Consider the following 113639-nt stretch of genomic DNA (forward strand, 5'->3'; position numbering starts at 1 on the left):
TGCCGATCTGCCCTCTCGGCCTCCTGGCGCACCAGCGAGACCAGTTCGTCCGCGTCCCACCCTACGCCGCCGTGCACGACGACGGGGTCGACGAGCAGTCCGTCCGGGGCGGGGGACTCCAGCCAGGCGGGGGTCGAGGACCCCACGACCATGATCTTGTCACCGAGATGCGTGCCGTCCGACAGGTACCCCAGGGCCGCGTTCCGGAAGTCGCCGGGCCGCGGCATCACCCAGCACACGTGGTCACCGATGTCGACGGGGCCGAGGCTCGCGACGCTGCGAGCGATCCTCACAAGCCCTCCTCGCCTCGACTCCGGGTGGAAACCCCTGGCACAGTCTGTCACCTCGCGCGGGCGGCACGACGAGGCGCCCCGGCCCCGAACGTGCGGTGGCCGGCGTACGGGCACCCGTCCCGACCGGCTACTGGTCGGGGTCGGCCGTCGGGTTCACCAGGTCCTCGTAGGAGCTGAACACGGCCTCGGCGCCGGTGATCTGCAGCAGCCGGCTCACCGCGGCGCCGGGGTGAGCCAGGGCCGTCCGCCGTCTGGAGGCAGTGCGCACCAGGTGGTTGAGCAGCGCCGAGTCGCAGAAGGCGACCATCGCGAGGTCGAAGACGAGCGGGCCGTCGAAGGCGGCCAGTGCCTGCTCGGTGACGCTCTGCACGACGCTCAGCGTGTCCAGGTCGAACTCCCCGTGCAGGGCGATGACCCACACCGAGCCGTACGGCTCCGAGTAGTAGACGCCCGCCTCCACGCCGTCCCCGGAATCCACGGAAGCCGCCTCCTCTTCTCCCCGGTAGCGGCGTGTCCGGCCGCGCACATCCACCAGAGCGTGCCACTCCGGCACCGGGTCCGCCACTTTGGAGGGTGACGCTCGCGCCCCTGCCCACAGGGGGTGTTCCGCCGGATTCACTCCGTGGTCCTGCGAAGGTGGGCGGCACGGTACTCGGTCGGGCGCAGCCCCTTCAGCTCACGGAAGCGGCGGTTGAAGTTCGACAGGTTGCGGTAGCCGCTGCGGGCGGCGACCTCCGTGACCGGCAGCGGGGTGCCGGTCAGCAGCGCGCACGCGGTCTCCACCCGGAGCTGGTTGACGTAGTCGGTGAGGGTGCGGCCCATGGCGTTGCGGAAGAAGCGGCTGAAGGACGTCGGCGACATGTGCACCAGCGCCGCCACGTCCTCGTGGTGCACCGGTCCTGTGTGGCTCTGCTGGAGGTGGCGGCACACCGCGTCGATGCGGTCGCGTACTACCGTGCCGGGCGCGGGCGCGTACCCGGGGCCGGTCAGGGGCCTGGCCGTCGCGCCGGGGGCGAGGCGGCAGAGCACGTCCAGGAGCGCCGTGGTCTGGGCCGCGGCCCCCAGGAGGGGCAGCCGGGCCACGAGCGCCCGCATCTCCTCGGACACCCGGCCGAAGGACAGGCCGCGGCTGGAGCGGGCCAGGAGGTCGTCGAGGACGCGGAACTGGGGGAGGGCGAAGAACCCAGGCCCGAGGAAGTCGTGCCGGAACTGCGTCACCGCCGCCTCGGCCGCTCCCTCGTACGGTTCCGAGGTGAAGGTGTGCGGCAGGTCGGGGCCGAGCAGGACCAGGTCTCCCGGCTGGTAGCGCTCGACGGTGGTACCCACGTAGCGGGTGCCCGTCCCCTCGGTGATGAGCGTGAGCTCGTACTCCCGGTGGTGGTGCCAGCCGAAGCCGAAGGCGTCCTCGCGGCGGATGTAGCTGACGAAAGTGCTTCCGTCGAGCGTGGGCGGCTGTTCGAAGCGCGGCTTCACGCAGCTCAGCCTAGGGCCGTCCGGGCCGTGCGGGTAAGCGGCAACTGCGTACCGGAAGTGGGCAACACCGGCGTGGCGGGACCGCGGCCGCCCTGCGAGCGTGGACGCCGGCAACCCGCCCACTCGTGACCTTCGGGAGCAACGGATGACCACGGCGACGCAAGCGCCGATCGGCGAACTGGACACCCCCTACGAGGGCCTGGCCCCGACGGCGGCCGCCGACTTCAACCGCGACGGCTTCGTCCACCTGTCCGGCGTGCTGTCGCCCGGGACGGTCGCCCGGTACGAGCCGGTGGTCACCTCCGAGGTCATCCGGCTGAACACCCAGCACCTGCCGCTGTCCGAACGCGACACCTACGGCCGGGCGTTCCTGCAGGTGTCGAACCTGTGGCAGGAGAACGAGGAGGTCAGGCAGCTGGTGTTCGCCCGCCGGCTGGCCGGCATCGCGGCCGCGCTGCTCGGCGTGCACGCCGTCCGCCTCTACCACGACCAGGCCCTGTACAAGGAGCCCGGCGGCGGCATCACCCCCTGGCACGCCGACCAGTACTACTGGCCGCTGTCCTCCGACCGCTGCCTGACGATCTGGCTGCCGCTCCAGGAGACCCCGCTCGACATGGGTCCGCTCGCCTTCGCCCGCGGCAGCCACCAGCTGTCCTACGGCCGCGAACTGCCCATCTCCGACGAGTCCGAGACCCGGCTCCGGCGGGTCGTCGCCGAGCAGGACTTCGAGGACGTGGTCGAGCCCTTCGCCCTCGGCGACGCCGGCTTCCACCGCGGCTGGACCTTCCACCACGCCGGCCCCAACCGCGGCACGCACCCGCGCCGGGTGATGACCGTGATCTACATGGACGCCGACATCCGGGTCGCCGCGCCCACCAACGACAACCAGACCCGCGACCGCGCCTGGATGCCCGGCGCCGAGGTCGGCCAGATCCCCAGGACACCCCTGAACCCCGTCCTGTACGACAGCAGGACCGCCTGACCTCCGGCGACCGGGTCAGCGGCCGGCGTCACTTGCTTGACGGGTGACGCATCGGCGTGCGAATCTTTCGTCACCAGTCAGAGCGGTTACATGTTGGTGAGGAAGTCCCATGGCAGTCGTACGGTTCCATCTCGTCTCCACCCTCAGCCCGGCCGACGTGCTGGAGGTGCTGACCGACTTCAGCCCCTCCAGGCCGCAGGCCTGGCCCACCATCGACGCCGGGCACTTCACCGTCCACGGGCAGGGCGAGACGTGGGCCGAGGTCACCGAGGGCACCTCCGCCGCGTGGGAGCGGGCACGCTACGAGTGGAAGCCGGGCGGCGACACCGTCACGATCACCACGCTCGACTCCAAGCTCTTCGGAGCCGGCGGCGGTTGGGTCTTCCGGATGACCCCCGAGGGCGACGGCACCCGCGTCGACGTCGAACTGACCCGGCAGCCGGGCACGCTCAAGGGAAAGATGCTCGCCTCCCTCCTCCCCCTCGCCGCCCCCGCCTCCCTCCGCAAGTCCTTCGCCAAGCCCCTGCAGGCCGCGTGATCGGTGCGCAGCGGCACCCCGCTGACCCGGAGGGCTGTCAGCTCTCGGTCAGCATCCCGGTGCGGAGCTTGGCCAGGATGCGGGAGAGCAGCCGGGAGACGTGCATCTGGGAGTAGCCGAGTTCCGCGCCGATCTCGGCCTGGGTCATCTCCTGGCCGAAGCGCATCTGCAGGATCCGGCGCTCGCGGTCGTCCAGCTTGTCCAGCATCGGGGCGAGGGCGTGGAAGTCCTCCACCAGGTCCATCGCCGGGTCGCATGCGCCGACGGTCTCCGCGTAGGAGCGCCCCGCGTCCTCGTTGCTCTCGCTTCCGGTGGGCAGGTCGATCGAGCCCGCCGTGTAGCCGTTCGAGGCCACCAGCCCCTCGATGACCTCCTCCTCGGTGATCTCCAGGTAGGCGGCGAGTTCGGCCACGGTGGGCGGGGCGTCCAGGGTGGCCGTGAGGTGGTCGCGGGCCTTGGCCAGCTCCACCCGCAGCTCCTGGAGCCGCCGCGGGACGTGCACGGCCCAGCTGGTGTCGCGGAAGAACCGCTTCATCTCGCCGACGATGTACGGCACGGCGAAGGTGGTGAACTCCACCTCCCGGGACAGGTCGAACCGGTCGATGGCCTTGATCAGCCCGATCGTGCCGACCTGGAGGATGTCCTCCCACACCTCGGGTCCGCGCCCGCGGAAACGGCGGGCGCTGAACTGCACCAGGGACATGTTCATCTCGATCAGGGTGTTCCGGGCGTAGCTGTACTCCTCGGTGCCCTCCTCGACGGCCTGCAGCCGGTCGAAGAACATCTTCGACAGCGCCCGCGCGTCCTTCGGGGCGACCTTGTGCGGGTCCTGGACGAAAGGCAGTTCGCCCACGGTCGGAGCGTGGCCGCCGGTCTGCGCCAACGCAGTGGTGGCGCCTGCTTCGTACGTCGTCACCGTCATCTGATCGCCTTACGTCGCCGGAACGTTCTGCCGCCGTCTACCCGGCTTCGGCGGCGGCACACCGGCAAGTCCACTTTTTGTTGAGCGGGCAGGAAGCTCCCCCGGGCGGTCCCGCCGGATGCCCGGAAGAACCGCCCGTCGCTCCTGCGGGGAGTCTCAGCCGGTGATCAGGTCGAACTGCTCCCAGCCGCCGATGGTGGTCCGGTTGGCGACGAGCGCGGCGGCTCCGGCGTTCTCGGCGGTGACGTACATTGCGTTGATCTGGGCTTTGAGGCTGATGGTGCCGTTGGGGTTGTGGAGGAGTTGGAAGGTTTCCCAGGCGCCTGCGGTGGTGCGGTTGGCGATCAGGGGGGAGGTGCCGGCGTTGTCGGCGCAGACGACGAGGTTGTTGGCGTGGGCGCGCAGTGCGATGTTGCCGCTGCCGAGGTCGAGCAGGTCGAACTGTTCCCAGGGGCCGATGGAGGTGCGGTTGGCGATCAGGGGGGAGGTGCCGGCGTTGTCCGCGGTGACGTACTGGTTGTTGGCGCGTGCGCGGAGGCTGACGACGGTGCCGGGTCCGCCGGTGGACGGGCCGGTGGTCGGCTGCGTCGGGCGGGTGGCGGTGAGGGCGATCTGGCCTTTGAGCATGCGGCCGCCGTCGCCGGTGAGGCGCAGGTAGTAGTCCGACGAGCAGGCCGTACCGTCCTCGTCCAGCGCCCACAGACCGGAGCCGGCCGGCACGGAGGCCGCGGTCTCCGCGGTCTTGGCGATCTGGTTGCCCTCGCCGTACTCGTCGAACATCGAGACGTAGACGCCTTGCGCCCCGGCCCGGCACACGTTGTAGAACTGCCGCCACATGAAGTCGCCGTGCGCCCGCTGCCGGGCCGACACGTCGCCCGGCAGGACGCACGGCTGGTAGTCGATGCCGTGCGCGTTGCAGTCCGCCTGGTCCGGCACGGTGTAGGCGGTGTACGCGTTGTCGGAGTCGCCCGCGTTGCCGATGGCCCCGACCATCCACGGGGAGATCATGTTGAGCGCGTGGTAGACGTCCGCGTAGCCGGCCCGCGAGCCGCCGGTGCCGGTACGCCATTCGCGCGGCACCCCGCCGATCACGTAACAGCCCTGCGACTTGAACCAGTTGACGACGTCCAGACAGGCGGCGGCGCTGAAGGTGTGGTTGCTGTCGTTGAAGCCGAAGCCCCAGATGCACACCACCGGCCTGCCGTTCTGCAGGGCGTAGGCCGACGAGGCGGTGTGCGCCTTCATCTTGTTCGTCCAGTCGGTCTTGATCTCCGACTGCATATTCGTCCAGCCGGTGACGTCGTACATGACGTAGAACTTCCGCCCGTGCGACTCCGCGGCGCTGCGCACCTTCGCCGCCATCGCGTCCCGGGTCGGCCCCTCCGGGCTGTTGGGGTTGAACCGCTGGAGGGCGGCGGTGTCGATGCTGTTCTGCTGCATCCACAGGAAGTGGGTGTCCACCGTCTGCTGGTCGTACGACGAGAACAGCGTCGCCGGCTGGCCGTTGTTCAGGTCGGGGTACGCGGTCGGGTACGTCCTGGTGTACTCGCGCATGTCCGGCCACGCCTTGATGACGTTGTTGGACGGGGAGGGCGCCTGGCCCGCGTTCTGGCTCCAGTGCCACCAGGTGTTGATCGGGGCGCCGTCGCCGATGCAGGCGAACCAGCCCTGGTATCCGACGGTCACCTTGCCGACCACGTCACCGGGTGCGCCGGCCGCGGACGCGGTACGGGCGATGCCGAGAGTGCCCAGGGCCGCGGCGGCGACCCCGCCGGCCGCGGTGCCGATGAACGTACGACGCGAAACTGACATGGCTGTCTCCGGGGAGCGGCGCACGGCGCGGTCGGCCGGGCGCGACGGTGGACTGAGCGCACGGCACCTGCTGCGTCACGCTTCAACAGGTGAACCCAGTGCCCCGCGCGCGGCCGTGACGGAGCGCGTCACGGCCGCGGTGGAATCCGCTTGTTTCGGGCTGACTTGCGGTGGGGGGGGAGGTGCGCGCAGTCCCATGACACGCACCACGCTGAGCACTTCCGAAAGCGCGGTTTCAGGTACGCAGGGATTCAACTGCTGAAACAAACATCCCGTCAAGGGTCCAGACCAGAGAAGTGAATTGTCCGCAAAGCGCTGCATTCAGCGGGCGGCCTGCGGTGTTGCGCCCTGTGCAATATCAGCGAAAGGTCGGATGAGTCCATTCAGGACTTGTCGGACCGGCGGCGTCGGAAGCGTTCAGGGGCGCGCCGGACGGCGGCGCCGGTGCGTAGGGTGCCCGAATGGTCGAGATACCGGAGGCGTTCGCGCGGGGCACGGTCGCGCGTGAAGGAGAGCCCGGAACGGCGTGGCTCGCCGACCTGCCCGGGATCGTGGACGGGCTGCTGGAGCGCTGGGAGTGCGTGCCCGACGGCGGGGTCATGCACGGGGGCGTCGGGGTCGTCGTCCCGGTGCGGCGGCGGGACGGCGCGACCGCCGTGCTGAAGGTGTCGTTCCCCCACCCGGGCAACGTTCACGAGCCGGACGCGTTCGCGGCGTGGGCCGGGCGCGGGGCGGTCGTGCTGCACGAGCGCCACGACGCGCACTTCGCGATGCTGCTGGAGCGGGTCCTGGCGTCGACGCTGGCGGAGGTCGAGGACGGTGACGAGGTCGTGGCGGTCGCCGGGCGGCTCAACCGCCGGCTGGCCGTCCCCGCGCCGCCCGGCCTGCCCCGGCTGCGGGAGCAGGCCGACTCCTGGGAGGAGCAACTGCGCCGGGACGCAGCGGAGCTGGCGCACGAAGTGCCGCGGGGCGCGGTGGACGCCGCCCTGGAGACCGTCCGCGAGCTGGGGCGTGACCAGCCGGACCTCCTCGTCCACGGCGACCTGCACCCCGGGAACATCCTGCGCGCCGACCGCGAGCCCTGGCTGGCCGTCGACCCCAAGGGATACGCGGGAGACCCCGCTTACGACGGCGGCACCCTGCTCAAGTCGCGCGCGTTGACGCTCGTGGCGGCCGACGACCTCCGTACCGCGGTCCGCCGCAACCTGGACGCCTTCGCCGAGGCCGCAGAGGTCGATCGCGCCCGGGTCAGGCGCTGGGCGCAGTTCCACGCCGTCCAGGCGGCGTTCTGGGGCCGCCGCCACGGATTCCGGATGGCCCGCAGCGGACCGCGGCTGGACTGGCTCACCGCATTCGCGGACAGCCTCGCGGAGTTGCTCACCCGGCCCTGACGGGCCTGTGCCGCGTCGTCCACCTTCCGGGGCAGCCCGGGCCGGAGCCGGGCCGGTCAGGGAAGGATCGAGTCCACGTAGCCGCCGTCCACCCGGACCGCCCCGCCGGTGGTGGCCGTGGCGAGGTCGGAGCTGAGGTAGACCGCCATGTGGGCGATCTCCTCGGGCTCGATCAGCCGCCGCAGCAGCGACTGCGGCCGGTGCTCGGCCATGAAGGCGCGCTGCGCCTCCTCCCAGGGCAGCGCGGGGTCGACCAGCGAGTACACGAAGTCCTCGACGCCACCGGTGTGGGTGGGGCCGGCGATCAGCGAGTTGACGGTCACGCCGGAGCCGGCGGCCTCCTTCGCGAAACCGCGGGTGACGGCCAGGAGCGCGGTCTTCGTCATGCCGTAGTGGATCATCTCGACCGGGATGACCACCGCCGAGTCGCTGGCGACGTTCAGCACCCGGCCCCACGAGCGGTCCTTCATCCCCGGCAGGTACGTACGGATCAACCGCACCGCCGCGAGCACGTTCACCTCGAAGTACCGGCGCCACTGCTCATCGCTGATCTCCAGTGCCGGGACGGCGCCGAAGACGCCGAGGTTGTTGACGAGGATGTCGACGTCGGCGAGCGAGCCGGTCACCAGGGCGGCGCCGTCGTCGGAGGCCAGGTCGCCCGGTGCGGCGAAGAAGCCGTCGCTCCCGGTCTCCTCGCGCAGTTCCGCGACGGCCCGCTCCACCGAGTCGGGGCTGCGGCCGTTCACCCCCACGCGGGCGCCGGACCGCGCGAGACCGGCCGCGATCGCTCGGCCGATCCCCTGGGTGGAGCCGGTGACCAGGGCGGTCCTGCCGGAAAGGTCGATGAGCATGCTGGCGTCTCCCGCCGTCCGCGGCGGCCTGCGAGCCAGACCGCCACGGCTTCTCCTTCCCTCCATGCGGGCCGCAGCCCGTCGGCCAACCGGGCGTTCTCCGGGAAACGGGGTGCGGTACGGCTTGGGTACGGCCGCCCTCATGCGGGCGGCCCGACCGGCCTGCCGGTGCGGAACACCGGCCGGCAGACCCCGGTCCGCCGGCGCGCGCCGACGGCCCGCGGGCCGGCGAGGTGGCCTGGGCCGCGCGGGTCTTCCTCCTGCTGGACGCCGGCCGGATCGCGCAGGACTACCACCTGACCGTCCGGCCGCCGGCCGAGGTGCAGGGCCTGGCGCCGGGCTCAGTACCCGGTGTCCAGCCGGTGGATCAGCCGGTCGTCGTGGACGTACCAGCTGATGTGCCCGCCGACCTCGATCTGGCACCGCCACCGCACCGTCCCCCCGGCGCCGCCGTCACCCCCGGCCCAGGCCCACACCACGGCCTCCTCCCAGCCCCCCGCGCGCACGGCGACCACGACGTCCCGCCTCCTGGTGGAGCACCGCTCCCCGTCCCCGGGCGGCTCCGCCCTGACCAGCAGCAGGGGCCAGTCCGGGGGTACGGCGTCTTGCCGCGAGCGGTCGGGGGCGGGGAAGGTGTCGAACATGCGTTCCATTCTAGGCGCTGCGCGACGCACCCGCCGCCCGCGGCTCGCGGGGCCGGACCCGCTGCGGCGGGGCGGGCGCAGCCGCGCTGCCGGCCGGCCGAGGAGGGCTGGACCGCGACCAGGCCCCTTGCTCAGCTGAACGCCGGGACCACATACATCCTCCATGGCTGGACCAGCGACAACTCATGGTCGTCAACGCACGTCTCCTTCACGCCGGCCGACCGGGATCGGCTTGCCCCGGGAGAGATCCTCTACGAGGACGCCGATTCCGTGACGGTGCCCGCGCCGGAATTTGCGGCAGGAGCGTGCGAGGGTTTCCAGGCCGGTTCCGCCAGCCGGCCGCCGAGGTGCCCGCATGCGGTCGGCAACCCCGACCGCGCGGGCGGCAGCAGGAGTTCACCGCAGATGCCGTGAGCCGTACGCGGGCGTCAGGAAAGGCGTTCGTCGAGTCGCCGCAGATTGCGCTTCTGCTTGCGGTATCCGAGGACGGCCATGCTGTCGAAGAGCACCACGAGGGCGATGAGCGGGAGCGCCGCCGCCCAGCTGTGCGAGGCGATACCGAGTCCCGCGATGACCAGCACCATGGTACTGAACAGCGGCATCAGCCACCGCGCGCGCTTGATCTGCCGGCGCCGCCGGACCATCAGGCCGCGCATCTGGTCCCGCTGCCCGGCGTCCTCCGGTACCTGACCCTTGGCGATCATCCTGCCCAGTCCCCGGATGTCCGCGTCCTGGCTGCCCGCCGCCCGCAGGTCGCGCCTGCGGCGTCGCCGGTAGGCCCACAGGGCGAATGCGGCGTAGAGGACAGAGCTCAGTAAGGCGCCGATCGGGGAGCGGCTGGGCCGGATGGCGAGGAGTACGCCGGCGTTGACGACCACCAGCAGGACGGCCCAGGCCCAGGGGTGTTGGTCGAGCCAGCGGTTCAGACGCTTCACGAGAACCTCCCGGAGACGGACTGGTACCCGTCGGCTACCCCGTGACGTCCCCGGTACGGCGCCCCGCGGCAGGATCGCCGCCCGGGCCGCCGGAGCCGGCGGGCTCAGCTCTCGGTCATCGGGGCGGCGCCCGTCGTTGTACCCGTGGTCAGGAAGCCCGTCGCCGGCAGGGCGCCGTCCGGGCGGCGGGCGGCCGGGGCGGAGGCGGGGTCGGTCGTGGCCGAGAGGCGGGAAGCGCCCGCGGTGTCCCAGGTGTTGCCGCTGCCGGCCGCCGGGTGGGCGAGGACGTCGTCCCCTGTGCTGCCCGTGGAGAGGTTGCCCCGCAGGGAAGCGGCGGCGTCGGCGAGGGTGACGGGACCGAGGAAGGCGCTGAGGCCGGAGCCGTCGGCATGTTCCTCCCACGCGCCCGCCGGGAGGCAGCCGCTCAGTCCCCGTCGCCCGCGTGCCGCGCACGGAACGCCGCCGCCTTGACCCGGTTCTGGCAGGCCGTCGAGCAGAACTGGCGGCCGGCGTTGCGGGAGGTGTCGACGTAGACCCGGTCGCAGTGCGGGGCCGCGCAGACGCCGAGGCGGCCGGCGTGGTCGCCGCCGAGGGTCATGGCGAGGCCGGTGGCGCAGCCGGCGCTCCAGCCGACGGCGTAGGAGTCGTCGGCGCCGTGGAAGTGGACCTGCCACGGCTCCCCGGGGGCGCGGTCGAGCTGGGGGCGGGCGCCGGTCTCGCGCAGCAGTGCGTTGAGTGCGGGGGCCGCGTCGTCGAGGCGGTCGGCGGCCGCGGCTTCGAAGACGGTGCGCAGGGCGCGGGCGGTCTCGGCCAGCTGGTCGGCCTCGCCGAGTTCCAGGTCAGCTCCGGCGGAGAGCGCGGCCCGGACCGCCTCGACCCGCTCCGCGCCCTCGGGGGCGAGGTACCGGCGGCCGCGCGCCTCGCCGTCGGTCAGTGCGTTGACGAGCGCCACCGAGGCGTCGAGCAGGATCCGCATGTGACTGTCGAACAACACTTGACCAGTTACCTCTCGCGTGGCTACGGTGTCCGTCACCGACAATAGACGATTGACCAGTGACGGGAGGCGCCGTGCCGCCACAGTTCGAACCGCTGCCCCGCGCCGTCCGCCTGCTGCTGCTCGCGCGGGTCGTCAACCAGCTCGGAGCCTTCTCGCTGCCCTTCCTGACCGCGCTGATCTGCGCCGACCACGGCGCGAGCCTGACCACCGCCGGGCTGGTCACCGCCGCCTTCGGGTGCGCGACGATACCGTCGCGGCTGGCCGGGGGCAGGCTCGCCGACCGCATCGGCCGGCGCACGACCATCGTGCTCGGGCTCTGCGGATGCGCCGTGGCGCAGCTGGCGATCGCCGCCTCGACGTCGCTCGGCTGGACCGTCGCCGCGGCGGTGCTGCTCGGGCTGGCCTTCGAGCTCTACGAGCCGCCGAGCCAGGCGCTGATCGGCGAGTCCGTGCCGGAGCGGCAGCGGGTACGCGCGTTCAGTCTGTTCAGCGCCGCGCTCGCGGCGGGCGGCATGGGTGCGGGACTGCTTGCCTCGCTGCTCGGGCGCTGGGACCTGCGCTGGCTCTTCGTCACCGACGCCGCTACGTGCCTTGCCTGCGCGCTGCTGATCCGGCTGGCCCTTCCCTGCGACCGCCCGGCACCGCTCGGGACGGACCGGGCCGGCGCAGCCGTCCGACCGCTGCGCGACCGGGCGCTGCTGACCGTCCTGGCCACCGGAACCGCCTACGCCCTGATCAACCAGCAGACGGTGATGACCCTGCCCCTCGCGCTCACTCGGCAGGGCCTGCCCGCAGCCGACGCCGGGCTGCTGTTCACCGCCACCGCGGCCACCACGGTGCTCGCCCAACCGCTGATCCGGCTGCGCTGGACGGGCCGGCTCACCACACCCGCCGCCCTCGCCCTCGCCCACCTCCTCCTCGCCGCGGGGCTGACCGGTTACGCCCTCGCCCGCACCCTGCCGGCGCTCGTCGCCTCGGCTGTCGTGTGGAGCCTCGGCGACCTGCTGGTCATGGGCCGCGTCTACGCGCTCGTCACCGACCTCGCGCCGCCCGGCGCGAGCGGCCGCTACCTGGCCGTCTTCGGCACCAGCTGGGGCGTCGCCGCGACGCTCGCCCCCGTCCTCGGCACCCAGCTCCTCGCCCGCGCGGGGACGACCGCCCTGTGGTCCACGATGGCCGCGCTGTGCGTGCTGCTCGCCGCTCTGCACCTCCGGGTGACGCCGGAGTCGCCCGCACTTCGCGACGTCCCGCAGGCGGCCGGCAGCCCGGCGCCGGGCGCCGTGCAGGCGGGCGGCGGGCGTTCGTGACACACCTGGTGCGGGAACTGTGGCCTCCGTCGCAGGCGGCCCGGCCCCGCCCTGGTGGACTCGCCCGATGGTGTTGCTGCTCGCGTTGCTCATTCCGGCCGGCCTGGTGGCGGGCTTCGGCCTCGTCGGGTACGGCTGCTCCACCCTCGTCCGGGCCGGTGGGCGGCGCAGCGGCCGCAACGTGTGGCTCCGCTGCCTCGCCGCGTTCCTGGGTGCCGTCGCGGCCGCCGCCTACGCCTGGGGCCTGGTCGTCGTCGGGTTCGCGGTCCTGGACGCGGAGGACGGGGGTACCGACTCCTCGCCGCTCCGGCCCTGCCGGGCGCCGGGAGATCCCGGACGGGCGTGGAACGTCGTCGACTACACAGTGGGTTACGTGCCGCTCCGCTTCGTCTGCGTGAACCAGGACGGCAGCAGCTACACCCCCGGGACCGTCCCCGGTTACGTGAACCCGGCCGCGCAGGGCTTCGGGCTCGCCGCCGCCGCGTGCGCCGTCGCCGCCACCCGCAGATCGCAGCGGGGCGTACCCAAGGGCGCGGCCGCGCAGGCTCGGTGATCACGGTCGTGACCTGGTGAGATGACGTGTCGTCAGTTCGGGGCCGCCGAGCGGTAATTCCGCCCGCTCCATTGACTGCGCTTCGAGCCCGCCGATAGCTTCTGGTCGAAGCCAAGAGTGACAACGTTGTCATACCCGACGCGCTGCCGCCGACCGCGGCAGTCGAGAGGAGGCGCTTCCCATGCGCTCACGCCGCCTGAAGCTCACCGTGACCGGCGCCGTCGTGGCCGTCCTGGCAGCCGGCACCGTGTCAGCGGCATCCCCAGGCGCGGCCCGGCCCGCGGACCCGGTCCGGCCGGCGTCCCCGGCGGGCACCAACGAAGCCCGGGCCACCGCGACGTACGCGGCACTGGAGAAGTACTTCGGCACGACGGACGGTTCCGGGCTGTTCCGCGAGCAGTATCCGGTGGCAGCCGGCGACAACCCGTACTCCTACGAGTGGCCGCTGTCCCAGGTGCACGTCGCCGCACTGGACATCTCCGCGGTCGACCCCCACTACCGGCAGAAGCTGGCCGCGGTGGACCGCTCGCAGGAGCACTACTGGAACCCCGCCGGCGGGACGACCGGAGTGGCCGGCTACGACTCCTACGTCATCGCCCCCTACGGAGCGGGCGGCGACCTGTTCTACGATGACAACGAGTGGGTCGGCCTGGAGAAGGTCCAGGACTACCTCCAGCACCACGACGCCGCCGCGCTGTCCCGGGCGGAGCAGATCTTCACGTTGGTCAGGTCCGGGTGGGACACCGACCCGAGCCACGCCGCTCCCGGCGGCGTCTTCTGGACCCAGGCGCCCTGGAGCCAGGACCGCAACACCGTGTCCAACATGCCCGCCGCCGAACTGGGCGTGCGGCTTTACCAGATCACCGGCAAGCGCGCCTACCTGGACGACGCGAAGCGGTTCTACGACTGGACCAACGCCAACCTGCAGAGCCCGAGCGGGCTCTACTGGGACAACGTCAAACTCGCGGGCGCCGTCGACCAGACCTTCTGGACCTACAACCAGGGCGTCCCCATCGGCGTCAACGTCCTTCTCTACCAGGCCACTCACGACCGTACGTACCTCGCGCGCGCCGAGCGCATCGCCGAGGCGGCCTACGACTACTACGTCACCGGCGGCAAGCTCACGAGCCAGCCGGTGTTCTTCAACTCGATCTTCTTCAAGAACCTGCTGCTGCTGGAGTCCGTCACCGGAGGCCACAAGTACCAGCAGGCGATGGCCGATTACGCGGGCTGGGTGTGGAGCAGCGCCAGCGACCCGCAGACCGGCCTGGTGCACTTCGACACCGGCGGCGCCACGCAGTCGATCCAGCAGGCGGCCGCGGCGCAGATCTTCGCGGTGCTCGCCTGGCCGAGGTCCAAGTGGCCGACGCTGTACTGACGCGGGCGGCGCCGGGGCTGAGGCCCGCCGCCGGTGCGGCATCCCGGGCCTCGTAGGATCGCAACACGCCGCACTCGGCGCATCGTGCGCACCACGCACACCGCATCGCCTCATGCGGGAGCGGCGGGCGCGACCCACCCGCCGCTCTCCGGCACCCGCGCGACCCCGCGCCGCCTCGACGGACACCTCGACGGAGAAAGGGCCGACGATGACCGCACACCCTCCCAGGAACCGGCTGCGCTCGGCGTTACGGCGCTGCCGCCGCGCCCTCATCGCGCTGGGCGGGACGCTCGTCCTGGCCGCAGGACTGCTTCTCGGCACCACCGGCCCCGTGCACGCGGCCGGTTCCCTGCCCTGCGACGTCTACGGCGGCGCGGGCACCCCGTGCGTCGGCGCCTTCAGCACGGTGCGCGCGCTGTACTCCGGCTACGGCGGCAGCCTCTACCAGGTCACCCGGGTCGGCGACGGCGCGACCCGCGACATCGGCGTGCTCACCACCGGCGGCTACGCCGACGCGTCCGGGCAGAACGCCTTCTGCACCGGCACCGCCTGCGTCATCACCCGCATCTACGACCAGTCGCCGCAGCACAACGACCTGACGATCGCCGGCGCCGGCACCGCGGGCGCCGCCAACGCCGGGGCGCTGGCCAACGCGCTGCACGTCACCGTCGCCGGACATGCGGTGTACGGGGTCTACGTGCAGCCCGGCATCGGCTACCGGCACGCGGTCGGCAGCGGTGTGGCCACCGGCGACCAGCCCGAGGGCATGTACATGGTGACCAGCGGCACCCACACCATCCACGACTGCTGCTTCGACTTCGGGAACGTCGAGGCCAAGCCGGAGGACACCGGCGCCGGCCACATGGACGCCCTCAACATCTCCCCGGCGCGCGCCTGCGACCCCTGTACCGGCAACGGCCCGTGGGTACAGGCCGACCTGGAGGACGGCATCTTCCAGGCCGACACCAACGCCCACAGCCGCAACGGCGGCAACTCCACGCCCTTCGTCACGGCGGTGCTGAAGAACGACGGCCGGACGAGCTTCGCCCTCAAGGGCGGCGACTCCCGCACCGGCGGCCTCACCACGTGGTGGAACGGCGCGCTGCCGCCCGGTTACGCGCCCATGAAGAAGGACGGCTCCATCGCCCTGGGCACCGGCGGCGACAACAGCAACCGCGCCGGCGGCTCCTTCTTCGAGGGCGCCATCACCGCCGGCTACCCCTCCGACGCGGCGGACAACGCCGTGCAGGCCGGCATCGTGGCGGCCGGCTACGCGGGCGACACCGCAGGAGTCGCCCCCGCCACGATCAGCGCCCCCGGCGACAAGTGCGTCGACGTCGCCGGCGACGACATCGGCGGCGACCGGGCCGCCGTCCAGATGTGGGACTGCAAGAGCGGCGCCGCCGACCAGCACTGGACGCACGAGCCCGACGGATCGCTGCGCACCCTGGGCCGCTGCCTGGACATCAACGGCAACGGCACCGCCCAGGACACCCAGGTCGAGCTGTGGGACTGCAACGGCGTCGGCGGCCAGAAGTGGGTGCAGCGCGCCGACGGCTCGCTGTTCAACCCGCAGTCCGGCCGCTGCCTCGACACCCCGAGCGGCGCCACCGCCAACGGCAGCCGGCTGCGCATCCACGACTGCAACGCCACCGTGGCCCAGCTGTTCATCGTGAACGGCGGCGGCACGATCGCCGGTCCCACCGGCAAATGCGTCGACGTCTACGGTGACGACAACGGCGGCGACAGTTCGGCCGTCGAGCTCTACGACTGCCAGTCGTACGCCCTCGACCAGCACTGGACGCACGAGCCCGACGGATCGCTGCACACCCTGGGCCGCTGCCTGGACGTCACCGGCAACGGCACCGCGCAGGACACCCCGGTCGAGCTGTCGGACTGCGCCGACATCGGCGGCCAGCTCTGGCTGCAGCAGAGCGACGGCTCGCTGTTCAACCCGCAGTCCCGCCGCTGCCTGGACGCCACCGACGGGGCCACCGCCAACGGCACCCGGCTCCAGATCCACGACTGCAACGGCACGGCAGCACAGAAGTTCGCACTGAGCTGACCCGCCCGGGCCGGACGGTGCGGACGCCCCCTGCGGGGCTCCCGCACCGCCGGACCGTCCCGGTCGGGGCTGTCGCCCCGACCACGGGGCCGGATCAGGTGAAGTTGACGTCGATGCAGCTGTTGAAGCTCTCGCCGCCCTGGGCGTTGTTGCCCGAGTAGACGGCGTAGAGGAGGTGCTTGCCGTGCTTGTCCGGCAGGGTGACGTCGAAGGTGTAGTCGCCGTTGTCGATCGCGGTGCCGTTCGTGATGAAGAACGGCGTCTTGTCCAGGTCGCCCCAGGTCAGCTTCTGCGTGGGGCTGTAGCCGTCCTTGGTGGCGTAGATCTCCAGAACGTACTCGCCGTGGGCGGCGGTGGCGTGGAAGGTGAAGACGTCCTCGGCACCTGACCGCAGTTCCGTCGTGGGCCAGTCGCCCCGGGCCAGGTCCAGGCCGCGGTTGGACTCCCGGCCGGCACTGCACAGTTCCCCGTCGGGCACGTTCTGGCGGATGTGGGAGTAGCCGCCCTCGCCGTCCCAGAAGCCTGGCCGGGGCGAGATCTCCATCCAGTTGTTGAAGGGGTAGGCGCCGCTCTCCCAGCCGCCGCCGGCCTCGTAGGCGGCATTGCACGCGGCGTTGGGGCTCTCGCCGCCGGGCCAGTCCGTGACGCCGAGGTCCTTGCAGGCCCTGGCCCTGGCGACGGGATAGGTCATCGCCCCGTGCTGCGGGACGACGGGTGCCGCGGCCGCCGGCACCGTGGCCGGTACCGCGACGGCGGCCGCCACCATGCCGAGCGCGACCAGCCCCCACGACTTCGTGCGCTTGTTCATCTGCGTGTCTCCTCGGGTGGGTGCGGTCAGCGGGGGGTGGTGATCGTGTACTCGTTGGAGAACGCGCTCCAGGCGCCCGAGGGCAGCTTGGCGCGGATCTTGACCGCGAACTCGGTGTCGGGGCTCTCGCCGACGTTGACGTAGTGCACGGTCTGGCCCGAGGTGGGCGCACCGAACAGGACCCGCTGCGCGAAGGCGCCGTTCAGCCAGACCTGGTACTCCGTCGGCTCCGTGTCCTGCGCCGGGCGCCAGGTCAGCCGCAGAGTGTCCAGGTTCCACTGCCCGTCAGCCCGCACCACCGCCGTTGCGGTCAGCGCGTCGGGTGCTCCCTGAGCCGCCTTCTGCACCACGGCCGGCGCCCGTTCCGCCGCCGGCCCCGACGCCCACGCGACCGCAGGCACCGCCAGACCGCCGGCGACCGCGCTCGCGGCTACCCACCAGACCAGCATTCGCTTCCTCGACACCCATTCCATGCGACGCCTGCCTTCCTCTCGACTGGATCGGCCCCCTGGTGCGAAGCAGCAGTGATCGACCTGCGGACTCCGCGCCCGAAGTCTGCACGAGAAGGGCATCAGTCACAATCAGTGACATTTCATACTTATGGTGCGCCTCGGTGCCTTGCCGTGGGGCACTGCTGAGCAAGGAGCAGCGCGAGCCCTCGCAGCGTGCCGGCGAGGCGGACCGACGTCACGTCAGCTGGGCGGACCCGACGGCCCGGCGGCGCTGACGGACGCCCCGTCACGTCGCTCGATCGGGTGATCTTCAGTGCGTGTCCTGGGGCGGAGGCGGTCGCGTGCGGGGAGCGGTCCGCGGGGCCGGTAGCGTGGGGTCCACGGAGCCCGCCCGGCTGGTGCCCCTGACAGGACGTGGACGGGCGGGCACCCTTGCGACGTCCGGCGGCGGTGCTACCGGGCCGCGTCAGCGGCGCTCGGGCCGCGGCAGCAGTTCACCGTCGACGTAGAGGTCCACGCGCTCGTTGTAGAAGCACACCAGGCCGGCGATCGGCGCCAGTTGGCGGGTCGGGAAGTCGTACGCCCAGGCCAGGTCGCGCTGCGTGCCGTGGGGCGTGCGGACCGACCAGTAGCCGCTGGTGGTGCCCTTGTACGGGCAGGCGGTGACGGTGTCGCTCGGCGTCAGCAGGGTGAAGTCGACGTAGACGCGGTCGAGGTAGTAGCGGGTCGGCAGCCCGGTCTCGAAGACCGGTACGCAGGAGGGCGCGTCGGCCAGCGTGAGCCCGTCGAGTCCGACCCGGACGTGGCTGCTGGAGCGGAGTGCGTCCACCCGGGCGTACGGGCTCCTGGGGTGGACGAAGACCTGCTCGTCCTCCTCGAACCAGGCGTCCAGCGCCGCCCATTCGAAGCGGACCGTGCCGGCCAGCCCCTCGGACGCGTCGTCGGCCCACACCCACGCGGCGCCGGGCCGCAGCTCCTCGCCGACCCGCAGCGCGTGCCGCCGTGCCGTGCCGGGCGCCCGCTTCTCCTCATGCCCCTCGTCGACCAGCTCCCCGCCGGTCACGTCCGCGACCGGGATGCTGAACTGCGGGTAGGGCGGCCACTCCCACACGTAGCGGGCCCGCCGGGTGTCCAGCACCGGGCGGCCGCCCGCGAAGCCGCGGATGCGTCGCGGCACCGGCTCGACGTGGCCGGCGGGCACGAGCGTCCCCGGGTAGTTCGGCGCGGGCCGCTCCGGGTGCTGTGCGGGGTCCGTCATGACGCCCTCCTCGGGCCGGGGATCGATCGCGGAGGTGTACGGGCACGGTGCTGGCGTGGTGCTGCGATCGTACGGGCGCGGGCGGCTCAGAAGGCGCAGCCACGAGGGCAGCCCCGCGGGCAGGTCGGCCTCGGGGATGGTGCCGAGGTCGGCAGGGGGCAGCTTGCCGGTCGCGGCCACCGCGGGGTCGTAGCGGACCAGCGGGCGCGGGGTGTCCGGGGTGACGGCGCCGTCCAGGGCGGTCAGCGCGGCGTTCCAGTCGTCGATCAGCCGGGTCCACGACTGCACGGGGTCCGCGCCGGAGGCGATCGCGCTGTCGGGGAAGGTGGGGTGCAGCATGTGCTGGTACGCGCCGGAGGAGGGCGCGCTGCCCGGCGCGTCGCGCCAGGTGTGGAAGGCGGTGACCGGGATGCGCCGGGCGACGGCCTCGTGGGCGGCCGGGTCCTGGCCGATGACCAGCACCCGCGCGGTCCCGTCGAGCCGGCCGCGGTGGAAGACCGGTCCCCACTCCACCCGGGAGTGCTGGACCGGATAGACGTCCCCGCCCGGATAGCCGGCCGCCCTGGTCCTTCAGGTCGACAAGGTCGCGGAGCGCATCCGGCGCTTCAGGGAGCTCTGGGAGGCCGGGCAGTAGACCGCCTGCCAGGGCGGCTTGTTACAGTGCGCCGGTGCCCGCCTCCTCACGCGACTCCGCGGCCGGCGCCGGATGGCGCGACCAGCAACCCGGCAGCTACACGGAGTTGATGCCCACCGACACCCCCCGGGTGTTCTGGCTCAACCCCGCGACCCTGTGGAAGGCCCGCAACGGGCCGCTCGCCTCGCTCTTCGGCGACCCCTCCGGCGCCGACCGGCAGCGCTGGGTACGCCGGCAGACCGACCGGGGCGCCGACCGGGACCTGCTGATCCGGCGCGACGACCCCGACGCGTACTCGTTCCTGCTGATGGGCGACACCGGTGAGGGCGACGGACCCCAGTACGCGGTCGTACCCGGCCTGTTGAAGGCCGGCGCCGACACCCGCTTCGCGCTGCTGTGTAGCGACGTCCTCTACCCGGTGGGCAGCGCCAACGAGTACCGCGACAAGTTCTTCCGGCCCTACCGGGACTACCAGGCCCCGATCTACGCGATCCCCGGCAACCACGACTGGTACGACGGCCTCACGGGCTTCATGCGGGTCTTCTGCCGCGCCCCGCAACTGCCCGCGTCCCCCCGCCCCAGACTCCTTTCGGCCGCATGGTGGCGCGCGCTGCTGTGGAAGAGCCCGGACACCCCTGACGACGCCGCCCTCGACGACGCCCGCCGGATGCGCTCCGCGCCCGCCCAGGCTGCCGAACAGCCGGGACCCTACTGGGCGTTGGACACCGGCCCGCTGCGGATCATCGGCATAGACACCGGGCTGCTCGGCGACATCGACGAGGAGCAGGGCGCGTGGCTGCGGCGCGTCTCGCAGGGCAGCCGCCCGAAGATCCTGGTCACCGGCTCCCCGATCTACGTGGACGGCGAGCACCACCCGTGCGCGATAACCGGGGGCGGCACCGTCGACGACATCGTCCGCGATCCCGCCCACCACTATGTCGCCGCCATCGGCGGCGACATCCACAACTACCAGCACTACCCGGTCGACGTGGACGGCCGCCGCATCGAGTACGTCGTCTCCGGCGGCGGCGGGGCGTTCATGCACGCCACGCACGTCATACCGAAGGTCTCCGTCGGGGGAGTGGAGGAGGACGCCTTCCGCTGCTACCCGATGCGCGGCGACTCCCTCGCCTTCTACAGCCGCCTCTACGGCCGCCGCCTCCACCTGCGCAAGCTGTTCGAACTCACCCCGGAAGAGGCCGCCGCGGTCATCTCCCGTCGGCTGGGCATCCCGGCGGCCCGGCAGTCCGCCGCACCGGTCACGCTGCGCACCAGGTTCGTCGCGACCGCGCTCGGCGTCGCCCGCACCCCGCACCGCAAGGCCCGCATGCGCCTGCCGGTCCGCAAGACGTACACCAAGGTGCTCTCGCCGGGCGCCGCCACCTTCGCCCCGCCGTTCTTCAAGAGCTTCCTGCGCCTGGACGTCTCGCCCGGGGCCGTGCGGGTCCGCGCCTTCGCCGCGACGGGGATGCGCGAGCAGGAACTCGACCCGCCGGTGGAGGACGACTTCACCATCGTCCTCCCGCCGGCGGGGGCCTGAGGGCGCCGCGGGAGGGGCGGCAGGGTCAACGCGATGTTGCGGCAGTGTGGCAACGCGACGGCAGTATGAAATGAACGTGTCAGGCGCGGGCCTGTCGTTGTCGCGGTTTCCCGGCCGACCGTAGTGTCGCCGCGACAGATGCGCCGCCATCGAGCGCCCGGGCCCGTTCTCCTGCGCCCCGCTCCCCCCGTTTCAGGAGGGGTACCACTGTGAGCCGTCACGACCGACAGGACCTCGGCCGGCGAGGTTTCCTCGCCGGCGCAGCAGCCGTGGCCTCCGCCGCGGTCGCCGGAACCGCCGTCACCGGTGCCGCCGCCACGCCGGCCGCGGCCGCGAGCCGCCCCAACATCCTGGTCATCCTCACCGACGACCAGCCCAACGCCACCGAGTGGGCCACCCCCAACACGGTGGGCTGGCTGGTCGACAACGGGGTGAAGTTCAGCCGCGGTCACGTGAGCACCCCGCTGTGCGCGCCGTCCCGCTCGTCGATCTTCAGCGGCCGCTACGCGCACAACCACGGGGTGCGCGACAACAGCAGCCCGTACAACCTGGACCAGCACACGACCGTGCAGCGCTACCTGCACAACAGCGGCTACCGCACAGGGCTGTTCGGCAAGTACCTCAACGCCTGGACCAACACCGACAACCCCCAGCACTTCGACGACTGGCTGCTGCTGGACCCGGTGGCGTACAACAACGGGACCTACAACGACAACGGCACCGTGCGGACCATCGCCGGCTACAGCACCACCGTGATCAAGAACCGGGTCCTGGACTTCCTCGACACCGCGGGAACCGACAACCGCCCGTGGTTCGCCTTCGTCGCGCCCAAGGCCCCGCACGGGCCCAACACCCCCGAGCCCAAGTACGCCGACACCGCCGTCCCCGCGTGGAACGGCCGCCCCTCGGTGCCCGAGGCCGACCGCAGCGACAAGCCGGACTACATCAAGAACGCCACCCACACGCTGGACGACGGCCGGACCATCCGCCGCAACCAGCTCCGTACGCTGCTGTCGGTCGACGACGCGGTGCAGGAGATCCACGACAAGCTCGCCGCACTCGGCCAGCTGGACAACACCCTGGTCTTCTACCTCGGCGACAACGGCTACTGCTGGGGCGACCACGGCTGGACCGCCAAGTCGGTGCCCTACCGGCCGGCCATCGAGGTGCCGTTCTACGTGTCCTGGCCCGCCGCAGGACTGGACGGCGGCACCGTCGACGACCGGATCGCCGCCAACATCGACATCGCGCCCACCATCCTCGACGCGGCCGGCATCACCCCCGACACCCCGCAGAACGGCCACTCGCTGCTCGGCTCCTACCGGCGCGACCACCTGCTGGTCGAGTGGTGGCACCGCGGCGAGGGCGGGGACCCGCACACCTGGGCGTCCACGGTCAGCGCGACCCGGCAGTACACCGAGTACTACAAGCTCCACACCGACACCGGCGGGCAGCAGGTCGGCACCGGCGAACTGGTCTTCCGCGAGTACTACGACCTGGCCAACGACCCCTACCAGCTGACCAACCTGCTCTACCAGGCCACACCTGCCCAGGAGGCCGCGCTCGGGATCCCGGCGCTCGCGGCGCAGTTGGCGGCCGACCGCGCCGCGTGACCGGGCGGGTGCCGGCGCGCAGGCCTCTCCGCGCCGCGCCGGCACCCGCACCCCCTCCGCATCCCGTCCGCACCCCTGGAGGCGCAGGTCCTGATGGACAGCACCCCGATTCCCCCGTGCTGCACCCCGGGGCACGGCCCGACCGGCATCCGGCTCGGCGCGCCGCGCACCGCGACGGCGGCGCGCCGGCCGGACGCCGCCGTACGGGCCGTGCGGGGCCTGGTCGCGCTGCCCGGCGGCACCTTCCTGATGGGCTCCGAGGACTCCGACGGGGTGCCGGCCGACGGCGAGGGGCCGGTCCGCGAGGTCGAGGTCGGCCCCTTCGCGGTCTCCCCGACCACCGTCACCAACACCGCCTTCGCCTCCTTCGTGAAGGAGACCGGCCACGTCACCGAGGCGGAGCGGTTCGGCTTCTCCTACGTCTTCGAGGCGTTCCTGCCGCAGCGGCTGCGGACCGCCTCGCCCGCCGTCGCCGGCACCCCCTGGTGGCGTGCGGTGGAAGGCGCCTGCTGGCGGGCGCCGTTCGGTCCGGGCTCCGACGTGAACGGCAGGTGGCAGAACCACCCGGTGGTGCACGTGTCGTGGCACGACGCGGCCGCGTACTGCGCCTGGTCGGGCACCCGGCTGCCCACCGAGGCCGAGTGGGAGTACGCCGCCCGCGGCGGGCTGGCCGGCCGGCGCTACCCGTGGGGCGACGAACTCGCCCCCGGCGGACGGAAGATGCTCGCCATCTGGCAGGGCGACTTCCCGCACGCCGCGCCCGGCGTGCAGCAGGGCACGGTGCCGGTCCGCGCGCACCGGCCCAACGGCTACGGCCTGTACAACACCGTGGGCAACGTCTGGGAGTGGTGCGCCGACTGGTTCAGCCCCGACTTCCACCGCACCGCCCCGCGCCGTTTCCCCGCCGGGCCGCCCAGCGGCACCGGGCGCGTGATGCGCGGCGGCTCCCACCTGTGCCACGTGTCCTACTGCAACCGCTACCGCGTCGGTGCCCGCAGCTCCAACACCCCGGACAGTTCGACGGGGAACATCGGCTTCCGGGTCGTCCGCTGACCCGCCGCGGGTGCGTGCCGGCGCCGTCCGCCCACGACACGGCTCCGAGTGGAGAGGTAGAACTCTTCCATGCCGAGTTTCGAGGTCACACCGATAGGCACCGTCAGCAACGACCGGACGGACGTCCAGCACACGGACAACTGGGGCGCCGTCCGCAGCACGATCACCATCGACGAGCGCTTCGGCGAGGAGTGCCTGAAGGGGCTTGAGGGCTTCTCCCACGTGGAGGTCCTCTTCGTCTTCGACCAGTTCCCCGAGAGCGACGACCACCGCGAACCGCGCCATTACCGCGGCCGCGCCGACCTCCCGCGGGTGGGCGTCTTCGCCGGCCGCGGCCCGCGCAGGCCGAACCGCATCGGGGTGACGTGCTGCGCCGTCGAGTCCGTCCGCGGCCGCGAGCTGACGGTGGTGGGCCTCGACGCGGTCTCCGGCACCCCGGTCATCGACGTCAAGCCGGCAATGGTGGAGTTCACCCCGGCGGACATCAGGCAGCCGGACTGGGTCAGCGACGTGATGGCGGAGTACTTCCAGCCGTAGGCCCCCCGCGTCGCCCCGATCGGCCGATTGGCGGGTCGCGGTGGACACCCCGGCGGTGCGGGGCGACGGTGGAGGGGGAGGCGCCACGCGAAGGACCGCGGGCGGGCTCCCTCCGACGCCGAGCAGGCTCCGCAGCCGCAGCGCCCACAGGAGGCCACGAATGACCCCGAACCCGACGGCGGCACGGCCGTGAGCGGCGCGCAGACCGGCCGCCGGCGCTCGCGGGCCGTCCGCTTCGACGCCTACGGCGACCTCGACGTCCTCTACGTCGCCGAGGTCGACGTCCCTGCCCCTGCCGAGGGCGAGGTCGTGGTCCGGATGCGGGCGGCGTCCGTCAACCCCGGCGAGATCGCCATCAGGTCCGGCGCCCTGGCGGATGTCTTCCCCGCCACCTTCCCCTCGGGCGAGGGCAGCGACCTGGCCGGCGTCGTCAGCGAGGTCGGCCCCGGCGTGACGGAGTTCGCCGCGGGCGACGAGGTGCTGGGCTGGTCCGACCGCCGCGCCAGCCACGCCGACGACATCGTCGTCCCCGCCGCCCAGCTGATCCGCAAACCGCGCGAGATGAGCTGGGAGGCGGCCGGGGCGCTCTACGTCGTCGGCTGCACCGCCTACGCGGCCGTCCGGGCCGTCGGCGCGGGCGCCGGCGACACCGTGGCGGTGTCGGCGGCGGCCGGCGGCGTCGGCACGGTGACGACGCAGCTGCTGCGGCTCAAGGGCGCCACCGTCCTCGGCATCGGCTCGGCCGCGAGCGGCGACTACCTCGGGTCGCTGGGCGCCACCCCGGTCACCTACGGCGACGGCCTGGAAGACCGGCTGCGCGCCGCCGCGCCCGACGGGGTCGACGCCTTCATCGACCTGTTCGGCCCCGAATACGTCGAGCTGGCTGTCGCCCTCGGCGTCCCGCCGGAGCGGATCGACACGATCATCTCCCGCGACGCCGCCCAGAAGTACGGCGCCAAGACCGAGGGCAGCATCGACGCCACCTCGACCGAGGTGCTCGCCGAGCTGGCCGGCCTCGTCGCGTCCGGCCGCCTGACGATCCCGATCGCGGCGACGTACCCGCTGGAGCGGGTCAAGGACGCCTACGAGGACCTCGCGCGCCGCCACACCCGCGGCAAGATCGTCCTCGTGCCCTGACCCCGCGGACGGCCGCCCGTCAGGCGCCCAGGCTGTCGGCGAGGGCGGTGAGAGCCGGCCCGAGCGGCAGGTCGAGCCGCAGTGCGGCGAACGAGTCGCCCCGGGTGGGCCCCTGGTTGACGATCGCCACCGGGGTGCCCTCGCGGGCCGCGCGCCGGACGAAGCGCAGCCCGGACATCACGGTCAGCGAAGAGCCCAGCACCAGCAGCGCGAACGACGCGTCGACCAGGTCGTAGCACCGGTGGACGCGCTCGGCGGGCACGTTCTCGCCGAAGAAGACGACGTCGGGCTTGAGCGTCCCCACTCCGCAGGCCTCGCAGGCCACGGTGCGGAATTCCGAGGCGCGGTCGGCCGGGAGTTCGGCGTCGCCGTCCGCGTTGGTGGCGGCGGCGACGGCGCGGAAGCCGGGGTTGACCCGGGCCAGGCGTTCGTCCAGGCGGCTGCGGGCGCTGCGCTCGCCGCAGCCGAGGCACACCACGCGGTCGAGCCTGCCGTGCAGGTCGATCGTCTCGGGGGCTCCGGCGGCGGTGTGCAGGCCGTCGACGTTCTGGGTGATCACCCCGGAGACCAGGCCCGATCGGACCAGACGGGTCACGGCCCGGTGGCCGTCGTTGGGCCGTGCCTGCGCGATCGCCTGCCAGCCCAGATGGCTGCGAGCCCAGTACCGCCGCCGGTTGGCCTCGTCCCCGGTGAACTCCTGAAAGGTCATCGGTGCGGACCGCCGTCGGCGGCCGGTGACCCCGCGGTAGTCGGGGATACCCGACTCCGTGGACAGCCCCGCCCCGCTCAGGACCACCACCGGGCGCCGCCCGGCCAGGAACCGGGCCAGCGCCTCGGCCTCGGCCGGACCGGCCACGGTACTCATACCCATGACAGCAGCGTACGCCTACCGCCCCCTGCTGTTACTTGCCGGTAGCTCAGCGGGGACGCGGAGCCCGCCGGCGCTGCCGGCCACCGGCCGGTGGCCGGCACCGTCAGCTGGTGAACACGCCCGCCGCCCGCGCAGTACCCGCTGTGACCAGGCGTGATATGCGTCGGCACATGGTTCCGACAGCTTTTCCGACTTGGACGGGGGCGGCCGCCGTCTGATCTTGTGGCGGTCATGAGCAACGGACCTGATCGGCGAACACTGCTGCGGGGCGCGGCATTTGGCGCGGCCGCCCCACTCCTTCCCCTGGCGGGCACGGCCGCCGCCGCCACCCCGGCCGCCCCGGCTGCCCCGGCTTCAGCGGCCGCCGCGGCGGCGGTGTCCCTGCGCTGGCTGGGCACTGCCGGCTGGCGTATCGACGTGGACGGCAGGACCGTCCTGTTCGACCCCTTCCTCACCCGGTTCAGGACCGGGCTGTTCGACGGCGCCTTCGACCCGGCGACGCGGCTGGTGACCGATCCCGACCTGGTGCGCGAGCACATCGGCGCCCCCGAACTCGTCCTGGTCAGCCACTCGCACTGGGACCACCTCTCCGACGTCCCGTACATCGCGAAGTCCACCGGTGCCCGGGTCGTCGGGACGGAGACCACCTTCCACCTGCTCACCGCCTGGGGAGTCGACCCGGGGCAGATCTGCGTGGTCAAGGGCGGCGAGGTGCTGGACTTCGACGGCGTCACCGTCGAGGTCGTGTCGAGCCTGCACAGCAGGAACGCCAAGCGCTCCTACTTCGCCCCCGGCACGCTGAACGCGCCGCCGAGGAAGGCCCCGCGCACCATCGCGGACCTGGTGGAGGGCGACACCCTCGCCTTCCAGGTGACCGCCCAGGACAGCGGCCTGTCGGCCTTCCTGACGGGCGCCAGCGACGTCGCGGACCGCGCGGTGCAGGGCCTGCGCCCCGACGTCGCCATGATGGCGGTTCCGTCGAGCACCGCCACCCACCAGTACGTGCCCAGGCTGCTGGGCGCGCTGGGCAACCCCGGCGTCGTCGTGCCGGTCCACTGGGACAACTTCGAGCGGCCGCTCAGCGAGCCGCCCAGCCGCGACCCGTCGACCACCCTGGACGCCTTCACCGCCGAGGTGCAGCGGGTGTCCCCGGCAAGCCGGATCGCGCTGCCCGACTACCGCACCACCTACGGCGGCGACATGCGGCCGCGCGCCTGACGCGGCCGCCGCCCTCCCGGGACCCGCGGGCGGCTGCCGGGCGCGGGGCCGGCCTCAGCGCCGCCGGCCCGTGACGAGGAACACCCGGTAGACGTCCGCCAGGTCCCGCGGCGGCACCGGATCGGGCCAGCGGCCGAAGTCGGCGCCGGGTTCGCCGGGCTGCGCCACGCCGGCGTCGAAGCCGTGCCGCGCGAACAGCTCCGCCGGCTCGTCGCAGCCGAACAGCCACGGGCACCCCCAGCCCGCGAACACGTCGAGCAGCGGGCGCTGCGAAGGCATGGTGAGCGCTGCCGCGTTCACCAGGTCGGCCGCGATCCGGCTGCCGGGGGCGGCCAGTTCCGCCACCTGGTCCAGCACCTGGTGCACGCCGGACTCCGGGAGGTAGAACAGCAGGCCCTCCAGCAGCCAGGCCGACGGGCGGTCCGGTTCGTATCCGGCGTCGACCAGGGCGTCCGGCCAGGACGGCGAGGCGAGATCCATCGGGACGAAGCGGTGGTCGGCCCGCGGTGTCTCGGCGGCCAGGCACTCCCGCTTGTAGTCCAGCACCGCCGGCCGGTCGACCTCGAAGAACCGGACCGCGCCGGGCCAGTCCATGCGGTAGGCGCGGGAGTCCATGCCCGCGCCCGCGACCACCACCTGGCGCAGGTCCGGCTCCTGGACGGCGGCGCGCAGGTACTCGTCGAAGTACCGGGTGCGGACGGCGTTGACGGCCCGGCGGCCGGAGCCCGCGGTGGCGGCGTCGTGCGTGCCGGGCGGCTGCCCGCCGGACGGGACGCCCGGCACCGCTGCCGCCGACACCGCGGCCAGCAGCTCGGCGAGCAGCTTCTCCCCGAGTTCACCGGCGAGGGCCGCCGCGTACGGGTCCTGGTGGATCGCGTCGGGCCGGTCGGTCTCGGCGGCCCGCATCGCGGCGGTGACCAGGGCTGTGCGTCCTACGGCGTCCAGGTTCACCGCGTCGGTCATGGAAGGTCGCCTTTCAGGGCTGTCGCCGCGCCGCGCCCCGTCCGCGGGGCACGGTCACGGCGGCTGTCATCCGGCAGTGCGGGGCGCGGCGATCAGGGCGGTGGTCTCGGCCGGCAGGTCGGCGACCCGTTCCACGTCCAGCCCGGCCCGGTCCAGGAGCGCCGTGAACTCCTCAAGGGTGCGGTGCCGGCCGCTGTTGGTCATCAGCAGGTGCAGGTCCCACAGTGCGGGCAGCACGGACGGGTCCTCGTCCACGACCACGCGCTCCAGGACGACCAGCCGCGACGACGAGTCCGCCATGGCCTTGCGGCAGCTCTCGAACAGGCCCGCGACCGCGTCGTCGCTCCACCCGGCGAGCACCCGGCACAGCAGGTAGACGTCCCTGCCCTGCGGCACCGCCTGGAACATGTCGCCGCCGACCAGTTCGACCCGGTCCAGCCCCACCGAGTCGGCGAGGTTCCTGGCCGCGACCGGCACCACGTGCTCGCGGTCCAGCAGCCGAAGCCGACACCGTCGACGTCCTGGTCGGCGACGTGTCCGCGTACGCCTCGCTGGCCGACATCCCGCTGAGCGACGAGACCGCGGAAGCCGCCACCCCCGGCCACGAGGTCCTGGTCCTCGTGCCCTACCGGCAACTCGCCGAGCGGGGCTACGCCGCGCCGGACGACGGGGAACCGCTGCTGGCCATGTCCGTCACCGGGCACCAGCGGCTGCCGGTGTCCGAGGTGGTCGCCAGGATGCCGCAGACCCCGGTACGGTTGAGCAACCGCCGCTTCGACATGGGGGACGAGGAGTACGCCGACCTCGTGCGCCGGATCGTCGCGGAGGAGATCGGCGCCGGCGAGGGCGCCAACTTCGTCATCAAACGCTCCCTGCTCGTCGACATCGGCGACTACTCGACACGCAACGCGCTGTCCCTCTTCCGCCGGCTCCTGACCCGCGAGCAGGGCGCGTACTGGACGTTCGTCATCCACACCGGCGGGCGCACCTTCGTCGGCGCCAGCCCGGAGCGCCACATCTCGCTCAGCGGCGGCACGGCGGTGATGAACCCGATCAGCGGCACCTACCGCTACCCGCCCGACGGCCCCACGCTCACCGGCGTCAGGGACTTCCTCGCCGACCGCAAGGAGACCGACGAGCTGTACATGGTGCTGGACGAGGAACTCAAGACGATGGCGCGGATCTGCGAGCGCGGCGGCCGGATCACCGGGCCGCACCTGAGGGAGATGTCCCGGCTGGCCCACACCGAGTACTTCGTCGAGGGCCGCTCCGACCGCGACCCGCGCGACGTGCTGCGGGAGACGATGTTCGCCCCCACCGTCACCGGCAGCCCGGTGGAGAGCGCGGCCCGGGTGATCAGCCGGTACGAACCGGGCGGCCGCGGCTACTACAGCGGGGTCGCCGCGCTGATCGGCAGGGACGCCGGCGGTGCGCGCACCCTGGACTCCGCCATCCTCATCCGCACCGCCGACATCGACGCCGCGGGCCGGGTGCGGATCGCGGCGGGCGCCACCCTGGTACGCCACTCCGACCCGGACTCCGAGGCCGCGGAGACCCGTACGAAGGTCTCCGGGCTGCTGTCCGCACTGGAGGCCGACGAGGGGCCGCGCTTCGCACGGCACCCCGACGTGCTGTCCGCCCTGGGCCGGCGCAACTCCGGCATCGGGGACTTCTGGCTCCGGGACCCCGACGCGCGGCTCGCGGGCGCGCTGTCGGACCTGGCAGGTCTGAAGACCCTGGTGGTCGACGCCGAGGACTCCTTCACCGCCATGCTCGGGCTGCAACTGGGCACCCTGGGGATGCAGGTGATGATCCGGCGCTTCGACGAAGCGGCGTTCGACGGGTACGACCTGGTGGTGATGGGACCCGGCCCCGGCGACCCGCGCTCCGACGACGACCCGAAGATCCGCAGCCTGCGGGCGGCGACCGACGCCCTGCTCGCCGAGCGCCGTCCCTTCGTCGCGGTGTGCCTGAGCCACCAGGTGCTCAGCGCGCGCCTCGGCCTGGACCTCACGCGCCTGAAGGCCCCCAACCAGGGTGTGCAGCGGGAGATCGAGCTGTTCGGCAGCCGCGAACGCGTCGGCTTCTACAACACCTTCGCGGCCCGCAGCACCCGGGAGCGGCACCACGCCGAGGGCGTCGGGACGGTGCGGGTGAGCCGCGACCGGGACACCGGCGAGGTGCACGCCCTGCGCGGACCGCACTTCGCCTCCCTGCAGTTCCACGCCGAGTCGGTGCTCACCGTCGAAGGGCCGCGCATCGTGGCCGAGACCATCAGGGGGGCGCTGCGCCATGCGCGTTGACATCGCCTGGTGGGACCTGGACCGGTCCACCGCGACCGTCGACTCCCTGCGCGACCACCTGCGGGACGGCACCGCCGACCAGTGGGCCGATGTCGAGGGGCTGCGGCTGAAGCTCTGGATGGCCGACCGGGAGCACAACCGCTGGGGGGCGGTGATGCTGTGGGAGGCGGAACGGCCCGCGTCGATCCCGCCGAACCGTGCCGCAGAACTCATCGGCTACCCGCCCACCCACCGGTTCGGCTTCGAAGTCGAGGCCGCGGTGGAGGGCGCGTACGCGGTGCAGGCCCTGCACGGACTCGGCCCTGTGTTCATCCCCTAAGGCGAAGGCCTGCCCCAGACCCCATGGAGATCCCATGCACGAGTACGCCGTCGTGGACGCCTTCGCCCGTGAACCGCTCGCCGGGAACCCCGTGGCCGTCTTCTTCGACGCCGCCGACCTCTCCGCCGACCTGATGCAGCGGATCGCCAGGGAGATGAACCTGTCCGAGGTCACCTTCGTCCTGCCGCCGGAAGGTGGCGGGGACGCCCGAATCCGCATCTTCACCCCGGTCAACGAGCTGCCGTTCGCGGGCCATCCGCTGCTGGGCACCGCCGTCGCGGTGAGCCGGGCCGTGCGCAAGGACCGGTTGCGGCTGGAGACCGCCATGGGCGTCATCCCGTTCGAGATCACCGAGGAAGGCACTGCCGCGGCGGTCCGGATGCGCCAGCCGGTGCCGAACTGGCAGCCGTACGAGCACACCGCGGAACTGCTGGCGGCGCTGGGCGTCGAGTCGTCCACCGTGCCGGTGGACATCTACCGCAACGGCCCCCGGCACGTCTTCGTCGGGCTGCCCAGCGTCAGCGCGCTGTCGGCTCTCGAACCGGACCACCGCGCGCTGTCCAGGTTCCCCGACATGGCCGCCAACTGCTTCGCCGGCGGCGGCACCCGGTGGCGTACCCGGATGTTCTCCCCGGCCTACGGCGTCGTCGAGGACGCGGCCACGGGTTCGGCGGCAGGACCGCTGGCCATCCACGCGGCCCGGCACGGGCTCGCCGGGTACGGCCAGGAACTGGAGATCCTCCAGGGGGTCGAACTGGGCCGCCCTTCCCGCATGCTGGCCACGGCCGAGGGATCGGCCGCGGGCATCGACGAGGTCCGGGTCGGCGGGCACGGGGTCGTCGTCGCCCGCGGCACCATCTACGTGTGAGAGAGGTCGACAGCGTATGAGCGAGACCGGTACGGGCAGCAGCAGGCTGGAAATCCTCAGCGGCGAGGTCGGCCTCGCCTTCCCCGAGTACGAGGTGCCGCCGCCGGAACCCATGGGGCTCGCCCGGGGGTGGATCGAGGACGCCGCCAAGCGCGGCGTCCGGGAGGCACTGGCGCTGGCCCTGGCGACCGCGGACCCCCAGGGCCGCGTCTCCAACCGGATGGTCGCCGTCATCGAGGTGACCGACCGCGGCCTGCTGTTCACCACCCACAGCACCAGCCGCAAGGGCCGCGAACTCGCCGCCACCGGCTGGGCGTCGGGCGTGTTCTACTGGCGCGAGACGGGCCAGCAGATGGTCTTCTCCGGCCCGGTGGAGCAGTGCACCGAGGCGGAGTCGGACGCCCTGTGGTTCGGCCGCCCGGTCCCGCTGCACGCCATGTCCGTCGCCTCCCGGCAGAGCGAGCCGCTGGACGACGTGGCGGCACTGCTCGACGAGGCCGGCCGGCTCGCGGCCACCGGCACCGCCCTGCCGCGCCCGCCCCGCTACGTCGGCTACCGCCTGGTCCCGGCCGCGGTGGAGTTCTGGTCCGCCGACCCGGAGCGCCTGCACCGCAGGCTGCGCTACGAGCGCGACGACCAGGGCTGGCAGGCGACCCGCCTGCAGCCGTGACGCCCCGCGGCCCCTTCAGCCGGACGTGCCCGACCGGAGCGCCTCCTCCGCCTCCTCCGCGTCCTGCAGCCGTTGCCGAAGGGGCCGCAGGGCTGCCGGGTCCGGTGCCAGCACGGACTCCACTTCCTCCAGGTCCTCCAGGACCTCGCGGATGTGCCAGACACCCGGCCCGCCGGCCAGGTACCGGTCCAGTTCCGCGACGGCCGCCGCCCACTGGGCCATCGCGCAGTGGACCGCCATGAGGTGCCCCTGGAACCGGTTCGCCGACGATCCGCCGGCGGACACGTCGGCGGCCATCAGATCCCGTGCCGTCCGCCAGTGCTCGCCTTCCCCGGGCCGGCCGAGCAGGTGCAGCAGGAGCGCCGCCTCGCAGTGGTACGAGGCTTCGGGTTCGAGCGCGAGGGCGCGGTCGAGGTCGGCGAGGGCGTCCTCGTGGCGGCCCAGGGCGCGGTAGGTCTGCCCGCGGCTGGCGATGGCCCAGGCGTAGCCGGGGTTGAGCTGCAGGGCGCGGTCGAAGTCGGCGAGGGCGGCGTCGTGGTTCCCGGCGAGGCGGTGGGTCTCGCCCCGGTTGGCGACGACCCACTCGTTGTCCGGGAGCAGCTGGACGGCGCGGTGGTGATCGCTCACCGCTTCCTCGTAGCGGTGCATGTCCCGGTAGGTCTGCCCGCGGTTGGTGATGGCCCAGGTGTAGCCGGGGTCGACCCGGATCGCGCGGTCGAAGTCGGCGAGGGCGGCGTCGTAGTCCCCCACGAGGCGGTGGGTCTCGCCCCGGTTGGCCATGACCCAGTCGTTGCCGGGGTCGAGGTCGAGAGCGCGGTCGAAGTCGGCGAGGGCGGCGTCGTAGTGGCGCAGCGACTGGTGGATCTCCCCGCGGCTCGCGACGGCCCAGGGGTAGCCGGGGTTGAGCGCGAGGGCGCGGTCGAGGTCGGCGAGGGCGTCGTCGTAGCGGCGGAGGGAGTGGTAGGTCTGCCCGCGGCTGGCGATGGCCCAGGCGTAGCCGGGGTTGATCTCGATGGCGCGGTCGAAGTCGGCGAGGGCGTCGTCGTAGTCCCCCGCGAGGCGGTGGGTCTCGCCCCGGTTGGCGACGACCCACTCGTTGTCGGGCAGGAGCTGGACGGCGCGGTGGTGATCGCTCAGGGCCTCGTCGTAGCGGCGCAGGGCGCGGTAGGTCTGCCCGCGGTTGGTGACGGCCCAGGCGTAGGTGGGGTCGAGGTGGAGGGCGCGGTCGAAGTCGGCGAGGGCGGCGTCGTGGTTCCCCGCGAGGCGGTGGGTCTCGCCCCGGTTGGCGATGATCCAGTCGTTGTCCGGGTCGAGGTGGAGGGCGCGGTCGAAGTCGGCGAGCGCGGCGTCGTAGCGCTGCAGGGAGTGGTAGGTCTCCCCGCGGCTGGCGAGGGTCACGGCGTCGGCGGGGTCGAGGTCGAGGGATCGGTCGAAGTCGGCGAGCGCGGCGTCGTAGCTCCCGGCGAGGCGGTGCGTCTCGCCGCGGCCGAAGTACGCCCGGGTCAGGTCGGGGTCCAGGTCCAGCGCCGTGGTGTAGTCGGCGAGGGCCTGGCTGTGGCGGCCCGCGAGACGGTGGTCGCGACCGCGCAGGGCGTGGGCCAGTGCGCGCCCTGCGGAGGGCAGTTCGGGCGCGGCGAGCAGGTGGGTGAGTGCGGTGACGGTACCGTTCGCGTCCTCGCCGGCCGCGGCCTGCAGGCGGCTGCCCCAGCGGGTCAGCGCCGAATACTGGGTGTCGTGGCCGGCCTGCGCGAGGGTCTGTGCCCAGCGGCGCAGGACCGGGATGCCGTGGTCGCACGCGTCGACGAGGTCCGGGAGGATGTCGCGCCAGGCGGTGACCGGGTCGGCGCACAGGCGGTGGTAGGCCTCGCTGAGCCGGTGCTCGTGCCCGTCGGGGTCCGACCGGTCCGTGTCGGGCGGCAGAGCGGCTTCGCGTTCCTCGTGCCAGCGCCGGTAGGTGTCGGCCAGATGCAGGTGCTGCTGCTGCCAGCGCGCGGCCGAACGGCTGCGCTGCAGGCGGAGCATGGGGGTGCGGACGACGTCGTGGTAGCGGACGCGGCCCTCCCGGCCGGTGACGAACGGCAGCCCGCGCATCCAGGTGTACTGGTCGGCGGCCGCCTCGGGAGCGGCGGCACGGTAGACGTCCTCGTTCAGCTGCAGCGGCAGCGCGCAGGCCAGCGCGGCATCACGGCGCGCGGGGTCGGTGATCCACTTCAGGAAGCGGTCCACCGCGGTGTCGGCGGGGTCCTCGACGTCGGTCGGGTCCTGGGGGCGGGTCTGCGCGAGCAGGTCGACGAGAACCGGCAGCCGGCCCGTCAGCCGCACGATGACCTCGATGACCTCCTCGTCGGTGATGCCGTGGGCGGCCAGCAGGTCTCGCGCCTCCTCCTGGCTGAAGACGTCCAGCGGCACCTCCCACACCAGGCGCCGGTGGTCGCCCCAGTGGTGGGTGTCGAGCCGGCCCTGGCCGGACAGCACCGCGACGACGTTCAGCGGCAGCGCTCCGTACTCCTCGGTGACCAGCACGTCCGGCAGCCACTCGCTCAGCAGCGGTCCCGTGCGCTCGAACACGTCGAAGAAGAGGACGAGCCAGGGCCGCCGTTCCGCCGCTCTGCCCAGGTCCTGGAGGAACACCGGGGTCAGGATCTGTAAGGGGGAGAAGACGAGCCGGACGTCGTCGTGGCTGCGCAGCCGGGACGCGAGCTTCGCCCGCAGCCGGTCCGCACTGTGGTCCAGGTGCTGCGCGACCTGCTGGGGGTTCAGCACGCCGGCCAGCGCCCCGGCTCCTGGCACCGGGAGCATGCCCAGGCCCACCACGCCGGCCTGGGCCAGGACCGTGCCCGTCACCGACGCCTGCGGGCCGGGCGCGGCCGGGTCCGCGGTGCCGGGCGCCGGGGGAGCGGTCTCGGCCTCGTGGCGACGCTGCCGGTAGGTGGCCAGCAGCTCCTGGAAGGCCCTGAGCGGCAGCCCCTGCCGCTCCATCTGGACGCTGATCGCCTCCATCGCCTCCAGCGGGTCGTGGATGTCGTCGTCGAGGTAGACGGTCACCGCCTCCCGCGCCTGCGCGGCCGTCTCCCACTGCCGGACCAGCGAGGTCTTGCCCACCCCCGCGTTCCCGTTCACGTGGAAGAGGTACTGGAAGTCCTCGTCCTGCGGGTTCCGCCCGAGGTTGTCCCGGAACATCGTCAGCTTCTCGGCCCGGCCGACGAAACCGCGGGCCAGTTTCCGCCGGTTCATCTCCTGCCGGGTCACCCGCTGCCTGGCCATCCCGCTGCCCCCTCGCCGTCGGCTCCCGGACGCGAACACAGTGCGCTTCGGCCCTGGTTGCCATTGTCCAGATCTTCGGCGCCGGCCGCCTGTACTCGTCCCGAATCGTTCCGGCCGACCCGGGCGGGCACACTGCGGCCGGGGCTCACGGCGCAAGATTGCAGAGAATTCTCTGCAGAGAGCCCTGTGCAGAGAAGTCTCTGCACCATAGGCTGCGGGCATGCCCGACGAACCCGAACGCACGCCGAGCCCCCGCCGGCGCATCGACGCCCGCAGCCTGCGGGGGCTGGCCCACCCGCTGCGCATGAGCATCTTCGAACTGCTCAGCCTGGACGGCCCCGCCACCGCCACCGGGCTCGCCGAACGCCTCGGGGAGAACACCGGCACCGTCAGCTGGCACCTGCGGCACCTCGCCGAGCACGGCTTCATCGAGGAGGAGACCGGCCGCGGTACGAAGCGCGAGCGCTGGTGGAGAAGGGTCGGCGTCGTCAACGAGCTGAACATCGCCGACTTCCGCGACGATCCCGACACCCGGGGCGCGCTCTCGGTCTACCTGCACGAACTGGTGCAGCAGTACTTCGGCCGGGTCGTGAACTACATCGGCGAGGACTGGGACGACCGCTGGCGGCAGGCCGGCACCGTCGCGGACTGGCGCGATCTGCGGATGACACCGGACCAGCTGGCCGCGCTCAACGCGGAGCTGATGGACGTCATCGCCCGGCACACCCCCGCCGCGGACACCGAAGCGGGCACGGACGCGCTGCCCGTCGTCGTGCAGCTCCAGTCCTTCCCCCGCAAGGGGCGTGGCACCGCGTGAGCCAAGCGATACGCGGCGGCCTGCTGCGCCGCCACCGCGACTTCCGGCTGCTGTGGTGCGGTGAGACCGCGGGCAAGTTCGGCGCGTCCGTCACCGGGGTGGCGATGCCGCTGGCCGCCGTCTCCACCCTGCACGCCGGCACGTTCGAGGTCGGCCTGCTGAGCGCTGCCGCCTGGGCGCCCTGGCTGGTCATCGGTCTGCCGGCCGGCGCCTGGGTGGACCGGCTGCCGCGCAGGCCGATCATGCTGGCCGCGGCCTCGGTCTCGCTGCTCCTGTTCGCCTGCGTCCCGGTCGCCGCATGGGCCGGCCGGCTGAGCATGGGACTCCTGCTGGCCGTCGCCCTGCTGACGGGGACGTCGGCGGTGTTCTTCCAGACCGCTTACACCGCGTACCTCCCCGGCATCCTGGAGCCCTGCGACCAGCCCGAGGGCAACGCCAAACTGCACGGCAGCGCCTCGGCCGCGCAGATCGCCGGGCTCGGCTCCGGCGGCCTCATCGCGCAGGTGGCCGGCGCGGTCAACGGGATGTTCGCCAACGCCGCGACCTTCCTCGTCTCCCTGCTGTGCCTGGCAGGCATCCGGCACCGCGAGCCACGCGCCGCCCGGGCCGAACGCCGGCCGGGCACGCTGGGCGGCGACGTCCGCGAAGGCCTGCGGCTGATCGCCGACGACCCCTGGTTCCGCACGCTCGCGCTCTTCGGCGCCGCCTCCAACCTGGCCCTGATGGGATACCAGTCGATCCAGGTGGTCTTCCTGGTGCGGAGCGTCGGCCTCAGTCCCGGGCCGGTCGGCGCGCTCATCGCGCTCACCAGCGCGGGAGGCGTGGCCGGGGCCTTCGCCGCACGCCGGGTCGCCGACCGGATCGGCACCGCCCGCGCCACACTGCTCTTCGAACTGGGGCTTTCCACGCTCGCCCTGCTCATTCCGCTGACCGCCGGCGGGGCCGGGGTGCTGTTCTTCGTGGCGGCTTCTGCGTCTCCGCGGGCGTCGTGGCCGGCAACATCATCAAGGCGAGCTTCCTGCAACGCTACTGCCCGCCGGAACTCCTCGGCCGTCTCACCGCGAGCACCGCATTCCTCAGCTACGGGGCGATCCCCCTCGGAGCCCTGCTCGGCGGCGCGCTGGGAACCGCGCTCGGCATCCGCGCGGCCATGGCGATCACCACGGCAGGCGTCCCGCTCGCCGCACTGGTCCTGCTCTTCTCCCCGATCGGCAGGACCCGTGACCTGCCGGTGTCCCGCAGGACGGCGGGCGGGCCGAACGGCCCCGGTACTCAGGCGGCCGGGCCGCCGCCGAGGAGCGCCCGCAGCAGCGGCTCCCGCCAGGCGCCGCGCTCCACGTCGAACGCCCCGAAGTCGGTGCCGAACTCCCAGTAGGCCCAGCTCATTCCGAGCCGCTCGGCCTCGGACCGTACGAAGGCCGTCCACCGCTCGCGGGAGTCCATGGCTGCCCCGGCGAAGGCGCCGAACTCGCCGACGAACACCGGGAGCCCGTGCTCCCGCCCCCACGCCGCGACCTCGGCCAGGTCGTCGCGGACGGCTCTCTCGTCGGCGGCATCCCCCCAGGTGCGGCCCAGCCAGTGCTCCGCACCCTCGATCCAACCGGCGCCCTGGTGGGTGAACTCGAAGGGGGCGTAGTAGTGGACCGTCGCGAGCAGGTGGCCGTCGTCGGGGACGGCGAGGGCGGGAAGGGCGCGGGGGTCGTTGCGCTCGGTAGGGCCGATGAGCACGGTGCGCTCGGGGTTCGACTCGCGGACGACGGCCAGCGCCTGAGCCAGGACGATGTTCCAACGGCTCGCGGTGAGGCGGCCGTTCGGCTCGTTGAGCAGTTCGAAACTCACCTGCTCGGCGTGGTCGGCGTAGTGGGCCGCGATCTGCCGCCAGAGGGCGAGGAAGCGCGGCAGGTGCTCGTCGGGCGCGGCGGACAACCCGTCGTAGTGGTGGACGTTCACCACGGCGTTCAGGCCGCGGTCGAGCGCCGCGCGCACCGCAGCGTCGACGCGCCGGAAGAACGCCGGGTCGATCGCGTACGGCGGGGTGGCCGCCGCGTGCGCCGACCAGCGGACCGGCAGCCGGACGGTGCCGAAGCCCGCGGTGGCCACCACGTCGAACCAGCGCTCGTCCAGCGGCAGTTCAGGACCGCCGCCCAGCGCGTCCAGGGCGTTGCCGAAGTTGACGCCCCGCCCGAGTCCCTGGTCCATTCACGCCTCCCGGCGGGCAATGTACCGGGCGGGCCGATCTTGCCGCAGGCTTCGGGCCGCAACCACCCACCGGCCGGTGCCCGGTGGGTGGTTCCACGAGCTGTCAGCGCTCCGACGGCCAGTCGACCAGCGGCGAGCGGTAGAAGTCGATGCCGAGTGCCGACATGCGGGGTCCCTGGGCCGCCAGGCGCACCTTGTAGGTGGCCCAGTCGTGCGTGGACTCCGGCGACCAGCCGAGCTCCGCGATGCCGGGCAGCCGGGGGAAGGCCATGGCCTCGATGTCGTCGTTCGTGACGATCGTCTCCGTCCACAGCGGCGCCTCGACGCCGATCACCGCGCTCGACGGGACCCCCGCCCCGGCGAGGTACGCACCCGGGTCCCAGTCGTAGGAGCGGTCCACCTCGACCGTGCCCGCCCAGTCCTGGCCGAGCCGCGTGTTCTCGTCGTACTTCATGTCCAGGTACGAGCGGTCGGCGGGCGACAGCACGAGCCGGGTCCCCTTCTTCGCCGCCGCGGCGACCTGGGCGCGCTCCGCCGCCCCCGTCTCGTCGTAGCCCCAGTACTGGGCGACCGCGCCCGCGACCGGGCTCGCCGAGGTGATCTGGTGCCAGCCCATGACGGTCTTGCCGTACTTCTGGACGACGGCCTGCGCGCGGTTCATGAAGGAGACGTAGTCCGCCTGGCTGGTGGAGTGCGCCTCGTCGCCGCCGATGTGCAGGTAGCGGCCCGGTGTGATCGCGGCCAGTTCGCGGATCACGTCGTCGACGAAGGCGTACGTCACGTCTTTCGGCACGCACAGCGAGCTGAACCCGACCTCCGTGCCGGTGTAGAGGGGCGGCGCGACACCGTCGCAGTTGAGCTGCGCGTACGACGCGAGCGCCGCCTCGGTGTGCGACGGCATGTCGATCTCCGGCACGACCTCCAGGTGGCGGGACGCGGCGTAGGCGACGATCTGCGCGTACTGCGCCTTGGTGTAGGAGCCGCCCGTGCCGCCGCCGACCTCGGTGGACCCGCCGTAGGAGGCCAGCCGGGGCCAGGACGCGATGGCGATACGCCAGCCCTGGTCGTCCGAGAGGTGCAGGTGCAGCTCGTTGATCTTGTAGAGCGCCAGCTCGTCGATGTACTTCTCGACCTGGGCGACGGTGAAGAAGTGCCGTGACACGTCGAGCATCGCACCGCGGTAGGCGTAGCGCGGCACGTCCGTGACGGTGCCGCCCGCGACCTGCCAGGGGCCGGGCTGCCGGGTGCGCTCCTCGACCGACGCCGGCAGCAGCTGGCGCAGCGTCTGGACGCCGTGGAAGAGGCCCGCCGAGGTGCGGGCGGTGAGGGTGACGCCGTCCCGGCCGGAGTCGAGGCGGTAGCCCTCGGCGCCCAGATCGCCCTCCCCCGTGGTCAGGGCGAGCCGGATGTCGTGCCCGCCCTTCGCACCGTCGCCGCCGTCCTCGACGACCGGCAGGGCGTAGCCGGTGGACGGGCGCAGCAGCCCGGCCAGGTAGCTGCCGACCTGCCGGACGTCGGGCGCGTGCCCCGCGACGCGGATCTGCGCGGCGGACGTCAGCGTGTACGGTGCGCCCGCCGCGCGCACCTGGGCCGGCGCGGGCACGATCTGGCCGAGCGGCCGCACCGCCGCGCCGCGGGACCCCGGATGGGCCTGCGCGGAACCGGCGGCCCCGACGGCGGAGACCCCGGCCGCGAGGACGAGCAGCAGCGACCCGGCGAGCCGGGGAACCGTACGGGAGAGGGCAGGGGCGAGGGGGGAGGGGCGCGGAGCGGTTCTGTGCAGTCTCACAGATGTCCCTTCGACGCGGGAGGTGGACCCGGTGGCACCGGGCAGCCGGCCACTGCCTCCCCATGGGACCCGCCCACCTCACGCGCGTCAAGGTGTAGACCAATTTTCGCGGGCGGGCGAGCCGCCGGCGCGAGCCGGCGGCTGCCCCGACCTGACCGCCTCGCGCGGCCTCAGACGCTCAGTCGCAGCGCCCGCACAGGTGGCCCGTGCGCGGGGTGGGGCGGGACGTGGCCACACCGGGCACGGGCGCCCAGCGGCCGCGGTGCGAACGGTGCGGGGCCGGACCGTAGGGCGACTGCCAGGCCGGCCGGTCGGCCGGGGCGGGGAGCCTGCGGTGCGAGGCGACGTGGAGTCCCACGTCCGCCCGGAAGGGCGCGGCGGTGCAGACGTGGCAGCAGCGCAGGACGATCGGCAGGCAGGTGGGTACGACCACCCGGATTCTGGACACAGAGATACACCGGTTCCCATGAGAAGACCGCAGCGGAAAGGAGCGCGGCGCACAGGCGCGACGCGCGACGGATCAGCGCTCGGGGGTTCTCACATGGTGTACAACGGCACGTCCTTGTCAGGGCGGTTGCGGACGGGAGCACGGTAACGGCACGCGGGGGCGCGGTTCCACCGGTTTTCCGGTGCGGTCGGCGACGCGTTACGGCGGCCGTTGACGTCAGCCCGCGGCCAGGAGCGCGCTGAGGGCGGAGGCCTGGGTGCGCCAGTCTCGGGCGTTGGGGTGCGCGGTGGTGCCGGTGCCCGACCACCGCTCGCCGAGGCGGTTGAGGCTGTCGCGGTCGTGGTTCCATACGGTGTCCGCCTGGGTCTGGGCGAAGGAGTGGTAGGCGTTGCCGGTGACGCTGTCCAGGTCCTGGAGGTAGCGCATGAACACCCCCTTGAACTGCTTGGCGTTGTCGTCGCAGTCGGACGCGGGGGCGTCGCAGGCTTCCGTGAGCACGCCGGAGGTGACCAGCGCGGGGGAGGCGATCGCGGCGTCGGCGAGGCGCCGGGCGGTGCTCAGCGCGGCCGGGTCGCCGGTGGCCCGGTAGATCTCCACGCCGGCGCCGATGCTCAGGCCCTGGTTGTAACTCCACACGGTCTGGCCGTTGTTGGCGCAGCCCGCGGTGAGGCCGTCGTTGACCAGCCCCGAGGAGTTGATCAGGCCGCTGCGGGTGAACCAGTTCCAGGCGGTGGTCGCCCGCCCGAGCCAGAGGGTGTCGCCCGCCATCCGGTTGTGGAGCTCGGCGGTGATGCGGACCCAGAGTGCGTTGGTCACCGCGTTCTTGTACGTACGCTCCCGGTCCCACCACACGCCGCCGCCGCAGGTGGAGGTGTCCCAGAGCCCGTTGACGTAGGAGGCGATGGTGACCGCCTCGTTGAGGTACGTGGAGTCGTGCGTGAGGTCGTAGGCGTCGACCCAGGCCAGCGCCCACCATTCGGCGTCGTCGGTGGCGCGGCTGATGAAGTCGCCGTCGATCGGGTCCGAGCTGCGGGCGCCGGCCGGGAAGGCGGCCTTGTTCACCTGGAAGGTGCGGTCGACGATCCAGGAGTAGCGGGTGTCGCCGGTCTGCCGCGCGTAGTCCACGACGGTGGCCAGCGCGACCGCCGAGTTCCACCAGCTCGACGGCCAGTAGGCCTGGTTGGGGTCGTAGGAGTACAGCAGCGCGTCGGCGGCGGCCGCGGTGCGGGAGGCGGCCGGGCGTGCCCAGGCGGTGCAGCTGCCGTTCTGGCCCTCCACCGCCCGCCCGCAGGCGCGGACCGCGCCTCCGTACAGCCGGCCCAGCTGGTCGCTGGTGTTGTACCGCGCGGTGAGGGTGCCGGTGGCCCCTGCGGGCACGCTGGTACGGCCCTTGCTCGACCCGTCGGGCCAGCTCGTGCCGCTGTCCCAGGACCGGTCGAGCCAGATCTCGTCACCGGCCTTGCCGCCCGACACGGCACCCCAGGCCATGCCGGAACTGTCCATGTGCAGGGCGATCGTGCGCCCGTTCAGCGTGGCCGGTCCGACGGGCTGGGTGTCGCCCGCCGCGTTGCCCGCGCCGTCGCAGGCCGCCGCGCAGACGGTCTGGCGGGCCCACTGCGTGCAGCTGACACCCTGTGCGTCGCCGCACGCCCGCAGCACCGCACGGCGGTGGCCGGCGGGGTCGTACAGGTTGTACATGAGGGTGCGGGTCCCGGTCCAGGTGGACGGGATCGACGCCTTGCCGAGCAGGCCGTCCCAGGTGGTGCCGCCGTCCCAGGAGCGGTCCAGCCACACGGAGTCACCGGTGGCGCCCTGGTCGATGCTCGCCCACGCCATGCCGTCGGCGTCGTCGACGTGGAGTTCGAGCAGGCGGCCGTTGAGGTTCACGTTCGGCACCGGGAAGGTCTCGCCGGGCGCGCGCGAGGGGTCGAGGGTGTCGCAGGCCAGCGCGCAGACCGTGGTGGACGCGGCGGGCGAGACCGCGGCGGCGGCGGTGCCCGCCGACGGCAGCAGCAGGGCCGCGACGGTTGCCAGGACGGTGGCCAGGACAGCCGTCAGGGCGGCGGCCGGACGCGAGCGGGGCGATGACCAGGGCTTGGGCACGTGGGGTCCCTTTCTCACGGCCGGATGGTCGGCGGACGCACGAAAGGGGAGCTGGGGGTGCGTCAGCCGTGGCGGTGCGGTGTGGCGCGCGGTCTTGCAACGTTGGAAAGCCCTATTTCAGTGAGCATGACAACACGTCGACGGGGCGGTGTCCAGGCGTCGGGCGCGGATTGGACGACAAATCCGAGATTGGCTCAACCGGCGCGCAGCTCCGCTCCGTCGCCGCCGGAGGCCGCCTGCCGGTGGCGGCCCGGGGCGGTGCCGAAGGCGTGGCGGGAGGCCGGTCGCGCCGGCGCCGGGCCTGCTGCTCCCCGAGCCGCAGCGCGGCGCACCCCCGGAAGCGCGGGGGCGACGCGGCGGCCGGGAGCCGGGCGGATCAGTGGGTCAGGGCGTTCGCGCTCACGATGAACAGGCCGAGCAGGACGTCCACCACGCCCACGCGGCAGGCCGCGCTCCAGCGCTGCCCCGCCGCGCGGGCCGCCAGCAGCCCCCAGCCGAACAGGGCCGCGGTGTTGATGGTGAGGGCGACGTCGACGGCGCCCTCCTCGCTCCACCACCCGGCGGCGGCGCCCAGCAGTGCGGCCACCGTCGGGACCGCGGCCACCACCAGCGGCCACTCGTGCAGCACCGACCTGACGCTCTCGGCGGTGGCCCGCTTCCCGCCGGCCGTCCAGTGCGCGATGGCGTGTGCGTAACCGTGCGCCGCGGCCGCCGCCAGCGCCGCCACCATGATCCACAGCGCGTCGTAGCCGGCGTTGGGCGAGCCGTTGTCCTGGTCGAGGGCGGACGCCAGGGAACTGGCGAGCACGGTTCCGTACACGCCGCCGAACAGCAGGCGCTGCAGCGGCACGCGCTTGAGGCCGGTCGCCGCAACGTCTGGACTGTCCGGCACAGTGCCGCCCTTCGTGCGGGAGCTTCGTCTCCCCACGATCGCCGCACGCGCCGCGCATTGCGCCCCGCCCCGCCCGCGGCCCCCGCGTATTCCGCCGGACGGACGCCACGTCCCTCCCCGGGGGAGTCCGGTGCGGCTCAGCGGGTGCGAGCCGCCGCGCACCGGACGCAGGTCGTCACGGCCGGGAGCACCTGGAGGCGTTCCGCCGGGATCGGCTCGCCGCAGACCTCGCACCGCCCGTACCCGCCCTGCTCCAGCCGCTCCACCGCCCGGTCGAGGGCGGTCAGCTGCTCGCGGGCCTGCGCCAGCAGGGATCCGGTGTGCGCCCGCTCGAAGGCGGTGCTCGACCCCTCGGGGTCGTGCTCGTCGTCGACCGCGACCAGCGCGTTGGCCTCGACCATCGCGTCGTAGTCGCGGCTCAGGGCCGCGATCTGCGCGCTGGTGTCCGCCCGCGCCGCCGCCAGGCGCTCGCGGGTGGCGGCACCGTCCTCGGCGGCACCTTCGGTGGGGCCGGCTGCGTCATTTCCGTGCGAATCGGTCATTACGGCGACAACGCCGGCATCCGCCTCGCCATTCCGGCGGGCCGAGCAGCCTCCCGGGGACGGCAGCGCGGCGCCCCGTGCTTCCGGGCGCCGTTTCCACGGCGCGAAGGCGTGCGACGACGAAGCCCACCGTGAGGCCTTCGCGGCGGCACGCGACCTCATCCTCGGCCTGCCCGCCGCCCGCGGGTGATCCGCGGCAGCCCACCGAGCCGGTCCCACGGGGGCCTGACCTCCTGCCGCGAAGCCGTAATCGCCTTTCGCGCCGGCCGGCCGAAGGCTAGTGTCCCCGGCAGTGAGCTGATCGACGAGGAGTTGTTGGTATGCCCGGTCGTACGAGCGCGCGTTGACGTTGTGGGCCGACCGGCCCGTCATCGCGTGCTGCCCTTGATGCTGCGGCACAGCGAGCCCTTTCCTGCCTGAACCGCCGGCACACCTGGTGCGTGCCCGGTGGCGGGCCTCGTTGTCGGCAACCCGAGGGATACCCGTGCCGTCCGTCTCCTCCGCTGTATCCGATTCCGCTGTATCCGATTCCGCACGAAGCACTCCGCCGAGCCTGTGGCGTGACGCCGGCTTCCGCAGGCTCTGGGCGGGGCAGACCGCCTCCCAGCTCGGGGAGCAGACCGGGCTGGTCGTGCTTCCGCTCTTCGCCGTCCTGACGCTGCACGCCACTGCCGGCCAGCTGGGCGTCCTGCGCGCCGTCGGACAGGCGCCCATCCTGCTGCTCTCGCTCTTCGTCGGCGCATGGGTGGACGGGTGGCGCACGCGCACCGTGATGGTGCTGGCCGACGCCGGCCGGACGGTCGCCCTGGGCGCCGCCGCCGTGGCCGGCTGCTTCGGCTGGCTCGGCCTGCCCGCGCTCCTCGGGATCGCGTTCGCCGTCGGGGCGCTGTCCGTGTTCTTCGACGTGGCCTACCAGGCCTGCCTCGTACGGCTGGTGCGGCGCGACCAGCTGGTGCGGGGCAACAGCGCGTTGGAGGGCAGCCGTTCCGCGGCCCAGATCGGCGGACCCGCACTCGGCGGCGCGCTGGTGTCCCTGCTGTCGGCGCCGATCGCGGCCGCCTCAAGCGCGCTGTTCTTCGCGCTGTCGTTCCTGTCGATCCGGCGAATCCCCCGGGCAGAGCGGACCCCGGAGCGCCTGGACGCTCCGCCCACGGTCCTGCGGCAGATCCGTGAGGGCGTCCGGTTCGTCGTCGGCGACACGGCGCTGCGGACCGTGTGCCTGGCCTCCGCCGCCTTCCAGCTCTTCTTCGCGGCCGTGATGACGGTCTATCTGCTCTTCCTGCCGCGGGAACTGCACCTGTCCGGCACCGCGGTGGGGCTGGCGCTCGCGGCGACGGGACCGGGCGCCCTGCTGGGCTCGGTGCTGGCGGCCCACCTGCCGCAGCGGTTCGGGTACGGCCCGGTCCTCGTGGCCGCGGCGGCGCTCGGCGACGGCGTCTTCCTGTGCGTACCGGCGCTGCACGGCTCCTCCGCGGCGACCGTTGCCACGCTCCTGGCGTCCAACTTCGTGTTCGGGGCCGGCGGGCAGCTGGTGAACGTGGCGGTCATGGCCGTCCGGCAGGCGGCCACCCCGGATGACATGCAGGGCCGGGTGGCCGCGACGATCACGTGCGTCGGCATGGGGCTGTCGCCGCTCGGCTCGCTGCTCGGCGGACTCCTCGCGGAGGAGTGGGGGTTGCGGACGAGTCTTCTGGTGACGGCCGCAGGCATGGTGCTGTCCCCGGTGGTGATCGCCGCGTCCCCGCTGGCCCGCCTGGGACGGACGCTCCCGGTCGCGCGGGAGGCGCCACCGGCCGCCGAAGGCGACGGCGTTCGCACCCGCGGTGCGTAACTCCCGGCGGAAGGCGGTACGCTGCGACGCCGCTGTCGTGTCCACGACGGCGGCGCCGTACTTGAGGTGTCGCCACATGCGGCACATCCAGCACGACCAGCACGTCACGTCAGTCGCACCACATTTGAAAATGGGGGCACCACATGGCTATTCGCAAGTCCACCATGCAGGAGCAGGTGGCCGAGGCCATCGCACAGATCAACCCGGGCGACCGGCCGATCGCCACGATCCACACCGTGACCGGCCCGAGCCCGTGGCTCACCAACGCGATCGGCCTCCTCGCCCAGGCGTTCGTGAAGTACTACTTCGTGACGGTCACCGAGCAGGCCGTCGTCTTCCACAAGGCGGGCCGGATGAGCGCCCGTCCCAAGGAACTGGTCGTCGCCATACCGCGGCAGGAGGCCGCGGCCCTCATCAGCGACGTCAAGCGCAAGCCGCTGTGGAGCTCGCTGAAGTTCCAGCTGCCCGGTGAGGCCAAGCCGACCCGGCTGAACGTGGCCCGCTACTGGCGGCCCGAGCTGGACCAGTGGGTGGCCGCCGCCACCGGCACGCCGGTCGCCGCCTCCTGAACCACCCTCGGCGCAGCCCGTGTCCGGGCTGCCGCGAACGCCGGACGGCCCCGGCTCCACCGTGTCCGACACGGAGGAGCCGGGGCCGCCGGATGGGGGACGCGAACGCTCAGGCCCGTACCAGCGGGAGTTCCGACAGCGCGTGGAAGATGAACCCGCCCGGCAGGTACTCCGGTTCGAACCCCTCCCGCAGCGCGAGGTCGGGGACCAGCTCGGCCAGGGTCTCCACCGCGATCCGGGCCTCCAGCCGGGCCAGCGCGGCACCCGCGCAGAAGTGCACGCCCAGGCCGAACCCCAGGTGCTGGGGCGGCCCCTGGCGGTCCAGGCGGAACGTCTCCGCGTCCTCGACCCAGCCGGGGTCCCGGCCCGCCGCCGCGAACATCACCCGCAGCCGGGCTCCCGCCGACAGCTCGGTGGCGCCGATCCGCCGGTCCTCGGTCGCCACCCGCAGCGCCCCCTGGACCGAGGAGTCGTACCGCAGCGTCTCCTCGACGGCCGCGCCGGCCAGCGAGGGGTCGGCCACCACGGCCTGCCACAACTCCCGCTGACGCAGCAGCTGGTGGACGGTGTTGGCGATCAGGTTGGTGGTGGTCTCATGGCCCGCGGCGACCATGAAGCGCAGCGCCACCACGGCCTGGTCCTCGCTGCACACCGGGTCCTCGTCGCGGGCGGCCCGCACCAGGCCGCTGGCCAGGTCGTCCGTGGGCGTCAGCGCGCGCTGGTGCAGCAGGTCCCGCAGGTACGCCTCGTACACGGGCACCGTCTGTGCCGCCTGCAGCTGCTGCTCGGGTCCGAGCGGCACGACCTGCAGGGCCAGCCAGGTGTCGTTCCACATCTTGACGGTCTCGCGGTCCTCAGCGGGGATCCCGATCAGGTCGCAGATGACGGTGTACGGCAGCGGGTAGGCCACGTCCTTGAGCAGGTCGCCCCGGCCCGCCTCGGCGAGACCCTCGATCAGGGTCTGCGAGATCTTCTGGATGCCGGGGGTGAGCCGGCGCAGGCTGCGCGGGGTGAAGTACTCGGCTATCAGCGTGCGGAATCGGGTGTGCGCGGGACCCTCGACGTTGTAGATGGCGTTCTGGAAGAACAGGGAGCCCTCCAGGACCTGCCGGCTCTCCGGGGTGAACGGGTAGGAGCCTTCGAGGTTGTGGCGGCTGGTGAAGCTGGAGTCGCGCAGTACCGCGTCCAGTTCGTCGCGGCCGGTGACGATCCACTCGTCGAAACCCTCGTGGTGCGCGACGGGCACGCTGGTGCGGCCGGTCGCGTAGGCGTCGTAGGGGCACTTGCGGTAGTCGGCCGAGCTCGGGTCGAAGATCTCGTGGACCGGCCTGTCCTGCGTGGTGTCGGTCATGCTGAACTCCCTTGCGCTGCGAACGTGTTGGCTGAGGGGTGTGGGTTGTCCAAGGCGGTCGTTGCGGGCCGTTCAGTGCGAGCGGTCGGCGATGAACCGCGCCAGCGCGGTGAGTTCGGCGGCAGCGCGGCGGTTCACCGCGACGTCGTCGACGACCTCCAGGGCCTGGCTCAGCTGCCCCTCCGCCTGGTCCTCGGTGAAGGACCGGCCACCGACCTGCTCGATCAGGTCCGCCGCCCGGCGCACCGTCAGATCCGCGTCGGAGGCGTCCGGCTCCGCGTCGAGCAGCCGGACCAGGGCAGGCGCGTGCGCAGCGTCGTCGACGCCCAGGGCGAACACCACCGGCAGCGTCTTCTTGCGCCGGCGCAGGTCGTTGAAGACCGGCTTCCCGGTCACCGCCGGATCACCCCAGATGCCCAGCAGGTCGTCGATCGCCTGGAAGCCCCCGCCCAGCCGGCTGCCGGCGGTGGCGAACGCGGCGGTGGCCGTCGGGCTCCCGCCGCCGAACAGGGCGCCGAGGCCGGCGGAGCAGGCGAGCAGCGAGCCCGTCTTGTTCGCCGCCATCCTCGTGTAGTCGTCGACGGTCACCGCGTCCGCCCCGGTCCAGGGGCGGTCCTCGAAGGCGATGTCGTCCGCCTGCCCGTCGACGAGCTCGATCAGCGCCGTCGACAGCATCTCGGCCGCCTCCGCCGCGGCGGTCCCGCTGACCGTGGCGAAGGCGAGCGAGAGCAGCGCGTCGCCCGCGAGCATCGCGGGGCCGACGCCGAAGGCCTTCCACAGGGTCTCCTGGTGCCGCCGCCGCTCGTCGCCGTCCATGATGTCGTCGTGGATGAGGGAGAACGCGTGCACCAGCTCCACCGCGACCGCACCCGCCACAGCGTCCTCGGCGGACCCGCCGACGGCCTCCGCCGACAGCATGGTCAGCGCGGGCCGGAGCCCCTTGCCCATGCCCTCGCTGCGGACGACGCCGTCGGCATCGCTCCAGCCGAAGGCGAAGGCGGCCATGTGCCGTACACCGGGGGGCAGCCGGTCGACCGTGTCGCGCAGTGCCGGCTGTACCATCCGGCGGCAGCGCTCGAGTAACTCCTGCGCGCTCGGCGCCGTCGGCTGCCCGAGCCGCATCCGATTCGTCATCGTGTACGCCGCCTTCTCAACTGACCTGGGACGGCGTCAGGCTGTCCGGGCGGACGGCCCGGCTGCGCGGTGTGGGGATCATGTCCAGCGGCCCGGTCCCCAGCGAGGCCTTGGGCACGGCCACGTTGGGCTTGGCACCCGGCGCGGGACGCAGCCGCCAGCGGGTGGCGATGGTCGCCAGCGTCAGCGTGGTCTCGGCCTGCCCGAAGGTGTCTCCGATGCACTTGCGGTTGCCCGCACTGAACGGCACCATCGCGCCGCGCGGCACCCCGGCGGACCGGTCGGGCAGCCAGCGGTCCGGGTCGAACCGCTCGGGGTCCTCGAAGTGCCCGGCCTGCCGGCCGAGCGAGTACGGGCTGTACATCACGATGGTGCCGGGTTCGAGCACCTTGCCGCCCAGCTCGGTCCGCTTCGTCGTGGCGCGGGTGAGCAGCCAGGCCGGCGGGTACATTCGCAGCGTCTCGTGCAGGACCCGCCAGGTGTAGTCCAGGCGCGGCAGGTCGGCGAACTCCGGGGCGCGGCCGTCGGGCAGCACCTCGTCGAGCTCGGCGTGCAGCCGCCGCTCGATCTCCGGGTGCTCCGCGAGCACGTGGAAGACCCATGCCATGGTGTTGCCCGTGGTCTCGGTGCCGCCGATCAGCAGCGTCATGACCTGGTCGTAGATCTCCGCGTCGGACAGCCCCTCGCCGGTGTCCTCGTCGCGGGCGTTGACCAGGATGGACAGCAGGTCACCCCGGTCGGCGCCGGCCCTGCGCTGGTCCTCGATGGTCTCGCCGATCACCGCGTGCATCCGCTCCCGCAGCGCGTCGAACCTGCGGTTGCCGGGCGTCGGTATCCGCTCCTGCCAGCCGGTCGGTGCGACCATCCGCTGGTAGACGCCGCGCATGATCAGCGGCATGCAGTACGCCACTTCGGGGATCGCCCGCTCCCCGACGCTGGTGGAGAACATGGTGCGGGCGGTGATGCGCAGGGTCAGGGCGTGCATCGCGTCGCTCACGTCGAAGGCCTCGCCCTCGCGCCAGTCGGCGAGCACAGCCTCGACCTCCTCGCGCATCAGCGAGACGTAGCCGGGCATCCGCGAGGGGTGGAACGCGGGCTGCAGCATCCTGCGCTGGGTGCGGTGGTCGTCGAACTCGGAGCTGACCAGGCCGTTGCCGACGAGCAGCCGGGCCTTCTCGAAGAGGGGGCCGCCCTTGTCGAAGGTGCGCGCGTCCAGCAGCACCTGCATGACGAGGTCGGGGTGGCAGGCGAGGTACGCCTTCTTCGGGCCGAGCCGGATCTCCACCAGGTCGCCCTGCCCCGGCAGCCCGGCGAGGAACTCCAGCGGCCTGCGCCACAGGTGCAGGGCGTGACCCAGGACGGGGACGGCGCCCTGGGCGGTGGCCACCCGCCATGTGCGGGGAGCGGCGGACCTGTGGCCGTTGCCGTTGCTGTGCGGCGTGGCTGGAGCCGGAGCCGGAGCCGGAGCCGTAGCCGGAGCGGCGGCGGCGGAGTCGGCGGAGCCGGGCGCCCGGCCGTGGTCCACGGGGCAGCGGAGCGCGGCGGGCGGGCCGGCCTGCCCGGTGGCTTCCGGCGTCAGGGCGGCGGGCTCGGCCCGGAACCGTACGATCGGCGCGTCCAGGTCGAGCCAGCCGGAGGTGGACCCGTCCCACACCGACCCGTCGCCGTAGTAGCGGGGCGTCAGGTACTCGAACTCCTGGCTGCCGCCCATCATGTGGTCCAGCGCGCGCAGGTAGGCGACCACCTCGGCGCGCTCGCCCAGCGGCCCGGCGAGCAGGCCGTCGCGCAGCTCGATGTACGTCCTCTCGTGCTGCTCGACCAGCTCGCACAGCCGGTTCACCGCGTCCTGGAGGCCGAGGCCCTCGCGCTCGGTGAGCACCCGGACGACCGTCATCTTGTCGTCCTGCGCCTGTTCCTTACGCCACGACAGCAGGTCGTTGATGATGATCATCTGCCGCCGGCAGTGGACGTGGACGTCGGCCAGCTCGGGGAGGAACTCGCTCATGTCGACGGCGGCGCCGTACTCGGTCATCAGTTCGATGAAGTCGCAGCCGAAGCTGTCGAGCCGTACCTGGATACACGTCTCGTAGTCCGGTACGTTGCCGGTCAGTTTGGCCTCGATCTCGCTGGCGCACCCGCGCAGGAACGCCGCCAGGCTCGCCCCGAAGCGGCGCTTCTGGGCGGGCGACAGGCCGGGGCTGATGCGCCGCCAGAGGTCCTTCGCCGCCGTGCCGTACGCAACCTCCGCAGTGCTGCGGACGACGACTTCCGGGGTGTCGGCGCCTGCGGGCTCCCCGGTGCCGTCCTCCACGGTGAAGTCGGCGACGATGTCGGCGAAGACCCGCCGTGCCGCCCCCTCGTCGGCCCCCAGTGCGGACCGGTCGGACACGGAGCTGTCGATGACGGTGACGTACTGGTACCAGTCGGCGATGTCGAGCGCGCGCTGGGCTTCGGCCTCCGGCACGGTCAGCGGACCGTAGATGCCGTTGCGCTGGCGGAGGAAGAAGAGCAGCTCCTCCTCGCCGGCGAAGCAGGCGGTGAGATGTTTGCGGATCCAGCCGTTGGACGCAATCTCGATTTGTGCGGCCTTGGGGTGATAGGCGTAGGGGAGCAGTCGGGGCAGCTCGGGATAGAAGACTTCACGCACGGGTGTGGCGGATAATTCGGGCGATATTTCCTGGAAAATATTCGACATGACCGATAAATCCTTTACTTCCGTCGCGGATTCATTCGGAATCATCTGACGGCGATGTGCGTATGGTCAACGCACCCGGATTCATTTGGCCAAAAACAAGGCCTCATTGTTCGGCAAAATGAGGCATGGATATTCCGTTTACCTTCTTCCGGGTGTGGTCGGTAATCATATCCGGAAAGCTAGATCGATAAACCATGCGGGGCTGTTTTTTATCCACTGGGAATGCCGGCTTAACGTGATCGTGAGGTGGTTGGCGTCCCTCCTTGGGCATGGTCGGAAGGTTGAGCGGTTTTCGGCCAGATGGCGGGATCGTCCGCAGCGGGTCCGCAGCCGGTCCGCGGCGGACGCGGGAACGGCCCGGCAGTAGCCTGCTGCCGGGCCGTTCCCCCCCTGGTTTCGCGCGTTTGGCCCCGCTTTACCCCCGGGGTTTCGCCTTGATCACGGCCGTGACGAGGATCAGCGCCACCACGATGAAACCGGTGCCGACGAGGAGCGCGTCGGAGATGCCGTCGGCCGTCGCCGAGCGGCTCGCGGGGGCGCCGCCGGCGCCGGCGTCGTAGACGGTGACGAGCACGGCCAGGCCGAGGGCGCCGCCGACCTGCTGCATCGTCTGCAGGATGCCCGCCGCGATGCCGGAGTCGCGCGGCTCGACACCGCCCAGGATCAGTGCGGTCAGCGGCATCAGGAAGGTGCCGATGCCGACGCCGACCAGCAGCAGCGGGAACAGCGGGCCGCTGGCGTACGAGGCGTCGGCGCCCAGCTGGGCGAGCCAGCCGACGCCCGCGAGGATCAGGACGATCCCGCTGATGATGAGCCGCCGCGGCCCGAACCTGGGCAGCAGCCTGGGCGTGGTGCGCGACATGGCGAACATGGCCACGCCCATCGGCAGGAATCCGATGCCGGCCCTCAGTGCGGTGAACCCGAGCACCTCCTGCAGAAACTGCGGGACGAAATAGAAGACACTGAAGTTGCAGGCGAGCACGAGGAGCATCGCCGCGTATCCGGCGCTGCGTGCGCGGTCGGCGAACAGCCGCATCGGCATGATGGGATTCGGGACCCGGAATTGGGTGACGAGGAACACCCCGAGCAGGATCGCCGCACCCGCGAGGGACCCGACGGCGACGGCGTCGGTCCATCCCTCCGACTCGCCGCGGATCAGCCCGTACACGAGTGCCGTCAGCCCGGCCGTGGCGGTGAACGCGCCGACGATGTCCACCCGCGCGGGACGCTTCTCGGGAGCGGCGATGTATTTCGGCGTGAGGACCACGGCGGCGACGCCGATCGGCACGTTGACGAAGAGCACCCAGCGCCACGAGGCCCATTCGGTGAGGATTCCGCTGAGAATCATGCCGAGGGCCATGCCGAGTCCGGCGAGGGTCGAGTAGACGGCCAGTGCCTTGTTGCGGGCGTTGCCCTCCTCGAAATTGGTGACGAGCAGCGACATCGCACCCGGTGCGGCGAAGGCGGCCCCGACGCCCTGGGCCGCACGGGCCGCGAGCAACTGCCAGTCGTCCACCGCGAATCCGCCGAGCAGCGAGCAGACGGTGAAGAGCAGGACGCCTGCCATGAAGGTGCTGCGGCGCCCGAAGATGTCCCCGGTGCGCCCGCCGAGCAGCAGCAGGCCGCCGTAGGCGAGCACGTAGGCGTTCAGCACCCAGGACAGCCCGGTGGCGGAGAAGCCCAGATCGGACTGGATCTGCGGGAGTGCGACGGTCATCGCGGTGGTGTCGACGACGAACATCATCTGGCAGGAGACGATGATGGCCAGGATGATTCCTGGGCGGTGGGCTAAGTGTCCTTCGGTGCCCGCAGCCGAGGTGTTGGAGGTGGTGGAAGTCACGCGGGTTCCTCTTCGGTCCGTTCCGCTGGGTCGTACCGTCGTGGAACTTCCCGGTACGTGTGACGTCGTTGAGGTCGCCTCGGCCCACCCCGTGGTGGCTGCCCTGAGCGGCAGCGGGGCACGCCCTCAACTCAGCTGGAAAGACTAGCAGCGGCCCCTCGGCGGCGTCCGCCCCCCGTGGCCCCCGGCCCCGGACCCGGTCCGCTCGACGGTGGGAAGCGTGCCGTATTAAGGTCGTATGAGCGGCATCTCGTGTCGGTCACCGGCCGGGTGAGGCACGGAGGTGTCCGCAAGGCGCCTCACGGAGGAATTCCGCATATGGCAGTCGAGTTGAACCACACCATCGTCCACGCCCGGAACAACCGCGAATCCGCCGAGTTCCTCGCCGGCATCCTGGGCCTCGAGGTCGGAACGGAGTGGGGTCCCTTCGTCCCCGTCGCCACCGGCAACGGCGTCACCCTGGACTACGCCAGTTTCCCGGCCGAGTCGATCACCGCGCAGCACTACGCCTTCCTGGTCTCCGACGACGAGTTCGACGCGGCGTTCACGCGCATCCAGCAGGCCGCGATCACGTACTACGCCGACCCGTACATGCACCGCGCCGGCGAGATGAACCACTACAACGGCGGCCGCGGACTGTACTTCCGCGACCCGGCCGGCCACGCGATGGAGATCCTCACCCGCCCCTGAGGGCTGATCAGGCCGCGGGGTCGGGGCGTCGGGGGTGGGCGTCGTGGATCACGCGGGCTGCCGCCACGTCGAGGGCCGCGTGGCCGGTGGACTTGAAGAGGGTCAGCTCGTGGGGGTCGTGGCGGCCCGGGTGCGTGCCGGCGAGGACCGCGCCGAGGAGGGTGGCACGGGACGGGGCGAGGCCCTGCAACTCGTGGGCGCCCGCCGGGGGAGGGGAGGTCACGGCGCCCTCCCACTCGGTGAACAGGGTGGCGTCGCGGACCGTGGCCGCGTCGACCTCCAGGCCCCCGGAGCCGCCGACCGAGCTGACGTGCGCTCCGGGGCGCAGCCAGGCGCGAGTGAGCACCGGCTCGATCGCGGCGGTGCAGCACAGGACGGCATCCGCCTCGCGGACGGCCGCCTCGATGGACGCCGAGGCCGCGACGCCGTGGCGCTCGGCAAGCGCGCGGGTGCGGTCCGGGTCCCGGCCGGCGACGGTGACCGACGGAGCGGCAGCGGCCGGCCAGGGGCGGCGGCGGGCCGCGGGGGAGCCCTCGGGGGCATCCAACACGGTTGAGAGCAGGGTGAGTTGGGCGTCGGCCTGCGCGCCGGTGCCGATCACCGCGATCCGGGCGGTGTCAGGACGGGCCAGTGCCAGCAGTGCGGCGGTCGCGGCCGCGGCAGTACGCAGGGCGGTGAGCGGCTCGGCATCGACCAGGGCCAGCGGGCGGCCGTCCGTCTCGTCGAAGAGGGCGACGACGCCCCGGTGGGCCGTGCGGCCGGGCCGGGCCGGGTCGTCGAAGACGCTGACCAGCTTGGCGGCCAGCCCGAGACCGGGGACGTAGGCGGGCATCGTCCCGAGCAGGCCGTGCGGTCCCGACGCGGCGATACGGGGCGGTGCGCTGACCGTCGCCGCCGCGACGGCGACCAGGGCGGTCGCGACGGCTTCGAGCAGCCGCCGCGGGTCGAGCGCGGCGGCGGTGGCGTCCCGGTCGAGGACGGCCGGCGGGGACGCGGGACTCCCGGGGCGGTGCGGTGCGGCCGGGGTCATCGCCCGCCTCCCGGGGTGCCCAGTGCGGCGGCCAACTCCTCTGTCGCCGCGAGTAGTCCGGTCCGCAGCCGGGGCAGGTGCCGCTCCTCGAACTCCGGGGTCGGGCCGACCAGGGTCAGCGCGCAGACAGGGCCGCCGTCCTGGGCGTGGACGGCGCGGCTGACGGAGGCCACCATCGGCTGGGTGCGGCCGATCTGCACGCCCCAGCCGGTCCTGGCCGTGCGGTCCAGCTCGGCGCGCAGGCCGTCGCGGCCGTCCAGCGGGTGCCCGGCGGCGGCCGCGGCCGCCAGGTAGGGCGCACGGGCCTGCTCGTCCATGGCCGCGACCAGGGTGAGCGGCCCCGCGAACCGGTGCACCGGCAGGAGCTCGTCGCGCAGGTCGCTGATCATCTCCAGCCGCTCGGGGCGGACCACGTCGACCACCCGGGACCGGTCGGTCTCGGGGACCTGGAGGTTGACCATCATCGAGGTGGCCGCGGACAGGCGCTCCAGCACGGGCCGCGCGATACCGACCAGGGAGTGGGCGGCGGCGGTGCGGGAGAGCTGCAGCACGGCGGCCCCCGGCAGGTAGCGGTCGCCGATGCGCATGATCCAGCCGCGGCGGACCAGGTCGGCCAGCACCCGGTGCGCGGTGGGCCGCTGCAGGCCGAGCGCGTCGGCGATCTCGCTGAGCCGCAGCGGCCGGTCGGAGCGGATGACCGTCTCCACGAGGTCCAGGGCCTTGTCCACCGCGGAGCTGCCGGACGCGGGCATGGGGCGGTCCTCTCGTCGTCTGCGCGCGGACCTGCCCCGGCGCCGTTCGCTGCGGCCCTGCCGGCCGCCGCGAGGGGCAGGTAGGGTGAGCACTGTTCCGTACTGCGGACTATCTGTTGCAAGCAATGTAACAGCGGGACCCGGGAGGGAGAACCCATGAGTGACGAGCCGGCCGGCGCCCCCACGCCGTTCGCCGCGGCGCAGGCGGGCGCCGTGGTGCTCTACCGCGGCGCGACCGTCATCGACGGCACCGGCGCCCCGGCCCGCCCCGGCACCACCGTCGTGGTCGACGGCGAGCGGATCGTCCGGGTCGCCGCCGACGCCGAGGTCGACCCGGCCGGGTACGACGGCGCCGAGCTGGTGGACCTTGCGGGCGCGTTCGTCATCCCGGGCCTGATCGACTCCCACCAGCACCTGGCGACCCCGCCCAACCGCCCGGTCGCCGAGGCCGTGCTGCGCCGCGACCTGTTCGGCGGGGTCACCACCGCCCGCGACATGGCCGACGACCTGCGCCAGGTCGGCGACCTGGCACGCGCCTCGCGGGTCGGCGAGATCGCCGCCCCCGACCTGTACTACGCGGCGCTGATGGCAGGCCCGAGCTTCTTCGACGACCCGCGCACCTGGCAGGTCTCGCAGGGCGCGGTGCCGGGCCGCAACCCGTGGATGCAGGCCGTCGACGAGGGCACCGACCTCCCGCTCGCCGTCGCCATGGCCCGCGGCACCTCCGCCGTCGCCGTCAAGATCTACGCGGACCTGCCCGCAGGGCTCGTCGCCGCGATCACCGCGGAGGCGCACCGGCAGGGGCTGCTGGTCTGGGCGCACGCCGCCGTCTTTCCCGCCAGGCCGGGCGAGGTGGTGGCCGCGGGGGCCGACAGCGTCTCGCACGCGAGCCTGCTGGTGCACGAGACCGCCGGCAGCGGCCCGCTGGTCCGTTACAAGACCAAGCCGCCGGTCGACGAGGAACGGTTCGCCGGCGGCGACGACCCGCAGATCGAGGCGCTGTTCGCCACGATGCGCGAACGCGGCACGATCCTGGACGCCACCGCCTCCATGTGGCGCCGGATCGCCGCCGGCAGCGGGGACGACGAGGACGCGCGCAGCCGCGCCCTCGCCAACGACACCGTCAGCGCCGCGCTGACCGCGCAGGCCCACCGGGCCGGGGTGGAGATCTGCACCGGCACCGACAGCGACCCGGACCTCACCCAGGCCTGGCCGCCGCTCCACGACGAGCTGGTCTTCCTGCACGAACGCTGCGCCATGACGCCCTTGCAGGTCATCAGGAGTGCCACCCTGGTCGGTGCGCGCAGCATGGGCGCCGAGGACGAGCGCGGCACCGTGGCGGAGGGCAGGCTCGCCGACCTGGTGGTGCTGGACGCCGACCCGACGGCCGACCTGGCCGCGGCGCTGCGCAGCATCCGCACGGTCGTCAAGCGCGGGCACCCGCACCACCGTTCGGCCTTCGAAGGCCGCAACCGCGCCGGGGCGCGGGCCGCGAAGGCCGGGGAGTCCGCATGAACACCCCCGTGATCGTCAACGCCCTCGGCGAGCTGCACAACCCCAACGCCGCGCCGGAGACAGCCGGTTCGCTGCTGCAGAGCAGCAGCGACATCCGCGTCGACGAACGCACCCTCGCCGAGGCGCACGCCTCGGGGCTGACGGCGGTGAACATCACCCTCGGCTACACCCTCGGCGACATGGAGCCCTACCCGCACACCCTCGCCGAGATCGAGACCTGGGACCGGGTCCTGCGCGAGCACCCCGCGGACCTGCTCAAGGTCAGCACCGCGGGGGACATCCCGCGCGCCCGCGCGGAAGGCCGGATCGGGGTGATCTACGGGTTCCAGAACTCCGTGGCCGTCGGCCGGGACCTGGACCGGGTGGGGGAGTTCGCCCGCCTCGGCGTCCGGGTCGTGCAGCTCACGTACAACCAGGCCAACCACGTCGGCGACGGCTCCATGGCGCCGGGCAACCGCGGCCTCACCGCCTTCGGACGTGCACTCGTCGAACGCCTCGGCGAGCACCGGCTGATGGTGGACCTCTCCCACAGCGGCGAGAACACCTGCCTGGAAGCGGCGCGGATCGCCACGGCGCCGGTCTCGATCAACCACACCGGCTGCCGGGCGCTGTGCGACCTGCCGCGCAACAAGACCGACGAGGAGCTGCGGCTGGTCGCCGACCGCGGCGGCTTCGTCGGCATCTACTTCATGCCGTTCCTGACCGCCTCCGGCCACCCCACCGCGGACGACGTGGTGGACCACCTCGTCCACGCGGTGGACGTGTGCGGCGAGGACGCGGTCGGCATCGGCACCGACGGCCCGGTCACCGCCGTCGACGACCTGGACGCCTACCGGGACACGCTGGCCGCACACGTGGCGGAACGCCGCCGCGCGGGAGTCGGCGCGGCCGGCGAGCGCGCCGACACCTACCCGTTCGTGGTGGACCTGCGGGGCGTCGACCAGTTCCGCAAGCTCATCGCCCTGCTGGAGCGGCGCGGCTGGTCCCCGGAGCGGATCGCCAAGGTCATGGGCGGCAACTTCACCGCCTACGCGCAGCGCGTCTGGGGCGACTGACGCCGAGCACCCCCCGCAGGACCGCGGCCCGCGGCTACTCGAACCGCGAGGGGTCGCCGGCCCCGCGGCGGAGGATCTCGATCTCGCCGGACGAGAAGTCGACGACCGTGGTGGGCTCGGTGCCGCAGTCGCCCGAGTCGACCACGGCGTCCACCACGTGGTCGAGACGGTCCTTGATCTCCCAGCCCTGCGTCATCGGCTCGGGCTCGTCGGGGAGCAGCAGGGTGCTGGAGACCAGCGGCTCGCCCAGCTCGGCGAGCAGCGCCTGCGTCACGACATGGTCGGGGATGCGGACGCCGACGGTCTTCTTCTTGGGGTGCAGCAGCTGCCGCGGCACCTCCTTCGTCGCCGGCAGGATGAAGGTGTAGCTCCCCGGCGTGGCCGCCTTGACGGTCCGGAAGACGGCGTTGTCGACCTGCACGAACTGCCCCAGCTGCGCGAAGTTCTGGCAGACCAGGGTGAAGTGGTGCCGGTCGTCGAGGTTCCGGATCGACCGGATGCGGTCGATGCCGTCGCGGTTGCCCAGCCGGCAGCCCAGGGCGTAGCAGGAGTCCGTCGGGTACGCGGCGAGCGCCCCGGACCGGATGGTGTCCGCCACTTCGCTGATGATGCGCGGCTGGGGGTTGTCGGGATGTACGTCGAAGTATCGCGCCATCGGCCCAGCTTATGGCCCGTGCGGCCCACCGCCAGGACAGACAGGCGCCGCACGGGAGTTCACTCGCGTACGCCCGCGAGCTCCACCGCCGTGCGGCGCAGCGCGACGGCGGCCGTGCCGACCGCGGAGACCAGCGCGAGCACCGCGCAGGCCGCCACGGTCGCCGCGAGCGCCGCCCACGGGAACGCGACGGGCGTCCAGACCGACAGCAGGCCCAGTGCGCCCCACATGCCCGTCAGGTTGAGCCCGGCGACCAGCGCTCCGAGCACCGCGCCGACCGTGACCACCACCAGCGCCTCCGCACCCACCAGCCGCAGCACCTGCCACCTGGTGGCGCCGGCCAGCCGCAGCACGGCCAGGTCGCGGAACCGGTCGGAGGTCGCCATGACCATCGTGTTGGCCAGTGAGATGCCGGTGTAGAGCAGGGCGATCCCGAGGACCAGCAGCAGGCCCGCCCGGGTCGTCCGGTCGGTCGCGGGGTACGCCGCCCGTACCCAGGCCTCCCCGGTGCGGACCGTTCCGCCCGACGGGCGCACCGCCTCGCGCAGCCCGGTGGCCACGGTGCCGGCGCTCCCGGTGAGGTGGACGTCGACCCGGTCGACGGGCGCCGCGGGGGCGTTGCGGGGCGTGACGTAGACGCCGTTGTCGCCGGTGCCCTCGTGCATGACCGCGGCGATCCGCAGGGACCTCTCGGTGCCGTCCCCGAGCCACACGTGCACCCGCTCGCCCACGGTGTGCTGCTGCCACTCCTGGTTGACGATGATCGAGCCGTCGTCCAGGTCGCCCACCTTCCCCGCGGCGAGCGGCAGGCGGGAGGTGGCCGCGAGCGGCCCCGGCTCCACGGCCCTGGCCTGCGACCTGATGAGCGCCACTCCGTCCTCCAGGACGTACACGGCGCTCGACGCGCTCGCCGAGACCTCGGCGCCGGGCACGGCCGCCAGCCGCTTCAGCGTCGCGCCGTCGAAGCCGGCGGCGCCCGCGGGGGTGACCACGAAGTCGGCGGTCGTCCGGTCGCGGATCTCGACGGCCTTCGCCCTGCCGAGGGTGGCGGTGGCGCCCAGCAGCGAGCCGGCCAGCGCAACCGTGACCAGCACGGGCGCCGCGACGGCGGCGGTGCGCCGGACGGCGGCGGAGGAGTTCTCCCGCACCAGCATCCCGGTGGCGCCCGGCAGCCGGGCCGGCAGCCAGGCGGCCAGCCGGACCAGCGGCCGTACCGGCACCGGCGCCAGCAGCGCGGCCGCGGTGATCAGCAGCATCGGCCGGCTCACGTAGGTCTTGCGGTGCAGCAGGTCGCCCGGGTTCGTCACCAGGTCCAGGGCGAGCGTCACCGCGGCGGTGGCCAGCAGGGCCGCGCCGGCCAGCCGGCGGCCGCGTGTCATCGCCCGGGTGTCCACCGACGCCTCGCGCAGCGCCTCGGCAGGACCGGTGCGCCCGGCCCGCCACGACGCCGCGACCACACCGCACAGGGCCACCAGCAGGCCCGTCCAGAACGCCAGATGGTACGGCCAGACGTGATCGCCGATGGTGAACCAGGCGGGCGCGAGGCGCTCGTCGACCGCCCACGCGGCGAGCTTCGGAGCCGCGAACGAGCCGAGCACGCAGCCGGCGGCGGAGGCGAGCACGCCGACCACGAGCGCCTCCGCGACGACCATGCGGCGGATCTGCCCCGGGGTCGCCCCCGCGGTGCGCAGCAGCCCGAACTCGCGGCGCCGCTGGGCCACCGCGAACGCGAAGGTCGAGGCCACCACGAACACCGACACGAACCCGGCGACGCCGCCTGCCGTGCCGAACATGGCGTTCATCGCGGTGAGGGCCTCGCTGTCCCGGTCGGGGTCGGCGTCGGCGTACCGGCGCGCGTCCCCGGTGAGGACCTGTACCCCCGCGCTGCCGCGCACCGCCTCACGTACCGCCGCCGCACCGGCGACGACCACCGACTGGAGGCTGCGCGGCGACAGTTGCGCGGCGCGGGCGTCGGTGTAGAAGACGGCGTCCTCGAAGCCGAGCCCGGCAACCGTGCCGACGACGCGCACGATGCCGGCGCCGGTCCGCACCCGGGCGCCCGGACGCGCCCAGTCACCGCTGACGACGACCTCGTCCGCGGCCGAGGGCGCGCGTCCCGCGTCGAGTTCGTACGGCGCGAAGGCGGCGGTGGACCAGGGGTGGCCCACCAGGTCGGCGGGCCCGCCCTCGGCCGTCACCGCGAACGACCGGTCCTCGACGACGGTTCCGAGGCCCCGCAGCTTCGCGACGGCCTCGGCGGGCACGGCGCGCGGCTGGGCGAGCCTGCGGGTGCGGTCGCCGTCCAAGGTGGGCACCGTGAGGGTGTCCTGGCCCCTGACGACGACCGGCGCGGCGGCGAACCGCTCCGGTCCCCGGCCCGGCGCGTCGACCGAGGACGCCAGGGCCAGCCCCATCACCGCGATCAGCGCCACGCCCAGGGACAGGGCGACGAAGCTGCCGGTGAAGGTGACCCAGCGGGTGCGCAGGGTGTGCAGGGCGGTGCTCAGCACGGCACGACCTCCAGGGTGGCCATGCGCGCCGCGATGTCCTCGGCGGAGGCGCCCGCCAGTTCGCCGTGGACCCGGCCGTCGACGAGGAAGACGACGCGGTCCGCACAGGAGGCGGCGACCGGGTCGTGGCTGACCATCACGACCGTGTGGCCCTCGCGTTCGACCATGCCGCGCAGCAGGGCCAGCACCTCGCGGCTGCTGCGCGAGTCGAGCGCGCCGGTCGGCTCGTCGCAGAACAGCACCTCCGGGCGGGTGATCAGGGCACGGGCCAGGGCGACCCGCTGCTGCTGGCCGCCTGACATCTCCGCGGGCCGGTGCCGTATCCGGTCGCCGAGCCCGACCTGCCGGAGCACCTCGCGCACCCGGTCGCGCCGCGGGCGGCGGCCGGCCAGCCGCAGCGGCAGGGCCACGTTCTGCTCGGCGGTCAGCGAGGGCAGCAGGTTGAACGCCTGGAACACGAAGCCGATGCGCTCGCGGCGCAGCAGCGTCAGCCCGGTCTCGCTCAGCCCGGTCAGCTCCGTGCCGCCCACGGTGACCGAGCCCGACGTGGGCCGGTCCAGGCCCGCGGCGCACTGCAGCAGCGTCGACTTGCCGGACCCGGACGGGCCCATCACGGCGGTGAACGTCCCCCGGGGGAAGGCGATCGACACCTCGTCCAGGGCGGTGACGGACGTGCCGTCCGAGCCGTACCGCCGCGTGACGGAACGCAGTCGGATCGCGTCCTCGCTCATATGTCCTCCACCAGTGCCTGCTCCACGACCTGTTGACGTCTCCACGAAACCGCGCAGACCCCTGGTGGCGCAGTACGGCCAGAACGAGACCTGGGGTAGGGCCAGGCATACCCCCGATACGGGTACCGGGCCGATGGCACCGGTCGGCGCGGCCGCTTACGGTCGTGCCCATGCACCCTCGCGACGTGTGGCAGGCCATGACCCGGCCGGCCTTCCTGCTGTCGGCCTGGCCCTGGCGCTCCGCCGCGTATCTGCTCACCGGCGTGGTGACCGGCGTGGCCGCCCTCGTGGGCATCGTGACGGCGGCGGTGGTCTGCGGTGCGCTGGCGATCGTCCTGGTGGGGCTGCCGCTGCTCCTCCTCCTCGCCCTCAGCGGCCTCCCGGTGGCGGGGGTGGAGCGGAGCAGGCTGCGCCTGGTCGACCGCACCCCGGTGTCCGGCCGGCACCGGATACCGGCCGCGCCGGGGCTGCGGGCCTGGCTGACGACCCGGCTGCGCGAGCAGGCGACCTGGCGGGAGCTCGGCTACGCGCTGCTGCTCGCCGGGCTGCTGTGGCTGGTCGACGCGGCGGCGGTCGCGGCCGCCCTGCTCGTCCCGCTGTCGATGGCCGCCGCCCCGCTGCTGATGGCCACGTCCGGGGACGGCCACGAGGTGAAGGTGCTCAAGGCGTGGACGCTCACCACCTGGCCGGCCGCCTCCGGCGTCGCCGTACTCGGCCTGCTCCTGCTGGGGCCGGGCGCCTACGTGCTCGGCGTCGTCGCGGGCGCCCGCGCCGAGGTGGCGCGGCTGCTGATCGCCTCCCCGGAGGGAGAACTCGGCGCCAGGGTGGTCGAACTGGCCCGCTCCCGCGTCCGGTTGGTGGACGCCTTCGAGGCCGAGCGGCGCCGGATCGAGCGCGATCTGCACGACGGCGCCCAGCAGCGCCTGGTGGCCCTGACGATGGCCCTGGGGCTGGCCCGCCTCGACGCGCCGCCCGGCCCGCTCGCCGACCAGCTCGCCAAGGCCCACGAGGAGGCGGGCAAGGCGCTCGCCGAGCTGCGCGAGCTCATCCACGGCATCCACCCCAAGGTGCTCACCGACTACGGCCTCCAGGCCGCGGTCGCCGACGCCGCCGATCGCTGCGTGGTCCCCGTCGACGTCGACCTCGACCTGCCGGGAAGGCCGGCCCGGGCGGTCGAGTCCGCGGCCTACTTCGTGGTCTGCGAGGCGCTGGCCAACGTCGCCCGGCACAGCGGCGCCGACCGCGCGCGGGTGAGCGGCGGCCATGACGGCGGACGCCTGTTCCTCGAAGTGCGCGACGACGGCCGGGGCGGCGCGGACGCCGCGGCGGGCAGCGGCCTGACCGGTCTGGCGGACCGGGTGTCGGTGTTGGATGGCAGACTTGCCCTGACCAGTCCGCCAGGTGGGCCGACCCTGTTGCGTGTGGAGTTCCCTTGCGAGTTGACCATGGCGGCCGACCGCTGCGCATAGTGCTGGCCGAGGACAGCGTGCTGCTGCGGGAAGGGCTCGTCGGCCTGCTCGCCCGCTGCGGCCACGAGGTCGTGGCGGCCGTCGGGGACGGGCAGGCGCTCGTCGCCGCGGTCGAGGAGCACGACCCCGACATCGTGGTGACCGACGTGCGCATGCCGCCCGGTTTCCAGGACGAGGGCCTGCGGGCGGCCGTGCGGCTGCGCGAGAGCCGCCCCGCACTGCCGGTCCTGGTCCTCAGCCAGTACGTGCAGCGGACGTACGCCGCCGAACTCCTGGACTCCGGCGACGGAACGGGCGTCGGCTACCTGCTCAAGGACCGGGTCGGCCAGGTCGAGGAGTTCGTGGCGGCGCTGCACGAGGTGGCGGACTCCGGGACGGTGGTCGACCCCGAGGTGGTGCGCCAGTTGCTGCGCCGCCGCCGCGACCCGCTGGAGCAGCTCACCCCGCGCGAGCGCGAGGTGCTGGCACTGATCGCCGAGGGCAGGTCCAACGGCGCGATCGCCAGGGAGCTGGTGGTCTCGGAGGCCGCGATCGGCAAGCACGTCGGCAACATCCTCACCAAGCTGGACCTGCCGCCGACGGACCGGAGCCACCGCAGGGTGCTGGCCGTTCTCGCCTACCTGCGCGCCTGATCCCGGCACTTCGAAAGTTTCGCTGCGACGGTCTCCCGCGGGGTCGTCATGGTCGCTGGCTCGTGGGCGAGTTGACCCATCGGACGGGCGCGATCACCAGTTGCATTCCCTGACCAGGTGAGATGTCTTGGCTGTGAACTTCCTGTCAACGGAAAGCTTTCGAAATATCTACCGAAAGTGTTGACACCGCACGGGTGCGGGTCAGACTGTTCGGCATCGCCGGTGACCAGTCACCGGTGGTCCTGTGTGTCATGCCCCTGTCGCCAGTTCTCCCCGACCTGCGACGGCCACGGCACGCAGTCCCCCCACACCGCCTCAGGAGGAAACACCCATGAGGACACCGACCCGCGAGCCGGGCCGCAGACGCACTCTCGTGGCCGCCATCCGCGGTATCGTCGCCGCGGCGGCCGCGGTCATGGTCGCTTTCGCGCTGCCTGGCGCTGCCCAGGCCGACACGACCGTCAACTCGAACAGCACCGGCACCAACAACGGGTACTTCTACTCCTTCTGGAGCCAGAACAGCGGCCAGGCCTCCATGACCATGGGCTCCGGCGGCCAGTACAGCACCCAGTGGAACAACGTGACCAACTTCGTGGCCGGCAAGGGCTGGAACCCGGGCACGACCGCGCCCGTGACCTACTCGGGCACGTGGAACTGCAACGGCAACTGCTACCTGTCGCTGTACGGCTGGACGACGAACCCGCTCATCGAGTACTACATCGTCGACAACTACGGTAACTACAACCCGAGTTCCGGTGCCTCCAGGCTGGGCTCGGTCACCAGCGACGGCAGCACGTACGACCTGTACCGGACGCAGCGCGTCAACCAGCCCTCCATCGAGGGCACCGCGACGTTCTACCAGTACTGGGCGGTCCGCCAGGCCAAGCGCACCGGCGGCACCATCACCGTGGCCAATTTCTTCAACGCGTGGGCGCAGGCGGGCCTGAACCTCGGCACCCCGAACTACGAGATCCTGGCCACCGAGGGCTACGGATCCTCCGGCAGCTCCAACATCACCGTGGGCTCCGGCAGTGGTGGCACGACGCCGCCGACCACGCCGCCCCCCACCAGCACGCCGCCGACCACGCCGCCCCCGAGCAACGGCGGCAGCGGCTGCTCGGCGACCTTCACCAACTCCTCCGACTGGGGCGCCGGCTTCACGGGCGCGGTGAGCGTCAAGAACGACGGCTCGGCCGCCATCAACGGCTGGACGGTGAAGCTGACCTTCCCCGGCAACCAGACCGTCACCAACCTGTGGAGTGGCAGCTACACCCAGTCCGGCAACACGGTGACCGTGACCAATGCCGCCTACAACGGCGCCGTGGGAGCCGGCGCCGGCACCTCCTTCGGGTTCAACGCCAACTACTCGGGCAGCAACGGCGCTCCGACCGCCACCTGCACCGCGAGCTGACACCCCTGCGCCACGGCTGAACCAGCACCGGCCGGACGACGGCGGGGGGGGGGTACCGGAACTCCGGTGCCCACCCCCCGCCTTGCCGTTCTCCGAGCCCCCGCGGTGTCAGAGCCTGGTGCGGGAGCGCCCTGCGGACACCTTCGCGGTGCGGTCAGGGCCGGCGGACACGTCGTAAGCGTGCCCGCGCGGCGAGACGTCGGAGAGGGAGCTGGTGCCCGGCGGCGTCAGAGAGCCGCGGTTCGCCACCGCTGACCCTCCGTTCACTGTGCACACGTGTTGACACTCCGGTCCCTCGCGCTCACACTCGCGCATGGGAGCGCTCCCATAGCTGGATGAGACCGTTCCGTCCCCCCACGAAAGGCCGCTGCGTAGTCGGCTGCCGGTGCCGGATCGCGCGCCTTGCGGGCGCGGCGGCCGGCGGCGCCGCCCGCGCCGCCGGCCGTTGAGAAGGAGACCATGCGTACGACACACAAGGCCGCCGCCCTGGCGGCGTTCGCGGTGCTGCTGGCCGGCGCAGGTCCTGCGCAGGCCGCCGGCGCGGGACCCGGGCGGGCGGTGGGCGCCGCGGCGGCCACCGCGGGCCCGGCGATCACCGTCGACGCCACCGCCGGGCGGCACGCCATCGCCCCCGAGATCTACGGCATGAACTTCGCCGACGAGGACCTGGCCGCGGACCTGCGGCTGCCGGTGCGCCGCTGGGGCGGCAACGCGACCACGCGCTACAACTACAAGCTCGACGCCTACAACGCGGGCTCCGACTGGTACTTCGAGGACCTGCACTACGGCAACGACCCAGCCGCCCTGCCGGCCGGCTCCGAGGCCGACAGGTTCGTCGAGCAGAACGGCAGGACCGGCAGCGGCACCGTCATGACCGTCCCGATGATCGGCTGGACGGCGGCCGGCCGTGACGACGGCTGCGGGTTCAGCGTCGCCGAGTACGGCGCCCAGCAGGACACCGACGCGCAGTGGCGCCCGGACTGCGGCAACGGCAAGAAGGCCGACGGCACCGCCGTCACCGGCAACGACCCCGCAGAGACGAGCACGGCCGCCGGCCCGGACTTCGTCAAGGGCTGGGTGCAGTACCTCGACAGCACCTACGGCACCGCGGACGGCGGCGGGGTGCGCTACTACGACCTGGACAACGAACCGGACCTGTGGCACAGCACGCACCGCGACGTGCACCCGGCCGGGGCGGGCTACGACGAGCTGCGCGACAGCACCTACGCCACCGCCGCCGCCGTCAAGGACGCCGACCCCGCCGCGCAGACCCTCGGCCCGGTCGGCTGGGGCTTCAACTCGCTGATCTACTCGGGCCTGGACCAGGAAGTGTGCAGCGAGCAGGGCGGCAGCTGCTGGTCGAACCCGCCGGACCGCGCCGCGCACGGCGGCGTGCAGTTCGCCCCGTGGTACCTGCAGCAGATGAAGGCGTACGAGCAGTCGCACGGCCGCCGCATCCTGGACTACTTCGACGAGCACATCTACCCGCAGCAGTCGGGCGTGTTCGGCAGCGCGGACGACGCGGCGACGCAGGCCCTGCGGCTGCGCTCCACCCGGCAGCTGTGGGACCCCTCCTACGTCGACGAGAGCTGGATCAACCAGCCGATCCAGTTCATCCCCCGCATGCGGTCGCTGGTCGACCAGAACTACCCGGGCACCGAACTGGCGATCACGGAGTACAACTGGGGCGCCCTCGACCACGTCGACGGCGCGCTGGCCGAGGCCGACGTGCTGGGTATCTTCGGCCGCGAGGGCCTGGGCCTCGCCACCCTGTGGTCACCGCCCAAGGCGACCGACCCCGGGGCGTACGCCTTCCGGATGTACCGGAACTACGACGGCAACGGCGGCAGCTTCGGCGACACCGCGGTCGGCGCGGCCAGCGCCGACCAGGACCAGCTGTCGGTCTACGCGGCCGAACGCAGCACCGACCACGCCACCACGGTCGTCGTCATCAACAAGACCACCGGCGACCTGACCGCGCCGGTGTCCGTGACCGGCGGCACCGGGCTGCCGGCCACCGCACAGGTCTACCGCTACGGCCAGGCGGACCCCACCGCGATCCAGCACCCGGCCGACCAGCCGCTGAACGGCGGCTCCTTCACCGCCACCTTCCCCGCGTACTCCATCACCGAATACGTCATCCCCGCCGGCTCGTCCCAGGCCACCGCGCCCTCGGCGCCCGGCACCCCGGCGGCCTCCGCCACCGGCAGCGACCGCGTCACGCTGACCTGGGCCGCCGCCACGCCCGGAAGCGCACCGCTGGCCGGCTACCGCGTCTACGCCGGCGACCCCGGCACGACGGCGCCGCTGGCGACGGTCACCGCCCCGGCCACCACCGCCACGGTCACCGGCCTGGCCCCGGCCACCACGTACGCCTTCCGGGTCGTGGCCACCGACACCACCGGCCGCAGCTCCCCGCCCTCCGAGCCGGTGCAGGTCACCACCGGCCAGGCCCCCGCGACCGGTTGCACCGTCGCCTACCAGGTCGGCAGCGACTGGGGGAGCGGCTTCACCGCGAACCTGACGATCACGAACCGGGCGGCGCCCGTCAACGGCTGGAACCTCCAGTTCGCCTTCGCCGGCGACCAGAAGGTCACCCAGGGCTGGAGCGGGACCTGGTCGCAGTCCGGAGCCGCGGTCACTGTCAAGGACGCCGGCTGGAACGCGTCCCTGCCCACCGGTGCCTCCACCACGATCGGCTTCAACGGCGCCTACACCGGCGCCAACACCGCACCCGCCGGCTTCACGCTCAACGGCACGCACTGCACATCCGCGGGCGCCGCGGCGGCACCGGCCGTCGCCGCGGCCGTCGGCCACGCACCCCCGCAGACCGTACGCCGCTGACACCCGACCCACCGCGCCCGCGGGCGGCCGACCCCTGTTCCGGGCCGGCCGTGCGCGGGCGAATTCATGCGCGGCGTTCTCGGCCGGCGTCCCGGTCGCGGCGGTGACCTCGCTGGTCGACAACCTCGCCGTGATGTCGGTGCCGTCGTGGGTCGTCCGCGACCTGGCCGCGCTCGACGACCTGCTCGACGACCTGCTCGACGGGCTGCTCGACGGTTGACCCGGCCCGGCCCGGTCCGCCCGAGCGGACCGGGGCCGGGTCGTGCCTCAGGCGGGAATCAGGACCGTCTTGCCCGGCAGCCGCCCGGCGGCGGCCAGCGCGTGGACGGCGGCCAGGTCCGCCAGCGGCCGCCGCTCGGCCACGTCGATCCGCAGGGTCCCGGCGTCCACGCGGCCGACCAGCTCGCTGAGCTGGGCGGCGTCGCTGCGGGTGAAGACCCGCACGGCCCGCACTCCGCGGCCGACGTCCTGCGGACCTGGCGTGGTGAGGCTGACGAAGGCGCCGCCGTCGGCGACCAGGTCCGCCAGCTGCGCGAGCTCCTGCGGCCCTGCGGTCGCCAGGTCGGGGCCGGCGGGCGCCAGGTGCAGCACCGCGTCGAACCGCTGCCCGGCGAGCGCCTGTGGGACGGGGGCCGCGGTGTGGTCGACGATCCGGTCGGCGCCGTAGGAGCGGACCCGGTCGTGGCTGCGCGGGCCGGCGCTCGCGGTCACGGTGATACCGGCCTGCTTGGCCAGCTGGACGGCGTAGCCGCCGACCGCGCCGCCCCCGCCGTCGACGAGGACGCTCTGCCCGGCCTTCAGCCCCGCGTGCTCGAACAGCGCCTGCCAGGCCGCCAGCCCGACCGAGGGGAGCGCGGCGGCGTCGGCGAGCTGCACCCTGCGGGGGGCCGCGGCCAGCACCTCGGCGGGCGCGGCGACGTACTCGGCGGCGCCGCCGGCCGTGAGCGGCGGCAGGAACGCCACCGCCGCGTCACCGGCACTCCAGCCGTGCACACCTTCGCCGACCTCCTCGACGACGCCCGCCACGTCGTAGTTCGGCACGTGGGGGAGCGACACAGGGAACGGTTCCCGCAGCAGGCCGCCGCGGATCGCGGCGTCCAGGGCGTTGAACGCGGTGCCGGCGACCCGCAGCACCACCTGCCCGGGACCGGCCACCGGACGGTCGGTGTCCTCGTGGACCAGGACGTCGCTGTCGCCGTAGGAGTGGTAACGCACTGTCTTCATGAGTAATCTCTCCGTCAGTTGCTGCGAATTTGAAGCACATGGAGAAGAGTAGCCCGCTTCGAGTTCGAAGCAACGCGATCGGCGGGTGAGGAGCCTCACACTGCTGCGAATTCGCACCAGGTAGCGTGAGGGGATGACCGACAGCCAGCCCCCCGCCGGTGCGGGAGCGGAAAGCGTGCCGCCGCTCGACCCGGCCCAGCTGGGCACCTACTTCGTCCTCATGGAAGCGGTCAGCCTGCTGCAACACCAGGTCGAGCAGCAGCTGCGCGCCGAGGGCGGCATCAGCTACGTGCAGTTCCAGCTGCTGGCCCGGCTCGCCCACGGCGACGGCCCGCTGACCATGACCGGACTGGCCGACGGCGTCGTCTACAGCCGCAGCGGCCTGACCTACCAGGCCGGGCTCCTGGAGAAGTCCGGCCTGATCACCCGCGACCCCAGCCCCGACGACGACCGCGCCACCCTCGTCTCGGTCACCGACGACGGCCGGGCGCTCGTCGACCGCGTCCTGCCCGGTCACGTCCAGGTCGTCCGCAGCCTGCTCTTCGACCCCCTCGCCGGTGACGACGTGCGCCACCTCGGCGACGTCATGACCCGCGTGCGCGACCACATGCGCGCCCAGCCGCCCCGCTCGGCCGCCTCGCGCAGGCGGCGCCCCGCGCCATGACCCCCGGCGGGCCGGGCTGACGGGCCACCAGGTGCGGATCGCGGACGCTTCCGGCCCGCCCCCGCCCACGGCTGCGATGCGGTGAACATCACCCCCTGCTTATGCTTGTGGGGGAGGGAGCCTCTTGGGCCGGCGCGCTGTGCCGGCTCGGCAACCTGCCCCTGGCCTGTCGGGGCAGCGGGGAAGGCGATGCGATGGTTTCCCGACGCTCAGTGCCCGCAGAACCGGCCGTTGACGGGATGCGTCTGCAGTGGCTGGACAGTCTCGATCCGGCCGCCGACGTCTCCGACGTGCTGGCGATGGCCCTGCCGCAGGCGGCGGCCGGCCTCGCGGCGCTCGGCAGCATGGTGCACCTGTCCGGCCGCGACGACCGGACGCTGCGTCTGGCATCGGCCAGCTCGCTGCCCACCGCGCTCGCGCAGGCCTGGGAACTGCTGGACATCGACGGCGGGACCGCCCTGGCGCCGGTGCGGGCCGTGCTGGCCAACGACGTCGCGTGGTCGACCGCGCAGCCTCCCTCGCTGGCGCCCGGGCCGCAGCCGGGCGTGCTGTCCGCCCCCGTCACCGTCGGCGGCGCACCGGTCGGCGCCCTGTCGGTCCTGGCGGCACACGAGCCGCCCGCGGACCGCAAGCTCTTCCTGCGGACCCTGGCCGCGGCGATCGGCGTGCGGCTGGCGGCGGCACGGCAGCAGCGCGACGGCACCGCCCCGTGGTGGCAGGTGCCGCTCGACCGGCGCGTGATGCGCCGGGTCCGGGTCGGGACGTGGAGCTGGGACCTGGCGAGCGGCCGGCTCGACTTCGACGAGCCGGCCGAGGACCTCGTGCACCTGGCGGGCCTCGACCTGCGGTCCTGGGACCGGCAGATCGACTCGTGGATGGCGCGCGTCCATCCCGACGACCGCCCCGGGGTCGACGAGGCGATCGCGCAGTCGATGCGCGAGGGCTCGGCCTACGCGGTCGAATACCGCGTAGTCGACCGAGAAGGCCGCGCGGCGTGGCTGGAATTCCGCGGCGCCTTCGAGTACGACGCCGCCGGGCAGCCGGTCCGGATGGTCGGCACGGCATGGAACACCACCCCCCGGCGGACCCGCGAGGCATGGCTGGTCGGACTGCTGGAGTGGTACCCGCGGCCGCTCTACGTCCTCGCCGGCGACGGCGCGGTGGAGTGGGTCAACCGCGCAGGCCGGGCCTGGGCGGAGGAACACGGTTCGCAGGGGACCGACTGCGCACTGTGGGAGTCCGTGCCGGCCTTGCGCGAGCAGGGCGTGCAGGACCTGGTCGCCCGGGCACGGGCCGCCCCCGGCACCGCGACCACGCTCACGGTCAGCACGCCGGGACGCGACTCGGGCGCGGCCGCGTACACCGAGCTGACCGCGGTCGGAATCGGCGACTACGTGTCGATAACCCTCGCCGACGTGACGGCGAGGACGCTGGCGGACCACCGGTCCGCTGCCATGTCGGAACTGGCCGAGGCGCTGATCCGCGCCCTCACGATGCGCGACGTGGTCGAAGTGGTCGTCCGCCACATGCTGCCCATGGTCGGCGCCACCGGGCTGGTCGCACACGATCTGACCGGCCCGCGGCCGAAGCTGATCGACGCGGTGGGGTACGCCCCGGCCTTCCTGGAAGCGCTGGCGGACCAGGGCTGGCCGCAACGGCTGGCGTCCTCGGAACTGTCCGGCGCGCAACTGCTGTTCATCACCTCCCCGGCGGAGTTCCGCCGCCGCTGGCCGCGGGTCGTGCCCGTGGCGGACCAGGGCCGCAACCAGGCGTGGGCGGTGCTGCCGCTGATCGCCGGCGGACGGCACCTGGGCTCGTGCGTCATCAGCTGGCCCGCACAGCGCACCTTCGACGCGGACGACCGAGCGTTCCTGAGCACCGTCGGGGTGGTGCTGTCGAAGGCCATGGGCAACGCGGCGGCGTACGAGGAGGCCCAGGAGCGCGCCGAGCGGCTGCAGAAGGAACTGCTGCCGGGCGAACTGCCCGACCTGGTCGCGGTGCAGACCGCGGCCCGCTGGCGTGCCGCCGCAGGCCAGGACGTCGGCGGCGACTGGTACGACACGGTGCCGCTGCCCGGCGGGCGCACCCTGGCCGTCGCAGGCGACGTCGCCGGCCACGGCCTGGAGCAGGCCATCACGATGGGCATCATCCGGCACGCCGTGCTCACCATCGCCTCGCTCGACCTGCCGCTCGACGAGCTGCTCGCCCGCGTCGGGGACGTCGCGGTCCGCCTCGCGGGGCCCCTGCCGGACCAGACGGTGTACGCCACCTGCGTCATGGTCGTGTACGACGCCACGACCGGGGTGTGCGAGGTGGCCAGCGCGGGCCACCTCGCACCGGTCGTCCACCGGCCCGGCAGGCAGCCGGCCGTCCTCGATGTGGCCGCCGGGCCGCCGCTGGGACTCGCGCAGGTCATCGACCCCCTCCCGGTCGAGGTCACCACCACGGTCCTGGAACCGGGCAGCACCCTGCTGCTCTACACCAACGGGACGCTCGGCTCCTCGTCCCCCGACCCCGCGCCCCTGGTCGAGGCCCTCGCCCGGCGCACCGCCGCGGCGCCCGCGCCGGCCGACCCCGACCGGCGCGCGCGCTGGCTGACGGAGCTGTGCGGGACCATCACCCACGACCTGCCGCCCGACCCCGACCACCAGGACGACTCCGCGCTGCTGCTGCTGAACACCGGCCGGGTACCGCCCGAGGACGTCATGGTGGCCGACCTGCCGCTGGAGCCGCGGTCCGCTGCCCGCGCCCGGGACCTGACCGCCATTCAGCTCGGCCGCTGGGGCCTGGCCGAGCTGACCGACAGCGCCGCCCTCATCGTCAGCGAACTGGCCGGCAACGTCATCCGCCACACCGGGCGCGGCCTGGACGGGGCGGACATGATCCGGCTGCGGCTGCTGCACCTCGACGGCGGCGTGGTCACCGAGGTCTACGACGGCACCGAGTCCGCCCCCCGGGTCCGCCACCCCAGCCTGGACGACGAGTTCGGGCGCGGCCTCCAGATCGTCGCCGTCGCCTCCCGCAGCCGCTGGGGAGCCCGGTACGTCCCCGGCGGGAAGTGCATCTGGGCGCAACTCGACCCGGACAGCGACGAGATGCCGCACGCCTCGGCCGTATGAGCCCGCGCGTCCTGTGATGTGACCCGACCGCCCGGCCACCCGACGCCTTCCCGGGGAACCCGCGCCGCCGCGTCGCCGTCTCAGTGGTCGGTACACCGTCTGAAGGGAACGTGAATGAGTATCTGGGTGGGGAAGCGGCGCGGGTGGCAGTGGGGGGCCGCGGGGGTCGCCCTGGCAACGGCAGGAGCGGTCGGCCTGATCCTGCACGGGCAGGCGCAGCCGGCACCGCCGCACGTCGACGCCGCGCTCGACCGTACGGTCCTCCCCGTGGTGGACCATTACGTGCTGACGGCCCCGCAGGGTCCGCTCGGAGGCGAGATGCCCGCCGCGGGGAACGGGTCCGCGCCGCGCGGGTTCTGCACCGAGCGGGTCGTCGAGATCCGTCCCGCCGGAGCAGCCCTGCGGGTGGGCCTGGTGGCCTGGTGCGGGCACTTCGTCCGTGACGGCCCCCGGGCGACCCCGCTGGACGGCGTGGTGACGGCCGGTGAGCTGACCGTCTCACCGGCCTCGGCCCCGGCCCGGGTGACCGCGGCGTCCTGGGAGCCCGACGACCGGTTCTCCACCTGGGCACCGGCCCATTTCTCCGCCGGCGGCGCCGCCGAGGCCCAACGGCTCCTCGGCGACAGCGCGGCGAACCTCACCGACCCTGCGGACAAGGCACGCGCCGCCTTCGGCCTGAGCGCACCCGGCGCCGGCTGAAGGCGGACCAGGTTCACCGACTTCAACGACCTCGAACACGAACTCGGCCTGTACGGCACCGACGGGCAGGCCACCGCGACCGGCCGGGCGCTGGCCGAGGCGGTCGCGGACGCGCGGCGGGACGCGGTGAGTCCCGCGCCGCGCCGCCTGGCGCTGCGGCTGCCCGAGCCCGCCGCCGGCGATCCGCGGGAGCAGTACGCCCCGGGGGGCGCGGTCTTCGACGCCTGGATGGCGCTGGCGGGCGCCGGCCTGCGGCCCGCGCTGGTCCGCCCCGCGGACCTCGCGGACGGGACCGCGGCCCGCCGGGGGATCACGCAGACGCTCACCGTCGAGGACGTCGCCCTCCGGCTGGCGGGGGAGGGCATCTGAGGGGACCGGCCGCGGGACTCCGCGGCCGGTGACGGGGCTGCGTCGCAAGTGTCCGCGCGGACGCCCGCGCGGACACTTGCGACGTGGGATCACCGGGACGGGGACGCCGAAGCCGACGCTGACGGCGTGGGCTGCGGGGCGGGGCCGAACCGGATGTCGACGTGGGTGAAGCCGAGCGACGTGAGCATGCCCTGGAGCATGGATCGGGTGTTGGTCTCGGCCCGGGCGGTCAACTGGGTCACCTTGGCGGCGTCCTGGATCTTCTGCGCGGCCAGGATGCCCAGCTTCTGGGCGTTCCCGGTGTCGCTGCCGAAGAAGTCGCCGACCCGGTCGAAGAAACCGCGCTGCTGCGAGACGACGTAGGAGTGCTCGGGGTCCAGGTTCGTCCGCTCCAGTGCCGCGTGCGGCAGCCGGATCGCGGCGGACTTGCGGTCGTCGCTCACCGTGACGGCGCCGGTCTTCACCGCGCCGAGGTCGACGTAGGCGTCCACGCTGCCGGCCCCCACGTACAGGGTCCGTTCGCCGTGCACGATGTCCGGCAGGTATTTGGCGTCCTTCTGCAGGTCGACGACGACCTCGAAGTTGCCGCTCGCCCCCTCGTAGCGGTTCATGTCCTGGATCGACTTCAGCAGGACAGGCCCGCTGCGGTCGTTGGTCCGTTCTGCGAACGGGTTGGGCAGTCCCGGCAACAGGTGGAGTCTGCCCAGTACCAGGGCGAGCACCACCAGCCCCACCAGCGCGATGGCGGCGCGTGCCCACCAGGGTGTGCGGCTCATCGCGAGTTGCGCGTTCATGGCGTACCTCCTCAAGGGTCCGCCTGCCCGCAGAACGCCCGAAGATGGTCGGGCCGCGGCTCGAAAAGCGTCGAACGATCCTTTCCGGCCAAGTATGTTGGCGCGGCCGAAACGGGGGCAGACGTTCCGCGTCGGTTGCGGTGTGCGGCGTGGAGCCGGAGGGGGTGTCAGATCACGGTGTTCGGCATGCTCAAGACCCTGGTCAAGGCCATGGTGGCGGCCTGGGACAAGGACGCGACCGAGAGGGCCGCGGCGCTGACCTATTACGCGGTGTTGGCGCTTTTCCCCGCCCTGCTGATGACGCTGTCCCTGGTCGGGCTGACCGGCAGCCCCGACGGCAGCGGGGTCCCGGGCGGGCTGGAAGTGCTGATGCCGGGCCAGTCGCGGCCGCTGGTGGCCAACGCGCTGCGGCAGATGGCCGAGGACGCCTCGGCGACCACCTCGCTGGCCGCGGCCAGCGGGGCGGGGGCGGCATGGGCCGCCTGCAGTTACGCCGCGGTCTTCCGGCGCGCGCTGCACCACATCCACGGCGTGCCTGACCACCGTCCCGCCTGGCGCACCGCGCCGCGGGTGGTCCTCACCGCGCTCATGCTGCTGGTCCTGATGGCGTGCAGCACCATCTGCGTGGTCGTCAGCGGCGAACTCGCCCACCGGACGGGCGACCTGCTGCACCTGGGCGGCCAGATGGTGTCGGCGTGGCGCGCGCTGCGCTGGCCGGTACTGGTCGCCGTCGCCGCGGCGACGGTGCTGATCCTCTTCCGCTCGGGACCGCCGGTCGCGCGCGGTGTCCGGACGGCCGCGCCCGGCGGCGGGGTGGCGATCGGCCTGTGGCTGCTCATCTCGGCCGGCTTCGCGACGTACACCGCCCGCCTGGGCACGTACGACCGGCTGTACGGCCAGCTGTCCGGCGCGGTCGCCTTCCTGGTGTGGCTGTGGTTCAGCAATCTCGCGCTGCTGGTCGGTGCCCACTACAACGCGGAGCGGGACCGTCTGCTCGCCCCTGCCGCGGAACCGGCGGCGCCTCCCGCGGCCCTTCCGGCGGCCCGCGGTGATGCAGCTGCCGCCCGACCAGCGCGCCGCCGAAAATGACGAAGCCCACCCCGATCAGCCAGCTCTGCACCATCAGCACCGTGCCGACCGGGCCGTACGTCACCGCGCTGGTCAGCGTCAGCGGCGAGAGCACCAGCACCGAGAAGACCCGCAGCCCCACCAGGCCGGCCATGGTGCACACCGCGCCGGTGAGGGCCGGGCGCCACGGGACGCGGTTGCCGAGCAGGAAGCGCTGGCCCCACCAGAAGAAGAGCACCCCGCAGGTGAGGGTGAAGGCGATCCGCAGCGCGGACGGCAGCGCCCCGCCGTCCAGCACGGTGCCGCTCTGCGCCTCGACGAACAGGTACCCGGTCAGCACCGCGAGCCACACCGCCCGCCGCCAGACCGCGTGCCAGGGGATCGCCGGCAGGTCCCAGACCCGCTCGTAGCCGGTCGCGACGCTCGCCGCGAAGGACAGCCCGAACACCGCCAGCGCCGCCAGGCTGAGCGCGCTGGTGGTGCTCAGCACCTTGCCCGGGGTCGAGAACAGCCTCCGCACGGTCGCCGCAGGACCCGCCGACAGGCCCATGCCGTCCACGATCCACTGCGCGAACCCCGCCCGCTGGTACGGCACGGCGGCCGCCACCACGATCAGCAGCGGCATCAGCGTCACCACGCCGAGCGCCGCGAAGCCCATCGAGCGGTGCATCAGCTCCATGTCCGTGCCCTGCCGCCAGATGCGGCCCGGCGCCGAACGCCGCCACGCCGCCCCGACCCGGTCCGCCCTTCCGGCCATGTCCCGCCACCTCCGCCGCGCGCAATCCCGCGTCGACCGCCGCCTGTGCGGATACCCCTGGACGGCACCCGTACGCGGCCGGTGCGGTTACCTGCCGCCCTTGCGGGCGGGGGTCGCGCCGTCCTCGCCGGTGCCGTCGCGGGCGACGCCCTCGCGGGACACGCCGTAACGGCGGGCGGCCGCGTGCAGGGAGCGCAGGGCCAGCAGCAGGAAGCCGATGTCGTCGAGGTAGATCGGGTCGGGCAGCAGGTCCACCGGCCAGACGAGGTAGGCCACCGACGCCCAGAACATCGTCTTGTGCGACATCGGGATGCCGGACGCCTTGAGCAGGCGCCACGAGCGGACCAGTTTGACCAGCAGCCGGACCGCGACCACCAGGCTCACCGCCGCGACCACCGCCAGCAGCCAGAGCAGCGACCGCTCCCTGCCGTCCATCTGCACCACCTCCGTGCCGTCCACGACGGCTTGCCCTCTCGTCTGCCCCGTATATCGGCGGATGCGCCGCTGGAGATGACCCGGCCGCCCCGCGGGAGTCCGGGCGTGCGATCGCGTGACAGGGGAAGGCTGCCGCCATGGACAGATCAGATGTGCCGGCCCGGCCGGCCGCCCCGCCGCGCGTTCCCGAGCAGGTGCCCCCCGCCGGCCGCGGCAGGGGGCCGGCGCGGGCGGTCGTCGTGTGCTGCGTGCTCGCGCTCGCCGTCGGTCTCGTCGTCGTCCTCACCGACGACGACGGCGGCGGCCCTGCGGACCGGCGGGCACTGACCGCGCCGGGCTTCCGGGCCGCCGACCCGGGCACGGTCGTCCTCGACGGGGTGTCAGGCACCGTCCAGGTCACCGCCGACGCCGACGCGCGTGCGGTCACCGGCAGCTTCCACCGGGCCGACGGCCGGCCCGCCGCCCTGCGCGGCGCCACCGTGGACGACCCGGCATCCGGCGGTCGCGCGCTGAGCCTGCGCTGCGAGGACGACCGCGGCCTGCCGCAGCCCTGCGCCGGGGACCTGGTCCTGACGCTGCCCCCGCACACCGGGCTGCGGCTGCGGCAGACCTCCGGCGTGGCCGTGCTGCGGGGGCTTGGCGGCGATTTGGGCCTGGACGCGTCGTCCATACAACTCACCACCAGGGACCTGCGCTCCCCGCACGCCGAGGTGACGGTGGTGTCGGGAAGCGCCGACATCGGCTTCGCCGCCGCACCGGCCGACCTCGACCTGCACGCCTCGTCCGCCTCCGTCGCCGTCCGCCTGCCGCGCACCGGCGACGGATACGCCGTCACCACGACCGCCGCCTCCGCGGACGTCCAGGTCCTGGTGCCGCGCGACCCCTCGGCCGGCCACCGGGTGGCCCTCACCGTCGCCTCCGGCTCCCTGTCGGTCCAGGACGCATGAACCCCGGTGGCAGGCGGCGATCGTCCTGGGTGCCCGACCAGGGCCGATGCGGACCGTGACGGGACACGAACCGGTCGTGTTTTTGCCTTGAAGGATTTGAATCGGTCACGGAAAGGTCACTAGGGTCAGGTCTCCAACCTCCGCGCAGTCGATCATCCAATCCGGGTGGCGCGTCGGGGGCCGCCCGCCAGTGGTCAACCGGTAGGCGGCTGAAGGAAGAAGGAGCTCGCCTTCGTGGCGTCCCACCGTCGTCCCAAGCCGGCAAGCCGCACGCGGGTCACCGTCCTGACGGCGGCTGCCGCCGCCGCGGTCGCGCTCTCCGCCCAGGCGGCCAACGCCGCCCCCGCCAAGCCCAGCAAGCCCACCTCGGTCAAGGACGCCAAGGCCCAGGTGGACGCGCTCTACACGCAGGCGGAGCAGGCCACCGAGAAGTACGACGCGGCCAACGAGAAGCTCAAGTCGCTGCAGACCGAGGCCGGCACGCTGCAGGACCAGGTGGCGAAGCAGCAGCAGCACCTCAACACGCTGCGCGACAGCATCGGCACCATCGCGGCCTCGCAGTACCGCACCGGCGGAATCGACCCGTCGCTGCAGCTGTTCCTGTCCTCCAACCCGGACAGCTACCTGGACCAGGCCACCGCCCTCGACCAGATCAGCTCCCTGCAGACCAGTGCGCTGCAGCAACTCCAGGACGCCAAGCGGACCCTGGACCAGGAGCGGGCCGAGGCCACCGCCAAGCTCACCGAGCTGCAGGCCACCAAGACCGAACTGGGCAACCGCAAGACCGAGGCCAAGAACAAGCTGGCCCAGGCGCAGGCGATCCTCAACTCGCTCACCGCCGCCCAGCGCGCCCAGATAGCCGACGACGCGGCCCGCGCCAACCGCTCCACCGAGCGCCCCCCGATGGGCGGCACCCCCGCCTCCGGCCACGCGGCCGCCGCCTACGCCGCCGCCCAGACCAAGGTGGGCGACCCCTACGCCTGGAGCGAGGACGGCCCCAACTCCTTCGACTGCTCCGGGCTCACCTCCTGGGCCTACCGCCAGGCCGGGATCACCATCCCCAGGACCGCGGCCCAGCAGGCCAACTACGGCCCGCACCTGTCCATGTCGCAGCTCAAGGTCGGCGACCTGGTCATCTTCTACAGCGACCACCACCATGTCGGCTTCTACGCCGGCGACGGCAAGGTGCTGCACGCCCCCAAGCCCGGAGCGTTCGTACGCTACGAGTCGATCGGCAACATGCCCTTCCAGTTCGGCGTCCGCATCTGACCCCTCGCGGGACCGGCCGGCCCCCGTCCGGCAGCGGCCGGGAGCCGGGTGCGCCGGAGGGGGTCACTCGGAGGAGCGGGCGACCAGCTGCGTGGGGTTGACGAAGCGGAGCGCGACGAGCAGCAGCACGGCCATCGTGCCGGTGTAGATCACCGCCATCGCGTCGATGGACTGGGTGCTGCGGATCCCGGCCGAATTGACCGCGGAGAACAGCGCCACGACGAGTGTCTCGCTGCCCGGTCCCGCGGTCAGGAAGGTGAGTTCGAACATCCCGAAGGTGCGTACCAGCACCAGGATGCCGGCGGCGAGTATGCCCGGCAGCATCAGCGGCGACAGGATGCGGGTCAGTACGGTCCAGGTGGACGCCCCGCACATCCGCGCCGCCGCCTCGATCTTCGGGTCGATCTGCTCGATGAACGGTGTCATCGTGAAGATCACGAAGGGGATGGACGGGACGAGGTTGGCGAGCACCACGCCGGTGACGGACCCGGCCAGGTGGAACTTGTACAGCACTGTGGCCATGGGGATGCCGTAGGCGATCGGCGGCACGAGGATGGGCAGTACGAACAGGGTCGTCAGCAGGTGCTTGCCGGGGAAGTCCCGGCGGGCCAGCGCGTACGAGGCCGGCACGGCCAGCACCAGCGACACGAGCACCACCAGGAAGGTCACCTCGACGGTGGTCCGCAGCACCTCGCCGAGGCCGAACTCCTTCCAGGCGTCGCTGTACCAGTGGCCGGTCCAGCCCGTGGGCAGCCAGGCGGTGAACCAGCTGCGGCCCAGCGAGTTGAGCAGCACGGTGGTGATGACGCCGAGCAGGTTGACGAAGAAGAACACCAGCACCGCCCAGGTCAGCCAGGCCCCCGGCCGAAGTGCGAGCCCCCGGCGTCCGCCTGCCGCGGCAGCGGTCGTCTGCGCGCTCATCCCTTGCCTCCGGTCGATCCGCGGTAGAGCCGGGAGCGCAGCCCCGTGACGGCGGCGAGGACGACGAGCATCAGCGCGGTCATGATCATCGCGTCGGCGCTGCCCTGCGCGTAGTCGAAGCGCTCCAGGGCGGCCTGGTAGGCCTCGATGGAGATGACGTGGGTGCTGCCGTTGGGGTCGCCGACCATCATCGCCGAGGGGAAGACGGCGAAGGCCATCACGAAGCTGAGGCAGAAGGTCGTCATCAGCCCGGGCAGCAGCAGCGGGAAGGTGACGTACCGGAACCGCTGCCACCAGCCGGCGCCCAGGGTGGCCGCGGCCTTCTCCAGGCTGGGGTGGATGCCGGAGAGGTAGGAGTGGGTCAGCAGGTAGGCGAACGGGAAGCCGCTGATGACCAGCGACAGCAGCACCCCGGTGTAGTTCATGGTCAGTTGCACGGGGGAGTCGGCCAGCCCCAGCAGGTGCAGGGTGCGGTTGAACCAGCCGGCCGGTCCGTAGAACTCCAGGATGCCCTCGGCGGTCAGCACCGTGCCCAGCGTGATCGGGACGACCAGCAGCGCCAGCAGCAGCCGCTTGCCGCGGAAGTCGCGCCGCATCCGGTACGAGATCGGCACGGAGACGCCCACGTTGATGAGCGAGGCCGGGATGGCCAGCGAGAAGGTGGCCCAGACGGACTTGCGGGAGAAGGGCTCGGCGAAGAACTGCCGGTACGCCCCGAACACGCCCCCCTTGGCCGGTTGGAAGGACAGCTGCAGGCCGTACAGGAACGGGTAGCAGAACAGTGCGATCACCGCGAGCGCCGCCGGCAGCACCAGCAGCAGCGTCCGGTCCATGCCGCGCTCCGCCAGCCGGTGCCGCAGCGCGGCCTTCGCCGGGGGGCCGGCCACCGCCGGCGCGGTGCCCACGGGCAGGCCGCTCATCGGGACACCTCCGCCGCACCGGGAGCCCCGGCCGGGTCCGGTCCGGGTCCCGTCCCGGGGCTCGGGAACAGCAGCGCGCGGTCGGCGTCCACGGTCACGGCGAGCGCGTCGCCCGGCCGTATCCCGCCGTCGGCGCGCAGGTGGATACGGTCGCCGTCGCCGGTCACCGCCTCCACGTGCAGCGCCCTGCCGTGGTACTCGACGATCTGGGCCACGGCCTCGGCGATCGGCTGCTCGCCAGGTCCTGCGACCCGCACGTCCTCGGGGCGGATCGCGACGGTGGCCTCGCGGCCCTCCGCCACCGGGCCGCCGCCGACCAGGGTCCCGGTGAGCCGCAGGCCGCGCCGCTGCACGACCGCCCGCGACCCCCGCACGGAGACCACGTCCAGCGCCAGCAGGTTGCGGTAGCCCATGAAGGCGGCGACGTGCGGGTCGGCCGGGTGCTCGTAGAGCTCGGCCGGGGTGCCGATCTGGCTGACCCGGCCGGCCTCCAGCACGACCAGCCGGTCCGCCAGCGACAGCGCCTCCTCCTGGTCGTGCGTCACATAGACGGTGGTGAGCCCGAACTCCTGGTGGATGCGCCGGATCTCGCTGCGCATCTCCAGCCGCAGGGCCGCGTCCAGGTTGGACAGCGGCTCGTCCATCAGCACCAGGGGCGGCTCCATGACGATGGCGCGGGCGATGGCCACCCGCTGCTGCTGCCCGCCGGACAGCTGCCCCGGGTGCTTGTGCGCCTGCTCGGTCAGCCGCACCAGGCGCAGCACCTCGTCGACCCGCCGGGTGGTCTCGGCCCTGCCGACGCCGCGCATCTTCAGCCCGAAGGCCACGTTGCCGCGCACCGTCAGATGCGGGAAGAGCGCGTAGTTCTGGAAGACCATGCCGAAACCGCGCTTCTCGGGCGGCACGGTGTCCACCCGCCTGCCGTCCAGGACGATCTCGCCGGCGGTCAGCGGCAGCAGGCCCGCGAGGCAGTTCAGCGCGGTGGTCTTGCCGCACCCCGAAGGGCCGAGCAGGGCGACGAACTCGCCGCCCCTGATGGTCAGGTCCAGCGGGTGCAGTGCGGTGTACGAGCCGTAGGCGCGGCTGACGCCCCGCAGCCGCAGCTCGCCCAGCTGGGAGCCGGCGGGGGAGGCTGCTGCCGGTGTCCTGGCGCCGTCGGTCATGTCGGGCACCGTGCTCACTTCGTCGAGCCGATCTTCTTGTCCCACAGGTCGAACGCGGTGACCTGGGCGGTGGCGGGCAGCGAGTTCTTGATGGGGTTGCCGCTGATCCAGCCGTCGAACTCCGGGTCGCCGTAGGTCGCGATGGCCTGCCGGGAGGCGGCCGGGGCCTGGCTGAGGCTGACACCCTTGACCGCGGGGCCGGGGTAGAAGTAGCCCTGGTCGTAGGTGACGGCCTGCTGCTCGGGGGTGAGCATGAAGGCGATCAGCCGCAGTGCGGCGATCAGCTCGTCGTTCGAGACGCCCTTCGGGATGATGCCGAACTGCGCGTCGCTGACCCAGGTGAGGTTGTCGAACTTGGCGACCTTCATGGACTTCGGCACGGTGCCCAGCACGCGCGGGTTGATGTACCAGCCGGTGGTGCTGGCGAGCATGTGGACGGTGCCCTGCGCCAGGTTGGTCATGGTCGCGGACGTCTTGGTCGGGTAGTTGGCCGCGTGCTTGTTCAGCTCCGTCAGGTAGGCCCACGTCTTGGACCAGCCGTTGACCGGGTCGCCCGGGTCGGAGTCGCCGAGCAGGTACGGCAGGCCCATGAGGAAGGTGCGGCCGGGGCCGGAGTTGCGCGGCTGGGCGTACTGGAACTTCCCCGGGTTGGCCTTGGCCCAGTCCAGCAGCGCGTCGGTGGTGGTGGGCGGGGTGGCGACCTTGGCCGGGTCGTACTCCAGCAGCGGCCCCGAGGGGTACCAGACCAGCTCCACGGCCTGGTCCTGGGCGAGCGCGGCCATGGACGCGGCGGGCGCCTGGTAGCCGGCCATCAGCCCGGGCAGGAAGGCGTCGTAGTACGGCTTGAGGTCGTACCACAGGCCCTTCTGGATACCCGCGGACAGCCCGTCGGTGCCGCTCAGCACCAGCTGGATCTGCACGTTCCCCGCCTGCTGCTGCGCCTGCACCTTCGGGGCGAGCTCGGGCGCGGTGCCGGTGGAGGTGGTGACCCTGGAGACGATCTCGGGGTGCTTGGCCTTGAAGGCGTCGATGATCGGCTGGGTGAGGGCGAGGTTTCCCGCGACGTCCAGGATGTTCAGCGTGACCGGCTTGGACGGTGCGGTGGCCAGGGTGCTCGGCGCCGCCTTGTCGGGGGTGTCGCTGCTGGGTGCGCCGCACGCGGCGAGCACGGGGCCGGCGGCAGCGGCGGAGGCGAGGGTGCCGAGTACCCGGCGGCGGGACGGGTTCCCCCGGGTGCCGCGGGCTGTTCCGGTGGGGGAGCTGCTGCTGTGGGACATGGCTGATGGTGCCCTTCGGTCGCAGGAAGTGAACGTGGGGCGTACGGGTGCGGAGCCGACCGCTCGTCAGGAGGTGCTCAGGCCTCGTCCTCGGGGAAGTTGCGCGCCACGAAGGACGCGATGTGCCGGTGCATCAGGTCCCTGACCAGCTCGGCGTCCCCGGCCTCCGCGGCCTGCAGGATCGCGCGGTGCTCGGCCGCCTCCAGTTCCCAGGAGGGCTGCCGGGACCAGGCCGCGCTGGACAGCAGCGCGGTCTGGTCGCGCAGGTCGTCCAGCGACTTCACCAGCAGGGGGTTGCCGCAGCCCGAGTACAGCGCCCGGTGGAAGGCCCGGTTGGCCAGCGACCGCTCGGCGGTGTCCGCCGCCCGGTCGGCTCTCTCCAGGGCCTCCCGCGCGTCCTGCCCGATCCGTTCCGACGTGGCGCTGCGGGCGGCCGCGGCGGGTTCGAGCAGCAGGCGCATGTCGTACACGCAGCGCGCGTGGGCCTGGTCGACCTCGCGCACCGCGGCGCCCTTGTACGCGCTCGTGGTCACCAGCCCCGAGGCCGCCAGGGTCTTCAGGGCCTCGCGCACCGGGGTCTTGGAGACGTGCAGCCGCTCCGCGAGATCCGCCTCGACCAGGGCCTGACCGGGCTTCAGCTCCCCGGTCAGGATCGCGTGCTTGAGGGAATCGAGAACCGCCTCGGAACGGGAGGGCGGGACGCCGGGGTGGGGTCCGCCGCTGTGGGCGAGAGTGTCGGGCACGGTGTGCTGCTCCCAGGGCCGAACCAGTCATGCCAGATGATGCATGGCATCTGATATATGATGTGCGACCGTAGGCGCCCGGGAGTTGACGGTCAAGAGGTTGCGCAGCGGTTCGCCTGGGGCGGGTCCGCAAGGTCCCGTCGTCCGCCCGAGGGGCGGGGCCGACGGTGTCTGGCGCGTGCGATCGCAAGGCGAAGGGTCGTCCTCGTAGTGGGCCTATTCGACGAGCCCGACAACGCTGGGAGCGCGCGCGCCAGGCGCTGTCGGCCAGACGGGACCTTGCGGACCCGCCCTAGGCCGGGGCGTCCAGCGGGTTGCCGGCCATCCTGGCGGCCAGGCCGGAGCGCATCGCAGTGGCCGCGGAGCTGGTGGGTTTGCGCGCGGCCTGGGCCTCGAAGCAGGCCAGGAACCGCTCGCCGAGGTCCAGCCGGGGGTAGCGCTCCAGCACCTCGGCCCGGAAGTCCGCGGGGTAGTCGTCCGCGTCCTTGCCGGTGATCTCGGTGGCGGTGGCGCGGGACAGCAGGTGTCCCTCGGGGTCCGCGGCCGCGTCCACCTGCGGCCACATGTGGCGGACGATCACCTCCGCCAGGCGCCCGCGCCGCTGCGCGCCCCACCCGGCGCCGGCGGCGAAGACCTGCGCCACATGGCCGCCGGCCTCCTCGAACGCCACGGTGTGGCTGTCGAAGGCCGGTACGAGCCCCATGTCGTGGAACAGCGCGGCGACGTAGAGCAGTTCCGGGTCGAAGGGGATGCCGTCCGCCGCGCCGCGGGCGGCCGCCCAGAGGTAGGCGCGCAGCGAGTGGTTGACCATCGCGGGGGACTGGTAGGCGGTGACCACCTCCAGGGCGGCGGCCGATGTCGCACTGTCGGGCACGGTGATGGCTTGCATGTGATTCCTCTACGGGCTGAGCGGCGGTGTCCGGGCACACCGATGCCCGTACGGCTCGGCAGGGCACGCGATGCGTCGCGATCTCGACCGTATGCTCAGGCCCGTCCATCCGCGTGGGCCATTTCGGGGGCAAGGCGATGAGCCATTTCCGCATCGGCGGTGAGGCGGCCGCCGATCCGGTGCAGGATCACTCCTGTAGGGCGGAAGCGGCCCGGCAGGGGCCGCTCCCGCGCGGACCAGGGGAGGGGTGGCGGGGATGGCGCACGATTCTTCCGACCAGGGCGGCGGTCTGTCGCGCCGCAGGCTGCTGGCGTCGTCGGCCGCGGCGGGCGGCGCGGTCTGGCTGCTGCGCGGGCTGGCCCGGCCCGGCAGCGCCGAGGCGGCCTCGGGACCGCCGCCCGGCTTCCCGGCCGGGCTCGACGTCTACCAGCGCGTCTACGAGAACTGGGCCGGCGAGATCCGCACCGACCAGCTGTGGACCTGCGCGCCGCGCAGCCCGCAGGAGGTGCTCGACGTCGTCAACTGGGCGTACGGGGCCGGCTGGACGGTACGCGCGCAGGGGCATCGGCACGGCTGGGCACCCCTGACGGTGGCCGGCGGCACACCCGCCGCGGCCCAGGTCGTCCTGCTGGACACCACCGCCCACCTCACCGCGATGTCGCTGGAGCAGCAGGCAGCCGACGGGTCCGCCGCGGTCCGGGTCCAGGCCGGCGCCTCGCTGGAGGCGCTGCTCGCGTACGCCGGCGCCGGCGGATACGGGGTCACCGCGGCGCCCGCACCCGGCGACCTCTCGGTCGGCGGCGCGCTCGCCATCGGCGCGCACGGCACGGCCGTGCCCGCGGCCGGCGAGAGCCCCTCACCCGGCCACGGCTACGGCTCGCTGAGCAACCTGGTCACCGAGCTGACCGCGGTCGTCTGGGACGGCGGCGCCGGACGCTACGTCCTGCGGACCGTCGGCCGGGCCGAACCCGACTGCGCCGCGCTCCTGACCCACCTCGGCCGCTCCCTGGTCACCGAGGCCGTCCTGCGGGTCGGCGCCGACGGCAACCTGCGCTGCCGGTCCTTCCTGGACATCCCCGCCACCGAGCTGTTCGCCGCCCCCGGCGCGCCGGCCGGCACGCGGACCCTGGCCGGGTTCGTGGACGGCACCGGCCGGGCGGAGGCGATCTGGTTCGCCTTCACCGACAAGCCCTGGCTGAAGACCTGGAGCGTCACCCCGAACCGGCCGCTCGCCGCCCGCGCGGTCGCCGAGCCGTACAACTACCCCTTCTCCGACTCCCTCCCCGAGCCGCTGGCACGGCTCGCCGGGAGCCTGGTCTCCGGGGCCTGGGCGAGCGCACCGCTCTTCGGGCAGGTCCAGTACCTGCTGGCCAAGGTCGCGCTGACCGGCGACATCACCGACGTCCTGCTCTCCGGGACGCTCGTGCAGGACGTGCTGACCGGCGACGTCCTCACCCACCTGCTCGCGGACGGCCTGCGCTCCGACCTGTGGGGCGCCTCCCGCAACCTGCTGGAGTACGTGCGGCCCACCACTCTGCGCGAGACCGCCAACGGCTACGCCGTCCTCACCCGCCGCGCCGATCTGCAGTGGGTGGTCAGCGCGTTCGCCGACTTCTACCGCACGCTGCTCGCTCAGTACGCGGCACGCGGCGAGTACCCGGTCAACGGCCAGGTCGAGATCCGGGTGACCGGCCTGGAGGACCCGGCCGTGTGCGGCGTCCCCGGCGCGCGGCCCCCGCTGCTGTCCGCGCTGCGGCCGCGTCCCGACCGGCCCGACGTCGACACCGCCGTGTGGATCGACATCCTCTCCCTGCCGGCCACCCCCGCCCTGCACCGCTTCTACCGCGACGTCGAGCAGTTCCTGCTGGGCCTGGACGGTGACCGGGCGACGGTCCGCGTCGAGTGGTCCAAGGGCTGGGCCTACACCCCCACCGCCGCGTGGTCCGACCCGGACGTCCTGACCGGCGCCATCCCCGCGAGCCACCGCGCCGGCGGCGGCCCCGGCTGGGACGAGGCGGTCGCGGTCCTCGACCGCCTCGACCCCCACCGGGTGCTGTCCAGCCCCTTCCTGGACGCCCTGCTGCGCTGAGCCGGGCGGCTGCGCGGGTCAGGCGCTGCCCTGGCCGACCATGAGGTAGGAGTCGAAGTTCACGTTCACCGAGCGGGCGTCCTTGAGCTCGTCGATCACGTCCAGCGGCAGCCAGTCGGTGATGCCGTCGAAGCTGACGCGGCGCAGGGCCGGCAGGGAGAGCAGCGGGGCGATGTTCGTCAGCGCCGAGCAGCGTTCCAGGACGACCTCCTCCAGGTGCATCAGGCCGGTCAGCGGGGCGAGGTCCTGCACGGCGCTGCCGCTCAGGTCCAGGCGCCGCAGGTCGCGCATGCCGCTGACGCTGTCGATGCGGGTGAGCGAGCGGCAGTTCTCCAGCGTGAGCCGGCGTATCCCGTGCAGGGGCTCCACGGCCGTCAGGGACGTCAGGTCGTCCACCTTGTTCGCGCTGAGCAGCGTGAGGACGCCGCAACTCGCCACGCTCCGCACGTCGGCGAGGGTGGGCCTGCCGTTGAGGGTGACCTCGCGCAGGCGGCTGTCTGCGGCGTCGGGGAGGACCACCGGGCTCGGCCGGTCCGCGGCCAGCGTCAGGTTCAGCCGGCGCAGGCTGCGCAGTTCGGTGAGCGCGGCGGCGTCGTGCAGCCCGCCGGAGGGGTTCAGCCGCAGGGTCCGCAGGTCGCCGAGGTGCCGCAGCGCGTCCAGGTCGTGCAGCCGGCCGCCGGAGACCTGGAGGTTGCGCAGCTCCTCCAGCGGCCGGAGCCAGGACCAGTCGTCGAACTCCACCTGGTCCAGGAGCAGGTTCTGCAGATTGCGCAGCGGCGCAAGGAACGCCCCGTCGGTCATGTGCCGGCACTGCAGGGCGAACAGCTGCCGCAGGCCTGTCAGCGCCGACAGCGGGGTGAAGTCCCGCAGCAGCCCGCCCGACAGGAAGCCCAGGCTCACCAGGGTCTGGAGGGCCTCGATACCGTCCAGGCGGTGCAGTTCGAGCGCGGTGCAGTCCAGCTCCTCGATGCTGCGCAGGCCCTTCCAGGACGCCAGGTCCGGGTGCCCCGATCCGGCACTGCCGCCGAAGACGAGGCGGCGGACGGTGTGGAGCCGGCCGACGGCCGCCAGCTTGGCCGCCGAGTCGACGCGCACGGTCGCGCCGCCGAAGTCGACCATGCTGAGCACGCGCTGGGCGTAGTCCGTCGGGTCGAAGCGGTCCCACACCTCGGTGAGGACCTCCCGCGCCCAGGCCGGCGTCGTGTGCTGACCCGTCAGCTCCTCGGCGTACTTCCCTATCAGGTCCATGGCCTCGGGTGTGCCGATGTGCGCGGCGGCGACGATGCAGGCGTCCGCCCACGCCGGGTCGTGGGTGTGCCCGGCGAGCCAGCCCAGGACGTGGTCCCCGTTGCGGGAGCGGACGAGCTTGGCGGCCTCGTCGCGGTCGCGGGGCGGGAAGATCTCGGCGAGATGCGTCCTGACCGGCTCGACGATCGCCAGCTCGACCTTGGCGGTGCTCACGCACTCGGCGATCAGCAATTGCAGCTCCCGGCGCTGGTCGGGGGCGCTGTCGGCCTCCGCCATCAGGCTCCGCACGAGGGCGCTGGCGTCGCGCCGGTTGCACTTGGCCGCGGCGAACGCCGCGATCCGCCACCAGATCGGATCGCCGTTGCGCAGCTGCGGCACGATGTCCTGCGCCTCCCCGCGATCCGCGTAGTCGCAGGCGGCCAGGTACTCCTGGAAGGTGCGGTGGGCGAACTGCACCTCGTTGCCGCCGACGTGCTGCAGCACCGCGCTGCGCTGGGCGACGTACCGGAGCGCGTGGTCGACCGTGGTGCGCGAGCCGACGAAGCCGCTGATCAGGTCGGTGAGCAGCTCGTGGACGGTCACGTCGCCCCGGTCGTGCTCCCGCAGCTCGTCCCACGCCTTCGCGGACGGCGGGGAGAACGCGGTGAGCGGGCGCAGCCGGATGGTGGTCAGCGCGTTGTCGGCCATGTACCGCGCGATGGCCTGCAGGTAGGCGCGCTTGTCGGACAGGTCGATCTGGTCGGCCATCGGCACCTGCCGCTGGATCTCCCGCGCGTTCGTCAGGGCGTTGATCACCTGCTCGTACAGATGCGCCCGGCTCCTGGGCTCCACGGTCTCGTTGACGGCGTAGAAGGCGCACAGCATCGCACACAGCAGCGGAGTCTCGGCCAGGTCCCGCACCAGCGGGCGGCTGGCGATGTGCTCCAGGAGGCGGTTCCTGCGCTGGGCGTACCGCTTCTTGCGGTTGCCGGGAACCGACGACAGCAGCGGCAGGTACCAGCGGTGGACGAAGCTCTGGATCGCCGGCAGCCCCATGGCGTCCAGCTCCAGGTGGTCGAAGTCGTGCCGGTCGAACCAGGAGGTGTCCAGGCCCTCAGGGCGCGAGGTGACGATGAACTTGGCGTCCGGGTACTGCGTGATCAGCGAGTTGATCCACTCGTTCACGTCCTGCCGGTGCCGGTGCGGCAGCGGCGGCAGCTCGTCGAAGCCGTCGAGGATCACCAGCGCCCGGCCCTGTTCGAGCCGCTCGTGCAGCCAGCCTTCCGGGAGCTTCCCCAGCCGCCGGGTGGCGACCCGGGCCAGGTCGGCGACGTCGAGGCTGCGCGGCTTGCCGTCGCTGAAGATGTAGCGCAGCTGGATGACGAAGGGCAGCAGGTCCTGCCAGCGCCGCAGCGCCTCGGGGAAGTTGCTGCGGGCGGCGCCGAGCGCCAGCCACTGGGTCACGGTCGTCTTGCCGGAGCCGGCGGCGCCGGTGAGCAGCACGCGGTAGGGGCGCGGGTGGTCCGCGGCCTGCGCCGGGTGGGTGACGATCCGGCGGCCGTGGCGGTCCCGGCGTATCCGGCACGCGTCGGCGATCATCGTGTCCACGTTGGCGCGTGACGTGCCGTCCGCGTGGCGGGCGTCGCGGGTCGAGGACTGCAGCGTGATGTAGCCGACGTCGACCGGCTGCCGGCGCAGGATCTCCGGGATGTCGATGCCGAAGAGCTCCATGGTGTCGTACGCCTCGATCACGGCGGTGGCGTACCGGCTCTCGAAGGTGCTGACCTCGTCGGTGACGTCCTTGTGGGCGGTGGGGATGCGGACCGCCTCGACGCCCTCGGCCAGGCCCCGTTCGACGGCCTGGATGAGCATGCCGGGCGGCAGCTGGCCCGCCTCGCGCACCACCGTGGTCAGATGGCTGACGAGCGACCGGATGTACTGGGCGGCGTGCCCCAGCAGGACGCGGCCGTAGCGGTGGAACTCCTCTTCCGCGTCCGCCTTGCCCCAGGACTTGACCGCCTCGCGCCGCAGCAGCAGCTCCACGCTCTCCCCGCGGGGTCCCAGCGACGCCATCCCGCGCTGCGTCAGGCGCAGGCCGTCCAGGGCGCTGATGATTCCGGCGATCACCCGGTCCTTCTGCTCTGCCGGGACCGCCTCGTGCCGGTTGCTGTCGAACGCCTCCAGAGCGCCGCCCAGTTGGTCCTTCGCCGCCTCGACGGCCCGGGACAGGGAGCGCCGGTCGCGCAGGCCGGTGTCGGGGCGGACCAGTGCGGCCGTGATGGCCTGCGGGCTGCTGAGCACCTGCTCCTCCGGGCGGTCGAGCACCACCCGGAAAGACGCCCCCACCAGGGCCAGTGCCAGGGAATCGAAACCGTCTGCTGACATCTGCCTGCTCCTCGGCGCATTCGGACCGGTCTTGCCCGGTCCACCCCCTATGCGGCTCTCTGTTCCCTACCCGCTGTGCGCGTGCGCCTACCGTGCCGTCAGGTGCGGCAGCCCCGCGGCGCCTCAGACCATCGCCAGGTACTCGCGGACCGCGTCACCGACCGCCCGCAGCAGGTCCAGCTGGACGGGGAAGGGGTCCCACACCCCGGCCGTACCCATCTCCTGGAAGGTGCAGGAGACCGCGTCGTAGGTCGCCCGGGGCCACACCTCGGCCAGCCGGCCCGCGACCGCCGCCGCGTCCGCCTCCCCGGAGTTCGCCGCCACCGCCTCCAGGGGAGCCGCCAACGCCGTCGCCAGCGCGGCGCTCAGTACGCGTACGTGGGCGGGCGCGTCGCGGAAACCCACCTCGAAATCCCGGCCCACCTGGGCGAGGCAGGCTGCCGCGCCCGGGAGCATGCCGCCGCCGACGGCGGCCTGGCAGACCCGTACCGCGGACCGGACGAGCGCCGCGCTCCCGTCCGCCCCGCCGACCTCTATCACGGCGACCCCGCCGAAGAGCCTGGCGAGCCGCTCCCGCTGCCGTGCGCGCTCCTCCTGCGAGGGCGCCCTCTCGATCAGGGCGCGGATGACGTCGAAGCGCTGGGCGAGGGCGGCGATGTCGCCCGTGCCGTCGCTGAGCACCACCGAGGACGAGGTGACGACCGCTCGGCGCGCGGTCCCGAGCAACTCCAGGTCGGCGTAGCGCAGGGACTCCTCGTCGGAGACGACCCCGGCGCCGGACCAGGCCGCCACGTCCCGCAGGGTCTCCGTGCCGGCCGCGACGACCACGGCTCCGCGCCCGCCGCCGGGCCGCGGCCCGGCCGGCAGCGCGTCGTCGGCGACGGTGTGGGCGAGGACGACGAGCGGGCGGCCCGCGGTGTCCACGACGTCCACAAGAGACTTCAGCGCCGCCCCCGACGACAGGCTGAAGTCGCACAGCGCGACGTAGGGCCGCTCCAGGACGATGCCGCCGGCCGGCTCGGCCGCCCGCGGCGGCGGCACCAGGCGCCGGCCGTCCAGCCGCAGGCCCTCCTCGATCCTGAGGCCGAGTCCGGGGGAGTGGCCCTCCTCGACTCTCACGACGCCTTCTCGGCCGACCTTGTCGAGCGCCTGCGAGACGATGCGGCCGACCTGCGGATCGCGGGTGGCGGTCACGGCGATCTGCTGGACGTCCAGCGCCGTCCGCACGCCCCTTGCCAGCGGGAGCAACGCGGAACCCGCGGCGCCGACCACCGCCTCCACGCCCCTGGCCAGCAGCGCCGGGTGCGTCCCCGCGCGCAGCGCGGGCTGCAGCGACCCCAGCAGGGCCTCCAGGACGAGGACCGCGCCGGCGGCCCCGTCGCCGGACTGCGTGCGCATCCGTGTCACCAGAGCGCGCACCAGGTCCAGGCCGAGCCCGGCCCACGCTGTCGCGGGGGTGAGGGCGTGGACCGCGGCGGAGGCGTCGGCGGTGCGCAGCAGGGTGCCGTCGGCCTGCCTGACCACCGCGAAGCGCGGCAGCGGACCCACCGTCGCCCGCACCGCCTCGGCTGCGGCCGCGACGCCGGCGTGGATCTCGTACGCCCGCCGGTCGCCCACGGAGGCCGGCGGCAGGACCGCGTAACCCCCGGGGACTGCGCCTGCCCGTGCCCCGGCCGCGGCGCTCCGGGCGACGACGATGGCGGCCTCGCTCCCGAGCACCCAGAGCCGGGGGGTCTGCCTGGCGTCCCTGGCCTTCATGGTCTCGCTGACGTGGCCGAACAGGTCGTCGACACTGACCAGGCCGTCCTTGTCGCGGTCGGCCTCTCCGGTCCGCAGGCCCTCGACGGCCGCGGAGGTGAACACCGACATCGTCCCGGTGGTGCTGCCGCGGTCGGTGAGGCCGTTCTCCTCCCAGGCGAGCTGGAGTTCGTTGGTCGACGTGATGACCGCGGTGCCGCCCTTCCCGAGGTGCTCGGCGATATCGGCCGACGGCGGCCCCTTCGCGCCCGGGTCGAAGGCCCCGCTGTAGCAGCAGTCGAGCACCAGCACCTTGCTGCGCGCCCGGCAGTTCTTCAGCCGCTCGTTGAGGAACGCCGCGGAGACCGCGGCGGATTCGAGCAGGTCCCGGTCGAACTCGGTGTCGGCGGCCGCCAGATAGAGCCGCCCGTCGTCGTCCTTGACGCCGTGGCAGGAGAAGTAGAGGAGCAGTTCGTCGGCGGTCCTGCGGCGCGCGAGGAACCTGTCGATCCTGCGCCGGACCACATGGGCGGGCTCGTCGACGACGTAGTGGACGGTGTAGCCGCCGATGTCCGGGTCCGCCAGGACGCCGCCGAGCGCGTTGCCGTCGTGCCCGGGGGCGTACAGCCGGTTCCACCGCGGGTCCTCGTAGACCGAGGTCGTGACGATCAGCGCCTCACGCCCCGCCATCGCCGCCCGGTTCCGGTACGTCCTGCGCGCCGGTCCTCGCCACGAAGTGCGCCACCAGGGCGTCCTGCTGCTCGCGGGTGAGCCCCGAGCCGGTGAACGACTCCTCGCCCAGGCGGATCTCCACGCTGCGGGCCTTGGACCGGTCCGCCCAGGCCTGCAGCGCACCGAGCACGGTGGCGAAGACATGCGGTGCGAGCGTGACGGCGAGGGCGCCGACGGCCACCTCCGTCCCCGACTTGGGGCCTTGCCGAACACCCGCGCCGGAGGGGGACAGCCGTACGTCCTCCACGTCGAGTTCGAGCAGCTGCCGCCGTAACCGCCCGGTGGCGACGAACAGTTCACTCGCGTCGGCGTCCGCTCCCAGACCGACGACGACTTCCACGTCCACGAAGGGCATGGTCCCCACCTCCCCGGAGCGAATCGTACCGAACGCTGACCATTCGGGGGATGCCCGCGCACAAGCCGCCGAAGGTTCGTGCCGGCCGGGTGGTGATCGCGCTCGGCGAAAAGCCGTCGGGCCGGCGGTGCTTCAGCGCTACGTTCGGGCTCCTTGATCGGTTCTCGTCATCAGGAGGAGCAATGCCTGAAGGTATGGCCGCCGTTGTCACCGGCGGGTCCCGCGGTATCGGGCGGGCGATCGTCGAACGCCTGTGCCGCGACGGGGCGAAGGTGGTCTTCACCTACGCCGCCAACGAGGAAGCCGCAGCCGAGGTCGTCCGCACCGTGCAGGCAGAAGGCGGCCAGGCGCGGGCCGTCCGCCTGGACCTGGCGGACCCCGAAGGGCCGGAACAGCTGATGGAGACCGCCGAGGCACACCTCGGCGGCCTGGACATCCTGGTGAACAACGCCGCGACGACCCACACCCCCGCCCCCCTCGCGGAGACCGAAGCAGAGGTCTTCGACCGGGTGATGGCGGTCAACGCCCGGTCGGTCTTCCTGACCATCCGCTACGCGGCCAGGCACATGCGCGACGGCGGCCGGATCGTCAACATCTCCACGCTGAACACCGTGCGGCCCGTTCCCGGCATCGGCCCCTACGCCGCCAGCAAGGGCGCGCTCGAACAGCTGACCGCGATCGCGGCCCGGGAGCTGGGGCCGCGCGGCATCACCGTCAACACGGTCTCGCCCGGCGCGACGGACACCGACATGCTGCACGCGGCCAACCCTCCGCAGGCCCTCCAGTCGGTCGCCGCGATCACGCCGCTCGGCCGGCTCGGGCAGCCGGCCGACGTGGCCGACGCGGTCGCGTTCCTCGTCAGCCGGGACGGCCGGTGGCTCACCGGCCAGAACCTGCGGGCGACCGGCGGCCTGGCCTGACCCCGCCGCCGCGGCCGGCGCCCGGCCGGTCGTCTTCTGGCGGCCGGGCTGCGCGTACTGCCTGCGCCTGCGCTTCCGGCTGGGCCGCGGCGGCCGCGGGCTGCGCTGAGTCGACATCCGGCGCGACCCGGCAGGAGCGGCGGCGGTGCGGGCCGCCGACGAGGCCGTACCGGGCCGTCGTCGTGGCCGGCCGCCCCACACCAACCCGGACCCCGAGTGGGTACGCGGGCAGCTCGCCGCCTCCTCGCGCCGCTCCCGCTGACGCCGCTACCGAGAGGGGCCGCCCGGCTCCCGGGTCAGAACGACCACCGCGTGTGGGTGTACACCCCGTTGTCGCGGCCGAAGCCGTACGCGGTGCCCGGGGCCACCGCGAAGACCGCCACGTGGCCCGTGCGGATCGCCTCGCCGATGCCGTGGAAAGTGCCGTCGGGCGAGGTGATGTGCGACCCGTACTTCGTCTCGTACGCCGTGATCATCCCCTCCAGGACGGCCCGGTCGGAGACCCGTTCCGCCGTGCCCTCGACCACGAGGTCGAGCCCTTCGGTGAGGGAGTTCCCGCCGGTGGTCAGTGCGCAGTGTCCGTCGTGGGCGAGATTCCTGGCCTTCTGCTCCTCCTTGCCGGTGGAGAAGTACAGCGCCCCGTCGTGCCAGGCGGCGATGACGGGGGTGACGTGCAGCCGGCTGTCGGGCCGTACCGTGGACAGCCAGAAGATCTCCGCCGTCTCCAGCTGCCGCCGGGCCTCGGCCCACTCGGTGGCGGTGACCTCCGCGGCACCGGGGCGGGGATTGAGCGCCGAGCTGTAGCGCGCGTCCAGCTCGGTGGCGGGCTGCTTTCGTGATGGCTGTGTCGACATGACGGACATCCTTCCTCGCCACCCCATGACGACACACGGTCCGCCGCGCGGAAACCGGCGCCGAGGCGTCGCTGCCCCTCGCCGAGGGCCGGTCGCCCACCCTGCGGTAGCTTTCACCGCATGAGCGAGCGGCAGCCGACGCTGCGGGAGCGGCAGCGAACCGAGACGCGGCGCCTGATCCAGACACACGCGGTGCGGCTGTTCACCGGCCGCGGGTACGACGCGGTGACGGTGGCCGACGTCGCCGAGGCCGCCGGGGTCTCGGCGATGACCGTCTACCGTCACTTCCCCACCAAGGAGGACCTCGTCCTCGTCCCGAACCAGCCGGCCCGGCTCATCGCCGAGCGGGTGGCCGCGTCCTCCCCTGCGGACCCGCTGGTGCGCCGGGTCGGTGGCGCGCTGGTCGAGGCGGCCGAGGTGCTGACCGGCGGCGAGGGGGAGGCCGCGGCGGCGAACCAGCGGTTCCTGCTGGACTGCCTCCAGCTGATGGTGGTCACGCCCGCGCTGCGGGCGCGGCACCTGGACAGCCAGTACGCGCTGCAGCAGACCGTCATCGAAGCCCTCGGCGACGTCCCGTCCGATCCCGACGCCACCTTCCGCGCCCAGGCCGCGACCAGCGCCTGCCTGGCCGCGATGCACACCGCGATGACGCGCTGGGCCGAGGAGGACGGGCGGACCGGGCTGTCCGGCCTGATCGCGCTCGCCCTCACCGCGTCCTTCGGCGACGCCGCCGTCCCCGCCGGCAGACGGAACTGAGCGGCCGGCGGGAACCGCTGGTCAGCGCGTGGCGGCGAGCAGCTTCTCCACCTGGGCGAACTCCTCAGGGGCCAGCGGGCCGTGGGCGAGCGCCCCGGCGTTCTCCTCGACCTGGGCGACCGTGCGGAAACCGGGAATCGGGATCGTCGCGGGGCTGCGCGCCCACAGCCAGGCCAGCGCACCCTGGGCGAGGGTGCGGCCGCCGCCGGTGAGGACGTCGCGGATGCCGTCGATGGCGGCGAGCCACTCGGGGCTGCCGGCACCGTCCTTGAAGTACGTCATCCACGCGTAGTCCATGCGCCGCACGTCGTTGCCGGCGACCTGGCGGCGGTCGTGGTACTTGCCGCTGAGCAGGCCCATGGCCAGCGGCCCGCGGTTGATCGAGGCCTGCCCCGACGCCTCGCAGACGGCGATCATCACGGGCGTGTCGCGCAGCACGGACACGTCGTGCTGGATCGCCGTGCAGTGCGGGGCCTGCGCCGCGAACGCCTCGGCCTTGGCCGGGTCGTCGGTGCTCCAGCCGTACGCGCGCAGCGTGCCGGCGGCGACCAGCTCCTCCAGCGTGCCCGCCAGGTCGAGGGCCTCCGCCACGGGGAGGTCGCCGATGTGCAGCTGGTAGAGGTCGACGTAGTCGGTGCCGAGCCGGCGCAGCGACCCCTCCAGGCAGCTGCGCAGGTAGGCAGTGCTGCTGTCGGAACCGCCCGCGCCGCGGGTCTGCTCGTCGAAGGTGTAGCCCCACTTGCTGGCGATGACGACCTCGTCGCGCCGGTCCCGGAAGGCGGCGCCGAGCACCTTCTCGCTGTGGCCCGCGCCGTAACTGCTCGCGGTGTCGTAGAAGGTCACCCCGAGGTCGAAGGCGCGGTGCAGCGCCCGGGTGGACTCCTCGTCGTCCACCTCGCCCCAGCCGAACTGCTCCGTACCGCTGTTGCCGTACGGTCCGCCGATCGCCCAGCAGCCCATGCCGAGGCCGCTCACTTCGATGCCGCTGCGTCCCAGAATTCTTCTCATGGCGGCCACTCTGGTATCTGGAGCGCGCTCCAGGTCAAGGGCGGTTGACGGGCAGGTCCCGAGCCGTGTCAGGGTGGTGCGGTGACGACCTACACCCCGGCGGCCGCGTCCGCCCGCAGCGGATTCAGCCTGGACACGCTGCGGTACTACGAGCGCATCGGCCTGCTCTACGACATCGGGCGCACGGCCGGCGGGCAGCGCGTCTTCACCGAGGACGACCTGGACTGGCTGGGCGTGCTGCGCTGCCTGCGCGAGACGGGCATGCCGATCGCGGACATGCGCCGCTACGCGGAACTCGCCCGGCACGGCGACACCACGAACGCCGAGCGCCTGCGGGTGCTGCGCGAGCACGCGGTCGAACTGCGGCGGCACATCGCCACGCTGCTGGAGCAGGAGCAGCACCTGCACGGCAAGATCCGGTGGTACGAGTCGCAGGCGGACGGCGAGCCGGACCCCGCGGCGCTGCTCGCGGAACCTGCTGCCGCGCCCGGGCCGTAACCCGGGAGCGGCCGCCGGCGGCGGAGGTCAGCCGGTGGCCACGGAGCCCTTCTTGCGGGCGCGGTAGGCCGCCGCCTTGATCTTGTTGCCGCAGGACTCCATGCCGCACCACTGCCGCCGCATGCCGCGGGACCTGTCGATGTAGACGCGGGTGCACTCGGGGTTGCCGCACTCCTTGAGCAGCGGGACGTCCGGGCCGCTGAGCAGCTCGACGGCCCGCCGCGCGACCGTGGACAGCGCCTCGGCGGACGTCGCCTGCGTCCAGCGGCCCGCGGCGGTCAGCTGGGGGACCGCGGACGGGGTGCGTGCCGTGTCGTTCACCAGGGCGAGCGCCTCGGGGTCGTAGTCCTCCCCGCGGCGGCGGGCGGTGATCAGCAGGTAGAGCGCCTCCCGTACGGTCGTCGCCCGGTCGACGTCGCTCTGGTCGCCCGGCGTGATCGCGTCGACCACGCCGGATTCCACGAACCAGGCGTCGAGCCGGTCGGGCGTCACGAACATCTCGAAGCGCAGCGACCGCCGGGCACGGAGCGTAGCGGCGAAGTCGAGGGCCGGATCTCCGCAGACGAATACGTGGTCAAGGTTCATGTCACCACTCTGACAGGTGACCGAGTCTGTCGCAAGGAGTCGTCACCCGTCAAATCGGTTCGCTTCCCTGCCTGGCCGCCGTCGCACCGCGCTGACCTGCTGTTTCCGGCGGCGACAGGGTCAGCTCGCGGCCCTGCCAGCGCGCCCGCAGCCAGCGGTCGTGGCTCGCCAGCACGATCGCTCCCGGGCCGGTGCCGAGCGCGGCCTCCAGCTCGTCGCACAGGGCGGGCGAGAGGTGGTTGGTCGGCTCGTCGAGCAGCAGCAGCTGCGGCGGGTCCGCCACCAGCAGCGCCAGCGCGAGCCGCCGGCGCTGCCCTACCGACAGCTGCCCGACCCGTTTGCCCAGGTCGGCCTCCTGCAGCAGGCCCAGCGAGCCCAGCGGTACGGCGTCCGCGCGCTCGGCGCCCAGCGCCAGCTGGTACGTCTCGCGCACCGTACGGTCCGGCTGGTCGGCGACGGTCTCCTGGGCCAGCAGCCCCACCGTCAGCCCGGGCCGCCGGCGGATCTCGCCCCCCGGGGCGAGCCGTCCTGCGAGCACGGCGAGCAGCGTCGACTTCCCTGCCCCGTTGCCACCGGTGACCAGCAGGCGGTCGGCCGTCGCGATCTCAAGGCCGTCCAGCGCCAGCCGGCCGGGCACCCGCACGCCGTGCAGCGACAGCAGCGGGCCGCCAGCGGCCGCCGGCGCGGCCAGCGCCGTGCCCTCGAACCGCAGCGGCCGGGGCGGCTCTGCGACCCGGGTGCGCTCCAGCTCCGCCAGCCTGCGGGCGGCGTTGCGCACCCGCCGGGAGACCTGGCCCTGCACCCGGCCCGCTCGATGCCCGTAGCCCATCTTCTCGCTGTCGCGCGGCCCGCGGTCCGGGGCGACCCGGTGCGCGACCACCTCGGCCGAGCGGCGCAGCGCCGCCAGCTCCTGCTGCTCCTCGGCCCAGCGCCGCTCCCAGCGCTCCCGTTCTGCGCGCTTGCCCGCCAGGTAGGAGCTGTAGCCGCCGCCGTGCCGCACCGGCCCGTCCACCGCGGGGTCGAGGTCGACCAGGTCCGTGCAGACCGCTTCGAGAAAGGCCCGGTCGTGGCTGGCCGCCACGACGACACCCGGCAGCCCGCGCACCTGCTCCTCGACGAAGGACGCCGCGTCGTCGTCCAGGTGGTTGGTCGGCTCGTCGAGCAGCAGCGCGGCGGGCCGCCGGACCAGCAGCGCGGCCAGCGCCAGCCGGCTGCGCTGCCCGCCGGACAGCGAGCCGAGCGCCCGGTCGTGGGTGAACGCGCCCAAACCGAGCCCGTCGAGCACGAGCGCGGCCCGCCGGTCGGCGTCCCACGCCTCCCGCGCCTGCGCCTGCTCCAGCCGCGTGCCGTAGGAGGCGAGCAGCCCGGCGTGGTCGGGCGAGTCCTGCGGGGTCGCGGCGAGCCGGTCGGCGAGGAGGTCGAGCTGCGCGAGGTCCTCGCGGGCCTCGCGCAGCGCGTCGTCCAGCACGCCGGCGATCGTCGCGCGGGCGTCGTAGGGCGTCTCCTGCTGGAGGAAGCCCAGGTCGGGCGGGCGGGTGACGCTGCCCGCGTCGGGTTCGTCGGTCCCGGCGAGCAGGCGCAGCAGCGTCGACTTGCCGGCGCCGTTCTCCCCGATCAGGCCGATGCGGTGGCCGGGGGAGGCGGTCAGTGAAACGCCGTCGAGGACCCGGCGGGCGCCGAGGACGCGCACCAGGTCATGGGCGAGCAGGGCAGGCTGGGGCACAGGGTTCCACCAGGGGTGATCGGTGTACGGCCCGCGGGGCGCACGCCTCGCGCGGGCCTGGCCGGCACACCGGTCACACCTCGGGGGCCCCGGTCTCCGCCAGCTCGCCGCCCGCGAGCCGTAGCCAGCGGTTCACTCCGATCTCGCGCAGGAACCGGTCGTCGTGGCTGACCACCACGAAGGCCCCCTGGTAGGAGTTCAGGGCGCTCTCCAGCTGGCCCGTGCTGGGCAGGTCCAGGTTGTTGGTCGGCTCGTCGAGCAGCAGCAGGTGCGGTGCCGGCTCCGCGCACAGGACGCAGGCCAGGGTGGCGCGCAGCCGCTCACCGCCGGAGAGCACCCCGAGTGGGAGGTGCGCCCCGGCGCCGCGGAAGAGGAAGCGGGCGAGCAGGTTCATCCGCTCGGCCTCCGGCCGCTGCGGTGCGGAGTCGGCGAAGTTCTCGGCGACGGTGCGCTCCGGGTCGAGCAGGTCGAGCCGCTGGGAGAGGTAGGCGATCCGCCCGTCGGCCCGCCTGATGTCGCCGCCGTCCGGGGCCAGGTCGCCGGTGACCAGGCGCAGCAGGGTGCTCTTGCCCGCGCCGTTGGGGCCGGTCAGCGCGATGCGCTCGGGGCCGCGGATCGACAGGTCGACGCCCTGGCCCGTGAAGACCTGCCGGCCGCCGAGCTGCACACGCAACCGCTCGCCGAGGAAGACGCCGCGCCCCGCCGGCACCTGGGTGTCCGGCAGGTCGAGGGTGAGCCGCTGCTCGTCGCGCAGCGACCGCCCCGCCTCGTCGAGACGGGCCCTGGCCTGGTCGACCCGCCCCGCGTGCATCTGCCCCGCACGCCCCGCGGACTCCTGCGCGCCGCGCTTCATGTTCCCGGCGAAGATCCGCGGCAGGCCGGCGTTGCCGAGGTTGCGGGCGGCGTTGCTCGCGCGGCGCTCGGCGCGCTCGCGGGCCTGCTGCATCTCCCGCTTCTCCCGCTTGAGTTCCTGCTCCGCGTTGCGCACGTTCTTCTCCGCGACCTCCTGCTCGGCGCGTACCGCCGCCTCGTACGCGGTGAACGTGCCGCCGTACAGGCGCAGGTCGCCGGGGCCGAGTTCGGCGATGCGCTCCATCCGGTCGAGCAGCTCGCGGTCGTGACTGACCAGCAGCAGGCAGCCGTGGAAGTCGGTGAGCACGTCGTAGAGCTTGTGCCGGGCGTCGCGGTCGAGGTTGTTGGTGGGCTCGTCGAGCAGCAGGACGTCGGGGCGCCTGAGCAGCTGGGCGGCCAGGCCCAGGGAGACGACCTGGCCGCCGCTGAGCGTGCCGAGCCTGCGGTCGAGGGCCAGGTCGGACAGGCCCAGGCGGTCCAGCTGGGGGCGGGTGCGCTCCTCGATGTCCCAGTCGTCGCCGATGGCGGCGAAGTGCTCCTCGCCGACGTCGCCGGACTCGACGGCGTCCAGGGCGCGGATGACCTCGGCGACGCCGAGCACTTCGGCCACGGTGAGGTCGCCGGTCAGCGGCAGCGACTGCGGGAGGTAGCCGACGGTGCCGGCCGCCGACACCGACCCGGCGCCGGGCCGCAGTTCGCCGGCGATCAGCCGCAGCAGTGTGCTCTTGCCCGAGCCGTTGGGCGCGACGAGCCCCGTGCGGCCGGTGCCGACGGTGAAGGACAGGTCCTGGAAGACGGGGGTGTCGTCAGGCCAGGCGAAGGACAGGTTCGAGCAGATGACGGATGCGTCGGACATGAAGGCGACCTCGGGGGAGTGGGGCAGCGAAAACACCTCTGCCCCGGTGGCAGACATGGAAGAAGTGGGGACGACGACATGGCCACGGCGGCGGCGCTCCTGGGCGCGGGCCGGTGGCCGGTCGGATCCGGGTATCACCCGGAGATGTCGTCGTCCACCACCATGTCCGTACTCCTCCGACAAACGATCAACGTCCCGGCAAGTCTAACAGCGGGCACCGTCAGGCGGTTGGTGACCGGAGCGCCCGCCACACGTGTCTCCCCCCCCGTGCCGTCCGGCACGGGGGGAGATGTCCCAGGTGTGCCAGCGGGGTCACTCGTCGCCCTGCAGGAGCTGCAGCACCCGCAGCGCCTCCAGGTAGATCCACACCAGCGTCAGGGTGAGGCCGAAGGCCGCCAGCCAGGCCTCCTCGCGCGGGGCGCCCTCGGTGATCGCGTCCTCGATCTGCCGGAAGTCCAGCGCCAGGAAGCACGCGCCCAGCAGGACGCCGGCGAGACCGAAGACGACGCCCAGGCCGCCGCTGCCGAAGCCGAGGCCGTTGCCCGCGCCGAAGGCGGAGAAGAGCAGGTCGGCCAGCATCAGCAGCACGAAACCGGTCGCTGCCGCCATGACGAAGCCGTAGAACCGCCGGTCGACGCGTATCCAGCGGCGCCGGTAGGCGACCAGCACGCCGGCCGACACCGCGAAGGTGCCCAGGATCGCCTGGACGACGACTCCCGGCGATATGTACGTGGACGTGGCGTTGGAGATGACGCCGAGGAAGACGCCCTCGAAGGCCGCGTATCCCAGGATCAGCGCCGGTGAGGGGGTGCGCCGGAAGGACTGGGCGAGCGACAGGGCGAAGGCGATCAGGGCGGCGCCCACGCCGATGCCGTACGACCGGCCGATGTTCGCGTCGTCCACCGGCAGCAGGACCCAGGAGAGCACCGCGGCCACGGCCACCGTGCCCAGGGTCGTGGCGGTGCGGACCACGACGTCGTCCAGCGTCATCGCGGTGCGCTCGGCCGCGGCGTCCTGGACGCCCCGCGGTGCGCCGAAGCCGGTGTAGGGGTCGCCGGCGGGCGGTGCGCCGACCGCGGCACCGACCAGTTGCGGCTCCCGCGGGGCGCCGGCCGGGCGGGAGGCGTCGCGGGTGAACCCCCTGCGGGACAGGATCGGGTTGCTCGACTTCACGGGGTTCCTCCTGGAATGCCGCACGTTGCGGCCTGCATGTGGTTCACGAAGCCTTGATTCGTCACCACTCTGACAGGTGACTAATGGGGTGGCAAGTGAAATCACCAGTTGAACTGGTGACGGTGGTGAGTGCCGGCGGGGCGGCCGGACGCGTGCCGTCCCGGCTTTATCAGCGGCGCAGATGGCGGCTCAGGTCGCCGGCCAGGTGGATGCGGACGGTGCGCTCCACGAAGAGCCGACGCCCGTCGCGGTGGGCGAAGCGGTCGCTGTAGCGACCCGCGGCCACCGGCTGGAGCGGGAAGTCCGGCAGGGCCTGGAAGACCGTGACGCGGGCGCGCGAGGCGGCCGTTCCCGCCTCCTCGTCCACGTCCACGACGATGTCGGTCGTGACGTGGTGGGTCCGCGGGGTGCCGTCCTCGTAGCGGATCACGGAGTCCCGCAGCATCGCCGCGACGCCGTCCCCGCCGTGCACCGGCGCACCGCCGCCGGTGAAGACGGCGTCGTCGGCGAACAGTTCGCCGACCCCGGCGAAGTCCCGGTGTCGACCAGCTCGGCATACCTGGCGATCAGCCGGGTGACGGCGGTGGTGTGTGCGGGTGTGCCGGCGGAGCGGGGGTGTGACATGTGTGCGTCCAGTACGTCGTGGGCGCGACCGCGGGTGCGCCGCCGCACCCGGCGGGGAGGGGTGCAGGTCAGAGGAAGGCCGAGGCCGCAGGGCCGTAGCCGGTCAGGATCACGCTCTCCGTCCAGGACCACACCAGTGCGGCGTCCGGCCACTCGCCGGAACCCGCGCGGGCGGCGGTGCGGCCGTGGTCGGAGGGCGCCGTACGGGGCGCGGCGCCCCGCGGGCGCGGCTCGGCGGTGTGCGCGGACGTGGCGGTTGCGGATGACATGGTTCGGCTCGTCTCCGGTCGGAGGTGTCCCGGCGGGGCGACCTTTGCGTCACCTGTTCAGGCGGTGACGTCATCATGGCAGGCGACTTCGTCACCGGTCAAGATGGTGATGTAGTGGCTGCCGAGTCGTGCGCCGCCCCCGGTGCTCCTGACCAGGCCGGGTGCCCCGTGGTCTGGCCGGGCAGGCCCTATGCTGCGGAGATGATCAAGCCCATCGAACTCGTCATATTCGACTGCGACGGCGTGCTGGTCGACAGCGAACGCATCGCCGCGCGGGTCCAGGTCGCCCTCGGCGCCGAGCTGGGCTGGCCGCTCACCGAGAGCGAGGTCGTGGACCGGTTCATCGGGCGCTCCCACGCGGCCATCCGCGAGCAGGTCGCCGCCCGCCTCGGCGAGGACACGGCCGCGGTCTGGTCGGCGAGGTTCGAGGACCTCCACCGCGAGGCGGTGGACGCCGGGCTCACCCCCGTCGACGGCCTGCCCGAGGCGCTCGACGCGCTCACCCTGCCGACGTGCGTCGCCTCCAGCGGCTCCCACGGCAAGATGCGGCACACGCTGGGCCGCACCGGGCTCTACGAGCGCTTCGCGGGCCGCATCTACAGCGCCACCGAGGTCGCCCGCGGCAAGCCGGCGCCCGACCTCTTCCTGTACGCCGCCCGGCAGGCGGGCGTCGATCCGGCGGCCTGCGTGGTCGTCGAGGACAGCAGGCCGGGCGTCGACGCCGCGCGCGCGGCCGGGATGCGGGCCTTCGGCTACGCGGGCGGGCTGACCCCGGCCGAACGCCTCGAAGGCCCCGGCACCGTCGTCTTCCACGACATGCGCGAGCTCCCGGCCCTCATCGCCGAACAGCGGTGACGCGGGCCGCGGGCGGCGGGGTGCCGGTCACCCCGTCCTCCCGCACGGTCACCAGCCCACCGCCTTCGAGCGGCTCCCCGCACGCGTCGCACACCACCCGCGTGACGACGTCGGCGCCGCAGGTGTGCAGGAACCGCGGGGCCGGCGGGGGGTCCGGCAGGTACCGCAGGCCCCACTCCCGCAGGCCGATCAGCACCGGCTCCAGCGCCTGCCCCGCGGGTGTGAGGTGGTACTCGAAGCGGGGCGGGCGCTCCAGGTAGCGGTGCCGCTCCAGGGCGCCGCCGGCCTCCAGCGATCGCAGCCGCTTGGTGAGGACGTCGCGCGGGGCGCCGGTGTTGGCCTGGATGTCGGCGAAGCGCCGTACCCCCATGAACACCTCGCGCAGGACCAGGAGCGACCAGCGCTCCCCGACGAGGTCGAGGGTGTCCGCGATGGGGCACGCGCGCGGCTGGATATCGGACATGGCGCCCATAGTAGTCGGTTTGGTTTACAAACTTACCTCGGTTACCCTCGGCACCGGCAGTACCGCCAGGTCCGGAGGAGCCGAATGAATCCCAGACACGCCGGGTCCGGCACGCTCCTGGTGACCGTGTTCGTCTTCCCCGGCGTCCGGCTGCTGGACGTGACCGGTCCGATCGAGGTGTTCACCTCGGCCAACGAGTTCGGCGGCCGCTACCGGCTGCAGCTCGTCTCCGCCGACGGCGGCGAGGTGACGACCGCCGCGGGGACCAGGCTCGGCGTCGACGCGGCCGTCGACCAGGTACGCGGGACGAGCGACGTCCTGGTGGTGCCGGGCGGCCCCGGGTGGGACCGGCTGATCAAGGACGACGCGCTGCTCGACCACGTACGCACCCTGCACGCGCGCTCCTGCCGCACCGCCTCCGTGTGCACCGGCGCCTTCCTGCTGGCGGCCGCCGGGCTGCTCGACGGCCGCCGCGCCACCACGCACTGGCGCAACGCCGACGAGCTGGCCCTGCGCTTCCCGGCCGTCCGGGTCGAGCCCGACGCGATCTTCGTCGAGGACGGCACGGTGGTGACGTCGGCGGGGGTCAGCGCGGGCATCGACCTGTCACTGGCGCTCGTGGAGGAGCACTTCGGGGGCGAGGTGGCCAGGTCGGTGGCCAAGGACATGGTCGTCTTCATGCAACGGCCCGGCGGCCAGTCGCAGTTCAGTGCTCGCGCCCGGGCTCCGCACACCCGCCAGGACGCGCTGCGCCGGGTGCTGGACGCGGTCGCGGAGGCCCCCGGTGCCGATCACACGCTGTCGGCCATGGCCCGCAGGGCCAGCCTCAGTTCGCGGCACGTGACCCGGCTCTTCCACGACGAGGTCGGCGTGACCCCGGCCCGCTACGTCGAGCAGGTCCGCCTGGAGGCGGCGGTGTCCATGCTGGAGAGCGGCGACGACCCGATGGCCGTGGTCGCCCGCCGCACCGGCTTCGGCTCGCCCGAGTCGCTCCGCCGGGCCTTCGTCCGGCAGTTGGGGGTCACCCCCGGCGCCTACCGGGCCGGCTTCCGCACCACGGGCGCGGTGAGCGCGACGGGTTGAGCGCCGCGGGGGACCCGCGCCCGGGTCCCCCCGCACCACCTGCCGGCCGTCAGGAGAACGCCCGCCGCACCAGGTCCTCCTGCTCGGCGGCGTGCCGGCGGGCCGAGCCCACCGCGGGCGCCGACGCGGCCGGCCGGCTCACACACGTCACACCGCCGGCCGCCAGACCGCCGAGCCGGGGGCCGGCGAAGCCCCACGCCCCCTGGTTGGCGGGCTCCTCCTGGACCCAGCGCACCTCGGCGCCCGCGGGATACCCGGACAGCGCCGCCTGCACCTCGTCCTCGGGGAAGGGGTAGAGGCGCTCCAGCCGCACCACGGCCGTCCCGGCCCGCCCCGACGCGCGCCGGTGCGCGTCCAGGTCGTAGAAGACCTTGCCCGAGCACAGCAGCACCCGTTCGATCCCGGAACGATCGGCCGACCGGTCGGGGATCACCGGGCGGAAGCCCCCGCCGGTGAACTCCTCCAGGCGGGAGGTCGCGGCCTTCAGCCGCAGCATGGACTTGGGAGCCATGACGACCAGCGGCGTGGGCGCCGCCTCCAGGGCCTGCTGCCTGAGCAGGTGGAAGTAGTTCGACGGCAGCGAGGGCACGGCCACCGTCATGTTCCGGTCCGCGCACAGCTGCAGGAACCGCTCCAGCCGCCCCGAGGAGTGGTCGGGCCCCTGCCCTTCCAGCCCGTGCGGCAGCAGCAGGACGACGCCCGAGCGGTGACCCCACTTCTGCTCCGAGGAGGCCACGTACTCGTCGATGACGGTCTGGGCGCCGTTGGCGAAGTCCCCGAACTGCGCCTCCCACATCACCAGGGCCTCAGGCCGGGCCAGCGAGTAGCCGTACTCGAAGGCCAGGACGGCGAATTCGGACAGCGGCGAGTCGTACGGCGCGAACCGGGCCGCCCCGGGGCCGAGCGAGTTCAGCGGAACGTGCTCCCCGCCCGTGCGGCGGTCGGTGAGGACGGCGTGCCGCTGGCCGAAGGTGCCCCGCCGCGAGTCCTGCCCGGCCAGCCGCACCGGTACGCCGTCCAGCAGGAGGCTGCCGACCGCGAGCGCCTCCGCGGTGGCCCAGTCGACGTTGCCGCCGTCCAGCATGTCCGCGCGGCGCCGCAGTTGGGGCAGGACCCGCGGATGCGGGGTGAAGCCCTGCGGGAGGTCGGTCTGGGTGGCCAGGACGCGCCGGAGCACGGCCTCCCCGACGGCCGTCACCGGCAGGCCGCTGCTCGCAGTGCCGTGGGCAGCGGCGTGAACGGGAAGCCCGCCGCCCGGGGAGGACGCCCCCGCGGTGTCGGCGAAGGCGCGCTCCAACTGCTCCCGGTAGCGCTGCCGGGCCAGGAGCGCCTCCTGCTCGTCGATCTCCCCTGCGCCGAGCAGCGCCTGGGCGTACAGCGTGCGTACGGACGGCCGTTCGGCGATGCGGTCGTACAGCGCGGGCTGGGTGATCGAGGGGTCGTCGACCTCGCTGTGCCCGTGCCGCCGGTAGCAGACCAGGTCGACGACCACGTCCTTGTGGAAGGCCTCGCGGTAGTCCAGCGCCCATGTCGCGGCCCGGACGACCGCCTCGGGGTCGTCCCCGTTGACGTGGAAGATCGGCGCCTCGACGGTCCGTGCGACCGCGGTGGCGTACGTGCTCGACCGGCCGCCGGCCGGTGCGGTGGTGAACCCCAGCTGGTTGTTCACGACCACATGGACCGTACCGCCGGTCCGGTACCCGGGCAGCTGCGACATGTTGAGCGTCTCGGCCACCACCCCCTGCCCCGCGAAGGCGGCGTCACCGTGGACCACGACGGGGAGCACGGGGAACTCCCGGCCGCCGCCCGCCAGTTCCTGCCGCCCGCGGGCGACTCCCTCGGCCACCGGCCCGGCGACCTCCAGATGGGACGGGTTGGCCACCACCGAGACCGCGATCGCGCCGCCGTCCGCCGTACGGAAGGTGCCGGAGGCACCGACGTGATACTTCACGTCGCCCGACCCCTGCGCGGACCGGATGTCGACCGCGTCCTCGAACTCCTCGAAGATCTGCGCGCAGGGCTTGCCGATGATGTTGGCGAGGACGTTCAGTCGTCCCCGGTGGGCCATGCCGATGACGGCCTCCCGGGCGCCCAGCCGTGCGGCGCCGCTCAGCAGGGTGTCGAGCAGGACGATCGCCGACTCCCCGCCCTCCAGCGAGTACCGCTTCTGGCCGACGTACTTGGTGTGCAGGAAGGTCTCGAACGACTCGGCGGCGCCCAGCCGTTGCAGGATGTGCAGGCGCTCCGCGCGGGCGGGGCGCGGCTGCGGACCCTCGACGCGCCGCTGTATCCACAGCCGCTCGCGCGCGTCCTGGATGTGCATGTACTCGATCCCGGTGGTACCGCAGTACGCGGCGCGCAGCGTCCTGACCACCTCGCGCAACGTCATCTCCGCCCGCCCGGCGAAACCGTCGACGGGCAGGCTCCGCTCCGCGTCACCGGCGTCCAGGCCGTGCCCCGACGGCTCCAGTTCCGGACGGTCCACCGGCGGCTCCGCGCCCACCGGGTCGGTGGCGGCGGCCAGGTGCCCGCGGACCCGGTACGAGTGGATCAGCGCCGCGACGCGTACCGCCTTCACCGCCAGGCCGGCATCGGACTGCGGCGCGGTCCCGGCGTCCCGCCCGGCGGGGTCCGGGTCCTTGGCGGGGGAGATGCGGAAGAACTCCCGCCAGGCCAGGTCGACCGAGTCGGGATCGCGCAGGTACTGCTGCCGCCGCTCGTCGACGAGCCACTCGTTGATGCCGAACTCCGTCCCCTGCGCGACGGAGGGGGCACTGGATGATGATGACGCCACGGCGGAAACCGCCTTCTTCCTCTTCCGGGAACCTTCGCCGACGGTCCGGCCCGTCCCGGGCCGGCCACCGCATGGGCCGGAGCGGTCCTGCGCTGCCGGGACCCCTGGGGCCTCGTCGGCGTCTTCGAGGCTACGAGGCCGGCCCGGCAGGGGATGGGCACGAAAACGCCACGCCTGCGGCAGATGCGGACACCGGGCCTCCCTCTCCGCACCGGGGCGGCGTCCGGATGTGAGGGCGCCCTGTCCCGCGGCGGGGGCGTGCCCGCCGCCGGCGGCGGCGTTGTCCGGTACGAACAGCGGTCCGCCGGGGTGCGCATCCCGTCCCACCTCGGACCGGACCAGGACCCGGAAAGAGGCACGCATGCCCACCAGCGACCACCAGGACTGCTTCGCGGCCGAGCTGATCGTCATCCCCTGCGGCGCCCGCAAGCTGGACCGCCCCGCGCGGGCGGCCGACATGTACGTCGGCTCCTACCACCGCGCGTGCCGCAGGGCCGCGCAGGCGCTGCGCCCCGACCGGCTGCTGATCCTCTCCGCCCGTCACGGCCTGCTCGCCCTCGACGACGAGATCGAGCCCTACGACACGCCCCACGGCGCCGCCGACGCCGTAACGGCTCTGTTCGTCCGCGAGCAGGCGGCGCGCCGAGGCATCGAGCAACTCGACCCCGTCGTGGCCCTCGGCGGCGCCCGCCACGTCGCCCTCGCCAAGGCCGTGTGGCCGCACGCCCGCACCCCGCTGAGCGGGACGCGCGGCATGGGCGAGCAGGTCGCGCGGCTCGCGGCGATGGCACGCTCCGCGGGCTGAGCCCCCCGGCGCGGGGGAGCGGCACCCCCCCGCAGGTCCCGAAGTGAGGGTGTCGTGGCGCGTGCGTCGGTGTGGCCGGTGCGGAGCGCCGCCGTACGGTCGGATCGCCGCCGGGCGCCAGACGCCCGTGTCCCCCCGCCTCCCCCCGCCTCCAACCGCGTCGACGCGACGCCGCTCCCCGGATCAGGAAGAAGCGTTCCCCTCGTGACATCCCAGCTCAGCAGCGACCGACCCGCCCCGGCCGAAGGCGCCGCGGCCCCCGGCGCGTCAGCGAAGAACGGCACAGCACGCCGTGCCCCGGCCCCCGGCTGGTTCGCGGCCGTCATGGGGACCGGCATCCTCGCCAACGCCGCGGCCACCCTGCCGCGCGGCGCCGGCGGGCTGCGGCCCGCCGCCACGGTGATCTGGGTGGCGGCCGCCCTGCTGCTCCTGATCCTGACCGCCGGCTACGTCCGGCAGTGGGCACTGCGGATGCACGCCGCCGACCCGGCGGCGGCCCAGTTCCTCGGCGCGCCGCCCATGGCGCTGCTCACCGTGGGCGCCGGGGCGGTGCTGCTGGGCGGGAGGGTCATGGGGACGCGGGCCGCGCTGGTCGTGGACTGGTCGCTCTGGTCGCTCGGCACCGCCGGCGGGCTGGCCACCGCCTGCGCGGTGCCGTACCTGATGATCACCCGTCACCGGTTCGCGCCGGGCGCGGCCTTCGGCGGCTGGCTGATGCCGGTGGTGCCTCCGCTGGTGTCGGCCGCGACGGGGGCGCTCCTGGTCCCGCACGCACCGGCCGGCGAGCCGCGGCTGGCCCTGCTGCTGGGCTGCTACGCCCTGCTCGGGCTTGGCCTTGTCGCCGTGTTCCTGGTGCTGGCCATGGTCTACAGCAGCCTCGTGCACCACGAGGCCCCCGCCGGTGCGGCGGTGCCGACGGTGTGGATCGGCCTGGGCGCGCTGGGCCAGGCGGTGACGGCCCTGGGCGCGCTGGCGACGGCCTCCCGGGGGGTGCTTCCGGCCCCCTCCGCGCGGGACGCCGCCGCCCTGGCACTGCTCCCGGGGGTGGGCCTGTGGGGCTTCGCCGTGCTCTGGCTGGCGCTGGCCGCGGCGCTGACCGTACGGGAGTTCCGGGCGGGGCTGCCCTTCGCGCCGACGTGGTGGTCCTTCATCTTCCCGCTGGGCGCCCTCGTCACCGGCACCAGCGCGCTGGCCGCCAGGACGGGCTCGCAGCTGTTCGTCTGGCCGGGCGTGTTCCTCTACGTGCTGCTGGCGGCCGCCTGGGCGGCCGTGGCGTGGCGGTCCCTGGCGCACGCCGCGACGCACACCCGGCACGGTGCGGCGCGCCGCCCGGCGCGATGAGTCCGCTTCGTCCCTTCCGGGCGACCGCGGGGATCACCGTGCGCCGTCACGGGAAGACGGTGCGCCCCGCCCTACGATTCCGGCAGCAGGGAACCCAGCCGGCGGGATGCGCCATCCAGGGAAAGAGGGCGTCGACGACATGCGGAGCGCGAAGGAGTCCCCCTACCGGCTGACGCCCAACCTCTTCGGCATCGCCTTCGGCACCGCGGGGCTCGCCCAGTGCTGGGCCGTGGCGGGCGGCACCGTGCACGCCCCGCAGTGGCCGTCGAACGTCCTGTGGATCGGCGCCGCGGCCTTCTGGCTGGCGATCACCGTCGCCTACCTGCGCAACGCCGCCGCCCAGGGCCGGCTGCGCAGCGAGCTGCCCGACCCCGTCACGGGTCCCTTCACGGCCCTGCTGGCGATCACGCCGATGCCGCTGGGAATCGCCCTGGCCGGGCACGCCCGCACCGCCGGCGAGACCGTCTTCGCCGCCGGCCTGGTGCTCACCGTGCTGGTGGGCGGCTGGCTCACGGGCGTGTGGATCAGGACCGACTCCCGGCTGCCGCAGTGGCACCCCGCCTACTTCCTGCCCACGGCCGCCGGCGGTCTCATCGCGGCCGCCGGCTGCGCCGCACTCGGCTGGGGCACGCTCGCCCGCGTCATGTTCGGCTACGGCCTGGTGTCCTGGCTCGTCCTCGGCTCCATCATCCTGGTCCGCCTGTTCACCCAGCCGATGCTGGCGCCGCCCCTGGTGCCGACGATCGCCATCGAGGTCGCGCCTCCGGTCGTGGCGGGCAACGCCTGGTTCGCCATCAACGGCGGCCACCTCGACCGCGGGGCCGAACTCCTGGCCGGCTATGCCGTCCTGATGGCCCTGGTGCAGATCTCCATGGCGTCCACGTACCTGCGCGCGCCCTTCGGCATCGGCCACTGGGCCTTCGCCTTCTCGTACGCGGCCGCCGTCACCAACGGCCTGCTCTGGCTGGAGGTCGAGCACGTCAGCGGCCGCAGGCCGCTCACCTACGCGCTGCTGGCCGTCGCCACCTGCGCCTGGGCGGCGCTGGCGGCCCGGACGCTGCTCGGCCTGTCCCGGCGGACCTTCCTGCTGCGCGTTCCTGCCCCGCCGGCCGCCCCCTCCTGACGCGGGAACACCCCGGCGGGCCGGTCAGTGCCCGGCGCTCTGGCCGCCGTCGACGTGCGCGATCTCGCCGGTGACGAACGGGGCCTGCTCCAGGTAGCGGATCGCCTGGACGACGTCCTCG

Annotated in this window: 97 protein-coding genes and 3 pseudogenes (2 of these 100 cut by a window edge); 45 read left to right on the forward strand and 55 right to left on the reverse strand. The window is 73.2% G+C overall.

Translation table 11 applies throughout. The annotated features are described in order from the left end of the window. From NFU81_RS37820 to NFU81_RS37830, 3 genes are all read right to left on the reverse strand, one after another. On the reverse strand, window positions 1-293 hold the 5' portion of the coding sequence (locus tag NFU81_RS37820; RefSeq protein WP_251500880.1) for an MEDS domain-containing protein. 523 nt of this gene lie to the left of the window's left edge; only the first 293 of its 816 coding nucleotides appear in the window; the start codon lies at window positions 291-293; its stop codon lies off the left edge, out of view. A 127-nt stretch (window positions 294-420) separates the two neighbouring features. Continuing rightward, window positions 421-771: an STAS domain-containing protein gene (locus tag NFU81_RS37825; RefSeq protein WP_251500882.1), complete on the reverse strand. Its 351-nt coding sequence runs from the start codon at window positions 769-771 to the stop codon at window positions 421-423. A 137-nt stretch (window positions 772-908) separates the two neighbouring features. Beyond that, the gene (locus NFU81_RS37830) at window positions 909-1766 is read right to left on the reverse strand and encodes an AraC family transcriptional regulator (RefSeq protein WP_251500885.1); all 858 of its coding nucleotides are present in this window, start codon (window positions 1764-1766) and stop codon (window positions 909-911) included. Between the two features lie 145 nt (window positions 1767-1911). Between NFU81_RS37830 and NFU81_RS37835 the strand changes: the two genes are divergently transcribed. Next, window positions 1912-2748: a phytanoyl-CoA dioxygenase family protein gene (locus NFU81_RS37835; protein ID WP_251500888.1), complete on the forward strand. Its 837-nt coding sequence runs from the start codon at window positions 1912-1914 to the stop codon at window positions 2746-2748. Window positions 2749-2857: 109 nt separating this feature from the next. Further along, a complete protein-coding gene (locus tag NFU81_RS37840) occupies window positions 2858-3286 on the forward strand; it encodes an SRPBCC family protein (protein ID WP_251500890.1) in 429 nt (142 codons plus the stop codon). A gap of 37 nt (window positions 3287-3323) precedes the next feature. On the opposite strand, the gene NFU81_RS37845 is transcribed toward NFU81_RS37840, so the two are convergent. Then, entirely contained in the window at window positions 3324-4208 is an 885-nt protein-coding gene (locus tag NFU81_RS37845; RefSeq protein WP_251500891.1) for an RNA polymerase sigma factor SigF, read from the reverse strand. Window positions 4209-4364: 156 nt separating this feature from the next. Further along, window positions 4365-6020: a DUF7910 domain-containing protein gene (locus NFU81_RS37850; RefSeq protein ID WP_251500893.1), complete on the reverse strand. Its 1656-nt coding sequence runs from the start codon at window positions 6018-6020 to the stop codon at window positions 4365-4367. Between the two features lie 461 nt (window positions 6021-6481). On the opposite strand from NFU81_RS37850, the gene NFU81_RS37855 reads away from it, so the two are divergent. After that, window positions 6482-7411 (forward strand): aminoglycoside phosphotransferase family protein, encoded by a 930-nt coding sequence (locus NFU81_RS37855; RefSeq protein WP_251500895.1) that lies wholly within the window; start codon window positions 6482-6484, stop codon window positions 7409-7411. Window positions 7412-7467: 56 nt separating this feature from the next. Here the strand turns inward: NFU81_RS37855 and NFU81_RS37860 are convergent, their stop codons facing one another. The 4 genes from NFU81_RS37860 to NFU81_RS37875 form a co-directional block, all read right to left on the reverse strand. After that, window positions 7468-8262, reverse strand: a complete 795-nt coding sequence (locus NFU81_RS37860; protein WP_251500896.1) for an SDR family NAD(P)-dependent oxidoreductase — start codon at window positions 8260-8262, stop codon at window positions 7468-7470. 341 nt (window positions 8263-8603) lie between these two features. Beyond that, complete coding sequence (locus NFU81_RS37865) at window positions 8604-8906, reverse strand: hypothetical protein (RefSeq protein ID WP_251500898.1); 303 nt, start codon at window positions 8904-8906, stop codon at window positions 8604-8606. Between the two features lie 428 nt (window positions 8907-9334). Beyond that, window positions 9335-9841, reverse strand: coding sequence for a hypothetical protein (locus NFU81_RS37870; RefSeq protein WP_251500900.1), 507 nt, complete (start codon window positions 9839-9841; stop codon window positions 9335-9337). Window positions 9842-10265: 424 nt separating this feature from the next. Then, on the reverse strand, window positions 10266-10835 hold the full coding sequence (locus NFU81_RS37875) for a CGNR zinc finger domain-containing protein (RefSeq protein WP_251500902.1): 570 nt from the start codon (window positions 10833-10835) through the stop codon (window positions 10266-10268). Window positions 10836-10909: 74 nt separating this feature from the next. Here NFU81_RS37875 and NFU81_RS37880 point away from each other — a divergent pair, with 74 nt between their 5' ends. From NFU81_RS37880 to NFU81_RS40930, 4 genes are all read left to right on the forward strand, one after another. Then, window positions 10910-12145: an MFS transporter gene (locus tag NFU81_RS37880; protein ID WP_251500914.1), complete on the forward strand. Its 1236-nt coding sequence runs from the start codon at window positions 10910-10912 to the stop codon at window positions 12143-12145. 67 nt (window positions 12146-12212) lie between these two features. Further along, the gene (locus NFU81_RS37885; RefSeq protein ID WP_251500917.1) at window positions 12213-12698 is read left to right on the forward strand and encodes a hypothetical protein; all 486 of its coding nucleotides are present in this window, start codon (window positions 12213-12215) and stop codon (window positions 12696-12698) included. Window positions 12699-12879: 181 nt separating this feature from the next. Continuing rightward, the gene (locus tag NFU81_RS37890; RefSeq protein WP_251500920.1) at window positions 12880-14076 is read left to right on the forward strand and encodes a glycoside hydrolase family 76 protein; all 1197 of its coding nucleotides are present in this window, start codon (window positions 12880-12882) and stop codon (window positions 14074-14076) included. Between the two features lie 208 nt (window positions 14077-14284). Beyond that, window positions 14285-16141: an arabinofuranosidase catalytic domain-containing protein gene (locus NFU81_RS40930; RefSeq protein ID WP_274037484.1), complete on the forward strand. Its 1857-nt coding sequence runs from the start codon at window positions 14285-14287 to the stop codon at window positions 16139-16141. Window positions 16142-16235: 94 nt separating this feature from the next. Here the strand turns inward: NFU81_RS40930 and NFU81_RS37905 are convergent, their stop codons facing one another. The 3 genes from NFU81_RS37905 to NFU81_RS37915 form a co-directional block, all read right to left on the reverse strand. Next, window positions 16236-16949, reverse strand: a complete 714-nt coding sequence (locus tag NFU81_RS37905) for a lytic polysaccharide monooxygenase (RefSeq protein WP_251500922.1) — start codon at window positions 16947-16949, stop codon at window positions 16236-16238. Window positions 16950-16975: 26 nt separating this feature from the next. Further along, window positions 16976-17413: a hypothetical protein gene (locus NFU81_RS37910; protein WP_251500925.1), complete on the reverse strand. Its 438-nt coding sequence runs from the start codon at window positions 17411-17413 to the stop codon at window positions 16976-16978. A 454-nt stretch (window positions 17414-17867) separates the two neighbouring features. Further along, entirely contained in the window at window positions 17868-18659 is a 792-nt protein-coding gene (locus NFU81_RS37915; RefSeq protein WP_251501387.1) for a DUF427 domain-containing protein, read from the reverse strand. 668 nt (window positions 18660-19327) lie between these two features. Here NFU81_RS37915 and NFU81_RS37920 point away from each other — a divergent pair. From NFU81_RS37920 to NFU81_RS37940, 5 genes are all read left to right on the forward strand, one after another. Continuing rightward, entirely contained in the window at window positions 19328-20833 is a 1506-nt protein-coding gene (locus NFU81_RS37920) for a metallophosphoesterase family protein (protein ID WP_251500928.1), read from the forward strand. A 209-nt stretch (window positions 20834-21042) separates the two neighbouring features. Continuing rightward, window positions 21043-22446 (forward strand): sulfatase family protein, encoded by a 1404-nt coding sequence (locus tag NFU81_RS37925; RefSeq protein WP_251500931.1) that lies wholly within the window; start codon window positions 21043-21045, stop codon window positions 22444-22446. A 93-nt stretch (window positions 22447-22539) separates the two neighbouring features. Continuing rightward, complete coding sequence (locus NFU81_RS37930) at window positions 22540-23499, forward strand: formylglycine-generating enzyme family protein (protein ID WP_251500935.1); 960 nt, start codon at window positions 22540-22542, stop codon at window positions 23497-23499. Window positions 23500-23568: 69 nt separating this feature from the next. Beyond that, the gene (locus tag NFU81_RS37935) at window positions 23569-24036 is read left to right on the forward strand and encodes an SAM-dependent methyltransferase (RefSeq protein WP_251500938.1); all 468 of its coding nucleotides are present in this window, start codon (window positions 23569-23571) and stop codon (window positions 24034-24036) included. A gap of 189 nt (window positions 24037-24225) precedes the next feature. Next, on the forward strand, window positions 24226-25173 hold the full coding sequence (locus tag NFU81_RS37940) for an NADP-dependent oxidoreductase (protein ID WP_251500940.1): 948 nt from the start codon (window positions 24226-24228) through the stop codon (window positions 25171-25173). Between the two features lie 19 nt (window positions 25174-25192). Here NFU81_RS37940 and NFU81_RS37945 read toward each other — a convergent pair whose 3' ends face one another. Next, window positions 25193-26044: an NAD-dependent protein deacetylase gene (locus NFU81_RS37945; RefSeq protein WP_251500943.1), complete on the reverse strand. Its 852-nt coding sequence runs from the start codon at window positions 26042-26044 to the stop codon at window positions 25193-25195. Window positions 26045-26275: 231 nt separating this feature from the next. Between NFU81_RS37945 and NFU81_RS37950 the strand changes: the two genes are divergently transcribed. Then, the gene (locus NFU81_RS37950; protein WP_251500945.1) at window positions 26276-27262 is read left to right on the forward strand and encodes an MBL fold metallo-hydrolase; all 987 of its coding nucleotides are present in this window, start codon (window positions 26276-26278) and stop codon (window positions 27260-27262) included. A gap of 54 nt (window positions 27263-27316) precedes the next feature. On the opposite strand, the gene NFU81_RS37955 is transcribed toward NFU81_RS37950, so the two are convergent. Together NFU81_RS37955 and NFU81_RS37960 are read right to left on the reverse strand one after the other, a co-directional pair. Continuing rightward, entirely contained in the window at window positions 27317-28225 is a 909-nt protein-coding gene (locus NFU81_RS37955) for an SAM-dependent methyltransferase (protein ID WP_251500948.1), read from the reverse strand. Between the two features lie 66 nt (window positions 28226-28291). Further along, window positions 28292-28705: a methyltransferase gene (locus tag NFU81_RS37960; RefSeq protein WP_251500951.1), complete on the reverse strand. Its 414-nt coding sequence runs from the start codon at window positions 28703-28705 to the stop codon at window positions 28292-28294. A 53-nt stretch (window positions 28706-28758) separates the two neighbouring features. Here NFU81_RS37960 and NFU81_RS37965 point away from each other — a divergent pair, with 53 nt between their 5' ends. The 4 genes from NFU81_RS37965 to phzG are packed head-to-tail and all read left to right on the forward strand — an operon-like array spanning window position 28759 to window position 32385. After that, window positions 28759-30528 (forward strand): anthranilate synthase family protein, encoded by a 1770-nt coding sequence (locus NFU81_RS37965; protein WP_274037490.1) that lies wholly within the window; start codon window positions 28759-28761, stop codon window positions 30526-30528. Continuing rightward, on the forward strand, window positions 30518-30847 hold the full coding sequence (locus NFU81_RS37970) for a hypothetical protein (RefSeq protein WP_251500954.1): 330 nt from the start codon (window positions 30518-30520) through the stop codon (window positions 30845-30847). The genes NFU81_RS37965 and NFU81_RS37970 overlap by 11 nt, the downstream gene beginning before the upstream one ends. A 34-nt stretch (window positions 30848-30881) precedes the next feature. Further along, on the forward strand, window positions 30882-31715 hold the full coding sequence (locus tag NFU81_RS37975; RefSeq protein WP_251500958.1) for a PhzF family phenazine biosynthesis protein: 834 nt from the start codon (window positions 30882-30884) through the stop codon (window positions 31713-31715). Window positions 31716-31731: 16 nt separating this feature from the next. Further along, entirely contained in the window at window positions 31732-32385 is a 654-nt protein-coding gene (phzG, locus tag NFU81_RS37980; protein WP_251500961.1) for a phenazine biosynthesis FMN-dependent oxidase PhzG, read from the forward strand. 15 nt (window positions 32386-32400) lie between these two features. Here the strand turns inward: phzG and NFU81_RS37985 are convergent, their stop codons facing one another. Continuing rightward, window positions 32401-35649: a tetratricopeptide repeat protein gene (locus tag NFU81_RS37985; RefSeq protein WP_251500963.1), complete on the reverse strand. Its 3249-nt coding sequence runs from the start codon at window positions 35647-35649 to the stop codon at window positions 32401-32403. Window positions 35650-35869: 220 nt separating this feature from the next. Here NFU81_RS37985 and NFU81_RS37990 point away from each other — a divergent pair, with 220 nt between their 5' ends. Together NFU81_RS37990 and NFU81_RS37995 are read left to right on the forward strand one after the other, a co-directional pair. Next, complete coding sequence (locus tag NFU81_RS37990; protein WP_251500966.1) at window positions 35870-36466, forward strand: ArsR/SmtB family transcription factor; 597 nt, start codon at window positions 35870-35872, stop codon at window positions 36464-36466. Then, window positions 36463-37841, forward strand: a pseudogene (locus tag NFU81_RS37995) (MFS transporter). The gene NFU81_RS37990 and the pseudogene NFU81_RS37995 overlap by 4 nt, the downstream one beginning before the upstream one ends. Here the strand turns inward: NFU81_RS37995 and NFU81_RS38000 are convergent. The 6 genes from NFU81_RS38000 to NFU81_RS38025 form a co-directional block, all read right to left on the reverse strand. After that, window positions 37739-38665 carry a glycoside hydrolase family 5 protein gene (locus NFU81_RS38000; RefSeq protein WP_251500969.1) on the reverse strand — a complete coding sequence of 309 codons (927 nt, stop codon included), beginning with the start codon at window positions 38663-38665 and terminating at the stop codon, window positions 37739-37741. The pseudogene NFU81_RS37995 and the gene NFU81_RS38000 sit on opposite strands and share 103 nt — an antisense overlap. A gap of 103 nt (window positions 38666-38768) precedes the next feature. Beyond that, entirely contained in the window at window positions 38769-40448 is a 1680-nt protein-coding gene (locus NFU81_RS38005) for a beta-N-acetylhexosaminidase (RefSeq protein ID WP_251501389.1), read from the reverse strand. Between the two features lie 184 nt (window positions 40449-40632). Beyond that, window positions 40633-40887 carry a hypothetical protein gene (locus tag NFU81_RS38010; RefSeq protein WP_251500972.1) on the reverse strand — a complete coding sequence of 85 codons (255 nt, stop codon included), beginning with the start codon at window positions 40885-40887 and terminating at the stop codon, window positions 40633-40635. A gap of 231 nt (window positions 40888-41118) precedes the next feature. Further along, the gene (locus NFU81_RS38015) at window positions 41119-43023 is read right to left on the reverse strand and encodes a glycoside hydrolase family 76 protein (RefSeq protein WP_308208375.1); all 1905 of its coding nucleotides are present in this window, start codon (window positions 43021-43023) and stop codon (window positions 41119-41121) included. A 358-nt stretch (window positions 43024-43381) separates the two neighbouring features. Then, window positions 43382-43897, reverse strand: a complete 516-nt coding sequence (locus NFU81_RS38020; RefSeq protein WP_251500974.1) for a hypothetical protein — start codon at window positions 43895-43897, stop codon at window positions 43382-43384. Between the two features lie 137 nt (window positions 43898-44034). Then, window positions 44035-44439 carry a TraR/DksA family transcriptional regulator gene (locus NFU81_RS38025; protein WP_251500977.1) on the reverse strand — a complete coding sequence of 135 codons (405 nt, stop codon included), beginning with the start codon at window positions 44437-44439 and terminating at the stop codon, window positions 44035-44037. A gap of 484 nt (window positions 44440-44923) precedes the next feature. Between NFU81_RS38025 and NFU81_RS38030 the strand changes: the two genes are divergently transcribed. Together NFU81_RS38030 and NFU81_RS38035 are read left to right on the forward strand one after the other, a co-directional pair. Then, a complete protein-coding gene (locus NFU81_RS38030; protein WP_422665391.1) occupies window positions 44924-46270 on the forward strand; it encodes an MFS transporter in 1347 nt (448 codons plus the stop codon). Between the two features lie 143 nt (window positions 46271-46413). Continuing rightward, window positions 46414-46839 carry a hypothetical protein gene (locus tag NFU81_RS38035; protein ID WP_251500980.1) on the forward strand — a complete coding sequence of 142 codons (426 nt, stop codon included), beginning with the start codon at window positions 46414-46416 and terminating at the stop codon, window positions 46837-46839. A gap of 109 nt (window positions 46840-46948) precedes the next feature. On the opposite strand, the gene NFU81_RS38040 is transcribed toward NFU81_RS38035, so the two are convergent. The 4 genes from NFU81_RS38040 to NFU81_RS38055 all read right to left on the reverse strand — a co-directional run bounded on the left by NFU81_RS38040 (window position 46949) and on the right by NFU81_RS38055 (window position 53859). Beyond that, window positions 46949-48190, reverse strand: coding sequence for a cytochrome P450 (locus tag NFU81_RS38040; protein WP_251500983.1), 1242 nt, complete (start codon window positions 48188-48190; stop codon window positions 46949-46951). 72 nt (window positions 48191-48262) lie between these two features. Beyond that, the gene (locus tag NFU81_RS38045) at window positions 48263-49324 is read right to left on the reverse strand and encodes a polyprenyl synthetase family protein (RefSeq protein ID WP_251500985.1); all 1062 of its coding nucleotides are present in this window, start codon (window positions 49322-49324) and stop codon (window positions 48263-48265) included. A gap of 16 nt (window positions 49325-49340) precedes the next feature. Further along, window positions 49341-51971, reverse strand: a complete 2631-nt coding sequence (locus NFU81_RS38050; RefSeq protein ID WP_251501000.1) for a cytochrome P450 — start codon at window positions 51969-51971, stop codon at window positions 49341-49343. Window positions 51972-52434: 463 nt separating this feature from the next. Next, window positions 52435-53859, reverse strand: coding sequence for an MFS transporter (locus NFU81_RS38055; protein WP_251501003.1), 1425 nt, complete (start codon window positions 53857-53859; stop codon window positions 52435-52437). 318 nt (window positions 53860-54177) lie between these two features. Here NFU81_RS38055 and NFU81_RS38060 point away from each other — a divergent pair, with 318 nt between their 5' ends. Beyond that, window positions 54178-54549, forward strand: a complete 372-nt coding sequence (locus NFU81_RS38060; RefSeq protein WP_251501006.1) for a VOC family protein — start codon at window positions 54178-54180, stop codon at window positions 54547-54549. Between the two features lie 7 nt (window positions 54550-54556). On the opposite strand, the gene NFU81_RS38065 is transcribed toward NFU81_RS38060, so the two are convergent. Both NFU81_RS38065 and NFU81_RS38070 read right to left on the reverse strand, forming a co-directional pair. Further along, the gene (locus NFU81_RS38065) at window positions 54557-55579 is read right to left on the reverse strand and encodes an ornithine cyclodeaminase family protein (RefSeq protein ID WP_251501009.1); all 1023 of its coding nucleotides are present in this window, start codon (window positions 55577-55579) and stop codon (window positions 54557-54559) included. Continuing rightward, window positions 55576-56331, reverse strand: a complete 756-nt coding sequence (locus NFU81_RS38070; RefSeq protein ID WP_251501011.1) for an IclR family transcriptional regulator — start codon at window positions 56329-56331, stop codon at window positions 55576-55578. The genes NFU81_RS38065 and NFU81_RS38070 overlap by 4 nt, the downstream gene beginning before the upstream one ends. 156 nt (window positions 56332-56487) lie before the next feature. Between NFU81_RS38070 and NFU81_RS38075 the strand changes: the two genes are divergently transcribed. Next, window positions 56488-57846 carry an amidohydrolase family protein gene (locus NFU81_RS38075; RefSeq protein WP_251501036.1) on the forward strand — a complete coding sequence of 453 codons (1359 nt, stop codon included), beginning with the start codon at window positions 56488-56490 and terminating at the stop codon, window positions 57844-57846. After that, complete coding sequence (locus tag NFU81_RS38080) at window positions 57843-58901, forward strand: dipeptidase (protein ID WP_251501056.1); 1059 nt, start codon at window positions 57843-57845, stop codon at window positions 58899-58901. Before NFU81_RS38075 ends, NFU81_RS38080 begins: the two co-directional genes overlap by 4 nt. Before the next feature lie 34 nt (window positions 58902-58935). Here the strand turns inward: NFU81_RS38080 and NFU81_RS38085 are convergent, their stop codons facing one another. From NFU81_RS38085 to NFU81_RS38095, 3 genes are read right to left on the reverse strand one after another with little or no spacing between them, the layout of a single operon-like run. Beyond that, complete coding sequence (locus NFU81_RS38085) at window positions 58936-59556, reverse strand: L-threonylcarbamoyladenylate synthase (RefSeq protein ID WP_251501057.1); 621 nt, start codon at window positions 59554-59556, stop codon at window positions 58936-58938. A gap of 59 nt (window positions 59557-59615) precedes the next feature. Next, the gene (locus NFU81_RS38090) at window positions 59616-62066 is read right to left on the reverse strand and encodes an ABC transporter permease (RefSeq protein ID WP_251501059.1); all 2451 of its coding nucleotides are present in this window, start codon (window positions 62064-62066) and stop codon (window positions 59616-59618) included. Further along, complete coding sequence (locus NFU81_RS38095; protein ID WP_251501061.1) at window positions 62060-62797, reverse strand: ABC transporter ATP-binding protein; 738 nt, start codon at window positions 62795-62797, stop codon at window positions 62060-62062. The genes NFU81_RS38090 and NFU81_RS38095 overlap by 7 nt, the downstream gene beginning before the upstream one ends. Before the next feature lie 170 nt (window positions 62798-62967). Here NFU81_RS38095 and NFU81_RS38100 point away from each other — a divergent pair, with 170 nt between their 5' ends. The 4 genes from NFU81_RS38100 (at window position 62968) to NFU81_RS38115 (ending at window position 69153) form a co-directional block, all read left to right on the forward strand. Then, window positions 62968-64266 (forward strand): sensor histidine kinase, encoded by a 1299-nt coding sequence (locus tag NFU81_RS38100; protein WP_251501063.1) that lies wholly within the window; start codon window positions 62968-62970, stop codon window positions 64264-64266. Continuing rightward, window positions 64266-64898 carry a response regulator gene (locus tag NFU81_RS38105; protein ID WP_285833828.1) on the forward strand — a complete coding sequence of 211 codons (633 nt, stop codon included), beginning with the start codon at window positions 64266-64268 and terminating at the stop codon, window positions 64896-64898. The genes NFU81_RS38100 and NFU81_RS38105 overlap by 1 nt, the downstream gene beginning before the upstream one ends. Before the next feature lie 331 nt (window positions 64899-65229). Next, complete coding sequence (locus tag NFU81_RS38110) at window positions 65230-66309, forward strand: glycoside hydrolase family 11 protein (RefSeq protein WP_422665392.1); 1080 nt, start codon at window positions 65230-65232, stop codon at window positions 66307-66309. 459 nt (window positions 66310-66768) lie between these two features. Then, the gene (locus NFU81_RS38115) at window positions 66769-69153 is read left to right on the forward strand and encodes a glycoside hydrolase family 44 protein (protein ID WP_251501067.1); all 2385 of its coding nucleotides are present in this window, start codon (window positions 66769-66771) and stop codon (window positions 69151-69153) included. Between the two features lie 267 nt (window positions 69154-69420). Here NFU81_RS38115 and NFU81_RS38120 read toward each other — a convergent pair whose 3' ends face one another. Next, window positions 69421-70377, reverse strand: a complete 957-nt coding sequence (locus NFU81_RS38120) for an NADP-dependent oxidoreductase (RefSeq protein WP_251501070.1) — start codon at window positions 70375-70377, stop codon at window positions 69421-69423. A gap of 133 nt (window positions 70378-70510) precedes the next feature. Here NFU81_RS38120 and NFU81_RS38125 point away from each other — a divergent pair, with 133 nt between their 5' ends. The 4 genes from NFU81_RS38125 (at window position 70511) to NFU81_RS38140 (ending at window position 75228) form a co-directional block, all read left to right on the forward strand. Beyond that, on the forward strand, window positions 70511-71041 hold the full coding sequence (locus NFU81_RS38125) for a MarR family winged helix-turn-helix transcriptional regulator (RefSeq protein ID WP_251501072.1): 531 nt from the start codon (window positions 70511-70513) through the stop codon (window positions 71039-71041). 239 nt (window positions 71042-71280) lie between these two features. Next, on the forward strand, window positions 71281-74160 hold the full coding sequence (locus NFU81_RS38130; protein WP_251501074.1) for a SpoIIE family protein phosphatase: 2880 nt from the start codon (window positions 71281-71283) through the stop codon (window positions 74158-74160). A 114-nt stretch (window positions 74161-74274) separates the two neighbouring features. Beyond that, window positions 74275-74859 (forward strand): hypothetical protein, encoded by a 585-nt coding sequence (locus NFU81_RS38135; RefSeq protein ID WP_251501076.1) that lies wholly within the window; start codon window positions 74275-74277, stop codon window positions 74857-74859. A 126-nt stretch (window positions 74860-74985) separates the two neighbouring features. Further along, complete coding sequence (locus NFU81_RS38140; RefSeq protein ID WP_251501077.1) at window positions 74986-75228, forward strand: hypothetical protein; 243 nt, start codon at window positions 74986-74988, stop codon at window positions 75226-75228. Between the two features lie 89 nt (window positions 75229-75317). Here NFU81_RS38140 and NFU81_RS38145 read toward each other — a convergent pair whose 3' ends face one another. Next, window positions 75318-76022: a DUF4230 domain-containing protein gene (locus NFU81_RS38145; RefSeq protein WP_251501079.1), complete on the reverse strand. Its 705-nt coding sequence runs from the start codon at window positions 76020-76022 to the stop codon at window positions 75318-75320. A 210-nt stretch (window positions 76023-76232) separates the two neighbouring features. Here NFU81_RS38145 and NFU81_RS38150 point away from each other — a divergent pair. After that, window positions 76233-76949 (forward strand): annotated as a pseudogene (locus NFU81_RS38150) (YihY/virulence factor BrkB family protein); the annotation flags it as partial. A gap of 10 nt (window positions 76950-76959) precedes the next feature. On the opposite strand, the gene NFU81_RS38155 reads toward NFU81_RS38150, so the two are convergent. Together NFU81_RS38155 and NFU81_RS38160 are read right to left on the reverse strand one after the other, a co-directional pair. Then, a complete protein-coding gene (locus NFU81_RS38155; RefSeq protein ID WP_251501081.1) occupies window positions 76960-77847 on the reverse strand; it encodes a YihY/virulence factor BrkB family protein in 888 nt (295 codons plus the stop codon). A gap of 87 nt (window positions 77848-77934) precedes the next feature. Further along, window positions 77935-78306 (reverse strand): YkvA family protein, encoded by a 372-nt coding sequence (locus NFU81_RS38160; protein ID WP_251501082.1) that lies wholly within the window; start codon window positions 78304-78306, stop codon window positions 77935-77937. Window positions 78307-78419: 113 nt separating this feature from the next. Here NFU81_RS38160 and NFU81_RS38165 point away from each other — a divergent pair, with 113 nt between their 5' ends. Both NFU81_RS38165 and NFU81_RS38170 read left to right on the forward strand, forming a co-directional pair. After that, window positions 78420-79229, forward strand: coding sequence for a hypothetical protein (locus tag NFU81_RS38165; RefSeq protein WP_251501084.1), 810 nt, complete (start codon window positions 78420-78422; stop codon window positions 79227-79229). Window positions 79230-79463: 234 nt separating this feature from the next. Further along, the gene (locus tag NFU81_RS38170; protein ID WP_251501085.1) at window positions 79464-80498 is read left to right on the forward strand and encodes a C40 family peptidase; all 1035 of its coding nucleotides are present in this window, start codon (window positions 79464-79466) and stop codon (window positions 80496-80498) included. A gap of 63 nt (window positions 80499-80561) precedes the next feature. On the opposite strand, the gene NFU81_RS38175 is transcribed toward NFU81_RS38170, so the two are convergent. The 6 genes from NFU81_RS38175 to NFU81_RS38200 all read right to left on the reverse strand — a co-directional run bounded on the left by NFU81_RS38175 (window position 80562) and on the right by NFU81_RS38200 (window position 86411). After that, window positions 80562-81419 (reverse strand): ABC transporter permease, encoded by an 858-nt coding sequence (locus NFU81_RS38175; RefSeq protein ID WP_251501087.1) that lies wholly within the window; start codon window positions 81417-81419, stop codon window positions 80562-80564. Beyond that, window positions 81416-82339 (reverse strand): ABC transporter permease, encoded by a 924-nt coding sequence (locus NFU81_RS38180; protein ID WP_251501089.1) that lies wholly within the window; start codon window positions 82337-82339, stop codon window positions 81416-81418. The genes NFU81_RS38175 and NFU81_RS38180 overlap by 4 nt, the downstream gene beginning before the upstream one ends. Further along, complete coding sequence (locus tag NFU81_RS38185; RefSeq protein ID WP_251501091.1) at window positions 82336-83520, reverse strand: ABC transporter ATP-binding protein; 1185 nt, start codon at window positions 83518-83520, stop codon at window positions 82336-82338. The genes NFU81_RS38180 and NFU81_RS38185 overlap by 4 nt, the downstream gene beginning before the upstream one ends. Continuing rightward, window positions 83517-84779 (reverse strand): extracellular solute-binding protein, encoded by a 1263-nt coding sequence (locus NFU81_RS38190; protein ID WP_251501093.1) that lies wholly within the window; start codon window positions 84777-84779, stop codon window positions 83517-83519. The genes NFU81_RS38185 and NFU81_RS38190 overlap by 4 nt, the downstream gene beginning before the upstream one ends. Window positions 84780-84856: 77 nt before the next feature. Further along, window positions 84857-85522 carry a GntR family transcriptional regulator gene (locus NFU81_RS38195; RefSeq protein WP_251501096.1) on the reverse strand — a complete coding sequence of 222 codons (666 nt, stop codon included), beginning with the start codon at window positions 85520-85522 and terminating at the stop codon, window positions 84857-84859. A gap of 292 nt (window positions 85523-85814) precedes the next feature. Continuing rightward, window positions 85815-86411 (reverse strand): HD domain-containing protein, encoded by a 597-nt coding sequence (locus NFU81_RS38200; protein ID WP_251501099.1) that lies wholly within the window; start codon window positions 86409-86411, stop codon window positions 85815-85817. A 256-nt stretch (window positions 86412-86667) separates the two neighbouring features. On the opposite strand from NFU81_RS38200, the gene NFU81_RS38205 reads away from it, so the two are divergent. Further along, window positions 86668-88500, forward strand: coding sequence for a cholesterol oxidase substrate-binding domain-containing protein (locus NFU81_RS38205; RefSeq protein ID WP_251501102.1), 1833 nt, complete (start codon window positions 86668-86670; stop codon window positions 88498-88500). 18 nt (window positions 88501-88518) lie between these two features. Here NFU81_RS38205 and NFU81_RS38210 read toward each other — a convergent pair whose 3' ends face one another. The 3 genes from NFU81_RS38210 to NFU81_RS38220 form a co-directional block, all read right to left on the reverse strand. After that, window positions 88519-92112 carry an NACHT domain-containing protein gene (locus NFU81_RS38210; protein WP_251501105.1) on the reverse strand — a complete coding sequence of 1198 codons (3594 nt, stop codon included), beginning with the start codon at window positions 92110-92112 and terminating at the stop codon, window positions 88519-88521. Window positions 92113-92235: 123 nt separating this feature from the next. Further along, complete coding sequence (locus tag NFU81_RS38215) at window positions 92236-94539, reverse strand: caspase, EACC1-associated type (protein WP_251501108.1); 2304 nt, start codon at window positions 94537-94539, stop codon at window positions 92236-92238. Then, a complete protein-coding gene (locus tag NFU81_RS38220) occupies window positions 94526-94936 on the reverse strand; it encodes a hypothetical protein (protein WP_251501110.1) in 411 nt (136 codons plus the stop codon). The genes NFU81_RS38215 and NFU81_RS38220 overlap by 14 nt, the downstream gene beginning before the upstream one ends. Window positions 94937-95118: 182 nt before the next feature. Between NFU81_RS38220 and NFU81_RS38225 the strand changes: the two genes are divergently transcribed. Together NFU81_RS38225 and NFU81_RS38230 are read left to right on the forward strand one after the other, a co-directional pair. Continuing rightward, a complete protein-coding gene (locus NFU81_RS38225; protein WP_251501123.1) occupies window positions 95119-95856 on the forward strand; it encodes a glucose 1-dehydrogenase in 738 nt (245 codons plus the stop codon). 7 nt (window positions 95857-95863) lie between these two features. Continuing rightward, window positions 95864-96118 (forward strand): annotated as a pseudogene (locus tag NFU81_RS38230) (hypothetical protein); the annotation flags it as partial. A 34-nt stretch (window positions 96119-96152) separates the two neighbouring features. On the opposite strand, the gene NFU81_RS38235 reads toward NFU81_RS38230, so the two are convergent. Continuing rightward, the gene (locus NFU81_RS38235) at window positions 96153-96710 is read right to left on the reverse strand and encodes a pyridoxamine 5'-phosphate oxidase family protein (RefSeq protein WP_251501125.1); all 558 of its coding nucleotides are present in this window, start codon (window positions 96708-96710) and stop codon (window positions 96153-96155) included. Window positions 96711-96830: 120 nt separating this feature from the next. Here NFU81_RS38235 and NFU81_RS38240 point away from each other — a divergent pair, with 120 nt between their 5' ends. Continuing rightward, on the forward strand, window positions 96831-97466 hold the full coding sequence (locus tag NFU81_RS38240) for a TetR/AcrR family transcriptional regulator (protein WP_251501128.1): 636 nt from the start codon (window positions 96831-96833) through the stop codon (window positions 97464-97466). Window positions 97467-97487: 21 nt separating this feature from the next. On the opposite strand, the gene NFU81_RS38245 is transcribed toward NFU81_RS38240, so the two are convergent. Further along, window positions 97488-98474: an aldo/keto reductase gene (locus NFU81_RS38245; RefSeq protein WP_251501131.1), complete on the reverse strand. Its 987-nt coding sequence runs from the start codon at window positions 98472-98474 to the stop codon at window positions 97488-97490. A gap of 81 nt (window positions 98475-98555) precedes the next feature. Between NFU81_RS38245 and NFU81_RS38250 the strand changes: the two genes are divergently transcribed. Next, complete coding sequence (locus NFU81_RS38250) at window positions 98556-98972, forward strand: MerR family transcriptional regulator (protein ID WP_251501133.1); 417 nt, start codon at window positions 98556-98558, stop codon at window positions 98970-98972. A 27-nt stretch (window positions 98973-98999) separates the two neighbouring features. On the opposite strand, the gene NFU81_RS38255 is transcribed toward NFU81_RS38250, so the two are convergent. The 6 genes from NFU81_RS38255 to NFU81_RS38280 all read right to left on the reverse strand — a co-directional run bounded on the left by NFU81_RS38255 (window position 99000) and on the right by NFU81_RS38280 (window position 105054). After that, entirely contained in the window at window positions 99000-99557 is a 558-nt protein-coding gene (locus NFU81_RS38255; RefSeq protein WP_251501136.1) for a CGNR zinc finger domain-containing protein, read from the reverse strand. Window positions 99558-99606: 49 nt separating this feature from the next. Then, entirely contained in the window at window positions 99607-101280 is a 1674-nt protein-coding gene (locus tag NFU81_RS38260) for an ABC-F family ATP-binding cassette domain-containing protein (protein ID WP_251501138.1), read from the reverse strand. 73 nt (window positions 101281-101353) lie between these two features. Next, complete coding sequence (locus tag NFU81_RS38265; RefSeq protein WP_251501141.1) at window positions 101354-102988, reverse strand: ABC-F family ATP-binding cassette domain-containing protein; 1635 nt, start codon at window positions 102986-102988, stop codon at window positions 101354-101356. Between the two features lie 312 nt (window positions 102989-103300). Continuing rightward, window positions 103301-104161, reverse strand: a complete 861-nt coding sequence (locus NFU81_RS38270; RefSeq protein ID WP_251501143.1) for a Bax inhibitor-1/YccA family protein — start codon at window positions 104159-104161, stop codon at window positions 103301-103303. A 169-nt stretch (window positions 104162-104330) separates the two neighbouring features. Then, window positions 104331-104876, reverse strand: coding sequence for a nuclear transport factor 2 family protein (locus tag NFU81_RS41055; RefSeq protein ID WP_308208377.1), 546 nt, complete (start codon window positions 104874-104876; stop codon window positions 104331-104333). Further along, window positions 104854-105054 carry a hypothetical protein gene (locus tag NFU81_RS38280; RefSeq protein WP_251501145.1) on the reverse strand — a complete coding sequence of 67 codons (201 nt, stop codon included), beginning with the start codon at window positions 105052-105054 and terminating at the stop codon, window positions 104854-104856. Before NFU81_RS38280 ends, NFU81_RS41055 begins: the two co-directional genes overlap by 23 nt. Before the next feature lie 201 nt (window positions 105055-105255). On the opposite strand from NFU81_RS38280, the gene NFU81_RS38285 reads away from it, so the two are divergent. Then, window positions 105256-105909, forward strand: a complete 654-nt coding sequence (locus tag NFU81_RS38285; protein ID WP_251501148.1) for an HAD family hydrolase — start codon at window positions 105256-105258, stop codon at window positions 105907-105909. Here the strand turns inward: NFU81_RS38285 and NFU81_RS38290 are convergent. Continuing rightward, window positions 105890-106372: a winged helix-turn-helix transcriptional regulator gene (locus tag NFU81_RS38290; RefSeq protein ID WP_251501151.1), complete on the reverse strand. Its 483-nt coding sequence runs from the start codon at window positions 106370-106372 to the stop codon at window positions 105890-105892. The genes NFU81_RS38285 and NFU81_RS38290 overlap by 20 nt on opposite strands. An 84-nt stretch (window positions 106373-106456) precedes the next feature. Between NFU81_RS38290 and NFU81_RS38295 the strand changes: the two genes are divergently transcribed. Beyond that, the gene (locus tag NFU81_RS38295) at window positions 106457-107455 is read left to right on the forward strand and encodes a GlxA family transcriptional regulator (RefSeq protein ID WP_251501154.1); all 999 of its coding nucleotides are present in this window, start codon (window positions 106457-106459) and stop codon (window positions 107453-107455) included. Window positions 107456-107504: 49 nt separating this feature from the next. Here NFU81_RS38295 and NFU81_RS38300 read toward each other — a convergent pair whose 3' ends face one another. Further along, on the reverse strand, window positions 107505-110708 hold the full coding sequence (locus tag NFU81_RS38300) for a multifunctional oxoglutarate decarboxylase/oxoglutarate dehydrogenase thiamine pyrophosphate-binding subunit/dihydrolipoyllysine-residue succinyltransferase subunit (RefSeq protein ID WP_308208376.1): 3204 nt from the start codon (window positions 110706-110708) through the stop codon (window positions 107505-107507). Between NFU81_RS38300 and NFU81_RS38305 the strand changes: the two genes are divergently transcribed. From NFU81_RS38305 to NFU81_RS38315, 3 genes are all read left to right on the forward strand, one after another. Continuing rightward, complete coding sequence (locus tag NFU81_RS38305) at window positions 110611-111054, forward strand: DUF6884 domain-containing protein (RefSeq protein WP_251501159.1); 444 nt, start codon at window positions 110611-110613, stop codon at window positions 111052-111054. The genes NFU81_RS38300 and NFU81_RS38305 overlap by 98 nt on opposite strands. A gap of 204 nt (window positions 111055-111258) precedes the next feature. Further along, window positions 111259-112395 (forward strand): TDT family transporter, encoded by a 1137-nt coding sequence (locus tag NFU81_RS38310; protein WP_251501162.1) that lies wholly within the window; start codon window positions 111259-111261, stop codon window positions 112393-112395. Between the two features lie 139 nt (window positions 112396-112534). Next, window positions 112535-113518 (forward strand): SLAC1 family transporter, encoded by a 984-nt coding sequence (locus NFU81_RS38315; protein WP_251501165.1) that lies wholly within the window; start codon window positions 112535-112537, stop codon window positions 113516-113518. A 24-nt stretch (window positions 113519-113542) separates the two neighbouring features. Here NFU81_RS38315 and NFU81_RS38320 read toward each other — a convergent pair whose 3' ends face one another. Continuing rightward, a protein-coding gene (locus NFU81_RS38320; protein ID WP_251501168.1) for an SDR family NAD(P)-dependent oxidoreductase crosses the window boundary here: on the reverse strand, window positions 113543-113639 show its 3' portion. It continues 617 nt past the right edge of the window; 97 of the gene's 714 nt are visible here — the last part of the coding sequence; the start codon falls outside the window, past its right edge — the gene reads right to left on this strand; its stop codon occupies window positions 113543-113545.

Origin of the sequence: Actinacidiphila cocklensis, from assembly GCF_907177275.1 — a bacterium.
Taxonomy (GTDB): domain Bacteria; phylum Actinomycetota; class Actinomycetes; order Streptomycetales; family Streptomycetaceae; genus Actinacidiphila; species Actinacidiphila cocklensis.

What these genes read in the sequence shown, in the direction of transcription:
- NFU81_RS37835 (WP_251500888.1), top strand. Translation starts at nt 1,912, where the DNA reads ATGACCACGGCGACGCAAGCGCCGATCGGCGAACTGGACACCCCCTAC.
- NFU81_RS37840 (WP_251500890.1), top strand. Translation starts at nt 2,858, where the DNA reads ATGGCAGTCGTACGGTTCCATCTCGTCTCCACCCTCAGCCCGGCCGAC.
- NFU81_RS37845 (WP_251500891.1), bottom strand. Translation starts at nt 4,208, where the DNA reads ATGACGGTGACGACGTACGAAGCAGGCGCCACCACTGCGTTGGCGCAG.
- NFU81_RS37850 (WP_251500893.1), bottom strand. Translation starts at nt 6,020, where the DNA reads ATGTCAGTTTCGCGTCGTACGTTCATCGGCACCGCGGCCGGCGGGGTC.
- NFU81_RS37855 (WP_251500895.1), top strand. Translation starts at nt 6,482, where the DNA reads ATGGTCGAGATACCGGAGGCGTTCGCGCGGGGCACGGTCGCGCGTGAA.
- NFU81_RS37860 (WP_251500896.1), bottom strand. Translation starts at nt 8,262, where the DNA reads ATGCTCATCGACCTTTCCGGCAGGACCGCCCTGGTCACCGGCTCCACC.
- NFU81_RS37865 (WP_251500898.1), bottom strand. Translation starts at nt 8,906, where the DNA reads ATGTTCGACACCTTCCCCGCCCCCGACCGCTCGCGGCAAGACGCCGTA.
- NFU81_RS37885 (WP_251500917.1), top strand. Translation starts at nt 12,213, where the DNA reads ATGGTGTTGCTGCTCGCGTTGCTCATTCCGGCCGGCCTGGTGGCGGGC.
- NFU81_RS37890 (WP_251500920.1), top strand. Translation starts at nt 12,880, where the DNA reads ATGCGCTCACGCCGCCTGAAGCTCACCGTGACCGGCGCCGTCGTGGCC.
- NFU81_RS40930 (WP_274037484.1), top strand. Translation starts at nt 14,285, where the DNA reads ATGACCGCACACCCTCCCAGGAACCGGCTGCGCTCGGCGTTACGGCGC.
- NFU81_RS37905 (WP_251500922.1), bottom strand. Translation starts at nt 16,949, where the DNA reads ATGAACAAGCGCACGAAGTCGTGGGGGCTGGTCGCGCTCGGCATGGTG.
- NFU81_RS37915 (WP_251501387.1), bottom strand. Translation starts at nt 18,659, where the DNA reads ATGACGGACCCCGCACAGCACCCGGAGCGGCCCGCGCCGAACTACCCG.
- NFU81_RS37930 (WP_251500935.1), top strand. Translation starts at nt 22,540, where the DNA reads ATGGACAGCACCCCGATTCCCCCGTGCTGCACCCCGGGGCACGGCCCG.
- NFU81_RS37935 (WP_251500938.1), top strand. Translation starts at nt 23,569, where the DNA reads ATGCCGAGTTTCGAGGTCACACCGATAGGCACCGTCAGCAACGACCGG.
- NFU81_RS37945 (WP_251500943.1), bottom strand. Translation starts at nt 26,044, where the DNA reads ATGGGTATGAGTACCGTGGCCGGTCCGGCCGAGGCCGAGGCGCTGGCC.
- NFU81_RS37950 (WP_251500945.1), top strand. Translation starts at nt 26,276, where the DNA reads ATGAGCAACGGACCTGATCGGCGAACACTGCTGCGGGGCGCGGCATTT.
- NFU81_RS37955 (WP_251500948.1), bottom strand. Translation starts at nt 28,225, where the DNA reads ATGACCGACGCGGTGAACCTGGACGCCGTAGGACGCACAGCCCTGGTC.
- NFU81_RS37970 (WP_251500954.1), top strand. Translation starts at nt 30,518, where the DNA reads ATGCGCGTTGACATCGCCTGGTGGGACCTGGACCGGTCCACCGCGACC.
- NFU81_RS37975 (WP_251500958.1), top strand. Translation starts at nt 30,882, where the DNA reads ATGCACGAGTACGCCGTCGTGGACGCCTTCGCCCGTGAACCGCTCGCC.
- phzG (WP_251500961.1), top strand. Translation starts at nt 31,732, where the DNA reads ATGAGCGAGACCGGTACGGGCAGCAGCAGGCTGGAAATCCTCAGCGGC.
- NFU81_RS37985 (WP_251500963.1), bottom strand. Translation starts at nt 35,649, where the DNA reads ATGGCCAGGCAGCGGGTGACCCGGCAGGAGATGAACCGGCGGAAACTG.
- NFU81_RS37990 (WP_251500966.1), top strand. Translation starts at nt 35,870, where the DNA reads ATGCCCGACGAACCCGAACGCACGCCGAGCCCCCGCCGGCGCATCGAC.
- NFU81_RS38000 (WP_251500969.1), bottom strand. Translation starts at nt 38,665, where the DNA reads ATGGACCAGGGACTCGGGCGGGGCGTCAACTTCGGCAACGCCCTGGAC.
- NFU81_RS38025 (WP_251500977.1), bottom strand. Translation starts at nt 44,439, where the DNA reads ATGACCGATTCGCACGGAAATGACGCAGCCGGCCCCACCGAAGGTGCC.
- NFU81_RS38035 (WP_251500980.1), top strand. Translation starts at nt 46,414, where the DNA reads ATGGCTATTCGCAAGTCCACCATGCAGGAGCAGGTGGCCGAGGCCATC.
- NFU81_RS38040 (WP_251500983.1), bottom strand. Translation starts at nt 48,190, where the DNA reads ATGACCGACACCACGCAGGACAGGCCGGTCCACGAGATCTTCGACCCG.
- NFU81_RS38045 (WP_251500985.1), bottom strand. Translation starts at nt 49,324, where the DNA reads ATGACGAATCGGATGCGGCTCGGGCAGCCGACGGCGCCGAGCGCGCAG.
- NFU81_RS38060 (WP_251501006.1), top strand. Translation starts at nt 54,178, where the DNA reads ATGGCAGTCGAGTTGAACCACACCATCGTCCACGCCCGGAACAACCGC.
- NFU81_RS38065 (WP_251501009.1), bottom strand. Translation starts at nt 55,579, where the DNA reads ATGACCCCGGCCGCACCGCACCGCCCCGGGAGTCCCGCGTCCCCGCCG.
- NFU81_RS38070 (WP_251501011.1), bottom strand. Translation starts at nt 56,331, where the DNA reads ATGCCCGCGTCCGGCAGCTCCGCGGTGGACAAGGCCCTGGACCTCGTG.
- NFU81_RS38075 (WP_251501036.1), top strand. Translation starts at nt 56,488, where the DNA reads ATGAGTGACGAGCCGGCCGGCGCCCCCACGCCGTTCGCCGCGGCGCAG.
- NFU81_RS38080 (WP_251501056.1), top strand. Translation starts at nt 57,843, where the DNA reads ATGAACACCCCCGTGATCGTCAACGCCCTCGGCGAGCTGCACAACCCC.
- NFU81_RS38085 (WP_251501057.1), bottom strand. Translation starts at nt 59,556, where the DNA reads ATGGCGCGATACTTCGACGTACATCCCGACAACCCCCAGCCGCGCATC.
- NFU81_RS38095 (WP_251501061.1), bottom strand. Translation starts at nt 62,797, where the DNA reads ATGAGCGAGGACGCGATCCGACTGCGTTCCGTCACGCGGCGGTACGGC.
- NFU81_RS38100 (WP_251501063.1), top strand. Translation starts at nt 62,968, where the DNA reads ATGCACCCTCGCGACGTGTGGCAGGCCATGACCCGGCCGGCCTTCCTG.
- NFU81_RS38110 (WP_422665392.1), top strand. Translation starts at nt 65,230, where the DNA reads ATGAGGACACCGACCCGCGAGCCGGGCCGCAGACGCACTCTCGTGGCC.
- NFU81_RS38115 (WP_251501067.1), top strand. Translation starts at nt 66,769, where the DNA reads ATGCGTACGACACACAAGGCCGCCGCCCTGGCGGCGTTCGCGGTGCTG.
- NFU81_RS38120 (WP_251501070.1), bottom strand. Translation starts at nt 70,377, where the DNA reads ATGAAGACAGTGCGTTACCACTCCTACGGCGACAGCGACGTCCTGGTC.
- NFU81_RS38125 (WP_251501072.1), top strand. Translation starts at nt 70,511, where the DNA reads ATGACCGACAGCCAGCCCCCCGCCGGTGCGGGAGCGGAAAGCGTGCCG.
- NFU81_RS38130 (WP_251501074.1), top strand. Translation starts at nt 71,281, where the DNA reads ATGCGTCTGCAGTGGCTGGACAGTCTCGATCCGGCCGCCGACGTCTCC.
- NFU81_RS38135 (WP_251501076.1), top strand. Translation starts at nt 74,275, where the DNA reads ATGAGTATCTGGGTGGGGAAGCGGCGCGGGTGGCAGTGGGGGGCCGCG.
- NFU81_RS38145 (WP_251501079.1), bottom strand. Translation starts at nt 76,022, where the DNA reads ATGAACGCGCAACTCGCGATGAGCCGCACACCCTGGTGGGCACGCGCC.
- NFU81_RS38155 (WP_251501081.1), bottom strand. Translation starts at nt 77,847, where the DNA reads ATGGCCGGAAGGGCGGACCGGGTCGGGGCGGCGTGGCGGCGTTCGGCG.
- NFU81_RS38165 (WP_251501084.1), top strand. Translation starts at nt 78,420, where the DNA reads ATGGACAGATCAGATGTGCCGGCCCGGCCGGCCGCCCCGCCGCGCGTT.
- NFU81_RS38175 (WP_251501087.1), bottom strand. Translation starts at nt 81,419, where the DNA reads ATGAGCGCGCAGACGACCGCTGCCGCGGCAGGCGGACGCCGGGGGCTC.
- NFU81_RS38180 (WP_251501089.1), bottom strand. Translation starts at nt 82,339, where the DNA reads ATGAGCGGCCTGCCCGTGGGCACCGCGCCGGCGGTGGCCGGCCCCCCG.
- NFU81_RS38190 (WP_251501093.1), bottom strand. Translation starts at nt 84,779, where the DNA reads ATGTCCCACAGCAGCAGCTCCCCCACCGGAACAGCCCGCGGCACCCGG.
- NFU81_RS38200 (WP_251501099.1), bottom strand. Translation starts at nt 86,411, where the DNA reads ATGCAAGCCATCACCGTGCCCGACAGTGCGACATCGGCCGCCGCCCTG.
- NFU81_RS38205 (WP_251501102.1), top strand. Translation starts at nt 86,668, where the DNA reads ATGGCGCACGATTCTTCCGACCAGGGCGGCGGTCTGTCGCGCCGCAGG.
- NFU81_RS38210 (WP_251501105.1), bottom strand. Translation starts at nt 92,112, where the DNA reads ATGTCAGCAGACGGTTTCGATTCCCTGGCACTGGCCCTGGTGGGGGCG.
- NFU81_RS38215 (WP_251501108.1), bottom strand. Translation starts at nt 94,539, where the DNA reads ATGGCGGGGCGTGAGGCGCTGATCGTCACGACCTCGGTCTACGAGGAC.
- NFU81_RS38220 (WP_251501110.1), bottom strand. Translation starts at nt 94,936, where the DNA reads ATGCCCTTCGTGGACGTGGAAGTCGTCGTCGGTCTGGGAGCGGACGCC.
- NFU81_RS38225 (WP_251501123.1), top strand. Translation starts at nt 95,119, where the DNA reads ATGCCTGAAGGTATGGCCGCCGTTGTCACCGGCGGGTCCCGCGGTATC.
- NFU81_RS38235 (WP_251501125.1), bottom strand. Translation starts at nt 96,710, where the DNA reads ATGTCGACACAGCCATCACGAAAGCAGCCCGCCACCGAGCTGGACGCG.
- NFU81_RS38240 (WP_251501128.1), top strand. Translation starts at nt 96,831, where the DNA reads ATGAGCGAGCGGCAGCCGACGCTGCGGGAGCGGCAGCGAACCGAGACG.
- NFU81_RS38245 (WP_251501131.1), bottom strand. Translation starts at nt 98,474, where the DNA reads ATGAGAAGAATTCTGGGACGCAGCGGCATCGAAGTGAGCGGCCTCGGC.
- NFU81_RS38255 (WP_251501136.1), bottom strand. Translation starts at nt 99,557, where the DNA reads ATGAACCTTGACCACGTATTCGTCTGCGGAGATCCGGCCCTCGACTTC.
- NFU81_RS38265 (WP_251501141.1), bottom strand. Translation starts at nt 102,988, where the DNA reads ATGTCCGACGCATCCGTCATCTGCTCGAACCTGTCCTTCGCCTGGCCT.
- NFU81_RS38280 (WP_251501145.1), bottom strand. Translation starts at nt 105,054, where the DNA reads ATGTCATCCGCAACCGCCACGTCCGCGCACACCGCCGAGCCGCGCCCG.
- NFU81_RS38285 (WP_251501148.1), top strand. Translation starts at nt 105,256, where the DNA reads ATGATCAAGCCCATCGAACTCGTCATATTCGACTGCGACGGCGTGCTG.
- NFU81_RS38290 (WP_251501151.1), bottom strand. Translation starts at nt 106,372, where the DNA reads ATGTCCGATATCCAGCCGCGCGCGTGCCCCATCGCGGACACCCTCGAC.
- NFU81_RS38295 (WP_251501154.1), top strand. Translation starts at nt 106,457, where the DNA reads ATGAATCCCAGACACGCCGGGTCCGGCACGCTCCTGGTGACCGTGTTC.
- NFU81_RS38305 (WP_251501159.1), top strand. Translation starts at nt 110,611, where the DNA reads ATGCCCACCAGCGACCACCAGGACTGCTTCGCGGCCGAGCTGATCGTC.
- NFU81_RS38300 (WP_308208376.1), bottom strand. Translation starts at nt 110,708, where the DNA reads ATGTCGGCCGCCCGCGCGGGGCGGTCCAGCTTGCGGGCGCCGCAGGGG.
- NFU81_RS38315 (WP_251501165.1), top strand. Translation starts at nt 112,535, where the DNA reads ATGCGGAGCGCGAAGGAGTCCCCCTACCGGCTGACGCCCAACCTCTTC.